The organism is Baekduia sp. Peel2402 (genome assembly GCF_052567285.1).
Map to the genome: position 1 here is coordinate 335,564 of NZ_CP199582.1, position 111,202 is coordinate 446,765.

Genomic DNA, 111,202 nt, shown 5'->3' on the forward strand with positions numbered 1-111,202 from the left:
CGAGGCGGAGGTCCTCGTCGGGGACGTCGCCGGTGGGTTCTTCGAGGTGGTCGGGAAGCGGTGCGGCGGCGTCGAGGTGGGTGGAGGCGTGGTGGCGAGTGCCGGCGCCCTCGAACGTGTCGGGAACCCAGTGGTCGGTGAGGCCTTCGATGCGGATGGCGCGCTCTTCGACGACGAAGCCGAGGCCGAGGAGGGACTCGCCGATGCGGGTAAGCTCGTCGGCAGCCTTGGCGGCCGAGTCGAGCGCGATCTGGAGGTCGTCAACCGGGACGATGATGTCGAGACGATCCGGGGTGCCGGGCGTCTTGCGCACGGAGTGGCGCGAGGAGAACGAGGACAGGCCAAGCACGTCGTCGATGACCTCCGACAGCACCAAAGGCCGCGGCAGGCCCGGGATGAAGGCAATGCTGTAGGAAACGGTCAATCGCGCCATGGCTGATCTGTCATATTCTCTGAGCACTAGCGCATACACAGCGGTGTCTTTCTACCAGACACCGCGGCCCTTTCGCTATTCGATCTTTTGTCATTTTTAGAAGAGCGCTTCCTGCACGGCGGACGGAGGCTCTGGGTGACGGCGCGCCGTCGTAGCCGGTCGCGCCCGCGAGCCCATCTGACGGCGGAAGGCGCGGTCGAACGGGCGCTCGTCGGCCGGGTCGCGGCGAAACGGCCGCGCCGCGGGCGCGCCGGCGCGAACCAGTAGCCGGGCAATCCGGTCGCGCTCCGGCGGCTGGAGGTACGCGCCGCGCGCGTACAGCTCCTCGTAGTGCTCGACCAGGTCCGGCCGATAGGCCCGCAACCACTCCATGAACACGCCGCGGACCTCCCCGCGCAGGTGAAGGCCGATCCCGCCGATGCTCGTGGCGCCCGCGTCGATCGCGGTCTGGATGATCTCCTCGACCTGCTTGGGGTCGTCGTTGATGCCGGGCATCAACGGCGCGACGAGGATGCCCGTCGGGATCCCGTTGCGGTTGAGCTCGGCCACCGCCTCCAGCCGGGCACGCGGGTTCGGCGTGTGCGGTTCGGTCGCCCGCCACGCCTTCTCGTCGATCGTCGGGATGCTCAGGCTCGCGCTGATGTCCGTGACCGCGGCAATCTCCTTCAACAACGGCAGGTCCCGCAGCACCAGCGGCGACTTCGTCAGCACCGAGCACGGGTTGCGGAAGTCGCGCAGCGCTTCCCAGATCCCGGTCATCAGCTTGTACCGCCCCTCCACCCACTGGTAGGGGTCGGTGTTGGTCCCCATCGCGATGTGCTCGCCCTTCCACGACGGCCGCTTCAACTCTGCCCGCAGCACCTCGGGCACATTGACCTTCACCACGATCTCGCGCTCGAAGTCCTTGCCGGCGTCGAAGTCGAGATAGGTGTGCGTGGGACGCGCGAAGCAGTTGTGGCTGATGACGCCGTTGGCGATGAAGTCCCCGGTGCCCGTCGTGATGTCCATCAGGCGCTGTGCACCCTCCAGCGGCTCGATCGAGACGACGTCGAGCTTCGCGTCGGTCTTCAGCGCTTTGCCATTAAGCGACCGCTTGCGCGTGATCGCGGGATCGACGAGCGCGAAGAAGCGCAGATGCTGGACGAGCCCGCCGCGGATGCGGACGTTTCGGCAGCCGTTCGGGCGCGCGGGCTCGACGACGCAGTCGAAGCCAAGACGCCGCAGGCAGCGCTCGATCATCTGCAGGATCTCGGGATCCATGTTGGCGATGCGCAGGATTCCGCCGCTCCACGAGCCCTCGGCGTCGAATATCCCGGCTAGGAAGCCCTTGCACCAGTCGAGGTGAGGATCGTCCGGCCAGCGGATGAGGTCTTTGATGCTCCAGACACCGTCGCGCCGACCGGTCCGGATCTGGCGCATGGGCCGCCCGGGGTTGGCGAACGCGCTGAGGTGCGTGTGGACGTCCTCGCCCGCCAGATATGCCCGAGAGCGCAGGAGCGCCTCGTCGTCGGCGAGAGCGAGCCGGAAGCGGTCGCTGATCGAGTAGACCGGTTCGCGCCGACGCTGCGTGATGGCGACCGAGAACGAGCCGTCCCCGCGGACCATGCCGCACAGGTACCCACGCCGGTAGTCCTCGTCCTTCAGCGGCCCTTCCGGCAGCGCGCCAAAGCCCATCAGCGAGTTCCCGGTCGTGAGGTATGGCCTCTGGCTTGGGCCGCTCATCGCGCCCTGCACGAACTTCCAGCCGCGGTCGCTGAGAAAGCGGTGATCACCGCTGGCGATCAGCTCGGTGCCATCGGCGAGCGTCACCCGGAAGGCCGGTTTGACGGTCGACCAGACGTCGCGAACCTCGGTCGTCACAAACCGCCGGTACGCTCCCGATGTACGCGTGCCCACGATCTCATCTCCGGGGTGCAGATGGCGGATCTCACGCTCAGATCCGTCAGCCATCAGCACTTTGGTGAGTGGTCCCATGCAATAAACGCAGGCATGGCTGCATCCGCGGTACGGATTGATCGTCCAGCGGAACGGCATGCGGGACGCCTCGGGCACGCGGTTGAGCGCGGATTTGGCGTGGATCTCGTAGAAGCGGGTCTGGAGGGCCTCGGGTGCGTCGAAGGTCCGGACGACCGCTGGGTCCTTGTAGCCGGGGAGGCGGGTGCCCTCGGAGGCGTCGATCTTGAGGTTGTCCCAGCGCATGCGAACGCATGTTCGCACATCGTGGCGACGGAAAGCGAACGGGTGTTCGCTACGACGAGAGGGTCGGCCTCGTCTTACACGAGGGCGCGCGCCAGCAAGGACATCTCGCCCGCCAGCGTCTGCGAGGTCGCGCGGACGATCTCGACCGGCACGATCTCCCCCGCCTCGGCCAGCCCGGTGAAGTTCACCGTCTTGCCGTGGCCAGAACGGCCGCGTAGGCGTGAGGGGTCGGTGCGGGATGGGCCCTCGACCAGCACGTCCAGCGTGCGGCCGACGAAGCGCTGCGCCCGCTCGTTCGCGCGGCGCTGAACGACTTCAACCAGGCGGTCCATGCGCGCGACCGCGACCTCGTGGTCGATGAACGCGTCGACGAACTCCGCTGCCTCGGTCTCACGCCGCGGTGAGTAAATGAAGGTGAACGCGCCGTCGAAGCCGACCTCTTCACAGACCTCGAGCGTCTCCTCGAAGTCCGCCTCGGTCTCTCCCGGAAAGCCGACGATGATGTCGGTGGTCAACGCGATGTCCGGGTTGTGCTCGCGGATCAGCGCGACGCGGTCGAGGAAGCGTTCGCGCGAGTAGGTGCGGCGCATGGCCTTCAAGATCCTCGACGACCCCGACTGCAGCGGCAGGTGCATGTGCGGCATGACGCTGTCGAGCGTCGCGTGCGCGAGGACGACGTCCTCCTTCATGTCCTGCGGGTGCGGCGAGGTGTAGCGGATGCGCTTCAAGCCGTCGATCGCGTCGAGCTCGTGCAGCAGCGCCGCGAACGAGGAGCGCGGCGCCGGCGGCGCGATCGCCCGGCCGTACGCGTTGACGTTCTGCCCCAGCAACGTGATCTCAGTTACGCCGCCCGCGACCATCTCGCGGACCTCGGCGACTAGCTCGTCCAGCGGCCGGTCGACCTGGCGCCCGCGCGTGGACGGCACGATGCAGTACGAGCACTTCATGTTGCAGCCGGCCGAGATCTGCACCCAGCCCTGGAAGTCGCGCTCGCGCGCTGCCGGCAGGTGGCCGGTGAAGCCCTCGAACTCGAAGAATCCCTGAGCGGTGAGAGAATCAGACGTCAGGAACTCGGCGAGCTTGTGCACCTGCCCCGGCCCGAACGCGACGTCCACGTACGGAAACTGCCGGAAGACCTCGTCCTTGACCGACTGCGCCCAGCACCCGCCTACGCCGATGATCACGTCACCGTGCCGCGCGCGCTTATAGGACGCCGCCAGCTGTAGGTAGGAGATGAACCGCGAGTCGGCCTTCTCCCGGATCGAGCACGTGTTGAACAGGATCAGGTCGGCGTCGCGCTGCTCGCTGGCCTCTGTGTAGCCCAACGACCCGAGCATGCCCTTCATCCGCTCGGAGTCGTGCTCGTTCATCTGGCACCCGAAGGTGGTGACGTGGAAGGTCTTGCTCACGACGCGCCTGAGGGTACCGGGACCGCCGCGCTACTTCGCGTAGTCGACGGCCCGCGACTCGCGGATGACCGTCACCTTGATCTGCCCCGGGTACTCGAGCTCCTTCTCGATCTCCCGCGCGATCTTGCGTGCCAGCGCGTTGGCGCCGTCGTCGGTCACCGCGCCGGGCTCGACGATGACGCGGATCTCGCGTCCGGCCTGCATGGCGTACACCTTGTCGACGCCGTCGTGGCGGGTGGCGAGCTTCTCCAGGTCGCGCAGGCGCTTGACGTACTGCTCCAGCGACTCGCCGCGCGCGCCTGGACGTGCCCCCGAAAGCGCGTCCGCCGCCTGCACGATCACGGCCTCGACCGTCTGCGGCTCGACCTCGTTGTGATGGGCCTCCATCGCGTGCGCAACGGCCTCAGCCTCACCGTGGCGCCGCGCGAGGTCGCCGCCGACCAGCGCGTGCGGGCCCTCGACCTCGTGCGAGACGGCCTTGCCGATGTCGTGCAGCAGCGCGGCACGACGCGCGGTCTTCTCCGACGCGCCCAGCTCGCTGGCCATCAGCGCCGCCAGGTGCGCGCATTCGACCGAGTGCGCCAGGACGTTCTGCCCGTAGGACGTGCGGAACTTCAGTCGGCCCAACACCTTGACCAGGTCGGCGTCCAGGCCCTGGACGCCAGCCTCGAAGACTGCCTCCTCCCCGGCCTCGATCATGTGGGTCTCGAGCTCGGACTTGGCCTGGTAGTAGGTCTCTTCGATCCGCGCCGGATGGATGCGCCCGTCCTGGAGGAGCTTCTCCAGCGTCAATCGAGCGACCTCGCGCCGGACGCCGTCAAACGCGCTCAACACGACCGCGTTGGGCGTGTCGTCGATGATGAAGTCGACGCCGGTGAGGTTCTCCAGCGCGCGGATGTTGCGGCCCTCGCGGCCGATGATCCGGCCCTTCATGTCGTCGCTCGGAAGCTGGACGACGCTGACCGTGGTCTCGGCCGCGTGCGAGGCCGCCAGCCGCTGCATGGCAACCGAGAGGATCGACCGGACGCGCCGCTCGGCGTCGCGCTTGGTCTCCTCGTCGACCTGACGTAGGACACGCGCGGCGTCGTGGCGCGCGTCGTCCTCCACGTCCTTGAGGAGCGCCTGCTTGGCCTGGCCGGCGCTGAGGCCGGCGACGCGCTCCAGCGCCGACTCGCGCTCGGCGCGCATCCGCTCCAGGGAAGACGCCTCGGCGCGCAGGTGCTGGTCGCGGCGTTCGAGCTCGGCTTCGCGGCGGTCGAGGTCGGCGCTGCGACGGTCCAGCGCGGCCTCGAAGGCCTGTGTTCGGGCGGCGTTGCGCTCCAGGTCAGCAGCCCGGCGGGCGAGCTCGGCCTCCTCGGGCGTCGGCCCGGCGGCGGCCGCGACGGCGACCACGGGCACGTCTGACCCGGTGTGCCCCGCAGGGACGGCCGTGAGCGCGGTGACGGCGGCCGGCTTCTGCCGTCCGTACACGAGCGCCGCGACGACGATGGCGACTCCGATGAGCGCCGCGCCGATCAGGGTTTCCATTGTGGGGTGTCCTCTCCCCAGCGGCCGATGGACGGCGGTCGCTGGTCTCCGGTGCTGCGGTCGGGGAGCGGGCGTCGCGGCCGCGAGGACGCGGAGGGCACTGGGTTCGGGTGCTGCGGTGGCCGCGGCGCGCCTTTTAGAAGGATGCTGCGAGGTGGCGCGGCGCGGCCAAGGTGCGTTTGGGCTGCTATTCGGTGAGTTCGGGCGCCCTGCGGTGGTGACGTTCGCTCGGGGCGGATCGTAGTACCGAGGGCGTTGCGCGTGCAATCAGCCTGACCGCGCGGTCAGGCGACCCGCTTGGCGCCGACGAAGTGACCGCCCCAGTAGGCGTCGAAGATCGCGTGGTTCATCACGCCGTGGGTGGTCGCGGAGACGACCGTCGTCGCGCTCGTGGCGATGCCGACGTCCGACGCGCCCGGGCCCGCGGTGTTGAAGAACACCAAGTCGCCGGCCTGGATGTTGGACTTGGAGACCGCGGTGCCGGTGCCGTACTGGGCGAAGCTCGTGCGCGGGATCGAGACGCCGGCCTGGCGGAAGGCCCACGAGGTCAGGCCGGAGCAGTCGAAGGACGACGGGCCGGAGGCCCCGTAGGAGTACGGCGCGCCGACCTTGGACATGGCGGCGGCGACAGCGCCCTGGGCGCCGCTCGCGCTCGCCGTCCGGGTTGTGCTCGTAGTCTCGCTCTCGGCGGCGGTCGCCGTTGAGCCGCTGACGCCCAGCGCGGCGAGCGTCGCCGGGCCGACCACGCCGTCGACGGTCAACCCGTGCGCGCGCTGGAAGGCGCGCACGGCCTTGCGGGTCTGAGGGCCGAAGACGCCGTCGGCGGCGAGGCCGAGCTTGGCCTGGACGGCGCGCGTGGTGGCCGGGGGGAGCGTGGACTTGAGCGATGCGGTTGTGGCGGTGGAGGCGCCCTCGCCCGCCATCGCCGCGCGCGTGAGCGGCCCGACGATCCCGTCGGCGACCAGGCCGTGCGCGCGCTGGAACTTCTTGATGGCCTTCTTGGTCTGCGGGCCCAGGACGCCGTCGGCGGTGAGCCCGAGCGCCTGCTGCACCGCGCGGACCCCGTCGGTGGTGGTCGTCGTCGCGGTTGCGGCCTGCGCGGCGCCGATCAGCGGTCCGGTCTGGCCGACGATGCCCGCGGCGATGAGCGCCGCCGAGATCCTCGCGGTCGCGGTCTTGGGCAAGGCAATCAACTTGGCTGTGGCCGCCGCGCGGCGCCGGCGCGAGCGCGCGAGCGAGCGGTCCCACAGCTCGGGCAGGGCGAGGTCGCGGACCCCGGGCGGGTCGGCGAAGATCGCGAATCGGTCGTCCGTGAGGATCCGGGCGTCGGCGGCGTCCATCAATTGCTCCCTGTGGTGGCGGCCTACGAGGTGAGCTGACGGGCTCGCGCATGTGCATGCGCTACGCCGCGATGGAACGCTGCGGCGATTCGCCCCGTGGACCGGCCATCGTGGTCGGTCCGAGTGGGTCCCCCGCTCCCGGAGCCGCTGAGGCGCCGGGACTCGGCCTGTGCGTGCAGGTATGTCGGCGATCAGAACTCACGGCCGCGCCGCAAGTTGCGGTCCGGGTTATGACATCCCGCGGTTGAGGCGATAGACCACGTGCGGGAGCCCGGCGTGGACGGTCTCGCCGGTGTGCTCCATGCCGAGCTTCTCCATCACCGCGCGCGACGCCGTGTTGCCCATGGTCGTCTGCGCCACGAGCTCGTCGAGCTCCAGGACCTCGAACCCGACCCGCACCGCCTCGCGCGCCAGCTCGGTCGCGTAGCCGTGCCCCCAGTGGTCGGGGTCGACGAACCACATCAGCTCGATCTCGGGGCGCCCGTCGACCTCGTCGTGGCGCAGGCCCGCGTACCCGATGGGTTCACCGCCGACGAGCATCGTCCACGGCCCGAACCCCCACCGCTCCCAGTGCGCGATCGCATCACGCAGGAACGTCTCGGCCCGGTCAGCCGTCCGCAGGTGCTCCGGCCAGACCGCCTCGTCCACGCGCGCGTCGGTCCAGATCCGCTGGTAGGCGCCGAGGTCGCCGGGCTCGGGGCGGCGGCCGGCGAGGCGCGCGGTGGCGACGCGATCAATGCCGAAGTCGAGGGGCATGGAGTGCGGCCAGGCTATCTCGCCGCGCGGCCGTCGATCTCGAGAAACGGCCCTCCTGGGGCCTCAAGTCGAGATCGCGTCGAGGTCTTCGCGGCCGCGCGTCGGCCGCGCGTCGGTGTCTGCGTCGATCAGTCGCGCCCGTAGGCGCGGATGACGTCGTAGGCGAGTTCGAGCTCGTAGCCCTTGCGGACGAGGAAGCCGAGGGCGCGGTCGCGGTCGCGGTCGGTTTCGGGTGGGACGCGGAAGCGGCGCGAAAGGGTGGCGAGCGCGGCGTCAAACTCGGAGTGGGTCTCGCCGGTGGTGGTGTCCGGCGCGTGGAGGGCGGCGGTGATGTGCGAGGCGTCGATGCCGGAAGCGACCAGCTTGCGCTCGATGCGCTCGTTGCCCCAGTGGTCGAGCGTGCGGCGGTCCTCGACGAAGCGGCGCGCGAAGCGGGCATCGTCGAGGTAGCCCTGCTCGAGCAGCTCGGTGACGGTCTGCTCGATCGTGTCCGGCTCCACGCGCTTGGACTCCAGGTGCCGCCGCACCTCGAGCACCGTGCGATCACGGAACCCGAGGTAGCGGTAGCTGAGGTCCAGCGCGTGCTGGAGACGTGCCTCCGGGTCGAGCGCGCGCTCGGCGGTGGTCACGTGACGGCTCCTGTAGCGCCTAGGCCGTGGCCGGGGTCTTCCGCTCGGCCGTGATCTCGCCCGTTGCCGGGTCGACGCCCTCCGGGACGGCGTCCCGATCGATCTCGGCGACGAGGTCGCGGTTGAAGTCGAGCGCCTCATAGATCTTGGCCTCGATCTCGGCGCGCAGCTCCAGGTGCTCGTCGAGGAACTTCTTGACGTTGTTGCGGCCCTGGCCGAGGCGGTCGTCTCCGTAGGAGAAGAACGACCCGGACTTCGAGACGATGTTGTGCTCGATCCCGAGGTCCAGGATGCACCCTGACGTCGAGATGCCGGTGCCGAACTCGATGTCGAACTCCGCCTGGCGGAACGGCGCCGCGACCTTGTTCTTGACGACCTTGACGCGGACGCGGTTGCCGACGGCCTCGGTGCCGTCCTTCAGCGTCTCGATGCGGCGGATGTCCAGGCGCTGCGACGAGTAGAACTTCAGCGCGCGACCACCCGGCTGGGTCTCCGGCGAGCCGAACATGACGCCGACCTTCTCGCGGATCTGGTTCGTGAACAGGCACAGCGTCTGCGTGCGGTTCAGGTTGCCCGCGAGCTTGCGCATCGCCTGGGACATCATGCGCGCCTGCAGACCGACGGTCTGGTCGCCCATCTGGCCCTCGAGCTCAGCACGCGGCGTCAGCGCCGCGACCGAGTCGACCGCGACCAGGTCGACGGCGCCGGAGCGGACGAGCATGTCCGCGATCTCCAGCGCCTGCTCGCCGTAGTCGGGCTGCGAGACCAGCAGCGAGTCGATGTTCACGCCGATCCGCTGGGCGTACAGGGGGTCCATTGCATGCTCGGCGTCGATGAACGCGCACACGCCGCCCAGGCGCTGGGCCTCGGCGAGCACGTGGTAGACGAGCGTCGTCTTACCGGAGGACTCCGGGCCGAAGACCTCGACGATGCGGCCACGGGGCATGCCGCCGATCCCGAGCGCGAGGTCGAGCGACAGCGCGCCCGTCGGGATGGCATTGACCTTGACCTGGGCGCCCTCGTCGCCCATGCGCATGATGGAGCCCTTGCCGAACTGGCGCTCAATCTGTGTGAGAGCGCCGGCAAGCGCGGTGTCGCGGGCCTTGATGGCCTTCTCGTCGGTGGCGGGCATAGCGGTGTGAGACCTCTCTCGAAGCGGTAGTGAGTGGCAGTTTGCGGGGTGGGTCGGACGGAACCGAACCGTACGCATGTTCGTGTGGCCGTACGGGCCCGAAATGTGCCGAACCAGCGGACTCTCAGGCTTCGAACGTCGCCTGCGTCAGCGCTTCGTAGCGCGCCGGTCCGCCGCCGAGGAACGAGCGCATCAGCGTGATGCCGCGCACGTCGAGGTCGAGCTGCGGCGTTGGCGGGAGCGGCAACGCGGTCGGGGCGGACCAGCCGTGGCGAACGCGCGCGACGGTCAGGTGCGGGCGGAAGCGCCGCTCCTCGCGCTCGTAGCCGAGCTTCTCCAGCCCGTCCCAGACGGTGGTGTGCAGCGAATCCAGCGCGGCCGCGTCGTCGTTGACCGCGACCGTGAGGACGTGCGGCCGCCGCGGCGAGAGCCACAGCGCGGCCCCGGTCGAGAGCGCGGGCGCCGGCCAGCCCGAGAGCGACTCGACCAGTTCGGACAGCGGGCCGATCTCGTCGAGCGAGCGGTGGCCGAGGAACGCGAGCGTCAGGTGGACCTGCTCGGCGGCGACGACGCGCATCCCGCGGTCCCCAGCGACCGCCTCGCGCGCCCATGCGACGAGCGTGCGACGGTCCTCGTCGCCGAGCGACACGGCGATGAAGAGGCGAGCGCTCATCGCGCGGTGACCTCGACGGAGGCGAAGGCGTCGATCGCGGTGTGCGCCGAGCTCATCGCGCCCGGAGGCTAGAGGGTCGGGCGGAGGCTCAGCCGTCGCTCTGGCCGAGCAGGATGCGGCGAACGAGGTGCAGGGCGACGGTCGTGGACCGGTCGCGGACGTCGAAGCGGTTGCCGGGCAGCTGGAGGCGGCGGGTGATGCGGGCGCCGTCGCCGGTCGAGACCGAGAAGCAGACGGTGCCGACGGGCTTGTCCTCGGTGCCGCCGTCCGGGCCGGCGACGCCGGTGATGCCGATGCCGACGTCGGCGCCCAGGGCAGCGCGGGCGCCGTCGGCGAGCGCTTCGGCGACCTCGACGGAGACCGCGCCGAAAGACGCGATCAGCGACGCGTCGACGCCGGCGAGCGCCGTCTTGGCCTCGTTGGAGTACACGATCACGCCGCCGAGGACGTACGCGGACGAGCCCGCAAGGTCGGTCAGCCGGCCGGCGACCAGGCCGCCGGTGCAGGACTCGGCCGTTGCGATCGTGCGGCCGGAGTCCTTCAACAACGTCGCCACCTGCTGGTCGACCGACGTGCCGTCAGTCGAGAACAGATCGCGCGGGTGACGCTCGGCGACCAGCGCGGCGAACGCCTCGTACACGTCCTCCTGCGGCGGCTCGTAGCGCGTGACGACCTCGACCTCGCCACGCCGCAGGCAGGTGGTGATCTCCAGCGCGTCGAGGTCGATTCCGGCCTCGCGCGCCTTCAGCATGGTGTTGGCGATCTCCGACTCCGGGATCCCGAACAGGCGCAGCATGTGCTGGCGGTAGACCGTGGCGCCGGCAGCGGCGGTGCGGAAGGCGTCGGTCTCGACCGCGACCGCCCACATCGGCTGCAGCTCGCGCGGCGGTCCGGGCAGGACGACGATGGTGGGACCCGCGACGCCGTCGCGCGGCGGCACGACGAGCCCCGGCGCCGTGCCGACCGGCTCCAGCACGGTCGCGCCGTCGGGCACCAACGCCTGCTTGCGGTTGGAACGGCGGATGGCCTCTTGATCGAGATCAGGCCACCGCGACATGAGGCGTTCGAGGATCGCCCAGATCCGGCCCTCCAGCGCCTCGTCCAGCGCCAGCGGCCGCCCCTGGAAGTCGCCGACCACCTGCGCGGTCAGGTCGTCCTCCGTCGGCCCCAGCCCGCCGCTGGTGATGATCAAGTCCATCCCCGCGCCGGCGAGCCACCCGAGCGCGTCGCGGACGTCCTGCGGCCGGTCCCCCACGATCACGTTGTGCGCGACGTCGATGCCCAACTCGCGCAGTCGCTCCGCCAGCCACGGCCCGTTGCGATCCACGACGCGGCCCGTCAGGACCTCGGTCCCGGTCACGACGATCCCCACACGGACGCTCATGCGCAGTTCTCCACCGAGTCGGCGCTCACGCTCTTGAACGACCCCTTGCTGATTTGGAACGCCACCGGCGACTTCTGCGGCACCTTGCGCGACTTGCCGTTCACGCGCACCGTCGCGTTGCCGTTGCCGAGCAGCAGCTTGAACGAGCGCGACCGGAACGGCCCCGCGGTCTGCCCGTCGTTGAGCGTCACGCCGTTGATGCGCTTGGCGCCGTCGCGGTCGACCAGGCACGCGAAGACCTGGCCCGTGGCCGCGATCTGCACGCGCACGAGCTTCGACGACGAGGACGACTTCTTCGACGACGAGGACGACGACTTCGTGGTCGACGTCTTGGTCTGCGACGCCGGCACCTTCGTCGTGGTCGTCCGGTCGGTCGCGGTCGTCGACGCTTGGGTCCCACCGCCGCTGTCGTCGTCGCCCCCACCGGTGGACTTCCCCAACGCGTAGAGCGCCGCGATCAGCAGCAGGACGATCACGCCGATCACCAGGCCGGGCGGGATCCGCCGCGGCTCCCGCGAGCGCATCGGTCCGCCGCCACGACCACCTCGTCGGCGCGGCGCGCCGATCGGCATCAGGTCGTGATCCGACGGCCGCTCGTGGCGAAGCTTGTACTCCTCCAACAGCAGCTTGGCGTCGAGCCCAAGCGCCTCGGCGTACGTCCGCAGAAACGAGCGCACGTACGCGGGACCTGGCAACAGGCCCCATTCCTCGTTCTCCAACGCGCGCAGGTACTTCGCGCGGATCTTGGTCTCGGCTTCGATCTCCGAGATGTCGATCCGCGCGCGCATACGCGCTTCGCGAAGGGTGGCCCCGATCTCCGGCATGGTGCTCGGAGGCGCAGTCTATGGAGCCTGGTCCTCCGGCTGGTCCTCGGGCTCTGGCGAGGCCACCGCGGTGGCGTCGGGATCGGGCGTCGCGGGCGCGATGTCGCCCCGCTCGGTCAGCGCCGCGAGCATCCGCGGGAGGTCGGACGCGGTGATCAGCACCTGCCGCGGCTTGGAGCCCTCGTAGCCGGAGATCACGCCGCGTCGCTCGAGCATGTCCATCATTCGGCCGGCTCGCGTATAGCCCAGGCGCATGCGGCGCTGGAGCATCGACGTCGACGCCGTCCCCATCTCCACGACCAGCTCGATCGCCTCGGCCAGCAGCGGATCCTCGTCCGGGTCCTCGCCGTCGCGGTCGCCCTTGCCACCGTCGTCGGCGCTCTCAGCTTCGACCTCCTCCAGGAGGTCCTGGCGCAGCTCGGGCTCGCCCTGGCGCGCCCAGAACTCGGTGATCTGCGCGATCTGCGCCTCGTCGATGTAGGCGCCCTGGATGCGCTGCAGCTTGGAGGAGCCGACCGGCGAGAACAGCATGTCGCCCATGCCCAGCAGCGACTCGGCGCCGTTCTGGTCCAGGATGACGCGCGAGTCGGTCTGCGACGACACCGCGAACGCGATCCGCGACGGCACGTTGGCCTTGATCATGCCGGTGATGACGTCCACGCGCGGGGACTGCGTCGCGAGCACGAGGTGGATGCCGACCGCGCGCGCCTTCTGGGCGATGCGGATGATCGAGTCCTCGACGTCGCCCGGCGCGACCATCATCAGGTCGGCGAGCTCGTCGATGATGCAGAGGATGTACGGGAGGCGCTTCTCGCCCTCCTCCTCGCGCACGCGGTTGAGCTCGTTGAGCGAGCGCGTGCGCTTCATGGCCATGATTCCGTAACGCCACTCCATCTCGCGCACGAGGTTCTGGAGCGCGTTGGCGGCCTGGCGCGGCGAGGTGATCACCGGCGTCAGCAGGTGCGGCACGTCCTCGTAGTGGTTCAGCTCGACCTGCTTGGGGTCGACCAGGACCAGGCGCGCCTCGTCCGGCGTCGCGTTGAGCAAAATGGAGGACAACATGCCGTTGATGCAGGCTGACTTGCCCGCGCCGGTCGTGCCCGCGACCAGGATGTGCGGCATCTTGGCCAGGTCGGCGCCGATCGCCTTGCCGGAGACGTCCTTGCCGAGCCAGACCGTGAGCGGCGAGTAGCCCTCGGGCCGCGCGCGGAAGACGTCGCCGAGGTGGACCGTGCGGCGGTCGCGGTTGGGGACCTCGATGCCGACGGCCTGCTTGCCGGGGATCGGCGCGAGGATGCGGATCTCGGTGGCGGCCAAGGCGTAGGCCAAGTCGTCCTTGAGCTGTGAGACCCGCGACATCTTCACGCCCGGTGCCAGGCGCAGCTCATAGCGCGTGATGTGCGGGCCGGACACGGTCCCGACGACCTTCGCGTCGATCTTGAAGTGCGACAGCGCCTCGACCAGCGACGCCGCGGTCTTCTCGTTCTGCGACGTGTCGGGGCGGACCTGCTCGCTCGTCGAGCGCGTCAGCACGCGCGCGTCCGGGACGATGTACTCGATCTCGTGGTCCTCGTCGTCGCCGCGCGCCGCGGGCAGCTCGAGCTGGCGCGGCTCGTAGTCCTCGTCGTCCTCCAGCGGCTGCTCGATGTCGGGGAGGTCGTCGGTCGCCATGACCGCGTCGTTGACCTCGGCGTCCTTGGCCGCCTCCTCGGGCGTGGGCTCCGGATCGGGCTCGGCGTCGGCGAAGGGATCGATCGGCGGCACGACAGCTTCAACGGCGGCGTCGGCGTCCGGCTCAGCGCCCTTCTTCTTGCGCGACTTGGTGGCCTTGACCTCCGGCTCGCCCTCGGGCTCCTCGCCGAACAGGTCCGGGTAGCGCTCGCTGCCGTCCAGCGACGGCGCCTCGACGTGGGTGGCCTTGACCACCATGTCGTCGGCGAGCGCCTCCTCCCCGGGCACCTTGACGCGCGGCTTGCGCGTGCGCGTCGCCTTGACCTCGGGCTCCGGTGCGACGGCCTCGGGGCGCGCCGCGCGCAGCGCGCGCGTCGACTCGGCGACCGTGCCGGCCACGGTCCCGCCCGTCGCCTTCAGGATTCCGGCCAGCGACGCGCCGGTCAGCAGCAGCGTGCCCGCCAGGAACAGGAACAGCGCGAAGATGTGGGTGCCGATCGAGCCGATCAGCGTGTGCGAGACGTAGAACAAGGACTCGCCGAGGTAGCCGCCGCGGTCGCGGATGAAATCCGGGTCCCAGTAGCCGTCGCGGATCGTGTCCGGGCCGAGGCCGAGCGTCCCGGCCGAGAACATCAGCGCGAGCGCCAGCGTGAAGCAGATCCCGCCGGACTTGAACGGCCGCACCGACGGCAGCACCGGGCGCAGCACGATCACCGCGCCCGCGCAGATCACGCCGATCGGCGCGACGTAGCGCAGCTGCCCGATCATCAGCGCCAAGCCGTCGACCACGCCGTCCCCCGCCTGGCCGCCGTCCCAGCCGGCGTAGAGCGGGAACGCCAGGAAGACGCCGCAGGCGACGAGCGCCAGCCCGAAGAGGTCGAGGTGGCGCTGCTCGATCACCGGGACGCGCGGCGCCCACGTCGCTGAAGAGCGTCGCGCCCGTGCGCGCGAGGACGCACTGCCCTTGCGGGCGGGCGCGCGCTTCTTGGCGGCGCTGGTGGAGGTCTTGGACTTGGGCGCAGCAGGCTTGCGCTTGCGCGGGGCGGGCGTACGGGTGGTGGCCATAACTCGGACCCTCACCTTCGACGCGGCGCGCGCCGTCCCTCCCGCGGCCGGCGATCAGACGGACACGCGCGGGCGCAGCAGATCCCGCAGCGCCTCGGGCGGCATCGGCCGCGCGAAGTGGTAGCCCTGCCCGGTCCCGCAGCCCAGCTCGGTGAGGACCGCGGCTTGAGCGGCGTCCTCGACGCCCTCGGCCACGCACTCCAGCCCGAGCCCATCGGCGAGCTTGACGACCGCGCTGATGATCGCGGTGTCCTCGGCGTCGGCGACGACGCCGTCCACGAACGACTTGTCGATCTTGAGGATGTCGACCGGCAGGAGCTGGCGCAGGTGGCGCAGCGACGCGTGGCCGACGCCGAAGTCGTCGACGGCCAGCATCACGCCCAGCGTCCGCAGGCGCGCGAGCATCGCGCGCGTCCCGGCGACGTCGGCCAACAGCGCGGTCTCGGTGATCTCCAGGCAGAGGCGGTGCGCCTTCAGGCCGGTGCTGGAGAGCGCGTCGCGCACGACGTCGGCGAAGCCGTCGGAGACCAGCTGGCGCGGCGAGACGTTGACGGCGACCTCGACGTCCTCCCTCCCCCAGCGCATCGCCTCCGCGCACGCCTCGCGCAGGACCCACGCGCCGATCTCGTCGACCAGCCCGAGCCGCTCGGCCATCGGCACGAACTCGCCCGGGGAGATCGTCCCCAGCTGCGGGTGGCGCCAGCGGATCAGCGCCTCGACGCCGGAGATCTGCTCGCCCGGCAGCCGGACCTGGGGCTGGTACTCGAGGCGCAGCTCGCCGTTGGACAGCGCCTCGCGCAGGCCGCCCTCCAGCGCCAGGCGCCGGACCGCGACCGCGCGCAGCGAGTCGTCGAAGGCCTCGCAGCGCGCCTTGCCGCGCTCCTTGGCGCGGTACATCGCGACGTCGGCGTCCTGCAGGAGCTGGTCGGCGTCGAGGTGCAGCTCGCCCGCGACCGCCACGCCGACGCTCGCGGTCACGAACCGCGGCTCGCCGTCGAGGACGATCGGCGGCGTGAGCGTCGCGGCGAGGCGCTCGGCGACTGCCATCGCGTCGGCGGCATCGACCACGTCGGCGACCAGGATCACGAACTCGTCGCCGCCGAAGCGCGCGACGACGTCCTCGGGGCGCAGCCCGTCGCTGAGACGGTCGGCGACGGTCTCCAGGAGCCGGTCGCCGGCGCCGTGGCCGAGCGAGTCGTTGACGAGCTTGAAGTCGTCGACGTCGACGAACAGGACCGCGACGTGGCCCGGCGCGCCGGCGCGGCGCTCGGACAGCGCGCTCTCGACGTGCTCGGCGAACGCGCGACGGTTCGGCAGCCCGGTCAGCGGGTCGTGCGTGGCGCGATGCGCGAGCGCAGCGCGGGCGCCTTGGGCGGCGCGCCGCGCCAGCTCGTTGGAGCGCCAGGACACCAGGTTGACTCCGGCCAGCGCCCCGATGAACGCCGCGTGGATGCCGGCCCAGCGCCACGGGTGCGCAATCGCCGCCGAGTGCGTCCCGTACACCGACTGCGGGTCGAGCGCGCCCATGAGCCCGTGGTGGACGAGCACGTAGGCGATCGCCAGCAGCCACGGGATCCAGTCCTCGTACAGCGACAGCAGCGCGACGACGACGAAGAAGTGGAAGTGCGCCTCGGTCACGCCGCCCCAGAGGTGCGTGAAGATCGCCGAGCAGGTGACCAGGCCGAGCGCGCCGATGGACGCACGCGCCCGCGGGCGCAGCGCCCGGTAAGACGCGCCGGCGGCGGCGATCGTGATCGGCAGGACGTCAAGCAGGCAGTGCGGGAGCGCATACCCGCGCGCGACGCCGAAGGCCGGCAGGAGCACGACGTGCAGCCACAGCAGCGCGACCACGGTGCGGTGCCGCGCCTCGAAGGCGGCAGGGGGAAGCGTGCCGCCTGACGGCAGCCAGCGACGGGTCCTGCCCCTATCGCCGTCTGGGAACAGCAGCACGTATCTAGGAATCGGCCGCTGTTTCTGGAACTTTGGCCCAGATGACCGCTAACGCGCCTTGATCTGCCCTTGATCGGTCGCTTTACCATTTCTGTGTGATCGACGGTCATGAGCGGCAGGCACGCGTCCTCATCGTGGAGGACGACGACGACATCGCGCAGGTTCTCCAGCGCTCCTTGCGCCTGGAGGGCTACGAAACGCGCATCGCCCCTGACGGGGAAGCCGCGCTTGGCGCGGCCAACGACTTCGTGCCGGACCTGGTCGTCCTCGACCTCGGTCTGCCGAAGCTCGACGGCATGGAGGTCGCCAGGCGGCTGCGCTCCGCTGACGACGTCCCGATCCTGATGCTGACCGCGCGCGACGCGTTGGAGTCGCGCGTCGAGGGCCTGGACGCTGGCGCCGACGACTACCTCGTCAAGCCGTTCGAGCGCCAGGAGCTATTGGCGCGCTTGCGCGCGCTGCTGCGCCGCCGGCCGCCGCGCGGGTCCGCGTCGCTGGTCGTCGCCGACCTGTCGCTGAACCCCGACACGCACGAGGTCAAGCGCGGCGACCGCACGGTCGAGCTGACCCAGCGCGAGTTCGAGTTGCTCGAGTACCTGATGCGCAACGAGCGCATCGTCGTCCCGCGCCAGCGGCTGCTGGAGGACGTGTGGGGCTACGACCCGTTCGCCACGACCAACACGATCGAGGTGTTCGTGTCGAACCTGCGCCGCAAGCTCGAGGGCGGCGGTGAACCGCGGCTGCTGCACACGATCCGCGGCGCGGGGTACGTTCTCCGCGCATGAGGTCGTTGCTCCACGCGATGACGCTGCGCTGGCGGCTGGCGCTCCTCTCCGGAGGACTGACGTTCCTGGTGCTCTGCGTCTTCGCGATCGTGATCGGTCAGACGACGGCGTCGCGCATCCGCAGCGACTTCCGCAACGAGATGTCGCAGGCGGTCGACAACCTGCTCAGCCGCAAGCAGCTGCCCGTCTACTACAACTCCGACAACAAGGCGACGATCCCGAAGTCGACGCTCGGCACCTACGCGGCATCCAACCAGGCGGTCATCCGCGTGCTGTACCAGAGCGGCGGCGAGCTGGCGACGACCGACGGCGCGCCGAACTTCGACCGGCTCGGGCTGAAGCCGAACAGGAGCGGCCAAGTCGGCGGGTACCGCGTGCTGACCCGCGCGGTGACGCTCGGCATTAACGGTTCCAACGTCGTCGGCCTCCCCGTCTACGTCCAGTACGCGCGCAAGACCGCGCCGACCGAGGCGTCGGTCCACCAGGTCCGGCTGCTGCTCCTGTTCGGCGTCCTGTTCGGGACCGGGCTGGCGCTCGGCGCCGCGCTGATGCTGTCGCGCCGCGCGCTGGCGCCGATCACGCGCCTGACCGCGACGGCGCGCGACATCGCCAAGACGGGCGACCCGAACCGCTCGGTCCCGATCCCCGACACCGAGGACGAGGTCGCCGAGCTGGCGCGGACGCTGGACGAGATGCTCCAGGCGCTGGAGACTTCGCGCGAGGAGCGCGAGGCGGTGCTCGCGCGCCAGCGGCAGTTCGTCGCCGACGCGTCACACGAGCTGCGCACGCCGCTGACGGCCGTGCTGGCGAACCTGGAGCTGCTGGCCGAGGTGCTGGATGGCGAGCGCGGCGAGGCGGCGCGCGCGGCATTGCGCTCGACGCAGCGGATGCGGCGGCTGGTCGCCGACCTGCTGCTGCTGGCGCGGGCCGACGCCAAGCGCGAGGTCCCTCACGCGCCGACCGACCTCGCGCAGGTGCTGGTCGACGTCGCGGCCGAGGTCGGGCCGGTGGCCGGCGCGCACGAGCTGTCGCTGGACGTGCGGCCGGCGCCGGTCGACGGCGCGCGCGACGAGCTGCACCGCATGGCGCTGAACCTGATCCAGAACGCGTTCCAGCACACGCCGGACGGGACGCACGTGCACGCGAGCGTCACGACGGTCGGCGACCGCGTGCGGCTGGTCGTCGAGGACGACGGGCCGGGCGTGCCGGAGGCCTTGCGCGACGAGGTCTTCGATCGCTTCGTGCGCGGCGAGGGCGACCGCGGCGGCTCGGTCGGGCTCGGCCTGTCGATCGTCCGGGCGGTGGCGCGCTCGCACGGTGGCGACGTCGTGCTGGAGGAGCCGTCCAACGGCGGCGCGCGCTTCGTGGTGACGCTGCCGGCGGAGAAGGACGACGCCGCGGTCTCGCCGGCGCCAGACGCGCCGTCCTACGCGATGACCAACGACAGCTGAGGGGTGCCGCGCAGCGCGGCGATGCGCTGCGCTTCGTCGTCGAGCTCCGCGCGACGGAGCTTCGGCGTCTTGGCCAGCGGCTCGACGTCGAGGATGGTGGTGGTCTTGCCTTTGGCCTTCGCGCGCCAGAGCGCGACGAGGCGGCCGTCCTGGAGGACCGCGCCGGGGCTGGCGGTCGGCCGGAAGAGGCGCTTGCGCGTCGCGTCGTCGGGCGCGAGCAGCGCGCGGTTGGGCTTCTGGAGGTAGGGGTCGCCGGGCGGGAGCAGCCGGAGGCCGCGCGCGGTGGGCGGCGACGCGGCCGCCGCTACGTCGTCGGGCAGCAACGCGCCGTCGTCGGAGTCGGAGTCCACCGTCTCGACCGCGTCCCACAGCCGCTGCGCGTGCGACCGCGCGAGGCCGGCCCACTCCGCAAAGGCCGCTGGCGTCGCCGGACCGTAGAACGACAAGAACCGCCGCACCGCCTCGCTGGCGTCCGGCGCCTTCTTTGTGCGCCCCTTCGCCAGCAGATAGCGCCGCTCGGCGTCCAGACGCGCGCCGGCGGCGACCGTCGCGTAGCGCCACAGCATCGGCGCGACGTGGTGGCTCCCGCAGCCCTTGCACCACGGCATCAGCTCGTCGCGCACCCGCTCGCGCAGCGCGGCATGCAGGTCGTTCTTGTCCAACTTGGTGCCGTTGGCCAACACCTTGTCCACCGCCTCGGTCACCTCCGCCAACGCCTCGCCCGGCGGCACGCCGATCTTCTGCACTTGGCGCCCGAGCTGCGCGCCCAGCTCGTCGTCGTTTCTCGCCAGCAGCGCGCGGCCGTAGAGCGCGTGGTCGCCCGGCGCCACCGCGTGGATCGCCCCGCGCATCACGTACGCGACGACCACCGCGCCGTCCTCGACCGCCGCGTCATAGGCCTCGCGCGTCACGCCCTCCGCCCGCGCGGCGAGCGCCAGCAGCGCGGCGTGACTGGAGAAGTCCGACGCCGGGCAGGCCGCGGCTGCCGCGAGCTCCTCGCTCGCGGCAGCACGCTGGACCAGACCCGAGCGGGCCAGCCGGAAGGCCAACACCCGCTCGGAGTCCAAGACCTACACCTAGACCTCGACGACGACCGGCAGCACCATCGGGCGCCGCTTCAGGCGGTCGTAGACGAACGCGCCGAGGTCGTCGTGGAGCTTCTGCTGGAGCAGGTCGATCTCGCGGATCTCCTCGCCGGCGGCACGTGCGAGCGAGCCGTTGACGAACTCGCGGATGTCGCCCAGCAGCCTCTCGGCGTCCTCGGAGTACGGCACGCCGCGGAAGATGATCTCCGGGTCGGCGACCGACGAGCCGTCCTGCTCGGAGATCGTCGCGACGACGACGAAGATGCCGTCGGCGCTCAGCATGCGGCGGTCGCGCAGCGCGACGTCGGTCGGGTCGCCGATCTCGACGCCGTCGACGTAGATCATGCCCGCGCGCTCGCGCGAGCCGAACTTCGCCCCGTCCTTGTCGATCTCCAGCGGCAGGCCGTTCTCGCCCTTGAAGATGTTCTCGGCCGGGATGCCAACTGCCTCGGCCAGCTCGCCGTGCAGGTGGATGCGCTTGTGGTCGCCGTGGAACGGCATCACGTACTTGGGCTTGGTCAGGTTGAGCATCAACTTGAGCTCCTCCTGGTAGCCGTGGCCCGAGGCGTGGATCGGCGCGTCCTTGGGCGTGAAGACGTCGCAACCGATGTGGTAGAGCCGGTCGATCGTCTCGTTGACCGCGCGCTCGTTGCCCGGGATCGGCGTGGCGGCGAAGATGACCGTGTCGCCGTCGTGCAGCTCGACCTGCGGATGGTCGCGATGCGCCATGCGGCGCAGCGCGCTGAGCGGCTCACCCTGGGACCCGGTCGAGACGATCACCAGCTTGTGGTCCGGGAAGTTCTGCGCTTCGCGGGGCTGGACGAACATGCCGTCGGGCACGTCGATGTGCCCGAGCATCTTGCCGATGTTGATGTTCTTGCGCATCGACCGGCCGACCAGGACGACCTTGCGACCGTGTGCGGCAGCCGCGTCGACGACCTGCTGGACGCGGTGGATGTTCGACGCGAAGCAGGTGACGACGATGCGGCCGCTGCAACGGCCGAACAAGGCCTCCAGGTTGGGGCCGGCGATCGACTCGCTGGGCGAGAAGCCGGGGCGGTCCGCGTTGGTCGAGTCGCCGCACAGCAGCAACAGGCCCTCGCGGCCCAGCTCAGCCAGGCGCGACACGTCGGCCGGCTTGCCGTCGACCGGCGTCTGGTCGAACTTGTAGTCGCCGGTGATCAGCATCGTCCCGATGTCGGTCGTCAGCGCGACGGCCATCATGTCCGGGATCGAGTGCGTCAGGTGGATCAGCTCGATGTCGAACGGCCCGAGCTCAAGGGTCTCCCCTGGCCGGACGTCGGTCAGGTCGGTGTCCTTGAGGCGGTGCTCGTCGAGCTTGGAGCGGGCCATCGCCATCGTGAGCGGGCCGCCGAACACGGGGATGTCGGTCCCGAGCTCGCGCAGGATCCACGGCAGCGCGCCGAGGTGGTCCTCGTGGCCGTGGGTGATGACGATGCCCTCGATGTCGTCCGCGCGTTCGCGCAGGTACGTGAAGTCGGGCAGGACGAGGTCGACGCCGACCTGCTCGGCGGTTGGGAAGCGAAGACCGGTGTCGACCACGACGATCGCGCCGTCGTACTCGACGACCGTCATGTTCTTGCCGATCTCGCCGAGCCCGCCCAGGGGCAGGACTCGAAGCTTGCTGTTGGCCATGTTCTCCTTAGGGAGTCCCGGCGGAGGCGAGCAGCCCGTGGCGCTCCAGGACGGCGCGGATCTGTGCGCGCTCGTCCTCGTCGGCCTCTACGAGCGGCAGCCTGAGGCCGCCGACCTTGTGGCCGGCCATCTCAAGGGCGGCCTTCACCGGGATTGGATTGGTGGTGACGCCCATCGCGGCGTAGACGTCCCGCAGTGATTCATCGATCGCGGCGCGCTGATCGGGCTCGTCGACCATCCGACGCATCTCGTCGCCGACGAGGTGGCTGGCGACGCAGATGCCGCCGCAGCCGCCGATCTCCAACGTGCGGAGCAAGGCCTCGTCGTTGCCGGCGTAGATGCCGAGCCCGTCAACCGGCGCCAAGTTATCGTTGTTGGCCTGCTTGACGTACTCGACGTTCTGCAACTGGGCCAGCTCGGCGAGTAGGTCATTGGGCACGTCGATGACCACGCGCGACGGGATGTTGTAGAGGATGATCGGCTTGTCGGTGGCCTTGGAGACCTCCGAGTAGTGCGCGAGGATCCCCCGCCGGTTGGGCTTGTTGTAATAGGGGGTGACGCTGAGGACGGCGTCGACGCCGAGCGCGGTGGCGCGCTCGGTCAAGTGGATCGCGTGGCGCGTGTCGTTGGACCCGGTGCCAGCAATGATCGACGTGCCCTCGGGCCGGTTCTGGACCGCGACCTCGACGACGCGGAGGTGCTCCTCGTCGGTCAGCGTCGACGCCTCGCCGGTCGTGCCGCAGACGACGAAGCCGTCCGAGCCGTGCGCCGCGAGGTGATGAAGAAGGTCGACGAACGCTTGCTCGTCGACGTTCAGGTCGTCGTCAAACGGCGTGACGATCGCAGTGAGGATGGCTCCCAGCCCGGCCACAGCCGACATTGTCCCAGCTTCAGCCCGCGAGCGGGTCGCCGCTGCTGAGCTTCGGCGCCGCCTCGTGCGAGCGGTCGACGTCAGAGGGGCCGTCGGCGGGGGTCGACGCGGTCGGCGCGTCGCTCGCTGCCTGCACCGTTGCGGCGGCCTCGGCAGCGGGCGCGGGCTCGCTCGGGGCGACGGGCGCGGCGGTCTCAGGGGCTTCTGCGGCGGCGGCCACGGTGTCTGCGGCGTCCGCGGTCGCGGCCGGCTCGGGCGTGGCGGGCTCGGGCGTGGCCGGCGCGGACGCGGGCGCCTTGGCCTCGTCCTCGCCCCAGCCCTTCTTGGCCTGGCTCTCGTTGAACTGCGTCTGGACCTCGTCGAGCTTGGCCTGGGCCTGGTCGGCGATCGACTTGGCGCGCTCCTTGAGCGTCCCGTCCTTCGCTTCCTTCTGCGCCTGCTCGGCGAACTTCTTCGCCTTGTCCATGAAGCCCATCGTCTTGCGCTCTCCCTGTGGATCGATCGGCCTCACAGCGTACCCTCGTCGCGTGCCGGATCCCGCGTCGCTAGCCGCCGAGATCGTCGCGGTGCGGTGGCGCGCTGATGACGGTGGCTTCGCCGTGCTCGTGGGCGTCCCGGAAGGAGGCGATGAGGAGTTCGTGCTCACCGGTCCGATCGCGCACCTGCACGAGGGTGACTCGGTCGACCTGACCGGGACGTGGCGCGAGCATCCGAAGTTCGGGCGCCAGCTGCACGTCGAGCAGGTCAAGGTCGGCGCTCCGACGTCGACCGACGCGCTGACCACGCTGCTGGAGTCGGTCAAGCACGTCGGGCCCAAGGGCGCCGAGTGGCTGCTGGAGCGTCACGGGTCCGAGGTCCTGGAGATCGTCGACCGCGACCCGGGCACACGCCTGCGCGAGGTCCCCGGGATCGGGAAGGCGAAGCTCGCCGCGGCGATCGCGTCCTGGCAGCAGCAAGCGGGAGGCCGCGCGCTGCGGATGCTGCTGGCCGAGCACGACGTCCCGGCGGCTGTTGCCGCGCGCGTGCACAAGGCGCTGGGCGGCGGCGCGCTGGCGCTGCTCAACGAGGACCCGTACGCGCTGTCGAAGGTCGACGGGATCGCGTTCGCGACCGCCGACGCCGTGGCGCGCGCGTTGGGCACGGCCGCCGACGCGCCCGAGCGGATCCACGCGGCGCTGACCCACGTGGTGCGAGCGGCCGAGCAGGACGGGCACTGCTTCCTCCCCCGCGCCGAGCTGCTGCCGCGCGCCGCGCGCCTGCTGGAGCTGCCGGTCGAGACCGTCGCGGCGCACGTCGAGGACGCCGAGGACCTGGTGCTCGACGGCGACCGCGTCTTGGAGGCGCGGATGGACCGCACCGAGCACCGGCTGGCCGAGCGCGTCCGCGAGCTATCCGACGCGCCGCCGACTCTGGACGTCGACGTCCCGGACGAGCCTCCTGAGGACGGCGACGCGCCGCCGACCGCGACCCAGTGGCGTGCGGTCCAGTTGGCCACCGAGCATCGCTTGACGATCCTCACCGGTCTACCCGGAACGGGCAAGACCGCGACGATGCGCGCGCTCGTCGACCTGCTGGTCGAGCAGAGCCGGACCGTGAAGCTGTGCGCGCCGACCGGCAAGGCGGCGCGGCGTTTGAGCGAGGTGACGGGCGCCGAGGCGACGACCATCCACCGGCTGTTGGAGTACGTGCCCGGCGAGGGCTTCGCGCGGGACGCTGACGACCCGCTGACCGGCGTCGACCTGCTCGTGGTCGACGAGGCCTCCATGTTGGACGTGCGCCTCGCCACCGCGCTGGTCTCCGCCGTCGGCCCGCGAACCCACGTCCTGCTGGTCGGCGACGTCGACCAGCTCGCGCCGGTCGGACCCGGCCGCGTGCTTGAGGATCTGATCGCGTCCGGGACCGTCCCCTCGACCAAGTTGGTGGAGGTGTTCCGCCAGGCCGCGCGCTCGCTGATCATCAGAGCGGCCCACGCGATCGATCGCGGCGAATTGCCGCCGACCCAAGCCGGCGAGGACGACATCCGCGACTTCTTCCTGATCGAGCGCGACGATCCCCAGCGCGTCTTCGCCGAGGTCGTGTCGCTGGCGATCAAGCGGCTGCCAAAGCACTACGAGCTCGACCCGGTCAGCGACCTGCAGGTGCTCGTGCCGATGCACAAGGGCCCGGCCGGGATCGACGCCTTCAACGAGACCCTGCGCGCCGAGCTGAACCCGTCCGGCCGCGACGTCAAGGGCACGCAGTTCCGCCTAGGCGACCGCATCATGCAGACGCGCAACAACCACGAGCGCCAGTTCTACAACGGCGAGATCGGCGTCATCGCCGCCAACGACCCCGCCCGCGGAACGTTGACGATCGTCGGCGACGACGGCCGCCGCATCACCCTGGACGCCAACGAGGCCGGGACGTTGCGGCTCGCCTACGCCTGCTCCGTCCACAAGATGCAGGGCTCCCAGGCGCCGGCGATCGTGATCGCACTAGCGCGCGGCCACGCGCCGATGCTGACCCGCAACCTCGTCTACACCGCGGTGACACGCTCGCAGCAGGTCTGCGTCGTCGTCGCCGAGCGAGGGGCGCTGCCGACGGCGCTGGGGCGCGTCGACGCGTCGCGGCGAAACACGCGGCTGGTCGAGTTGGTGTCGTAGGGCCGGCGCTGGCGTTCGTGGCGCTCAGCGCGCGGCGTTAGTGGTGGTGCGTCGCGTTGGAGAGGGCACCGAGGAGAAAGAACGCTGATGCGTGGCGACCGTCGTCGGTCGTCCTCGGGCGCCTGGCCGGGCTCGAGAGGGCGGTTCGGGGCCGAAGCGATTGATCCGGGTCGTCTAATGGTTGATATAGGACGCTTACGCGACCCGGATCCCTGGCGGTGCTCCATAAGGGGCTGTTTCGCGATGCGGTCGAGTTGACCGGCATAGTTGCGGTCAACTCGACCAGCATCGGCCTTTCGGCCCCGAACCCTCCTCCCGAGCCCAAGAGACGGCCCGAGGACGACCGAAAACGGTTGCCACGCCGACCCGGCTTCACTCCCTCGCCGCCCTCTCCAACCCGGAGCACCCCCTCAACGCCCCGAGCTGGGCGCCACCAACGCTCGAGCCGCCGCCCAGCCCTACGCCGTAACCCGGTCCCGCGCCGTCGCCGTCCGCGCCTCCACATGACGCACCGGCGCATCGACCGCCCGCCCAATACGGTGCGGCAGATCGATCTGGAGCCACCGCGACGTACCGGTCGGCAGCGTCGAGACGAGGATCTCGTCCCAGCGGCGTGGGTCCCAGAGCTCGATGACGGCGCAGGCGGGGTCGACGTCTCCGAGCATGGCCTCGGCTTCGATGCCGGCGGCGTGGAGGCGGTCGAGCGCGGACTTGACGCGGGTTCCGAGGCCGGACTGCTGGTCCTGCGGGACCAGGAGGGTCACGGAGAGCGCACCTTGCTCAGTGCGTTCTCGGAGGGCGTCGTACAGCTCGTCGGAGTCGACCGTCTGGTTGGCCACGACGAGGAGCTTCAAGCGGTACATCTTCTGCCGCTCCTCTTCGGGTAGGAGTACTAGGACCTGCTTGCGACGGTACTCCCCGGTCTGCGGCCAGGCAATGCCGGACCCTGACCGGATGCCTAGACGATCGGACCCTAGATGTCGTCCTTGCGACGTTCGTCGTCGCGTTTCAAGACATCCGTGTACCGCTTGGGCACACGCGGCGGCGCGATGCCGCCCTCCTGCTCCCACAGGGTGACGACGACCAGCTCGCCGCCCTCGCGGCGGCAGACGAAGACCACCGAGCGGTCGACCAAGTCCTTCACGTACACCGACCCGCGTGTCCCGGTGGCGCCCGGCGGCGGCTCGTCGCTCAGCCGGCCCGCAGCTGCCGCGCGCGCCACGCGCGCCGCGATCTCAGTCTTGGCGTCAAGCGTCCCGGCCACGCGCTGGCGGAAGCGCTCGGCCGCGTGATCGGTCACCGCCACCAACATCTACAACACGCGGCGATAGCGGATCTCGGTGATGCCCGGCAGCGTCTCTTCGGCGACCCCGTCCTGCTCCCAACCGTGCCGCTCGTACAACGTGCGGTTGTGCTGGTTCTCGACGAAGGTCCACAACAACGCGGTGCTGTGCCCGGCGTCGCGCATCACCTGCTCGGCGTGCTCCAGCAGCAGGTCGTCGATCCCGTGGCCGTCGTTCAGCGCCGGCTCGACGTGCAGCACGCCGATCTCGCCGTTGGCGACGCCGACCACGCCGACGATCGCGCCCTCGGGGTCTTCAGCCAGCCACGCCTCCCCCGGCCGCACGCCGTTCCAGAGCCCGATCCGGTCCTCGACGGTCGGCATCTGCTCCTCGGAGACGAAGCCCGCGTGCTCAGCGCGCCAAGCGCGCACCTGCAGGTCGGCGATGGCGTGAACGTCCCGGGCGGCGACGGGGCGGATCGTCATACGGACAGATTCTGCCGGTAGCGGACTTCCGGTGCCTTCGCGACCTCGCGGCGCTCGCCATCTGCCGCCCACCCGCGCCGCTCGTAGAAGCCGCGAGCATGGCCATTACCTTCGAACACCCAGAGCACGCCCTCCGCGTACCCAGCGGCGACGAGCTGCTCGCGTGCGAAGTCATACAGGGCCGTTCCGAGCCCGGCGCCCTGCGCGGCCGGCTCGACGTAGAGAGCCTGTAGCTCGTCGTCTCCCACCCGCACGACGCCTACGACGCGCCCTTCGACCTCGGCGACGGACACCCCGCCGCTGCCGCCGCCGGTCCACGCCGAGACACGCTCGTCAACCGACGGCATGTCCTCCTCGGCGACGAAGTCCACGTAGGCCCAGCGCCACGCGCGGACCTCCAGCTCGGCGATCGCGCGCGCGTCGGCGTCGGTCGCGGGCCGGATCACGCGACGTCGTTGAAGAGCAGCGCCTCGAGGCCCACGACCAGCGGCGCGCCCTGGTCGGCCACGCGGCGGCACGCGAGCAGGACGCCCGGGACGAACGAGGTGCGGTCGGTCGAGTCGTGGCGGATCGTCAGCGTCTGGCCGACGTCGCCGAGGATGACCTCCTGGTGGGCGACCAGCCCGGGCAGCCGCACGCTGTGGATCGGCACGTCGCCCTCCATCAGCTCGGCGGTGCGCTTGGCGGTGCCCGACGGCGCGTCGAGCTTGGCGTCGTGGTGCAGCTCGATGATCTCCGCCTTGGCCATCAACCTGGAGGCCTCGGTCGCAAAGCGCATCATCAACACCGCGCCGATCGCGAAGTTCGGCGCCACGAACGCGTTGCCGGGCCCGCGGCGTTCGCGCAGCTGCTCCACGTCGAAACCCGTCGTCCCGATGACGACGTGAACGCCCGCCTCGACGCAGGCAATGGCATTGCCCAGGGCGACGTCCGGACGCGTGAAGTCCACCACGACATCAACATCGCCGAGGATCGACTCCAGCGGCGTGTCCAGCGCCGGGTCGGCGCGGCCGCCGAGCACCAGGTCGTCGGCCGCCTCCACCCCATCGCAGATCGCGCGGCCGACCTTGCCGGCCGCGCCCGCGACGCCCACGCGCAACGGCGAGGACGTCACGCGCCCTTGCCAACCGCGCGAGCGAGCGTCTGCGCGAGCTCGCGCCCGGCATGCGAGGCGCTCGCGAAACCACTCGCGCAGAGCGCTCGGGTTTCGGCGCGAGTCATGCCGTGGCCTCCGCGAGCCCCGGCGCGACCGGCTCCAGCGCGCCGCGGAAGACGGACTCGTCGCCGCCGATCCCCGCCGCGCTCAGCCGCTCCGGCGCGTAGAACTTGCGCGCCAGCGCGCTCACGTCGTCCAGCGTCACCGCGTCGATGCGCTCGACGATGTCGTCCACGGTCAGCACCGGCATGCCGGCCAGGACCGAGGACCCGAGGCGGTTCATCCGCGCCGTGGTCGACTCCAGCGACAGCACGACGCGCCCCTTGACGTGGTCGCGCGCGCGGTCGAGTTCCTCGGTGGTGATGCCGTCGGCCAGCAACTTGGACAACTCGTCTCCTACAACCTGCAAGGCCGTGCCGACGTTGTCGGGCCGCGTCCCCAGGTAGAGGCCGATCTGCCCGGTGCCCGCGTAGGACCCCGTGAACGAGTAGACCGAGTACGCGAGGCCCCGCTGCTCGCGGACCTCCTGGAACAGCCGCGACGACGACGTGCCGCCGAGGACCGTGTCGAGGATCCGCAGCGCGAAACGCCGCTCGTCGTCGCGCGCGATCCCGGGCGCACCCAAAGCCACGTGGTACTGCTCGGTCTCCTTGGCGAAGAACCGCCGCCGCGCCACCGGCGCGTCGGGGATCGCCAGCGGCGTCGGGGGCGCCCCTGAAGGCGCCGGGTCGCCGATCGTCGACGCCACCAGCTCGACCAGCCGGTCGTGGTCGATCGACCCGGCCGCCGCGACCACCACGTTCTGCGCCGTGTAGCGCGCCGCGTGGAAGGCCTTCATCTCGCTCGCCGGCGTGCCGGAGACGACCTCGCGCGTGCCGATGATCGCCCGGCCCAGCGGGTGGTCGCCGAAGACGGCCTCGCCGAGCACGTCGAAGACGCGGTCCTGCGGGTCGTCCTCGTACATCGCGATCTCCTCGAGGACGATCTCCCGCTCCTGCGAGAGGTCCTCGTCGGCGATCCGCGGACGCCAGACCATGTCGGCCATGACGTCGAACGCGCGCTCCAGATGCACGTCGAGGACGCGCGAGTAGACCGACGTGGTCTCCTTGCCCGTTCCCGCGTTGATCTCGGCGCCCATGCCGTCGAAGATCTGGTCGATCTCCAGCGACTCGTAGCGGGCCGACCCACGGAAGAGCATGTGCTCCAACAAGTGGGAGAGGCCCGCCCGGTCGGCGTCCTCGAAGCCGGAGCCCGTCCCGATCCAGAACCCCAGCGCCGCGGATCGCACGGAGTCCATGGACTCCGTGACGACCCGGACGCCCGAGTCAAGCTCGGTCAGGCGGTGCTCTTCGATCAGGGTGCTAGTCCCGCTCGGGGTCGCGGTCCGAGCGGTGCCGCGGACGGCCGGAGCCGCGCGGGCGGTCACCGCGGTCGCCGCCGCCACCCTCGCGGTCGCGACGCGGGCCACGGTCGCCCCCGCGGTCGCCGCCACGGTCACGGCGCGGGCCGCCGTTGCCGCCCCCACCGCCGCCGCCCGGGCCACCGGCGCCGACGGCCGCCAGCTCCTCGACGGACTTGCCCTCGATCTCCGGGTCCTCGGCGAGGCGCAGGCCGATGCGGCCGCGCTCGCGGTCGACCTCGACCACGCGGACCTCGATCTCGTCGCCCTTGTTGAGGACCTCTTCGACCGTGCCAACGCGCTCGCCGGGCTTGACGTTGCTGATGTGCAGCAGGCCGTCGGTGCCCTTGGCCAGCTCGACGAAGGCGCCGAACGTGGTGGTCTTGACGACCTTGCCGGAGAACGAGTCCCCGATCTCGACTTCCTTGGTCATCGTCCGGATGCGCTCGGCCAGCTTCTCGCCGAGCTCGCCGTTGGCGGAGTACACGAGCACCTGACCGTCGTCGTTGACGTCGATCTGGGACTCGAACTCCTCGGACAGACCGCGGATCGTCTCGCCGCCCTTGCCGATCAGCAGGCCGATCTTGGACGGGTCGATCTGCACCGTGATGATGCGCGGCGCGTAGGCCGACAGCTGCTCGCGCGGCGTGGCGATGACGCGCGCCATCTGCCCGAGGATGTCCAGGCGGGCATCGCGGGCCTGAGCCAGCGCGTCACGCAGGATGTCGAACGTGACGCCCGTGATCTTGATGTCCATCTGCAGGGCGGTGATGCCCTCCGACGTGCCGGCGACCTTGAAGTCCATGTCGCCGAGGTGATCCTCGACGCCGGCGATGTCGGTGAGGACGGTGTAGTCGTCACCCTCCTTGATCAGGCCCATCGCGATGCCCGCGACGGGTGCCTTGATCGGCACGCCCGCGTCCATCAGCGACAGCGAGCTGCCACAGACCGAGGCCATCGACGACGAGCCGTTGGACTCGAAGATGTCGGAGACGACACGCACCGTGTACGGGAAGTCGTCGATGTGCGGGATGACCGGCACCAGGGCGCGCTCGGCCAGGGCGCCGTGACCGATGTCACGCCGCTTGGGGCCGCGCATGAAGCCCGTCTCGCCGACCGAGAAGGCCGGGAAGTTGTAGTGGTGCCAGTAGTACTTCTTGGTCTCCAGGCCGAGCGTGTCGAGACGCATCTCCTCCTTCAGCGTGCCGAGGGCGGCGACGCTGAAGGCCTGGGTCTGGCCGCGGGTGAACAGCGCGGAGCCGTGCGTGCGCGGGGCGACCGAGACCTCGATCGAGATCGGGCGGATCTCGGTCTCGTGGCGGCCGTCAGGACGCTTCTTGTCCTTGGCGATCCGCTCGCGGATGATCTGCTTCTCGAGCTTGGCGAACGCCGTGGTGGCGTTCGACTTGTACTCGGCGTAGGTGTCGGCGTCGGGATCGCCGGCGTACTTCTCGACGACGGCGGCCTCGACGGCCTTGGTCGCGTCCTGGCGCTCGAGCTTGTCGAAGACCTGGGTGGCGGCGTCGAGGTCGGCGCCGTGCGAGGCGCGGATCTCGTCGATCAGCGTGGCGGGCAGCTCCTTGACGTCGAACTGGAGCTTCGGCTTGCCGACCTTCTCGGCCAGTTCGCGCTGAGCGCCGCACAGCTTCTTGATCGCGTCGTGTGCGATGTCGAGCGCGTCGAGGATCTCGGCCTCGGACACGACGTTCGCGCCGGCCTCGACCATCAAGATGGCCTCTTCGGTGCCGGCCACGATCAGGTCGAGGTCGGTGTTCTCGAGGAGGTCCTCCTCGTTGGGGTTGACGACGAAGTTGCCGTCGACCTTGCCGATGCGGACCGCGCCAACCGGGTTGGGCAGCGGGACCGGCGAGATCATCAGCGCCGCGGAGGCGCCGTTCATCGCGAGGATGTCGTACGGGTGCACGTGGTCGATCGACAGCGGGATCGCCACGATCTGCGTCTCGTAGCGCCAGCCCTTGGGGAAGAGCGGGCGGATCGGACGGTCGATCATCCGGGCGGTGAGCGTGCCCTTCTCGCCGGAGCGGCCCTCACGCTTGAAGAACGAGCCGGGGATCTTGCCCGCGGCGTACATGCGCTCCTCGACGTCCACGCTCAGCGGCAAGAAGTCGATGTCCCGCAAGTTGCCGATGGTGGCGGTGTTGAGCACCATCGTGTCGCCCTGGCGAACGACGACGGCGCCGGAGGCCTGCTTGGCCATCTTGCCCGTCTCGAAGGAGATCTCCTTGCCGGCGATCTCGACGGTGACCGTGGTCACGGCGTCATCTGACATATGTGTTCCTTCCTGTGGCCCACGCGTCGGACTCGGCGGGCCGGCTTCTTTGATTCTTGTCGATCCGAAACTTCGGGTCAGTCTACCGTGGGACGCAGGAGCGCAGGCGTCCCGGTGACCCCTGCACGCATCCCTTCACGGAGCTGCCGGGCTACCCGCTCGGCGACCGGATCGCAACGGCGGTCGGCCTCAAAGCGTCCGACGTCGAGCCCGAGCTCCTCGATCCGCGCCCACAGGTGCGGGTCATCCTGATGACCTTGGTCGGCGAACAGGCTGTCGTGGAAAGGCCAGAACGCCCCCTGCAACGCCACCGCCTCGGCGGCGTGCGCCAGCGCGACCGACCGCGGATGCCGCCGGTCCAGCGCGAAGTGGCGATAGGCGACCGGCGCGTTCGCGTCTCTCAGCTCCAGCGCCGTCTTCGCGCAGCGCGGACACGTGAAGTCCGCGTACATAACGACGAGGTCGGGATCGCGCGCGTCGCCCCGGACGTGATCGGCGTCCGTGACCGGCGGGATCGGGGCGCTGGTGAGCCGTTCAGACGACATGGACGCGCACCAGCTCGATCAGCTCACCGGTGGCCTCGAGCGCGTCCGCGAGGATCGCCGCCGGCACGACCTGCGCACGGTAGGACGCGTCGTTGCGCCAGGACTTCGACTCGTCAAGGCGCTCGAACAGCTCGATCAGGTCTCCGCCCAGCGCCGTCCGGGCCGTTGCGAGCCGGAGGTCGTGGCCACCGTCGACGCCGGCGATCCGCTGCCCTTCGAAGGTCAGCACGGCGTCACACGCGGCAACTGCGGCCTGATGCGTGAGCAATGCTCGGCTCTCGTTGCTGTTGTCCTGGCTCGACGCGTCGCTGAAGAACGTCTCGGCCTGCGAGAGGAACTCCCGCGCGGTCGATGGATCGGGGTAGGTCGTGACCACGCGCGCGCGCCCCTCATCGCTCCGCGATCGTAGAGAGATCGCCGACGAGCAGCGTCGTCTCATCCTCGGTCAGATGCCGAGCGAAGCTCGCGCGCTCCCGGGCCATCTTGCGGAACTCCTCGGAGGTGAAAAGCGCGATGTCGATGCGCCTTCCCGCCTGCTTGGCGATCGGGCGCGTGCGACGGCGAAGGGTCTGGAGATCCACCTTCCCGACGACCAGCAAGTCGATGTCGCTGCTTGGGCGCAGCGGCCCGGTCACCCAGGAGCCGTGCAGAAGCGCGAGGTCGATCGGAAGGTCGGCGAGCGCTTCGCGCAGTCGCGGCTCGACTCCGACCGTCAGCGCGAGCATGCGTGTGACCGGTGATGTGAGCGGAGACTCCACAGCCGCCTCGTAAAGGTGAGGCCGACTGGTGTCGTCGCGCTCGACGATGCCCATCGCGATGGCACGGTCGAGCTCGCGGTGAACCGAGGACACCGGCGCTCCCACGGCCTCGGCCAGCTCTTGCAGCGTCCACTCGCGCCCCGGCTGAAGCAGGAGGAGCGCAAGCAGCTGAAGCTGCATCTCGGACCGGAACATCCCGAGCTTCCATGGCGATGCCGTTCGCATTTCTGGGATCTATATTCACAGAATGCGAAAGTCGCCGCGCAATTCATCGTGCGCGCGGCGTGCACCGTACCCGTAGGCGATGAGGGTCTTCACGCTGCGGCGTCAGCAGGTTCTGCCCGGGGCGCCGGAGGAGGTGTTTCCGTTCTTCGCCGATGCGCGGAACCTGGAGGCGATCACGCCGCCGTTGTTGCGGTTTGAGGTGGTGACGCCGGAGCCGATCGAGATGCGGGTCGGGACGTTGATCCAGTACCGGCTGAAGCTGCGTGGGGTGTCGATCAACTGGCTGACGTCGATCCAGGCTTGGGAGCCGGGCGTGCGGTTCGTCGATCAGCAGGTGCGCGGGCCGTATGCGTTGTGGCATCACACGCACGAGTTCGAGGCGACGGCCGGCGGCGAGACGCTGATGACCGACACCGTGCGCTACGCGATCGGGTTCGGGCCGTTCGGCGAGCTCGCCGCGCGGGCGTTCGTCCACCGTGATGTGGCAGCAATCTTCGACTTCCGCCGCGAGGCGGTCGTCGGGGCGCTAGGCCGCGAGGCCGTCGAAGATCAGGTTCACGCCGGGTAGATCCCCGGGTGAGTCTGCGAGGTGTGACCACTTCACGACGCCGTCAGGCCCGACGATGATCAGCGCGCGGTTGGTCATGCCGGCGGGCTCGAAGTAGGTGCCGAGCTGCTTGGCCGTCGCGCCCTTGGGCTCGAAGTCCGAGAGCATCTCGATCGAGACGCCGAGCTTCTCGCGGAAGGCGATCTGCGAAGGCGTCGCGTCGGTGGAGACGCCGTAGAGCACGGCGCCCTCCTGCTTCAGCTCCGGGAGCGCCTCTTCGTAGATCGAGAACTGGTCGGTGCAGACCGACGAGAACGCGAACGGGTAGAAGACGAGGACCGTGGTCTGGCCCTTGAGGTCGTCCTGGGTGAAGTCGCTGCCGTCCTCGCGCTTGAGGACGAACTCCGGGACCGCGGTGCCCGGAGCGATGATCGCCATAGCTAGCGGCGCAGGCCGAGCTCGGCGATGAGGGCGCGGTAGCCCTCGAGGTCGTTCTTCTGCAGGTAGTTCAGAAGACGACGGCGCTGGCCGACCAGCATCAGCAGGCCACGACGCGAGGCATGGTCCTTCTTGTGCTCGCGAAGGTGCTCGGTCAGATCGTTGATCCGTGCGGTAAGCAAGGCGACCTGGACACGGGTGCTCCCGGTGTCCTGGGCGTTCTCCCCGAACTTGGCGACGATCTCTTGCTTGCGGTCAGCGGTCAGCGTGCTCATGTGCGACGCAGGAGGGTAGCAGGGCTCACCCGGCGACGATCTCCCGTGCCTCATCGACGTCGCGACCCATCTGCTCGACGAGCGCATCTACGGATTCGAACCTGCGTTCTCCCCGCAAACGGCGGAGGAACTCGATCCGGATCCGCTGGCCGTACAGGTCGCCGGACCAGTCGATCAGGAACGCCTCGATCAGCTCGCCGCGGCCGGTGACGAACTGCGGGCGGACGCCGACGTTGGTCGCGGCGGGCACGATCGTGCCGTCAGACAGCTGCACGCGGCAGGCGTAGACGCCGTGGCCCGGCACCACGTAGCCCGGCCGCGGGACGAGGTTGGCGGTCGGGAAGCCGAGCGTGCGCCCGCGCTTGTCGCCGTGCTGGACCTCGCCGTCGACCGCGAACGGCGCGCCGAGCAGCTCGTCGGCGTACTGGACGGCGCCGCCGCTCACCAGGCCGCGGATGTGCGACGAGGAGACCACCTCCCCATCGACCTCCAGCAGCGGCACGATGCGCGTCTCGAAGCGCGCGTCGGACTGCAGCAGCGCCGCGTCGCCCTTGGCCTTGTGGCCGAAGCGGAAGTTCTCGCCGACCGAGACCGACGTGGCCTGCACGCGCTCGACGAGCACGTGCTCTACGAAGTCTTCGGCCGACCGGGCGGCGAAGTCTCCGTCGAACGGGATCACCACCAGCTCCTCGACGCCGAGCGTGGCGATGAGCTCCGCCTTGCGCTCCAGCGTCGTCAGCAGCTTCGGCTGGCTCCCCGGGGCGACCACCGACTGCGGATGCGGATCGAACGTCACGACCGTCTCCGCCCCCGCGATCACCTCTCGATGACCCAGGTGCACGCCGTCGAACGTCCCGATCGCCACCCTGCGCGGGCGCGGCTCCACGTCGGGGAGATACGTGAGCTTCACGCCCGGAAGCCTATGACGATCGCCCGGCGAGCGCCGGTCAGGGGCATCCGGCGAGATCCACGACGGTCGCCTTGCTCTGCCCCGCGGGCCGCACCGACATCCTCGTGTAGGCCTTGGTCGCCCCGCCGCGGCAGGCCTTCAGGCGGCTGAGCCGGACCGCGCCCTTGCCCGACGAGCCCATGTTCCCCATGAACGTGCCCGTGCCGGTGGCGGTTGCCGTTCCCCAGCCCTTCCACTTCAACTTGGTGACCGTGACACGCGCGGCGCCGACGTCGTTACCCGTCTTCAGCACGAACGTGCACGCCTTGGGCTTGACGACGCGGGCGGGCGTGCCGGCGGCGTTGAGGCACGTGACGACCTTGCGCGTGGACGCGGCGTCAGCGGCCGTCGCGGCCAGGACAGCAGCGGCGGCCGATAGCGCGAGCCAGGGCAGGTGGCGAAGCCTCACGCGCGGAAGCCTACGCGCGGCTTGGCCTGGCCGTCGGTGACGAGCGCGACGCAGACCGGGTCGCCCGCCGGGTCGAGCAGGAGGTGCTCGCCGTCGGGGAGGTCGAGCGTGAGCAGCTGGCCGTGGCCGGCGCGAACGGCGAGGTCGGCCTCGAGGACCGTCGAGGGCAGCACGGAGCGCAGCGCGTCTCCCAAGGGGATCAGCGGCGGCGTGAAGGGTGTCTCGTCGGCGCGGTCGGGCGGTGGGATGGCGTCATCGACGCGGAAGGGGCCGATGGAGGTGCGCCGGAGCTCGAGGCAGTAGGCGTCGTGCAGGTCGGCGATCAGCGACCGGACGTAGGTGCCGGAGGCGCAGGCGATGGAGTAGGCGGCGCGCTCGTCGCCCTCGCGCCAGAGCTGCTCGAAGCGATCGACGCGCACCTCCCGCTCCGGGACCTCGACGGTCTCCCCGGCGCGTGCCATGGCGTAGGCGCGGCGGCCGTCGATCTTGATGGCGGAGTAGGCCGGAGGGCGCTGGCGGATCAGGCCGGTCGGCAGGACGGCGTCGGCCGGTGGGACGCGTCCGGTGACGACGATCTCGCCTTCGGGGTCACCGGTCGTCGAGGTAGCGCCGAGCGCGGCGACCGTCTCGTACTCCTTCTCCAGCCCCATCATCCACTGCTGGATGCGCGTCGCCCGGCCGATCAAGACCAACAACAAGCCGGTCGCGAAGGGATCGAGCGTTCCGGCGTGCCCGACCTTCGTGCCCCTCGGCAGCGCCCGGCGCACGCGCGCGACGACGTCGTGCGACGAGGGCCCGGCGGGCTTGTCCACCAGGATCACGCCATCCATGGCGAACGCTCGCCCAGGGGGCGAGGTTCGCGGCGGCAGCTCGCCTGGCGGCTCGCTCCCGCGGTCGGCGCGCTCCGTCACCGCCGTGGTCCTACGTCGACGACAGCGCCAGCTGCGCCGCGATCTGCTCGCGCAGAAACGCCACCAGCTCGTCGTCGCCGAGGTCGGTGGTGAAGCCAGCCGCCTGGCGGTGGCCGCCGCCGCCTCCAGCGCGGGCGATGGCGGACACGTCGACCTCGCCGTCGGTCGAGCGCAGCGAGACCTTCTTGCGCACGCGCGGGCCGGTGCTGTCGCCGTTGCCGCCGGCGGCGGTCGCGTCCGCGCCAGCACCTGCCGCGGCCGGGAACTCGACCTCGCGGCTCAACGCCGCCACCTTGGTCTGCTCCACCGACCGCAGGTGGTCGATGATCCCCTCGGTGTAGGAGTCCTCGGCGCCGACCGCCTCGAAGTCCTCGCGGGTCACGCGCGCCACGGTCAGCGCGCCGCCGTCCCAACGGTCCACGCGGCCCAGCGCGCGGCCGAGCAGCTCGAGCTTGGCGTAGGGCATGTCCTCGTACAACCGGCGGTAGATCGCGTGCGTGTCGACGCCGGCCTCGATCAGCTCGGCGGCCATGCGATGCGCGCGCGGCCCGGTGTTCTCATACATGAACCGGCCGGTGTCGGTGACCAGCCCGACGTACAGCGCCTCGGCGATCTCCTGGTCGGCCTCCACGCCGAGCCGGCGCATCAGGTCCCAGACGATCTCGGTCGTGCATGCCGCGCCATCGTCCACCAGATCGACCGTGCCGAAGCGCGTGTTGTCGTGGTGGTGGTCGACGTTGAGGATGTGGACGTCGTCGCCCTTGACGATCCCCAGCGGGTTGCGGTCGATGTTGCCGCAGTCGAGGTAGATGATCGTCCGCGACGGCAGGTCGGTCGGCGGCACCGTCGACAGCCCCGCCAGGTCGAAGAAGCGGTACTCGTAGGGCAGCGGGAACTCGTCGGCGGCCATCAGCATGACCGAGTCCTTGCCCAGCGCGGTGAGGATCCGGTGCATCGCGACCAGCGAGCCCAGGGCGTCGCCGTCGGGGTGCTCGTGCGTCACAAGGCAGAAGCCGGACCCCGCCCGGATCTCCGCCAGCACCTGGTCGCGTGCCGCTGCGGTCGCCCCCTCGCCACCGCCGTTGCCACGGTCCATCAGTTGTCGTCCTCCGTGACGTGCTCGATCAGCGCTTCCAGCTTGGCGGCCTTCTCGGCGGTGTCGTCGAGCGCGAACTCCAGCGTCGGCGTGCGCTTGAGGCGGAGCTCGCGCGCGATCCGCGCCTGGAGGATCCCGTGCGCGGACGCCAGGCCCTCCAGGGTCGCCGTCTTCTCGTCCGGCGTGCCCAGGACGCTGACGAACACCCGCGCTTGACGCAGGTCAGGGCTCGTCCGCACCTCGGTGACTGTCACGAATCCGACCCGTGGGTCCTTGAGATCTTGGGTGACGGCATCGCCGAGCACTTCGCGGACGGCTTCGTCCACGCGACGCATGCGCGCTCCTCCAGGACTCATCCTAGACCCTTACGGAAGCCGGGACTACGACGGCTGGAGCTGGCGCTCGACCTGGCGGGTCTCGTAGACCTCCAGCACGTCGCCTTCCTGGATGTTCTGGAAGTTCGAAAGGACGATGCCGCACTCGTAACCGGCCGCGACCTCGCGGGCATCGTCGTCGAACCGCCGCAGCGTGTTGACCGTCGTGTCCGCGAGCACCCTGCCCTCGCGCACCACGCGGACCTTCGAGCCGCGACGCACGACGCCGTCCGTGACGTAGGAGCCGGCGATGATGCCGATCTTCGACGCGCGGAACGTCTGGCGAACCTCGACCGTGCCGATCGTGTCCTCGACGATCTCGGGCGCAAGGAGGCCTGTCATCGCAGCGCGCAGATCGTCCAGAGCGGCGTAGATCACCGAGTAGTTGCGGATCTCCACGCCCTGGCGGTCGGCCAGCGCGGCGGCGTCGCCCACCGGGCGCACGTTGAAGCCGATGATGACGGCCTCCGACGCGGCGGCGAGCATGACGTCGGACTCGTTGATCCCGCCGACGCCGCTGTGCAGCACGTCGACGCGGACCTCGTCCTGCGGCAGGCGGGCGATCTCGTCCTCGAGCGCCTCGACCGAACCGGCGACGTCGCCCTTGATGACGAGCGGCAGCTCGGCCAGCTCCTGCTCGCGGGCGCGCTTGAACACGTCCTCGAAGGAGACCTTGCGGCCGGAGCGGCGAGCGATCGCCTCAGACTTCTCGCGCGTCTCGCGCTCGGCGGCGAGGCGACGTGCTTCCTTGTCGCTCTCGACCACGCGCACGACCTCGCCGGCGTCGGGGACGCCGTCGAAGCCGAGGATCTCGACCGGGTCGCCCGGGACGGCCTCGGTGACGCGCTCGCCGCGGTAGTCGATCATCGCGCGGACGCGGCCCGGCTCGGCGCCGGCCACGATCGACTCGCCGATCTTCAGCGTGCCGCGCTGGATCAGGACCGTCACGACCGGACCACGGCCCGGGTCGAGCTTGGACTCGATGACGACGCCCGACGCCTCGGCGGTCGGGTTGGCCTCGAGCTCCTCGAGCTCGGCGACCACGAGGACCGTGTCGAGCAGGTCCTGGAGGTTGGTCTTGGCCTTGGCGGAGACGTCGACGTACTCGGTCTCGCCACCCCACTCGGACGGCTGTAGGCCGCGCTGGGTCAGCTCGGTGCGGACGCGGGTCGGATCCGCGCCCTCCTTGTCGATCTTGTTGACCGCGACGATGATCGGGACGTCCGCCGCGTTGGCGTGGTCGATCGCCTCGTCGGTCTGCGGGCGCGCGCCGTCGTCGGCGGCGACCACGATGATCGCGATGTCCGTGACCCGGGCGCCGCGGGCACGCATGGCGGTGAACGCCTGGTGGCCCGGGGTGTCCAGGAAGGTGATGGTCTTGCCGTTGTGGTGGACCTGGTAGGCGCCGATGTGCTGCGTGATGCCACCGGCCTCGCCTGCGGCGACGTCGGTCTCGCGCATCGCGTCAAGCAGCGACGTCTTGCCGTGGTCGACGTGGCCCATAATCGTGACGACCGGCGGGCGCTCGACGAGATCCTCAGCGGCGTCGTCGTACTCGATCTCGGCCTCGGCCTCGTCGGACAGCGCGACGATCACGATGTCCTTCTCGAGCGCGTCGGCGACGAGCTGGATCTCCTCGTCGCCCAGCGACTTGGTCAGCGTCGCCAGGACGCCCATCGACATCAGCTGCTTGATGACGTCCGGCACCGGGACGCCGAGGTACTCGGCGACGTCCTTGACCGTCGAGCCGGAGTTGATCCGGACCGTGTCGGTGCGCGTCAGCTGATCGGCCGCCAAGACCTGCGGCGTGTCCTCCATCGGCGTACGGCGACGGCGACGGCGACGGCGCGGCGGACGGTTGGGACCGGGGCCGGGCGGGCCACCGGGGCCGCCGCCCGGACCGCGGCGTGCGGCCTGGGAGTCGATGACGACACGGCGCTTGCCGGCGCCGGGGCCACCCTCGCTGCGCATGCCGCCGCGCGTGGGACGGCCGCCCGCGCTGGAAGGCACGGACTGCGTCTCGTCGCGCTTGGGGCGCTTCGGGGGCTCGGGGACGGAGATGATGCGCGGGCCGGCACCCTTCGGGGGCGGCTCGACGTGCGGGACGATCTTCGGGCCCGTGTCCTTCTCCTTGGCGCCGCCCTTGCCGGCAGGCGCCTTGGCGGCGGTCTCGGGGGCCGTGGCCTCGGCGGCGGGCGTCTGGGCCTCGGCGGCTTCGACGGCCTCGGCGGGCTGCTCGGCGGTGGCGGGCGCGACGACCGGGGCGCCGCGGCGCGGCACCTTGTTCGACGTGCGCTGCGGAACGGCCGACGGCGCGCCGGACGGGCGCGCGGGCGCCGGGCGGACCGGTGCCTTTGCGGCCGGGGCCTTCGCGGCGGGAGCCTTCTTGCCAGCGGGCTTGGCGGGCGCGGGGGTCTTCGCCTTCGGGGCGGCGGGCGCAGGGGCCTGCGGCGCGGCGGCGGCCGGCGCGGGTGCCTGCTTCGGAGCCTCGGTGGCCGGGGCGGCCTGCTGCGGCGCGGCGGGCGTCGTGGCCTCGGGCGCCTGCGGCGCGGCCTCGACGGCCGGCTGCTCGACGGCGGCGGGCTGCTCAGGCTGCTGCGGCGCGGACGTGCCCGGCGCGGTGCGCGCCTGGCCGGGGCCGCTGCGGCCCATCTGGCGGCGCGGATCGACCGGCAGGTCGTCAAGGACGGGGCGGCGCGGAACCGGGCGCTGCGGCTGGTTCTGGCCGGGGCGACCACCCTGGCCGCCGCCCTGCGCGGGCGAGCCGCCGCGAGCGGGAGCCTGGCCCGGGCGCACGGGCGCTCCACGGCCGGCGGGAGCCTGACCCGGGCGGACGGGCTGTCCGCGGCCGGCGGGCGGGCGCACGGGTGCGCCGCGACCCTCCGGCGGGCGGACAGGCGCGCCACGGCCCTGAGGCTGACGCGCGGGCTGTCCGCGGCCGGCGGGCGGCTTGGTCTCTGAGCTGGATGCGGGCGCCGACGCGGCGGGCGCGCCGTTACCGGCGGCCTTCGCGGTCGAGCCGCCGCCGATCGCACGCAAGGCGTCGCCCTCCTCCACGGTGGAGGCGGCGGCCTTTACGTCGAGGCCGGCGGCCTGGAGCTTTTCGAGGACGTCCTTGGAGGACAGCCCCTGCTCCTTGGCAATCTCATGGATGCGCTTCTTTGCCATGCAGTCGAATCGATTCTACGAAGTCTTCGGAAATCTCGGCCGGGCCCCTCAGGGCACGGCTCACGGCGCGGCGCTTAACCGCCCGCTCGGCACACTCGGGACCGCACACATAGGCGCCGCGCCCGGGCAACGTCGCCGCCGGGTCTGCCACGACCCGGCCGCTTACCGCCACCAGGCGCAGCAACTCGGCTTTGGGACGTACTGTCCCGCAGCCGATGCAGCGCCGGTGCGGTGTAGAGGTTACGACGCCGGCTCCTCGGCTTCCTCGGTGGCGTCCGCGGCGTCCACCTCGCCGTCCGGCTCAGAGGCCTCGGGCGCGGGCTCCAGGCCCTCGTCCTCGGCAGGCGCCTCGCCCTCCTCGACGGGCGCCTCCTCCTCGTCAAACTCGCCCTCTTCGCCCTCTTCGTCGGCGAGCACCTCCGCCTCCTGGTCGCCGTAGAGCTCCTCGGCGCGGGTGACGATGTCGACGACGTCGTCCCAGGTCTTGTCGGGATCCGAGAGGTCCGTAATCTCCTCATCGGAGAGCGGCTCAAGGATCGCGACCGCCGCGGTCGTGAAGCGCGACAGCGCCTGGTGCTTGGGCAGGCCGCAGAACGGCGAGCCCGGCAGCGCCTCGTTCGGGCAGCGACGGCCACGGACGGAGATCGCCTGGCAGCGGCCGCCGACCTCCTCGGCCGCGCCCTCGTAGTCGTCGTCCGACTGCGTCGCGTTCTGCGCGAAGTCGGTCTCGGACTTGATGTCGATCCGCCAGCCGGTCAGGCGAGCGGCCAGACGCGCGTTCTGACCCTCGCGGCCGATGGCCAGCGAGAGCTGGTCGTCGGGCACGATGACCGTCGCCTGCTTGGACTCGTCGTCGACGAGCACCTCGCGGACACGGGCGGGGCTGAGCGCCTTGGCGACGAACCGGGCCGGCTCGTCGTTGTAAGGGATGATGTCGATCTTCTCGCCGCGCAGCTCGGAGACGACCATGCGCACGCGGGAGCCGCGCGGGCCGACGCAGGCGCCGACCGGGTCGACGCCGTCGGCGTGCGAGACCACCGCGATCTTGGAGCGGTAGCCGGGCTCGCGGGCGACGTTGGCGATCTCCACCAGGCCGTCGGCGATCTCGGGGACCTCGAGCTCGAAGAGCTTCTTGATCAGCTCGCCGTCGCGGCGCGAGACGATGATCGAGGGGCCCTTCGTGGAGGGCGAGACCTCCTTGATGACCGCCTTGACGCGCTGGCCGTGGTCGTAGCGCTCACCGTCGACCTGCTCGCCCTTGGGCAGCAGCGCCTCGACGCGATCGCGGAGCTGGACCAGCGTGTAGCGGGAGTCGGACTGCTGGACGATGCCGGTGATCAGCTCGCCCACACGGTCGCGGAACTCCTCGAACATCATGTCGCGCTCGGCCTCGCGGATCCGCTGCAGGATGACCTGCTTGGCGGTCTGCGCGGCGATGCGGCCGAAGTCCTCGGGGGTGTCGTCGATCTCCTCGATGCGGTCCCGGTACTGCTCGAACTTCGCCGGGTCGATCTCGGGATCCTGCGGCTCGACCTTGTCGCCCGTCTCGGGGTCGATGTAGGACTCCTCAGCGATCGTCTCACCGATCAGCTCCGCTTCCAAGTCCTTCGGAATGCGGTAGCGGATGACGACGAAGTCACCGGTCTCGGAGTCGACCTCGACGCGCGCGTAGCGGGCAGCGCCGGGCAGCTTCTTGTAGGCCGAGAGGAGCGCGTCCTCGAGCGCGGCCATGAGCTTCTCTGGGGAGATGCCCTTCTCGCGCGCAAGCGCGGTCATGGCTTCCAGGATGTCGCGGGACATGAGGCTCCTGCTCCTAGGACTCGACGAGGTTGGATCGGGAGATGTCGCTGTACGGGATCGTGACCACGCCGGTGCCGGCGGCGACCGTGATCTCCGTCTCGGAAGCTCCCACGAGCTCGCCGGTGAACGACTTGTGGCCATCGACCTCTTCGCGCGTGCGGACGCGAGCGCGATGGCCGATGAACCGCCGGAAGTGCTCCGGCTTGCTGAGCGGACGCTCGGGACCCGGTGAGGAGACGGTCAACCCGTACTCCTCCAACAACTCCGGCAGCGCGTTGGTTACGCGCTCGCAGAGGTCGAGCGTGACGCCCTCGGGGTGGTCGATGTAGAGCTCGATCTGCTCGCCTTGCAGCTCGGCGGCGAGAACCTCGACGTCCGGCTCGCGTTCAGCGAGCCTCGCCTCGATTTCGTCCTGGATCGTGCTCATGTCAACCCTCCCCTCTCAAATGAAAGAGCGGGCTCACGCCCGCTCCCTGTACATCACCGGGGGGCATGCCCCCGACACGGAAGTTGTCCAGCGAGAATAGCAGCATGGAGCGCTCTTCGAAGGACGCCGTCGCCGCCGTGACGGCGTTCTTGCACCACTCTGACGTGCCGTTTCGCGACGTGGCTGACGGCGAGTGGGGACTGATGGTCGACGGCTGCGAGATCGGCCTGCGGCTGCACTCTGGGTTCCTGCGCGCGCAGTGCTGGGCCGCGCCCGCCGGCGTCCATGATGCTCATGCGTTGTTGCACGCCAACCGCTTGGGCGAGCTCGCACGGTATGCGCACTCGGCGGCGGGTGATGTTCATGTCCATGCAGAGATCCCGGAGGCGGCGGTGGGTGATCGGGCGGCGCTGGATCGGTTGTTGGGTGCGGTCGTGGAAGCGCGGGCGCGGTTGGGGGCGTGAGGGTTTGCGGTGCCGCGGGCGTTAGGGGTTTGGCGGCGAAGGGCGTGAGGCTGTTGGGGCGTGGCGACCGCTGGAGGTGTGGATCGTCGTGGTCGGCGTCGCCACTGCCGGGGATTAACAGCGCACCAAGACATCAATCCGGGCCTCAAGGGGCGTCCGTCGGCCTCGGGGTTTGAGGGTTCGGGCCCGAAGGACGCGCATTTGGGGATCCGGGTCGATTTAGCGTCGTATATCGACGCTAACTCGACCCGGACCTCGGTCTCGCGGTGCGGGTCGCTCCGAGCTGGCATATGCAGCTCTCAGCGACCCGGATCTCCGAAACCCTGATCCCTCGAACCCCGACGGCCGAGGGACCGCCGTAGAGGCCGAGTCTGATGTCTTGATGCGCTTTTCCGCCCCGGCAATGGCGGCACCACAAGCGACGATCCACACCCCACGCGGTCGCCACGCCCCAACAGCCTCACGCCCTTCGGTGCCGACAAACCCCGCCCCGCAGCACGACCAGCGCCCCGCACTGGGCGCCACCCACACAGGCAGCGCCGGCGCGCCTACGCCACCTTGCGCCGCGCCTGATCTCGGTACTTCGCGTAATCGGCCCGCTGCGGTTGCAGCGTCGCCGCCAGCGTCAGCGGCTTCAGCGCTTCCGCGTCCTTCCCCAGCTGCTGCAGCGACCGACCCAAGCAGAACAACGCGTAGTCATTCGTCGGCGCGTGCTCGACGACGGCCTCGAACTCCGCCGCCGCCTCGGAGTACCGCTGGGCAAGGAACAGCGCCCGGCCGTAGGCCTCGCGGACGGAGTCCTTGTCGGGTGCCAGCTCGGCGGCGCGGCTCAGCGGCACGGTCGCCGCGTGGTGGTCGCCGGCTTCGAGGAGTTGGGTGCCCTGCTGGAACAGCTCGTAGGCGCCTGGCTCGTCCATGGCGCTCAATTGTATGACCGGCGGCGGCGCGGTCTCAACGCCTCGCGCAGCTCGGCGAACCTTGGCGGCAGCGCCCAGAGCGCGCGGATCCGGCCGCCGAGGCCGAGGCCTGCGGCGAGCTCGCGACGCAGCGCTCGGCGCTGGGCGGGCGTCGGCGCGGCGGTCGGATCGGACCCGTAGCGGGCGATCCGCAGCGCCTTCACGTACCCGAGCGCGCCCTCGCTTCCGGCGAGCATCCGCTCGACACGAGCCAGCGTCAGGTCGTTGGCGGGCGCCCGGCCGGACCGGCGCAGCGCGAGCTGGAGCTCGGCGACGTCGGGGTCGCCCGTCGCCACCAACCGCCGGCGCCGCCGCCACGCCAGAAGCCACCCGCCGAGCGCCAGGACCAGGACGCCCGCGCCAGCGACGTACCAGCCCGCTCCGCTCTCCCCCTTCGTCTCAGCGGCCTCGGCCGTCCCGCCCGCGGTCGGGTCAGACGTGCGGTCGCTCGGCGTCGCGCTCTTGCCCTGGGCGGTCGGCGTCGCGGCCTTGATCGACAGCGTGTCGGTCTGCTGCCCGCGCGCCGGCGAGTCGCCCGGCGTCGGGTCGAACGTCACCCAGCCGATGTTGGGGAAGTAGACCTCGACCCAGGAGTGCGCGTCCAGATCGCGGACGATGTGCTCGCTGCCGTCGCGGGAGCCCGGCGAAAACCCGGCGACCACGCGCGCCGGGACGCCGCCCATCCGCAGCAGCAGCGCCGTCGCGCCCGCGAAGTGCTGGCAGTAGCCGGCGTGGTCGCGAAACAGGAACGCGTCGAGCGGCGTGAGGTTCCCCGGCGACGGCGGCGTCTCGGTGTAGCGCGCTCCGCGCTGAACGCGCGCGATGACCTGGCGCACGTAGTCATAGGGGTCGGTCGAGGCGCCCTTGATCTGCTGGGCCAGCGTCCACTCGCGCGCGTACGGCGAGCTCGCCATCACGGCGTCGACGTCGTAGTTCTGAAAGCCGAAGCGACCCTGCGCGGTCGAGGCGGCGTCGCTGCCCCACGGCGAGACGTGCACCTCGACCGGTCCGGGCGCCGACCCGAACTGGCTCTGCAGCCGCAGCGACAGCCCGCGCGGCGCGAAATAGGGGTAGTCGGTCCCGGCCGCCTTCATCTCGATCTCGGTCGGCGTCGGGTAGTAGATGAGCGCGTCGTAGCCGTCGCCGCGGCGCAGCGGCTTGGCCGACGCCTCGAAGGTCCCCGGTGTGGCCTCGCGGACCTTCTTGGAGGAGTGGTTGACGAACGCCGCCGTCCCCGCGGTCAGGAACTGGGTGCTCTTCAGCCCCTTGATGTCGACGTGGATCGTCTGCGTCCACCCGCGGTGGCGGAAGGAGTACTCGGTGTCCTCGCTCTCGACCGGCGTGTCCTTGGACTGCACCCACTCGCGGCCGTCGAAGTCCTCCAGGTTGGCGGTCTTGTAGTACAGGTCGCCCCGGCCCTTGATCCGCGCCAGCTCCTGGCCGTCGCGCGCCCAATCAAGCGGCGAGTAGCTGTGGTTCCAGGTGAAGGTGGTGGTCTTGCCGCCCTGGAGTGACTCGGCCAGCGCCTCGTAGTCGACCCACGGCTTGGGCGAGTCGAGGTGCGGCGCCAGAATCGCTGAGGCGAGCACCGCCGCGATCGCCAGCCCGCCCGCGACCGGCGCCTCCTTGCCGGTCAGTCGCTCGCCCCACAGCAGCGCCGCCAGCAGCAGCGCGAAGACCGCGCCGCCGAAGTACGGGTGGTCGGGCCGGTGCTCGACGATCGCCGTCACGTACATGATGGTCAACGTGAACGCGGCGCCGAACGTCCACGGCCGCGGCGCGAGCGCGAAGACCGCCGAGCAGAGCAGCAGCAGCCCGCCGCCGGCGAGCAGGACGATCCGCACCCACTCGTTGGAGCCGCGATAGGGCATCCGCAGCGACGGCAGCGTGCCGATCCCGTTGGCGGCGTCGACGACCAGCGTGTCCCAGTGGTCCGGGCGCAGATACCAACTCGCCATGCCGGCGACCAACAGCATCAAGAACAGCGCGACGAGCAGCACGCCGGTAATTGCCGCCCGTCGCGTCCAGCGCGCGGGCAGCTCGATCGCCCGGGCGACGGCCACCCCGGCGACCATCGCCACCAAGAACATCAAAAAGAGCTTGCCGCCCTCCCCCGGCCGGACGATCCCGGCCCACTGCACCGCGCAGAACAGCGCGAGCGCGCCGACCGACACGAGCCGCAGCGTCCACGGTGTGACCTTCACGCCACCCTCCGGCCGCGCGGCGCTCGGGGCCGGGATCGCGGTCACGCCGCCGCCCCCGTCGTCCCCGCGCCCGCCGCCGGCTCGGCGCGCCGCGCCTCGGACAGCTCGTAGCCAATGCACTCGGCGACGGTGAAGGCCGCGCGGCGGTTGGGGATCGGGCCCGGGACGACGAGCACGCGGCCGCCGCCGGGCGCGTGAGCCAGCGCGCGCGGCGGGCGCGTCAGGCGCCGCGCCGCGACGTAGACGATCGGCCCGCGCCGAGCGGCCAACCCGGTCAGCGGCGGCGGCGCGCTCGCGTCGACCAGCGCCAAGCGCGCGTGTACGTGCGGCCAGGCGATGAGCCCCGGGTCCAGCGCGACCGGGCGCCGGTCGCCGGGGATCAGCAGCGCGCAGCCGCCGGCGTTGGCCAAGTGCACCGCCAGCGAGGCGGCGGCGCGCACCGACGCGTCGAGGTCCTCCTCGCTGATCGGCGCGCGAGGGTCGAGCACCACCAGCGGGCGCGTGTCGCTGTCGGCGCGCAGCCGGCGCTCCAGCAGCTCGCCGCTGCGCTTGGCCACCGACGGCCAGTAGATCCGCGACGCCGGCGTGCCCTCGCGCGCCTGGCGCAGCCCGTCCAGCTCGACCTCCGCGGCCACCGACGTGCGGCGTCCGAGCGTCAGCGCCCCCGACCCGTCCGAACCGCCCCCGGGCGCCATCACCGGCTCGATCCGCGGCAGGATCAGGACCTCGTCGGCCGCAATCGCTGGGCCGCGTGCGATCCGCACCATCAACCCGAAGGGGTCGCGCACCGCGACGCGCGGCGGCGTCAGCACCTTGCGCCCGCGGCGGGCGAAGCGCACGTCGATCCGCACGCGCGTCGACCGCCGCCCGGTCGCCAGCGGCGCCGGCTTGGGCAGTAGCTGGTCGATCACGCCGCCGGTCGGCAGCGGCCGCGGCGACGACACCAAGATCTCGACCGGGACCGCCTGCTCTTCCATCGCGCGCGTCACGCCGACCGTCCGCGTCGCGCGCACGCCGCGCGAGCCGGCGAGAACCCACAGCGCCGCGCCGACGGCCAGCACGATGAACGCCGCACCTGCGACGTACAGCGGCTCGGCGTCGAGCAGGCCCGCGCAGATCAGGAGCACCGCGCCCAGCGCGGCGGTGCGCAGCAGCGGGCGGGCGGTCTCCTCCACGCGCGCCGTCCGCCTCTACATCGCCGGCGTGGCGGCCAGCGCGTCGGCGACGATCTGGTCGGGCGTGGCCTCCAGCGCCTCGGGCGCGAGCACGATCCGGTGTGCGAGCACCGTGCGCGCCAGCGCCTGGACGTCGTCGGGCAGCGCGTGATCGCGGCCTTCCAACAGCGCCCGCGCCTTGGCGGCGCGCAGCAGCATCAGCCCCGCGCGCGGCGAGGCGCCCAGCTCCGTGCGCGAGTCCTCACGCGTGCGCTGGAGCAAGGCCACGATGTAGGACCGGAGCCGATCGCTGACGACGATCCGCTGCGTGATCTCAATGGCATCAAGAACGTCGGCCGCCGACGCGACCGCCTCCATCCGCTCGACGCGATCGCCCGCCTCGTGCGCGCGCAGCATGGAGACCTCGGCCGCGGGCGTCGGATAGCCGAGCGTCAGCCGCGCCATGAAGCGGTCGACCTGCGCCTCGGGCAGCGGGTAGGTGCCCTCGAACTCCACCGGGTTCTGGGTAGCCAACACGAGGAACGGCCGGGCCAGCTCGTGCGAGTGGACATCGACCGTGACGCGCCGCTCCTGCATGCACTCCAACAACCCCGACTGGGTCTTGGGCGACGCGCGGTTGATCTCGTCGACGAGCACGACGTTGGCGAAGATCGGCCCGGGCCGGAACTCGAAGCGGTCCTCGCGCTGGTTGAAGACGTTGGTGCCGACGACGTCGGCGGGCAGAAGGTCGGCCGTGCACTGCACGCGCTGAAACGCGAGGTCGGTGACGCGCGCGATCGCGCGGGCCAGCGTCGTTTTGCCGACGCCCGGCAGGTCCTCGATCAGCACGTGGCCCTCGGCCAGGATGCAGACCAGGAGGTTCTCCAAGGTGTCGTCCTTGACCTCGACCGCGTCCTGGACCGCTGCCGCGATCCGGCGCGCGAGCAGCCCGGCGCGCGCGACCTCGCTGCCGTCGAGGCCCTGGCCTTCGGTGCTCACGACACGTCCTCCGGCACCGGCGACCGCAACCGGTCGACCGTCGCGAGGATCGCCCGTGCGACCTCAGCCTTCGTCCCGCGCGGGACGGCGTCGTCGCCGGCGGCGGTGACGATCGTCACCTCGTTGTCCGTCGCATCGAACCCGATGCCCGGCTGGCTGACGTCGTTGACCACCACCGCATCCAACCCCTTCCGCTGCAACTTGTCGCGGCCGTACTCCAGCGCTTGGGCGCCATGTTCGGCGGCGAAGCCGACCAGCGTCTGCTCCGGACGGCGCGAGGCGGCCAGCCCGGACAGCACGTCCTCGGTCTTCTCCAACACCAATGACAACTCGTCGCGATCGGTCTTCTTCAGCTTGCCCTCGTGCGCCGTGGCTGGCCGGAAGTCGGCGACCGCGGCTGACATCACGAGTACGTCGCAGGACGCGAACGCGCTCACGCAGGCGTCACGGAGCTCGGCCGCTGTCTCGACGTCGACGTAGGTCACGCCCGGATGCCGCGGCAGCGCGACGTTGGCCGCGATCACCGTGACCTCGGCGCCGAGCGCCGCGGCCTCCTCGGCGACCGCGAAGCCCATCCGCCCAGACGAGCGGTTGCCGACGTAGCGGACCGCGTCGATCGGCTCGCGCGTCCCGCCCGCGGTGACGAGCACCCGCAACCCGTCCCACGGGCGCGCGCCGGTCGGGACCGCGGCCTCGAAGGCGGCGAAGAGATCCGCGACGTCCGCCAGCCGACCCGTCCCCCACTCGTTCTTGGTCGCCAGCGCGCCGGTCGTCGGCTCGATCACCGTGACGCCCCGCGAGCGCAACAACGACAGGTTGGCCTGCGTCGCCGGGTGCTCCCACATGTGGTTGTTCATCGCGGGCGCGACGAGCACCGGGCAGGTCGCGGCCAGCGCCGCCGACGTGAGCAGGTTGTCGGCCAGCCCGTGTGCGAGCTTGGCGATCGTGTTGGCCGACGCCGGGGCGATCAGGTAGGCGTCGGCGTTGCGGACGAGCTCCAGGTGTGAGGCCGGATCGTGCGACGGCGGCTCCTGGTCGGGGAACGCACCGCGTGCGGGATCGCGTTCGAACTCGCCGACGAGCACTGGCGCACCGGTCAGCGCCGCGAGGCTCGCGGCGCCGACGAAGCGCTGGGCGGTCGGGGTCTGGATCGCTCGGACGGCGTGCCCGGCCTTGGTGGCCAGGCGCACGACCTCGAGCGCCTTGTAAGCGGCGATGCCCCCGCTGACCCCGAGCAGGAGACGCGCCACGACCGTGTCCTAGCGGTACTGGTACTTGATCTTGCCCGCGGCGACTTCTTCGAGCGCGATCGTCAGGTAGTTCTTGGAGACGGTCTCCACCATCGGGGGCGGAAACTCGTCGAACGTCCCCTCACCCAAGTTGTGGTAGTACGAGTTGATCTGACGCGCGCGCTTGGCGGCGACGAGAACGGACGCGTAGTTGGAGTCGACGTGGTCGAGCAACTTGTCGATGCGAGGGCTGATCACGCGCTAGATGGTACCGCGCACGATGGCCTCCAGCGCATCGGCTGCGTCGTGGAGGCGATCGTTGACCACGACGTGCTCGAACTCGTCGGCGGCGGCGAGCTCGTCCTCGGCCACTTTGAGGCGTCGCTCGATCTGCTCGGGGTCGTCCGTGCCGCGCCCGATCAGGCGCTCGCGGAGAGCGTCGTCAGACGGCGGACGGATGAAGATCTGGGTGGCGTCGGGCAGCGTCTCGCGGACCTGGCGCGCGCCCTGGACCTCGATCTCCAGCACGACGGGATGGCCGCCGGAGGTGTGGCGATCGAGCTCCTCGCGCAGCGTGCCGTAGCGACGCCCGCTGTACTCGGCCCACTCGACGAAGTCGCCGTCAGCGACGCGCCGGGCGAACTCCTCGTCGGAGATGAAGTGGTAGTCCTCGCCCTGGGTCTCCCCTGGACGAGGCCGGCGCGTCGTCGCCGACACGCTCATCGCGAGCTCGGGCAGCCGCTCGCGCAGCAGGCGGATGAGCGTGCCCTTGCCGACCCCCGAGGGGCCGGTGATGACAAACACGCCCGGCATGGCGAAAGAGCTCGCGCGCGGGGCGCGGTTACTTGCTGCGGAGCATGCCGACGAGCTCGGCACGCTGACGGTCCGAGAGGCCGCCGATGGTCTTGGACGGCGAGATCCGGCAGGTCTGAAGGATCTTGTTGGCCTTCACGCGCCCGTACTTGGGCACCGCCAAGAGCATGTCGAAGACCTTCGCGGTCTCGAGGAACTCGGGCGGTTCGAGCAGAAGTTGGTGGATCGACACTCGACCGGCCTTCAAATCGCGCTTCAGCTGCGCGCGACGGGTGCGGATGACGTTCGCCTTTTGGAGGGCGTCCATCCGCTGATTGAGGCTGCGTTCGGGTGCCGCCGTGTGCTTGGTGGGCGAGTTGGCGGCCGGCGACATCGGGGCGCCGATACTACACGGCCGAGACCCTCCGGCAAGGCGCGAACGATCAATTCGGCTGGACCTCGACCTGAGGTCGACCCTTCATGAGGGTGGTCGATGGTGGAAACCCGTTTTGCAGGCACTTTGCGGGGCCTAGAGGGGGTCGAGGGCATGGGTGTCAACGCCCATCACCCGGTGTTTGCGGCATTCCGTCCGAACGGGTGTGCAATGCGGACATAGCCCGGCCTGGCGGTCCGTACGTCCTTGTTCAAACAGGCCCATCGCTCACAGCCAAGTGGCAGGTTCGAGCCTGCGTAGGAGCCTTACACCGAGAGGCGCCGCGCGAGCTCGCGCTGGACCCGCGCCGGCCACCGCGGGCCGCCGTAGACGAACGCGGTGTAGGCCTGGACCAACGTCGCCCCCGCGGCCAGCCGCGCGGCCACGTCGGCGCTGTCGGCGACGCCCCCGACCGAGACCAGCACGAGGTCCTCCCCCACGCGCTCGCGCAGCCGACGCAGGACCGCCAGCGAACGGTCGGCGACCGGCGCGCCCGATATCCCGCCGGCGCCCAGCGCCTCCACCTCGGCCGGCGGCGTGCGCAGGCCCTCGCGCGAGATGGTGGTGTTGGTCGCGATCAGGCCGTCGAGGCCGATGCGAACCGCGAAGTCAGCAACCGCGTCGACGTCCTCGTCGGCCAGGTCGGGCGCGATCTTCACGAGCAGCGGGACCCCCGGCGCGGCCTCGCGCACGGCGGCGACGATCGGCTCCAGCTGCTCGACCGCCTGCAGGTCGCGCAGGCCCGGGGTGTTCGGAGACGACACGTTGATGACGAGGTAGTCGGCGTGGGGCGCGAGCAGCGTGGCGCTCTCGCGGTAGTCGGCCACGGTGTCCTCGGCGACCTTCGTCTTGCCGATGTTCACGCCGACGACCACGCCGGGATCGCGCTGGCGCGCCAGCCGCGCGGCCGCCGCCACCGCGCCGGCGTTGTTGAAGCCCATGCGGTTGAGCAGCGCGCCGTCGGCCGGCAGCCGGAACAGCCGTGGCCGCGGGTTGCCCTCCTGCGGCTTCGCGGTGATCGTCCCGATCTCCACGAAGCCGAACCCGAGCGCGGCCAGCGCGTCGACGTGCGAGGCCTCCTTGTCGAACCCGGCGGCGAGCCCGAGCGGCGACGGGAAGTCGAGTCCCATCGCCCGCACGCGCAGCGCCGGGTCAGACGGGAGCGACGCCGCTCGAACTCGCGACCGCACCCACCGCGGCCGCAGCCCGATCGCCATCGCCCGCGTCCCGAGCCGGTGCGCGGTCTCGGCGTCCATGCGCCGCAGGACGACGGCGAAGAGCAGCCGCCAGATCAGGAGGCGCCCGCCTTGGCGCCGTGGGTGTGCAGCTCCTGGAGCGAGATCACCTCGGCCGGGCCCGACGTCCCCGAGGCGATCGCGCGCGCCGCACTGAGGCCGGCGGAGAGCGTCGTCAGGCACGGGATGCCCGCGGCCACCGCCGCGCGCCGGATCTCCCAGCCGTCGGTGCGCGCGCCCGAGCCGGTCGGCGTGTTGACCACCAGGTTGACGTCGCCGCGCTCGATCCAGTCGACCACGTTGTCGGGACCCTCGGAGACCTTGGGGATGGCCGTGGCCGGCACGCCCCAGCGCTGGATCGCCTCAGCGGTGCCGCGCGTGGCGACGATCCGGAAGCCAAGGTCGTGCAGCAGCTGCGCGACCGCGACCGCGCCCGGCTTGTCGGCGTCGGTGACCGTGATGAACACCGTGCCCTCCGACGGCAACGACGCGCCTGCTGCGGCCTGGGCCTTGGCGAACGCGGACGGGAAGTCGCGCGCGACGCCCATGACCTCGCCGGTCGAGCGCATCTCCGGGCCGAGCACGGCGTCGGAGCCCTCGAAGCGGTCGAACGGCAGCACGGCCTCCTTTACCGAGACGTGCTCCAGCGGCGCGTCCTCCGGCGGCAGCGCGAGCTCGCCGAGCTTCTCGCCGAGCATCAGGCGGCAGGCCATCTTGGCCAGCGGCACGCCGATCGCCTTGGAGACGAACGGCACCGTCCGCGACGCGCGCGGGTTGGCCTCGATCACGTACAGCTCGCCGGCGTGGACCGCGTACTGCACGTTGCACAGCCCGATCACGCCGAGCCCCTTGGCGATCCCGCGCGTGGCGGCGCGGATCTGCTCCAGCATGTCCGGCCCGAGCGAGTGCGGCGGCAGCACGCAGGCCGAGTCGCCGGAGTGGATCCCGGCCTCCTCGACGTGCTGCATGATCCCGCCGACCCAGACGTCGGTGCCGTCGCAGAGCGCGTCGACGTCGACCTCGATCGCGTTCTCCAGGAAGCGGTCGAGGAAGATGTCGCGCCCGTCGCGCGCGTGGCGCGTCAGGTAGTCGGCGAGGCCGTCGCGCGAGTAGACGATCTCCATCGCGCGGCCGCCGAGCACGTAGGACGGGCGGACGAGCAGCGGCCAACCGACCTGGTCGCCGGCGTCCAGCGCGCCCTCGATCGTCTGCGCGGTGGCGTACGGCGGCGCCTTGTAACCCAGGCGCTCCAGCAGCTCGCCGAAGCGGCCGCGGTCCTCGGCGAGGTCGATCGAGTCGACGCTCGTCCCGAGGATCTTCACGCCGGCCTCTTGCAGCCCGTGCGCGAGGCGCAGCGGCGTCTGGCCGCCGAACTGGACGATCACGCCCTCCGGCTTCTCGACCTCCATGACGCCGAGCACGTCCTCGAGCGTCAGCGGCTCGAAGTACAGGCGGTCGGAGGTGTCGTAGTCGGTGGAGACGGTCTCAGGGTTGCAGTTGACCATCACCGCGTCGCGGCCCGAGTCGCGGACGGTCATCGCGGCGTGCACGCAGCAGTAGTCGAACTCGATGCCCTGGCCGATGCGGTTGGGACCGGCGCCGAGGATCACGACCGACGCGTTGTCACCGCGCTTGACCTCGTGCTCGGCGCGTCGCTCCCAGCCGGAGTAGAAGTAGGGCGTCTCGGCGGCGAACTCGGCCGCGCAGGTGTCGACGGCCTTGAACGAGCGCTCGCCTTCGAACGGCCCCTCGGGGTCGAGCGCGACGGCTTGCAGCTCGCGCAGGTACCAGGGGTCGATCGAGGTGGCCTTGTGGATGTCCTCGATCGTCGCGCCCTTGCGGAACGCCTCCATCAGCACGTCGTAGCGGTCAGACGCAGGGCGCTCGAGCATCGTCAGCAGGTCGGGGACCTCCAACGCATCCAACTTGGGCACCGAGTCCAGCTCACGCGAGCGCATGGCCTTCATGAACGCCTGGCCGAACGTGCGGCCGATCGCCATCGCCTCGCCGACCGACTTCATGTGCGTGGACAACTCCGCGTTGGCCCCGCTGAACTTCTCAAACGCGAAGCGCGGCCACTTGACCACCACGTAGTCGATCGTCGGCTCGAAGGAGGCCGGCGTGACCTTGGTGATGTCGTTGGGGATCTCCTCCAACGAGTAGCCAACGGCCAGGCGCGCGGCGATCTTGGCGATCGGGAAGCCGGTGGCTTTCGACGCCAGCGCGGAGGACCGCGACACGCGCGGGTTCATCTCGATGACGAGGATCTCCTCGGTCGTCGGGTTGACCGCGAACTGCACGTTGGAGCCGCCGGTCTCGACGCCGACCGCGCGGATGCAGGCCATGGCCTGGTCGCGCAGCTTGTTGTACAAGCGGTCGGTGAGCGTCTGCTGCGGGGCGACGGTGACCGAGTCGCCCGTGTGCACGCCCATCGGGTCGATGTTCTCGATCGAGCAGACGATGACGACGTTGTCGTTGTGGTCGCGCATGACCTCCAACTCGAACTCGCCCCAGCCGAGCACCGACTGGTCGACGAGGACCTGGCCGATCGGCGACGCCTGCAGGCCGCGCGTCACGATCTTGCGGAACTCGTCCTCGGTGCGGGCGATGCCGCCGCCGCGGCCGCCGAGCGTGAACGCCGGGCGGACGATCGCGGGCAGGCCGACGGCCGCCAGCGCGGCGTCGATCTTGGACGGGTCGTCGACGATCGTGTTGGCCGGCATCGCCAGGCCGGCCTTGGCCATCGCAACCTGGAACAGCTCGCGGTCTTCGGCGGTGTTGATCGCGTCGTAGTTGGCGCCGATCAGCTCGACGCCGTACTTCTCCAGCGTGCCGTCCTCGCTCAGCGCCTTGGCCAGGTTCAGCGCGGTCTGGCCGCCGAGCGTTGGCAGCAGCGCGTCGGGGCGCTCCTTGGCGATGACCTGCGCGACCGGGCCGGGCAGCAGCGGCTCGACGTAGGTCGCGTCGGCGAACTCCGGGTCGGTCATGATCGTCGCCGGGTTGGAGTTGACCAGGACGATCTCGTAGCCCTCCTCGCGCAGGACCTTGCACGCCTGCACGCCGGAGTAGTCGAACTCCGCGGCCTGGCCGATGACGATTGGGCCCGAGCCGAGGATCAGGATCTTGTGGATGTCATTACGGCGTGGCATCAGGCGGGGCTCCCGCTGCGGACGGCGTCGAGGAAGCGATCGAACTGGTAGAGGGCGTCGTTGGGGCCGGGGCCGGCCTCCGGGTGGTACTGGACCGTCGCGGTGTTGTGCTCCAACAACTCAAGGCCTTCGACCGTGCGGTCGTAGAGGTTGACGTGGGTCAGCGCCGCCTCGCCGAAGTCGGTCTGCCAGCGCACGGGCTCGTCGGCCTCGACGCGGCCGCCGCCGTCCGGGGCCTTCACCGCGAACCCGTGGTTCTGCGCGGTGATCTCGATCTTGCCGGTCCGCAGGTCCTTGACCGGGTGGTTGCCGCCGCGGTGGCCGAAGGGCAACTTGTAGGTCTCCAGGCCCACGGCCTGGCAGAGGAGCTGATGGCCGAGGCAGATGCCCCAGACCGGGCGCTTGCCGACGAGGTCGCGGACGGTGTCGACGACGTAGCCCAACGCGGCCGGGTCGCCGGGCCCGTTGGCCAGGAAGAACGCGTCGGCGTCGGTGGCCAGCAGCGTCTCGCTGGTGACCGTGCAGGGATGCAGCGTGACCTCCGCCCCGCGCTCGACCAGGTTGCGCACGATCGAGGACTTGATGCCGGTGTCGATGGCGTGGATCTTGGTCGTCCCGCCCCAACCCACCGTGTGGGCTTCCTTGGGCGTGACGACCTTCGCGAAGTCGGCGCCGATCATCGACGGCTCGTCGGCGATGAGGCGACGGGCCTCGTCCTCGGAGATGTCCCCCACGAACACCCCACCCCGCATCGCGCCGGCGTCGCGGATGTGGCGGACCAGCGCGCGCGTGTCGACGCCGGTGATCGCCGGGATGCCGCAGTCGATCAGCCAGTCCAGCCAGCCGCCCTCGGCCTCGGGCGCGTCCTCGCGGTTGACCGCCTCGCGCATGATCGCGGCGCGCGCCCACACGCGCTCGGACTCCATCGCGTTGGCCGAGACGCCGTAGTTGCCGATGTGCGGGTAGGTGAAGGTGATGAGCTGGCCCGCGAACGACGGGTCGGTCATCGACTCCTGGTAGCCGGACATGCCGGTGGTGAAGACGACCTCACCGACGGCGTGGCCTTCGGCGCCGACCGAGACGCCGTCGAAGCGCTTGCCGTCTTCAAGCAAGACATAGGCATTGGGTTGACTGAAGCTCACAGGATCACCTTCTGGACGGCCTTGAACTCGGGGGTGCCGGCGCGCTCGCAGAGCTCGAGCAGCGCCGCCTCAACGGTGGTCAGAACGGCGCCCGCGCGGTCCAGCCGCTGCAGGCCGACTTCACGGTCGTTCGCGTGGCGGGAGCCGGTCGCGTCGGTGACGACCTGGACGGAGACGCCGCGGTCGAGCAGGTCCAACACGGTCTGCGCGACGCAGACGTGCGCCTCGATGCCGCAGACCAGCACTTGATTGCGTCCGGCGAGGTTGAAGCCGTCGGCGCGGACGGCGGAGAAGACCGACTTCTCGACCACCGTGACGCCGTCGCCCTCCTCTGGCAGCCCGACCTCGGGCGCGGTGTGCTGGAGCCCCTTCGGGTACTGCTCGGTGGCGATCACCGGAACGCCGAGGATCGTCGCGCCCTCGACCATCCGCCCGGCGGCCGCGGCCACCTCGGCGAACGTGTCGTAGGAGCGGAAGCCGTCCTGGACGTCGACGACGACCAGCGCGGTGCTGCGGCGGTCGAAGAACCGCGTCGAATTGCCGTTGCTCATCGGACCACTTCCAGTTGGCGGGCGCGGAACGCGATCGCGCCCGCGGCGACGGTCAGCAGGACCTTGCCGTTCAGCGTGCGGCTGTCGAAGCAGCAGTTCGCGCTGCGCGACTCGTAGCCGCCGTCGCCGACGACCCACTCGCGGTCGAGGTCCAACAGCGTCAGGTTCGCGGGCGCGCCGGGCTCGATCTTCGGCGTCGGCAGGTCGAACAGCGCGGCGCCGTCGGAGAGCCGCTGCACGAGCAGCTCCAGCGTCAGGACCCCGGGCTTGACCAAGTACGTGTAGATGGAGGCAAACGACGTCTCCAGGCCGGTGGTCCCCATCGGCGCCTGCTCGAACGGGACCTCCTTCTCGTCGCGCGCGTGCGGGGCGTGGTCGGTGGCGATGCAGTCGATCACGCCGGACTTCAGGCCCTCGATCAGCGCCTGGCGGTCCTGCTCGGTGCGCAGCGGCGGGTTCATCTTGCAGCGCGTGTCGAGGCTTCGCACCGCCTCGTCGGTGAGGCAGAGGTGATGCGGCGAGGCCTCGCCGGTGATTCGCACGCCCCGCTGCTTGGCGTCGCTCAGCGCCTTGATCGACTCGTGGGCGCTCAAGTGCTGGATGTGGATCGCGCCGCCCTCGTACTCGGCGATGAGCGCGTCGCGCGCGACCATCACGGCCTCGGAGATCGACGGGATCCCGGTGATGCCGAGCTGGGCCGAGACGTCGCCCTCGTGCATCGCGCCCTTGCCGCTGAGCGTTGGGTCCTCCTCGTGGAGCGCGATCACGCCGCCGCAGAGGCGCTGGTACTGCAGGGCCTTGCGGAGCATCCCGGCGCTCACCACCGGCTTGCCGTCGTCGGTGAAGCCGGCGGCGCCCTCCTCGCGCAGGGCAGCCATCTCGGTCAGCTCGGTGCCGGCCATGCCGCGCGTGACGCAGGGGACGAAACCGACCGGGATCCGGGCGTCGCGCGCGGCGGCGTCGCGGACCGAGCGCAGCAGCGGCGCGGAGTCCAGCGTCGGATCGGTGTTCGGCATCGCCAGCACGGCGCAGAACCCGCCGGCCGCGGCGGAGCGCGTGCCGGTCTCGAGGTCCTCCTTGTGCTCCTGGCCGGGCGTGCGCAGGTGGACGTGCGGGTCGACGAACGCCGGGAAGAGGTGGCGGCCTTGGGCCTCCAGGACCTCCGCGCCCTCTGGTGCGCTGAGGGTTCCGGCGGCGCCGATCTCCGCGATCTCGCCTTGGCGGACGAGGACGTCCCGCTGCTCGTCCAGGCCCGTGCGCGGGTCCAGGACGTGCGCCTCGCGGATCAAGATGTCCGCCTTAGGGGCGCTGGTGTTGTGCACCAACAAGGGCGCGGGCATCAGGCGGGTACCCCTTCTCTGGTGGGCGCTTCCGTGGGCACGTGCGCGAGGACCTCGTAGAGGACGGCCATTCGGACGACGACGCCCGCGGCGACCTGGGCGGTGATGACCGCTTGCGGCGAGTCCACCACCTCGGCGCTCAGCTCGACGCCGCGGTTGACCGGGCCCGGGTGCATGAGGATCTGCTTGGGCGACAGGCGGCGGCCGTTGATCTGGTACCAGGCCGCGTACTCGCGGATCGACGGGATCCAGGACTCGTCCATGCGCTCGTTCTGCATCCGCAGCGCGTAGACGACGTCGGCCTGACCGAGGTCGTCGAGCGTGTAGCGGACCTCGCAGCCCATGGTCTCGATGCCGCGCGGGATCAGCGTCGGCGGCCCGGCGAGCGTGACCTTGGCCCCCATCTTCTGGAAGGCCATGATGTCGCTGCGGGCGACGCGGGAGTGCAGGACGTCGCCGACGATCCAGACGTTGAGGCCGTCGAGCGCGCCGAGGCGGGTCCGGAGCGTGTGGACGTCCAGCAGCGCCTGCGTCGGGTGCTCGTGCTTGCCGTCGCCGGCGTTGACGATCGCGGCGGGCGTCCAGCGGGAGACGAGCTCGGCGGCGCCGGCCCAGGGCGTGCGGATGACGATCGCGTCGGGCTTGTGGGCGCCGAGGGTCAAGATGGTGTCCTTGAGGGACTCGCCCTTCTCGACGCTGGAGCCGCTCGCGCTGAAGTTCACCACGTCGGCGGAGAGCCGCTTGGCCGCCAGCTCGAAGGAGCTGCGCGTGCGGGTCGAGGCCTCGTAGAAGAGGTTGAGGACGGTGCGGCCCCGGAGCGCCGGGACCTTCTTGATCTCGCGGTCGGCGACCTCGGCGAACGACGCGGCGCGATCGCAGATGCGCTCGATGTCCTCGCGCGTGAGGTCCTCCACGGAAAGCATGTGCTTCATGTTGTTAGGCCACCACCCCGGTGTTCTCGGCGATCCGGACCTCGTCGACGCGGTCCAGCTCCTCGACGTGCACGTTGACCCGCTCGCTGCGCGACGTCGGCAGGTTCTTGCCGACGTAGTCCGGGCGGATCGGCAGCTCGCGGTGGCCGCGGTCGGCGAGCACGGCGAGCTGGACCTTCGCGGGCCGCCCGTAGGAGAACAGCGCCTCGATCGCGCTGCGGACGGTGCGGCCGGTGTAGAGCACGTCGTCGATCAGGACGATCGTGCGGCCGTCGAGGTCGAAGTCGACGTGCGAGGAGTGCACGGTCGGCTGCTCAGCGCGCCGGCCGACGTCGTCGCGGTAGAACGCGATGTCGATCTCGCCGATCGGGACCTCGCGTTCGAGGAGATCGGTCAGCAGCGCGTGGATGCGGCGGGCGAGGATCGCGCCGCGGCGGTGGATGCCGACGATCGCGAGATCCTCTGGCGCGTCGTTGCGCTCAACGATCTCGTGGGCGATTCGCACCAGCGTGCGACGCATGTCGTCCTCGTCGAGGACGACCTTCTCATGCTCCATCTTGGGTTCCGTCCTTCCTGGCCTCACAGGACCGGGTTAAAGGGGCGGGCGTTATGCACCCAAACCTAGCAGCGGCGTCGGCGTAGAGTCGGCCGCATGAGCGTGGACGACTTCAAGGCCCGGGCCCGTGCGATGTGGGCTTTGGGTGACTTCCCTCGCGTGGCGCGCGAGACGATCGCCGATGTGGGCCCCACACTGGTCGCCTCCGCGGGCGTGCGGACAGGCGCGAAGGTGCTCGACGTGGCCGCCGGCTCGGGCGCGACGTCGATCCCAGCAGCGCTGGCGGGCGGCGACGTGATCGCGTCTGACCTGACGCCGGAGCTACTGGAAGCCGGGCGCCACGCGGCGATCGCGGCGGGCGTCGCGGTGCAGTGGACGGAGGCCGACGCCGAGGCGCTGCCGTTCGACGATGCGTCGTTCGACGTGGTGCTGTCGTCGTTCGGGGCGATGTTCGCGCCGCGCCACCAGGTGGTCGCCGACGAGCTGCTGCGCGTCGCCCGGCCGGGCGGGACGATCGGGATGGCGAACTGGACGCCCGGAGGGTGGGTCGGGCAGTTCTTCCTGGTGATGGTGCCGTTCATGCCGCCGCTACCTGAGGGCGCGCTGCCGCCGGTGCTGTGGGGCTCTGAGGAGCACGTGCGGACGCTGTTCGGTGACGGCGTCTCCGAACTGACGTTCACCCGGCGAGTGCAACCCGTCACCCACTTCCCCTCACCCCAGGCGCTCGTCGACTACTACAAGTCGAACTTCGGCCCGACGATCATCGCCTATAACTCGGTCGCCGACGACCCGGGACGGACCGCCGAGCTGGACCTGAAGTTGTTGGACTTCGCCGAGCGCTCGCGCGGCGACGACGGCTGGGAGTTCGAGTACCTGGAGGTCATTGCCCGGAGGGCGTCGTGAGCGCCGCGGAGCCGCTGTACCGCGCGCTGCTGGCAGCGTGGAACGCCGACGACGCCGAGGCCTTCGCGGCGCCGTTCTCCGAGGACGGGGCCGTGGTCGGCTTCGACGGCTCGGAGATGCGCGGACGTGCGGAGATCGCCGCGGCGCTCGGGCAGGTCTTCGCCGACCACGCGACCGGGTCCTACGTCGGCATCGTCCGCTCCGAGCAGTCGCTGGCCGAGGACGTCGTGCTGCTGCGCGCGGTCTCTGGCGTGGTGCCCGCGGGCGAGCAGGACATCAACCCGTCGCTCAACGCTGTGCAGTCGCTGGTGGCGACCCGGCGCGAGGGACGCTGGGAAGTCGACCTGTACCACAACACCCCGGCGGCCTGGCACGGCCGGCCGGACGACCAGGTGGCGCTCAGCGAGGAGCTGCGGGGCCAGCTGCCGCTGGATCGGGACTGACCGGCGGCGCGTGACGCTTGGGGTCCCAGCGATGCAGCTCCGGGGGACCCTTCTCGGGGAAGGGGATCTCGATCGTGTCGAAGTCGCGCGGGACCTCGGTGTTGGGGAAGGACGCGCGGGCCTCGTCGCGGATCTCGCCGCCGGCGTAGCGGGTGGAGACGTGAGTGAGGGCGAGCAGCTTGACGTTGGCCTCTGCGGCGAGCTCGGCGGCCTGGCGGGCGGTCGAGTGGCCGGTCTCGCGCGCGCGGTCGACCTCTTCTGAGGTGAACGTCGCCTCGTGGACGAGGACGTCGGCGTGGTCGGCGGCGACGCGCACCATGTCGCAGGGTGCGGTGTCGCCGCTGAAGACGAGCTTGCGGCCCAGGCGGGTCTCGCCCATGACCTGCTCGGGCGTGACGCCGTTGACGGTCTCGCCGCGCTGGAGGCGGCCGAAGTCCGGGCCGGGCGTGACGCCGAGCTTGGCGGCGAGGGTCGCGTCGAAGCGGCCGGGTCGGTCGGGCTCGATCAGCGCGTACCCGTAGGCCTCGCCGCGGTGGCGCACGCGCAGCGCGTGGACCTCGTAGCCGGGCAGGTCGACGATCGCGTCGGGCTCCAGGTCGGTGACCGTCAGGCGGTACTTCGTGCGACCGATCATGGTGCGCTTGAGGTCGTCCATGAGGCGTTGCGTGCCAGGCGGGCCGAAGACGGTGAGCGGCGCGGTGCGGTCCCGGAGGTCGAAGGACTTCAACATGGCCGGGAGGCCGAGCCAGTGGTCGAGGTGCAAGTGCGTGAGGAAGACCTCGGTCACGTCGGGCAGGCCGAGCGTGCGCATCAGCTGGCGCTGGGTGCCCTCGCCGCAGTCGATGAGGATCTTGTCGCCGCCGCGGCGAACCAGCGCCGCGGGCAGGCCGCGGCGGGCGGTGGGCACGGAGCCGGCGGTGCCGGCGAAGAAGATCGAGAGGTCCGTCATGCGTGGCGCGATTGGAGGCTATCGGCGCAGGTAGGGTGCCGCGCATGCTCAAGGACTTCCGGCAGTTCCTCCTGCGCGGCAACCTGGTGGACCTGGCGATTGCGGTCGTCATCGGCGCGGCCTTCGGCGCGGTGGTCACGGCGCTGGTGTCGGACCTGGTCACGCCGCTCATCGCCGCGATCGGTGGCAAGCCCGACTTCGGCGACCTCGCCTTCACCATCAACTCGTCGAAGTTCGCCTACGGCCATTTCCTCAACGCGGTGATCTCGTTCGTGATCATCGCCGCGGTCGTCTTCTTCTTCGTGGTCAAGCCGGTCAACGCGTTGATGGAGCGCTTCCAGACCGAGAAGGCCGTCGATGAGCCGACGCGCGAGTGCCCGGCGTGCCTCAGCCAGATCCCGAACGCGGCGCGGCGGTGCGCGTTCTGCACCGAGGAGGTCGGGCCGGCGCCGGCAGGCGCGGTGGCTTAGGCGGCTTCTGTGGGCAAGCGCTCGCGAAATCTTTCGCGAGCGCTTGCTAACCATCGGTCAATAGCGGTGTACGTGTGGTCATGAGACTTCGCACGCTCTTGACCATCGGCCTCTTCGCGACGCTCGGCTTCGCGGTCTGGGCCCGCCGCGGTGACCTCGCCGCGTTCGATTGGACGACCGATCCCGGCACGCTGATCGCCGCTGCCGCGCTGCTCGCGGTGCCCGGGCTGGTGCAGGCCGGGACGTTCGTGGTGGCGTTGCGGCGCGTGGGCGCCGCGGCGCCGTTGCGCGAGGCGCTGCGGATGTGGTCGCGGTCGTGGCTGCTGCGTTACGAGCCCTCGGGCGCGGTCGGGTTCGCCTATCGGGTAGGCGCGCGGGAGAAGGTCGGCGCGACCACGCCGCAGGTCCTGACCGCCACCGCCTACGAGCAGTTGGCTGCCGTCGTGGGCGGTGCGCTGGCCGCGCCGATCGGCTTCGCCGTCGCGGGCCTGACGCCGCCGTGGTACGCCCTTGGCTCCGCGCTGCTCGCGGTGCTCCTCGTCGCTGCCCTGCGCCCTTCTTGGCTCGGCGGCTGGATCCGCCGCCGCCTGCTGGCGCGCGGCGTGGAGGCCAGCGCGCCCCTGCGTGGTCGCGAGGTGATGATGTTGGTCGCCGTCCACGCACTGGGCTGGATCGCGACCGCTGCTGGGTTGTCGCTGCTCGCGCCGAGCGGCGCCGCAACCGGCCTGCTGCTCGGCGCCGCCGCCTTGTCCTGGCTCGCTGGCGTGCTGGTGCCGATCGCGCCCGGCGGACTCGGCGTCCGCGACGCGACGCTGGCGATGACGCTCACGGCGCCCCTCGGCGCCGCGGCGGCGACGGCCTTCGCGCTGACCCTGCGCGTGATCGGCTTCGCGGGCGAGCTGTTGGCGGCGGCGGTCGCGGAAGCGGCGCTCGCGGCACGTCCCGCGCGCGTCACCTCACCGAGGCCCGCTACGTCGGTCGGCCTCGCCACGGCGTCGCTGCCCACGCTGTCGCCGAGCCCCGCCACGCCGCCGCTCGCTGACGCCGCGGCGCCCGACCCTTCGAGCGACGTCGTCATCGTCGTCCCGACCTTCAACGAGGCCGAGGCTCTGCCGCTCTTCGTCGAGCGCTTCGCGGCGACCGGCATGGAGCTGCTGATCGTGGACGACAACTCGCCGGACGGCACCGGCGCCATCGCCGACGCGCTCGCGGCCGAGCGCCCGTGGATGCACGTGCTGCACCGGACCGCCAAGGACGGCCTCGGCGCCGCGTACCGCGCCGGGTTCTCATGGTGTTTGGGTCGCGGCTACCGCGCGGTCGGCCAGATGGACTGCGACCTGTCGCATCCGCCCGAGAAGCTCGCCGAGATGCTGGAGGTCTTGGACGGCCGCGGCGCCGACCTCGTGATCGGCAACCGCTACCTGCCGGGCGGGAGCACCGCGTCGTGGAGCCGCTCACGCCGCATGCTCTCCCGCGTCGGCTGCACGTTGAGCAAGGCCTTGCTCGGCCTCCCCTACGACGACCTCTCCGGCGGCTTCAAGCTCTGGCGCGCCTCCTGCCTGCGCGACCTCGACCTCGACGCGACCCTCGCCGCCGGCTACGCCTTCCAGATCGAGACGACCCAGCTCGCGCATCTGCTTGGCAAGCGCATCGAGGAGATCCCCTTCGAGTTCGAAGAGCGCGTCGCAGGTGAGTCCAAGATGTCGCTGGCGATCTCGTTGGAGGGCATCGGCGTCTGCCTGAAGTTGCGCGGACGACGCCGCGCGCTCGGCCTTTAGGTCACCGCGTCGACCACGACATCGACCACGATCAAGACGCACATCAACCCACGGACCAACACCGGAACCGCCGCTATCTCGCGCGCCGCCTGACGACAAGCCGCTAGGCTGCCTTCACCGCACGCGCCCGTAGCTCAGTGGATAGAGCGCTCGCCTCCGGAGCGAGAGGTCGCTGGTTCGAATCCAGCCGGGCGCGCTGCACGGAACCCCCGCTGGTCGGGGGTTTCGTCGTTCTACGGGACCGCGCGGCCCTCGGCCTAACGCGGCTTGATTACATCGCTGGCGAGCCGGCGGCGCAGGAGGACCAAGGCTCAGCGTGGGCACGCGGTTGAGCGCACGTCGAAATGCGGCGCCTCCGTCTCCAGGTTCTGGAAGCGGCGACCCGCTAAAGCAGCGCGATGTGGTCGCCCGCCAGCAGGTCCGTGTCCGACAGCTGGTGTCGCGTGAGGTGGTCGGCCAGTGCCTCGCGGATGTACTCGTCGCGGTCGGTCGCCTCGACGGCTGCGTAGACGGCGTGCGGCACGCGAACGCGACCGGTGCGTCCCTCGCCGAGGTCCACGCCCCAGTCGATCATGGGACGATCGGGCGAGGCGAGCCGGTGGATCTGCCCGGCGACGTAGACCGTCATGGCTATAGCGTCGCAGGCGCGCCGCCACTTGTCCTGGACGTGGACGCTCCGCCACCCGTCCGCGTTGAGGTCCAACTTCCTTGAGGTCGGGTAGGCGGGGTGCCATGGTGAACGACATGGATGACGCCGCCCGCCTCGATGATCCGCTTGCCCGCCTTGCCGCGGAGCTGGAGCGGTTGTCGGCGGCGCACCTGAAGCTCGGTGAGGCGACCGCCTCGCTCATCCCGCAGGCCGAGCCGGAGCATCGCCGCATCCTCGGCCAGGCTGCCGCCGCCTCCCGCGCCGCCGCGCGGACCGCCGCCGAGGCGAGCGCGAAGGCGCTAGCCCATGGCGACGCGCAGTAGCGCGCTCGCCGTGGCCGTCGGCTAAGTCGGATCCATCAGCCGTCGCCGTGCTCGTGCACGGACTCACCGGCCACGCTGGTGGTGATGCGGCCCGGGGCTTGCCAGCGTTCGGCGCGTTCGATGGGTCCGGTCGGCTCGCCCTCGACGGCGACCTTTGCGCGGGTCGTCGCGGCGAGTGGACGAGGCGGTGGCGAACCGTCGCCGACGATGCCAAGGCCTTCGATGAGTGTGAAGAAGGCGCGCGCGAAGGGGCTCGTGTCGGTGCGAGCGCGGACGTCGTCCCAGTCAACTTGCTCCCGGACGGCGCGCGCGATCGCCAGGATGCGCGCGAAGTCGCAAGCGTGCTCGTCGAAGGCGTGGAGCTTCATCACCAGCACGTCGTCAAGGTGAACGACGGGCAGGTCTAGGGCTGCCACGGGCAGCAGCTCGGCACGGTCCAGCACAGCGCCGACGTCGCTGATGCCGCGCGGGCCGAAGATCAGGTCGACGAGCGTCTCGCTGCCGTCGTCGGCGGCGTCCCAGGCCTTCAGCAGCCAGCCCTCCGGCGGACGGTCAGCGCGCATGCCGGCGCCAACCAGCGCGTCCAGGGCGCGCTCGGCGTCCTCGGGCTTGACCAGGAAGTCGAGGTCGTTGCGCGACTGCGGCGCACCGCGCGCCCAGCAGGCGACGCTGCCCGCCAGCGCGAAGTCCAGGCCCGCATCGCGCAGCGCGGCCGCCGCGGTCTTCAGGCTGCTCTCGATCTCCTCGAACGTGGATCGCACCTCGCCCATGCTCGTTGGACTACCCACACGGGACGTTCCCACCACAGCCGAGCGGGTACTGCCAACGCGATGCCCGACGCACCGCCCCTGCGGATCGCCGCCGCCGGCGACATGCACTGCCAGCCGTCGCGTGCCGAGGAGGCCCGCGAAGCGTTCGCCGCGCTGGCGGGTGACGCCGATCTTCTCCTGCTCGCCGGCGACCTCACCACCCACGGCCAGCCGGAGCAAGCGCGGGTCCTTGCCGACGCCTGCCGCGACCTCGACATCCCCATCTACGCCGTCTGGGGCAACCACGACTGGCATTGCGACCAGGTGGACGCGATTCAGCCGATCCTCGAAGACGCCGGCATCACCGTGTTGGAGCGCGAGACCGCGATCGTCTGCGTCAACGACGTGGAGATCGGGCTGGTCGGCCTGAAGGGCTTTGTGGGTGGCTTCCCCGGCTCGCATCTGCCGGACTTCGGCGAACCGCTGTTGCGCACGGTGTACGCCGAGACCACGAAAGACGTGGAGGCGCTCGACGACGGCCTCAAGGCCATCGCCCACTGTCCCTTCCGGATCGTGTTGATGCACTACGCCCCGTCGACCACCACCTTGGTCGGGGAGCCCGAGACGATCTGGACGATGCTGGGCAACGACCGCGTCGCCGCGCCCATCGCCCAGCACGAGCCGGACATGGTTCTGCACGGGCACGCGCACGCGGGCACATTTGAGGGCGCCATCGGCGACGTGCCCGTGTACAACGTCTCGGTCCCCGTGCTCGGCAAGGACTTCTGGGTCTTCGAGCTGAGCGGGCTCGAGCGTGCAACGGCCCCGCTGCATTAGCTCGGCGCTCCCGCTGTGATCCGCGCCCGCGCCGCCGCGCTCGCCCCGGGCGCGCACACCGCCTGCAGGATCTCCAGCGCGCCCGACGGGTCGGTCCGCATCAGCGCGAACGCGGCACGCGCGTGCTCGACGTCGTCCAGCGTCACGTCTGGTCGCTCTACGCAGTAGCGGCCTAACCACCGCACGGCGGCGCGCTCGTAGCGCTCCGGCTCGCGGTCGCGGAGCAGGACGCACACCTGCAGCGCGTCGTCCAGCCGGATGACCGGCAGCTCCGCGGCGGCCGCGCGGATGATCGTGAGGTTGCCCGTTTTAAGGGCCCGCCTGAAGCGGCTGTACGGCGATCCGGCATCTCCCATGACCGAACACACGTTCGCATGGTGATTCGGGCCTCACCACGTCATATCTGACTTAGAGACCAGGCAGCTCCTGCGCCACGGTCAAGGCATCCGCAAACAGGTCCCCTCGCTCACGAACCCGCGCCAACACGTCCGCCATGTCGAACACCAACCCATCCGCATTGCCTTGATCGATCGCCGCCTGCACCTCGTCCCACGCCAGCGGCGTCGAGACCGTCGGCCGCTCTCGCCCACGCGGCGAGTAGACCGACACGGTGGTCTTGTTGACGTCGTTCTGCATCCAGTCGACCAAGATCTTGCCCTTGCGCAGGGTCTTGGTCTGGCGCGCCACGACCAGGTCGGGCGCCTCGGCCTCCAACAACTCGGCGACCGCCTTGGCAAAGCCCCTGGTCTGCGTGTAGGTGACGCCCGCGACGTTGAGCGGGACGTACATCTGCATGCCCTTGGAGCCCGACGTCTTGACCACGGACTCCAGCCCCAAGTGCTGGAACATGCCGCGCAGGACGGTGGCGATCTGGCAGCACTCCAGCAGGCCCGCTGGCTCGCCGGGGTCGAGGTCGAAGACGATCATCGCGGGCGGCGAGAGCTTCCCGTCAGGCGCCGCCCGGTGCATCGGCGTGTGCAGCTCGAGGTCGGCGAGGTTGCCCAGCCAGGCGAGCGTCGCGACATCCTCGGCCAGCACGTAGTTGATGGTCTTGCCGCCTTCGAGCTTGACCGGCGTCGTGCGGACCCAGTCCGGCCGGTGCGCCGGCGCCTGCTTCTCATAGAAGAACTGGCTCTCGGTACCGGAGGGGTAGCGCTTGAGCGTCAGCGGCCGTCCCTGCAGATGCGGCAGCAGGACCTCGGCCATTTCGACGTAGTAGTTGATGAGGTCGCCCTTGGTGTGCCCAGACGGCCAGAGCGCCTTGTCGCGGTTGGTGAGCCGCAGCTCGTGCCCGCCGACCTCGGCGAGCACCGCCTTCGCGCCACGCCCCGCGCCCTTCGGCGGCGCGACCGGCTCGCGCACCACGAGCGCTGCGGGCTTGTCGTCCCTCAGCCCCTTGTACGACGGCGCGCGCAGGACGCCCTCGCGCGTCCACTCGACGAACTCGACCTCGCAGACCAGCTCCGGCTCGACCCAGCACGCCTCGCGCGGGATCTTCACTGCGGTGGGCACGATGTCGAACGGCGACGAGCCGCGCTCGAGCGGCGCGAGCAGCCCCGCGAGACGGTTGAGCTCGGCTTCGGTGAAGCCGGTGCCGACGCGGCCGGCGAAGCGCAGCGGCGCTTCGGCGCCACCGTCCTCCCCGTCGCGGACGCCGACGAGCAGCGCGCCGATCCGCTCACGCCGGCGCCCCTCCCCCGGCAGCCAGCCGCCGATGATCAACTCCTGCCGGTTGGTGTTCTTGATCTTCCGCCAAGCGCCCGAGCGGCGACCGGGCTCGTAGGGCGAGTCGACCTTCTTGGCGACGATCCCCTCAAGGCCCTGCTCTCGGGTGGCGGCCAGCAACGCTTCGCCGCCGCCTACGACGTGGTCGGGAACCTGCCAGCGCTCGCCGTCGGCCAGCAGCGCGCGCAGCGCGGCGCGCCGCTCCAGGTAGGTCAGCCCCGTCAGCGAGCGGCCGTCCAACCACAACAGGTCAAACGCCAGGAAAGAGACCGGCGCCTCTTTCGCCATGCGCTTGACCTGCGCGTCGCGCGTCAGGTGCATCCGCCCTTGGAGCGCGGCGAACGACGGGCGCCCCTGATCGTCGAACGCGACGATCTCGCCGTCCAGCACGGCGCGGTGCATCGACAGCGCCCGGTTCAACCGCGACAACTCGGGATAGCGCGACGTGACGTCGTTGCCGTTGCGCGTCACGAACCGCATCCGGCCCGGCTCGCTGAACAGCACTGCTCGGATGCCGTCCCACTTGACCTCGTAGGCCCACGTGCCCGCTTTGTCCTCGCGGGCGGGCGGGACTTCCCCGGCTTTGGCGAGCATCGGCACCAGCGCCTCGGGCATCGGCTCGTGGCCGAGCACCCAACCGCCGACGGGTGCGGGGCCGCCCATGCGGTGGATCATCCAGTCCTTGGGCTCTGGCCCGATGGGGAAGAGCGCGAAGCCGCCGGTCACGCGCTCGCCGGCCAGCTCGACCTCGATCTTCTTGGCGTCCCACTTCTGGACCTCGTAGGTCCCGCGATCCCAGATCGTCATCGTCCCTGCGCCGTAGGAGCCCTTCGGGATCTCACCGTGGAACTCCAGGTACTCCATCGGGTGGTCCTCGGTCCGGACCGCGAGGCGGTTGTCGCCCGGAGCCCATGGCAGGCCGTTCGGGATCGCGAACGACGTCAGCGCGCCGTCGTGTTCGAGGCGCAGGTCCCAGTGCAGCCGGGTCGCGCTGTGCTCCTGGATGACGAACCGGAGCGCGCCGTCGGAGGACTCGGGCGACGACGACGGCGTGCCACCGCCCGCCGGCTCGGGCGTGGCGGAGAAGTCACGCTTGGCGGCGTACTCGGCGAGGTTCGGCGTGTCGCTCTCGGCGTCGGCGCGGGCCACTACCGCCCGACGCTACCCGCCCGCGACGCGCAGCACCGTCTCGCGCAGCTCGGCGATCGGTGCGTCCTTCTCCACGTAGGCCGCCGCGCCGCCGCGGCGCCGCTCGCCGTACTCGCGCGGATGGCCGCTCAGGACCACGACGCGCACGCCCGGCGCGACCTGCGCCAGCTCGGTGACGGCGTCGCGATCGGAGTCCAGGAGGTCGAGCAGGACGATGTCCGGTCGGGTCTGCTCCGCGAGCGAGACCGCACCGTCGATGTCGCCCGCCTCGGCGACGATCTCGATGTCGGCGTCGTCCTCCAGCTCGGCGCGAATCAGCGCGCGGAACGAGGGCGAGTCGTCGCAGTGCAGGACGCGAACCATGCGACGCCAACCTTACTGCTCCGCCCAGCGTTCTCCTGCGCGATGAGGAGGATTCTTCAACTCCCCCACGTTGTAGGTTTCCTCCAATGGCCGCGTTCAGCGCCGACCTGCGGGATGTCCTTGCCGCCCACCTCGACGAGCTCGCCGACGCCGTGCTGGAGCGTTTCGCCGCCGGCGGTGGTCCCGAGGGCGCACCGGACGCTGCCACGCTGCGCAACCTGCGCGTGGGCGCGCGGGCCGCGGCGGTCTGCTTCGTCGCGCGGCTCGGCGGCGAGCGTGCTCCGGCCGACCTCGACCTCTTCGTCGCCCACGGTCGCGCCCAGCAGGCCGCCGGCCGCACGCTCACCGAGCTGTTGTCGTTCTATCGGCTGGGTGGTTTGGCGATGTGGGAGCGGTCGACCGCGCTGCTGCCGGACACCGCCGACGCCGCGCCCTCTGCGAGCGACATCTTCACCTACGGCCGCGCGGTGCTGGAGCTGGTCGACGAGCTGTCGGTCGCGGCCGCCGAGGGGTTCGCGGCGCAGGAGGCCGAGGCGCGTCGGCGGGATCGCGCGCTGCGTGAGCGGCTGGTGTCACTGCTGCTCAGCGATCCACCCGCGGAGGACGTCGTGCTGCGCGCTGCCGCCGAGGCCGCCGGATGGGTTCTGCCGGACGCGGTACGGGTCGCGGTCGCGGCGCTGCCGGCCGACCCGCTCGCCGCACCGGCTGGCGCCGCCCCCGAGCGCGTGCTCACGACGACCGCGTCCGACGGCCGCCTCGCGCTGGTCGTCGGCGACGGCGAGGAGGCCGAGCGCTGGCTACGCCGTGCTGCGCGTGCGCTCGGGTTGGAGGCGCCGCTGGCCGTCGGACCCGCGGTCGCGCCCGCCGCCGCGGCGCGCAGCGCTGCCCGGGCGGCCGCGCTGCTAGACCGAGCGCGCAGCGATGCTGCCGGTAGGAACAGCCGCGGGCGTGGCGGCGGCGCGGGCGGTGTGCCGTCGGTCATTCGCGCTGACGACCATGAGATCGCGCTGTTGCTCGGCGCCGCACCAGACCTCGCCCACGACGTCGCTGCCCGCCGCCTTGCGCCACTGCGTGAGATGGATGACGCCGCCGCCCGCGAGCGCCTCACCGAGACCCTCGCGGCCTGGCTCGCCGACCCCGGACGCCCGCAGGCGATGGCCGACCGTCTCGGGCTGCACGTGCAGACCGTCCGCTATCGGCTCAAAGCGCTCCGCGCCCTCTTCGGCGACGCACTGGACGATCCCGACGCGCGCTTCGAGCTGGCGCTGGCGTTGCGGGTCGCGAGCTGAGCGCAGCGGGCTGCGCGCGGCGCTTCGGGCACGAAGCACCATGGCGTCGGGGATCTCGAATCGGGGTCCGGGTCGAGTTAGCCGCAATAGTTGGGGATAACTCGACCCGGATCTTCGATTCGGCCTCGAGCCTTGCCCGGAGGCGAACATCACCTCCCGCGGACACCTTGGTTCGACATCTGTCGAACTTTCGCTATGGTGTTGTTCGACCGTCTTCGAACCACCACCGGCACGTCCCCTCTCCTCCTCCCTCCCCTCCATGCTCATCGCCACCGCCGAATCCCCCACCGTCCCGCGTCGCCTCTCGCGCCCCGTCGCCTTCTGGGCCGTCGCGGGCACGTTGATGTTCTTGCTGTTCGCTTCCAGCGCGCCGTCGCCGCTGTACGTCGTCTACCAGCAGCAGTGGCACTTCTCGCCGCTCACGCTGACCAGCGTCTTCGCGGTCTACGTGGTGGCTCTGCTCGTGTCGCTGGTCGTCGCGGGGTCGCTGAGCGATCGCGTCGGTCGCCGCCCGGTCCTGCTCGGCGCGCTCGCGGTGCAACTCATTGCCATGGTCTTGTTCGGCCTCGCCCACGGCATCGGCGCGCTCTTCGCGGCGCGCATCGTCCAGGGCCTGGCGACCGGCGTCGCCACCGGCGCGCTCTCGGCCACCCTCATCGACCTTCAGCCGGAGAACCGCCCGCAGCTCGGCGCGCTGCTCAGCGCCGCGGCGCCGCCGCTCGGGCTGGCGCTCGGCGCGCTCGGCTCCGGTCTCCTCGTCCAATACGGCCCGGACCCGCTGCGCCTCGTCTACTGGCTACTGACCGGGGTCTTCGCGGTCACGATCGCGCTGGTCGCCGTCATGCCCGAAACCGTTCGCCCCACCCATAGCTGGGCGAGCGCGCTCAAGCCCAGGATCGGGATCCCGCACGAGGCGCGCGCCGCGTTCGTCGCGCTGGCACCGATCTTCGTCGCGACCTGGGCGCTCGGCGGCCTCTACCTCTCGCTCGGCCCATCGCTGGCGATCTCGCTCCTGCACACGACCAGCCACGTGACCGGCGCCCTGGTGATCGTCGCGCTGACCGCGACCGGCGCGGCGACCGCCGTCCTGACCCGCGCGCACCATCCCGAGCGCGTGATGATCGCGGGCGCCGCGGCGCTCGCCGTCGGCGTCGGGATCACGCTTGCCGGCCTGAACGCCGAGACGACCGCGCTCTTCTTCGCGGGCAGCGTCGTCGCGGGGTTCGGCTTCGGCGCAGGCTTCTCAGGCGCGTTCAAGACCTTGATCTCGCTCGCGCCGCCGACCGAGCGCGCCGGCCTCATCGCCGCCGTGTACGTCCTCTCCTACCTCGGCTTCAGCCTCCCGGCGGTCGCCGCGGGCGTCGCGGTCACCCACGCCGGGCTGCTGCCGACGACCAACGTGTACGGGTCGGTCGTAGCCGCGTTGGCGCTGGTCGCGCTCACCCTGACCCTGGCGGAGCGCATCCGCGCGAGGTAGGGGCGGTTAGCACCACCATCGCTTGAGACACGGTGGCGGTAGCTCTTACGATGGGCAGCAATGCCGATCGGAGCGGACGCAGGGATTGAGGTCGAGCGTGAGCTGGAGGTGCATCGGCGAGCGCTGACGGGCTACTGCTACCGGATGCTCGGCTCGGGGTCAGAGGCCGAAGATGCGGTGCAGGAGACGATGGTCCGCGCCTGGAAGGCCTCGGACAAGCTGCAGGAGAAGGCCGCGCTGAAGGCGTGGCTGTACCGGATCGCGTCGAACGTCTGCTTCGACATGCTCCAGGGACCGCAGCGGCGGGCGACGCCAATGGACATGGGGCCGGCGTCGCCGGCGTCGGCATCCCTCGGCGAGCCACTCGGTGAGTTCGCGTGGGTACAGCCGATCGCGGACGCCAAGATCGCGCCAGAGGGCAGCGACCCCGCGGAGGTAGCGGCGTCGCGCGAGACGCTGCGGCTCGCCTTCGTCGCCGCGCTCCAGCACCTCCCGCCCAAGCAGCGCGCCGTGCTGATCCTGCGCGAGGTGCTGCGCTGGCAGGCGACGGAGGTCGCCGAGCTGCTGGAGACGTCGGTCGCGTCGGTCAACAGCGCGCTGCAACGCGCGCGGGCCACGCTGGAGACGCTGGACCTCGATGAGGCGGCCGCGGGCGCGGCGGACGTCGACGATGCCGAGCAGCGCGACCTGCTTGCGCAATACGTCGCGGCCTTCGAGGCCTATGACATGAGCGAGTTGGTCAAGCTGCTGCAACGCGACGCGGCGTTCTCCATGCCGCCGTTCCCGCTGTGGGTCGTCGGCCAGGACGACATCGTGACGTTCATGACTACGACCGGCGCCAAGTGCGAAGGGTCGAAGGTCATCCCGACATGGGCCAACGGCGGCCCGGCGCTAGCGATCTACAACCCGATGGACGACGGGAGCTTCCAGGGCTGGGCCGTCGTCGTCATGGAGACCTCAGGGGGGAAGGTCTCCGCTCTGCACCACTACATCTTCCCCGAGCTGTTCGCCCAGTTCGGGCTGCCGCTGCGGCTCGACCAGGCCGAGGACGCGGTCCAGCCCGCATAGCGCCAGCAGCGCGCCGAGCTGCGGCGGCGGGGTGCCGTCGATCCTGATCCGCCAGCCGCGGCGCTGCGCGGCGAGCGCCAGGCGCGCGAGGGCGTCGACGAGCACGAGGTCGCCCTGGCGCGTGTCGAGACGGCCGACGGGGAGCTCGGTCGTCGCGTCGACGACCACCATCACGGTGGCCGGGCGGTCGGGGGGCGGGCACATCCCTGCTGAGACGGGCTGCGCGCTCGGAACTCATCGGTCGTCAGGAGACCTTGGACCGAAATGTCACGCGGCAGTCCGCGGCGCGACCGTAGAGCGTGTCCTCCAACAGCCGCACCAGCGGGCGGGCGTCGCGGGGCATGGTGTCGTGGTCAAAGCGCGCGTCGATCCGCCCGGCGACGAGCGTGTACCGCGCCGGACCGGGGACGTACATGGAGACGAACTTCCGCCTGGGCGCCGGCCGCGCGCGGTCGAGCGGGAGGTGCGCCAGCCGGGTACGCAGGCCGGCCAGTACGCCAGGGCGCAGCACGCAGCGCCGGATCTTCTCGCCCCCGCCGCCGTAAGCCTGAATGACCACGGCCGAGCCATCGGAGCCGAACTTGACGATGTCGTTGGCCCCCATCTGCGCGCCGCTCCGCTGGAGGCGCAGCAGCTCGCGACCGGTGACCTCGGGGTCGAGGTCGACGGGGCGAGCCCGCGACGCGGTGTCGGTGCGCAGCGCGCCGGCGTCGACCTGGCCGCCCCCGCTTCCGCCGCAGCCGCTCGCCGCGCCCGTCGCCAGCCCCACGGCAAGCATCACCGCTACACGCCGCCTCGCCATTGCATTCGCCATGAATGTATTCTTCCAGATCTGGCCGTCCCCGACCCCCGCCTCGTCAACCGCATCGGCGCCGCCGCGCTGCTGGTCGACGACGCCGTGCGGCGGTCGATCAGCGACGTCGCGGGCGCCGACGCCGAGGCACTGACCGCGCTGGCGAATTTCGGCCACGGCCGGCGGATCGAGGAGCTGCGTGCGGCGCTCTCGCTCTCCCAGCCGGGCGGCGCGCACCTCGTGACGCGCCTGGAGCGCGCGGGACTGGCGATCCGAGCACCCGACCCCGACGACCGGCGCGGCACGCTCGTACGCCTGACGCCCCGCGGCCGGGCGGCGGCGCGGCGCGTCGTCGCGGCGCGCGACGGGGCGATCCGCGACACGCTCGGCAGCCTCACCGGCGCCGAGCAGGACGTCCTGCTCCGGGTCCTGGACGATGTGCTGGCCCGCGCGACCGGCTCCCGCCGCGACGCGCGACGCGTCTGCCGCCAGTGTGACGGCGTCGCCTGCGGCCACCCCGGCGACTGTCCCGTGACGCAATCCGCCGACGCCGTGGACGGCCCGTTCGACCGCTGAGGGCCGCCCATCGTCTGAGTTCTGACGGCCCGTCCCGGTGGTCTAGTTCGATTTGGACCGAACTTCACGTTCACGTTCGCTATGTCTAGAGGCCATGGCCCGGTTCCAGCATCAGCCCGCCGCCGTCTGGGCGGTCCTCCTCGCGTGCGTCGTCGCCTTCATGGGCATCGGCCTCGTCGATCCGATCTTGCCGATCATCGCCGACGGGCTGCACGCCAGCCCGTCGCAGGTCGAGCTGTTGTTCACCTCCTACTTCGCGATCATCGGGATCTCGAACCTGGCGGCCGGCTGGCTGTCATCGCGCATCGGCAACAAGAACACGATGTTGGTGGGCTTGGCGCTGGTGATCGTCTGCAGCGCCGCGGCGGGAGCTTCTTCAAGCGTTGGGACCGTCGTCGCGTTCCGCGCCGGCTGGGGCCTCGGGATCGCGTTGTTCGTCTCGACGTCGATGTCGACGATCGTCGGCTCCGCCCGCGGCGGGATCCCAACCGCGGTGATCCTCTTCGAGTCCGCGCTGGGCATCGGCATCGCGTCGGGCCCGCTGGTCGGCGGCCTGCTCGGCGGGATCGGCTGGCGGATCCCGTTCTTCGGCGTCGCGGTGCTGATGGCGTTGTCGTTCGTGTCGGTCTACGTGGGCGTCGGGAAGACGCCGGCCGCGCCGCGTGAGCAGCGGGTCTCGCTCGCAGCACCCTTGAAGGCGCTGGCCGAGCGCCGCCTGCTGGCGGGCGCCGTGATCGCGCTCCTCTACAACTTCGGCTTCTTCATGCTGTTGGCCTACACCCCGCTGCCGCTGGACCTCGGCGTCCACGAGCTCGGCGCGGTCTTCTTCGGCTGGGGCCTGTTGGTGGCCTTGGGCGCGATCTTCTGCGCACCCGCGCTGACCGCGCGCCTGCCGATCCTCCCGCTGCTGGCCGCGACGTTCGCGATGCTCGCGGTCGACCTGCTGATCATCGGCCTCGGCATCCACGACAAGGGCGTGATGATCGTGGCGATCATCGCCTCCGGCCTGGTGCTCGGCATCGCCAACGCGGTGCTGTCGAACCTGTTGTTGGGGCTGTCGAGCGCGGACACGTCGATCGCCGCGTCCGGCACGAACTTCGTGCGCTTCGCCGGCGGCGCGATCGCCCCGTTCCTGGCCGGCAAGCTGTCGGAGCACGTCAACGCGGAGGCGCCGCTGTACGTGGGCGCGGCCGCGGTCGCGCTCGGCGTGATCCTGATCGGCGTCTTCGCCTCCACCTTGTCCCCCGCCCGCGCCGTCGATCCCGCCGAGGATGTCGAGGCGTGGGAGCTGGAGTTGGCTGGCTAGTCTCCGGGCGATGCCCGAGACCGAGCGCCAACGTGCCAAGCGCGACTTCGAGTTCGCCATCGCCTTCGGCCACAACCGGACGGCGATCACCTTCGCGCTGGCCGAGGCGCAGGGCGAGCCGCTGACGCTCGCGGAGCTTCAGAAGCACACCGACGTCTCGGCGACGACGGTGCGCAACGTGGTGAAGCGCTTGGAGGAGATGGAGCTGGTCGAGGAGACGACCAAGGACCGGCGCATGGCGTTCCGCTTCACCGAGCACGGTCTGCGCGGCGCCGCGGACTGGGAGGCCGAGCGCGCTGAGGAGGACGCGCAGCCGGAGCCCGAACCGCTGACGCGTGCCGCCCTCTTCCGCTGGCGCGTCCGCGGGACCGCGTCAAAGCCGTTCGAGGTCGACCCGGAGGAGGTCGGCGCGGACCTCGCCGTTGCGGGCCTCAATCCGGTCGAGGTCGGCGAGAACGGCAGCCTCCTGGTCACGGTCGACTACGAGATCGACGCGCTACACGAGCAAGAGGCGGTCGGGATCCAGCTTCCCTCCGGCTGGCACGTCGGTGGCTTCGGCGCACGGGCCACCCGGATCGGTCTGGCGGCGGCGACTCGCACCCGGCCGGACCACTGGCTGGTCTTCACGGACGTGGACGGCCCGACCGCGGCCGACGCCGCGCGCGGCGCCATCGCGCGGCGCGTCACGCTGTTGCGCGAGGCAGACGCGCCACGCCGGATGGTCGAAGAGGCGCAGCAGGCCAACGTCCTGGTCGACTACCTCTCCTTGGCCGGCTCCCCGGAGGACGGGCGCCTCCCGGTGCCTGACGACGACGTCCTCGTCCGCGCGCTGCGCTCGTGCTGGGAGGCGCTGGCCGACGTCGGACTCACCGCCGTTGGTGCGGCCTTCGCCGTCTCGGAGCGCGAGCTGCGCGGCGCGTACGCGGAACACAGCCTCGACCGCTTGGAACAGCGCCTCGACACGCTGCGAGCCCAAGGTCGCCTGGTTCCCTGACCGACACGCGTCGATGAGTCCGGGCGGTGCTCGCCGTCCGTGCTCGTCGATGAGTGAATTCGTGTTGGTCCCGGGCGCCGGGGGTGATGGGTGGTACTGGTCGCACGTGGCGGCGCTGCTGCGCGAGCGCGGCCATGGGGCGACGCCGATCGACCTGCCTGCGGGCGACGACACGGCCGGGTTGTACAAGTACGCCGACGTGATCATCGAGGCGATCACCGGCCGCTACGACGTCGTCCTGGTCGCGCACTCAATGGGCGCCTTCAGCGCGCCGATCGCGGCGGCGGACGTTGACGTCGAGGCGTTGCTGCTCGTCGCGCCGATGATCCCGGCAACTGGCGAGTCGGTGAACGACTGGTGGACGACGACCGCCGAGGGCCGTCGCGACACGCCGCCGTTCGACGAGATCGAGAGCTTCTTCCACGACGTGCCGGAGCCGCTCGTCGCAGAGGCCTTAGCCCGCCCCGGCCAGGAGCAGTCCGACCGCCCGTGCGTGGAGCCGTGGCCGCTGGACGCCTGGCCGGACGTGCCGACCCGCGTCCTCGTCGCCCGCGACGACCGCGTCTTCCCCTATGCCTTCGCCCGCGACCTCGCCTACGAGCGCCTCGGCGTCAAGGCCGACACGATCGACACCGGCCACCTGCCGTCGCTGGCCAAGCCGCGCGAGCTGGCGGCCTGGCTGGACGCGGTGTCGTGAGGCGCGAGAGCGCTAGCGGCCGCCGGCGACAGCCGGCAGCACCTGGATCTCGCCGCCGTCCTTGACCGGCGTCGAGAGGCCGTCGCCGAAGCGGACGTCTTCGCCGTCGACGTAGACGTTGACGAAGCGGCGCAGGCCGCCGTCGCCGTCGGAGAGCGAGTCGCGGAGATCGGGGTGTGCTTCGTACAGCGCCTCGAGCGCGGCACCGACAGTCTCAGCGGTGACCTCGACCTTGGACGCGCCGCCGGCGGCGGCGCGCAGCTGGGTCGGGAGCTTGACGACGACGGCCATCAGGCGGTGGCCCCGGCAAGGACGGTGTTCTCGAAGGCCGAGAACTTCGGCTCGATCTCGTGCGCCTCGAAGGTGCCGCGGACGGCGTCGAGGGTCTTGAGGCCGTCACCCGTGATGACGAGCACGACGCGCTCCTCGGGGTCGATGTCGCCGCGGTCGGCGAGCTTGGCCAGCGTCGCGGTGGTGACGCCACCGGCGGTCTCGGTGAAGATGCCCGTCGTCTCGGCAAGCAGGCGGATGCCGGCCTTGATCTCCTCGTCGGTGACCGAGTCGATGCCGCCGCCGGAGTTGTTGGCCAACTCGACTGCGTAGGGGCCGTCGGCCGGGTTGCCGATCGCCAGCGACTTGGCGATGGTGTCCGGCTTGACCGGGCGGCAGACGTCGGTGCCCTCGGCGAACGCGGTGGCGACCGGCGAGCAGCCCAGCGCCTGGGCGCCGTTCATCGTGGGCGCGTCGCCCTCGATCAGGCCCAGCTCGCGCCATTCGTCAAAGCCCTTGGCGATCTTGGTGTACAACGACCCGGAGGCGATCGGCGCGACGACGCGGTCCGGCGTGCGGAAGCCGAGCTGCTCGGCGATCTCGTAGGCCAAGGTCTTGGAGCCCTCGGCGTAGTACGGGCGCATGTTGACGTTCACGAACGCCCACGACTCCTGCTCACCGCTGATCTCGGTGCAGAGGCGGTTGACGTCGTCGTAGTTGCCCTTGATCTTCACCAAGTTGGTGCCGTACACGCCGGTGGCGAGGATCTTCTGCTCCTCGAGGTCCGACGGGATGAAGACGTAGGACGGCATCCCGAGCGCGGCGGCCGCGGCGGCGACGGCGTTGGCGAGGTTGCCGGTGGAGGCGCAGGCCAGCGTGTCGAAGCCGAGCTCACGCGCGCGGGCGGCGGCGACGGAGACGACGCGGTCCTTGAAGGAGTGCGTGGGGTTGTGCGCGTCGTTCTTGACCCAGACCTCCTTGAGGCCCAGGCGCTCGGCCAGCCGGTCCGCGCGGACCAGCGGCGTGCAGCCCGCGGGCAGTCCCACGCGCGAGAGGATCTTGGCGGACGGACCCGGCTGGCCCTCGACCAGCGGCAGGAAGTCCACGTAGCGCCAGATGTTCTGCGGGCCGGAGGTGATCCGGCGACGGAGAGAGGCGACGTCGTCGGCCAGCGCGGTGTGGTCGTACTTGACCTCGAGCGGGCCGAAGCACTTGTGGCAGACGTACTGCGCGGTGAGCTCGTACTCGGTGCCGCACTCGCGACAGGCCAGGTTGGTGACAGCCATTCGGGAAACCCCAGTTCTTCGTCGTTGTGGTGTGTGACGAAGAAGTGGCTTCTACCGCCACACGTCTCCAGGAATTGGCACCTACCCGCGCATGCGCGGGGGTTGCCGGGGTTTCATCGGGCCGGTCCCTCCACCCCTCTGGACGTGTTCAGCTATGTGGTCGGAACGATAGCAGTAGGACTTGAGGTCGCAAGCCGTGGTCCGTGTACAACGATTCGTTGTACGCCCAGTACACTGCTTCTCATCGTGATCCCGTCCGTCGACGAGCCCCTAAGTCGTAATGCCGAGGCTGCCCCGCCCGCCTCTGCGTCGCGCTGCCCGCTCTCGCGCGGACGGCAGCGCCCACGCCGCTGAGCCTGACGTCCCCAACGTCGAGGTCGTCGAAGCCGAGGGCCTGCGCTGGATCAACATCGAGCGCCCCCGTGCGGTCGACCGCGCCTGGCTGGAAGAGCACTTCGACTTCCACCCGCTGGACTACGAGGACGTCTACTCGCGCAACCAGCGGCCGAAGGTCGACGAGTACCCCGACTACCTGTTCGTGGTCCTGCACTTCCCGGTCTACGACAAGCGCGTCAACCGGCTGAACGCCGCCGAGGTCGACATCTTCGTCGGCCCCGACTTCCTGATCACGCTCCCGAACGAGCCGCTGGCGCCGTTGCAGTACGTCTTCGACCGCTGCCGGACCAACGAGGACGTCCGCGAGGACATGTTCTCCAAGGGTGCCGGCTACTTGTTGTACAAGGTGGTCGACGCCTGCGTGGACGCGTCCTTCCCCATGCTGCGCAAGATGAGCCTCAAGCTCGAGCGCCTGGAGGAGGCGATCTTCGACGAGGAGGCCAACCGCGAAGTTGTCCGTGATCTCTCCAACGCCAAGCAGGAGATCATCAACTTCCGCAAGATCGTCCGGCCGCAGCGCACGGCGCTGAAGGACCTAGAGCGCACCAAGCGCTACGTCACCGGCGAGTTGGACATCTACTTCGACGACATCAACGACGCGTCCGAACGCGTCTGGGACATGTTGGAGAACTTCAAGGAGGTGATCGAGGGCCTCGAGACCACCAACGAGTCCGTGCTCTCCCACCGCCTGAACGACTCGATCCGCGTGCTGACAGCGTTCAGCGTGATCATGCTGCCGCTGACGCTGATCGCGTCGGTCCTGGGCATGAACGTCGGCGTCCCGGGCGAAGGCTCGGTGCACGCGTTCTGGATCACGATCGTCGTCATGTTGTCGGTGTTGACCGGCATGGTGCTGTGGTTCCGCAAGCGCGGCTGGCTGTGAAAGCCTCGCCCTGCGGGCTCGTTTTCATGCGAGTACTCGCCTAGCGGCTCGTACGTCGCGGTGGCGGCTACCTTGGTCGCTATGGACGCCGGCGTCGCTTACTTCCCCACCCACGACGGCCTCGGGCCCGCGGAGCTCGCGCGGCTGGTCGAGGAGCGCGGCCATCGCTGGCTGCTGTGGGCCGAGCACACGCACATCCCGGCGTCGCGTGAGTCGCCGTGGGGTGGTCGCGAGGGCGCGCCGCCGCTGCCGCGCAAGTACGCGCGGACGTACGACCCGTTCGTGGCGTCGGCCTACGCGCTGGCGGCGACGCAGAACCTGCGCGTGGGCACGGGCATCGCGTTGGTGCCGCAGCGCGACCCGATCGTCACCGCCAAGGAGGTCGCGTCGCTCGATCACCTCAGCGGCGGGCGCTTCGAGTTCGGGGTCGGCGCGGGCTGGAACCGCGAGGAGATGGACAACCACGGCGTCGATCCGCGCACGCGGATGAAGCGGATGCGCGAGCACGTGCTGGCGATGAAGGCGATCTGGACCCACCACGAGGCGTCGTTCCACGGGGACTTCGTGAACTTCGACCGGATCTGGAGCGATCCCAAGCCGCTGCAGAAGCCGCACCCGCCGATCCTGGTTGGCGGCAACGGGCCAACGGTGTTGGATCGCGTGTTGGAATACGGCGACGCGTGGATGCCGAACCACGCCTCTGGAGTCCTGGAGCGGATCGGGGAGCTGCGCGAGCGCGCCGACCGGCCGATCGAGGTCGTCGTCATGGGCCCAGACCTGGAGCCGTCGCTGCTGGAGCGGTATGAGCAGGCGGGCGCGGACCGCGTGCTGTTCTGGCTGCCGTCGGGCCGGCGGTCGGTCGTGGAGGCCGAGCTGGATCGGGTCGAGCGCGTGATGTACGAGCTGCACGACGTCGGGATCGGCTGACCGGATGACCGACGAGCGCGCGTGGGAGCTGCTGGGCGGCGCCCGCGTCGCGCGCTTCGCCACGACCGCCCCGCGTGTCGTGCCGGTGACGTTCGCGGTCGTCGGGAGGTCGATCGTCCATGCGGTCGACCACAAGCCGAAGGCGACGCGGGCGCTGGCGCGGGTCGAGGACTTGCGGCGGGATCCGCGGGCGTCGGTGTTGGTCGACCACTACGGCGACGCGGACTGGAGCGCACTGTGGTGGGTTCGCGCGGACGGCGCGGCGCGGGTGCTCGAAGCGGCGGAGGCCACGGCAGAGCTTGACGCGCTGGTGGCCAAGTACCCGCAGTACGCGGAACGGCGGCCGGAAGGGCCCGTGATCGCGCTCGACGTGGAGCGGATCGTGTCCTGGTCGGCGGCGGGCTGAGAGCAGCCGCGCGCGCCGATCGCGCTCACCCGCAGCGCCGAAGCGTGCGAGCGAGCGCGACCGGCCCTAGGGCACGGACTGGGTGCTGACGCCGGCCGTGCCGTCGTGAGACGGCGCGTTTGTCGTTGAACCGGCGGCGTCGGCGATCCCTGCGGCCACGAAGATGGAGCTCGTCACAAGGAGGAGAGCGAGGAGCTCTCGGTGGGAGTTCCGCAGGGAGGTCACGGCAACCATTCAATCCCTCAACGGGGGGAGGGTCAGTGGTGGTCCCTTGCGTTTGGCAGGTGCGGAATCCCGAACCTGTTCCGTGTGTGACCCGCAGGCCAAAGCGGTGTATTCCCCCACGTGCCCGCCGCCAGCCTCGAGTCGCTCGAATCCCTCGGCGACCAGTTTGCGTTGAACGCTCCCACCGAGCGCAAGCGCATGCTGGTCATCGTCAACCCCTATGCGACCACGGTCTCCGACCGCCTGCGCAACCTCGTGGTCTACGCCCTTCAGGGGCGCTACGAGGTCACGGCCGTCGACACCGAGGCCCGCGATCACGCCACCGCGCTGACGCGCGAGGCGGCCGGCGAGGGCTACGACGTGGTCGTCGCGTTCGGCGGCGACGGCACGGTCAACGAGGCCGCCAACGGCCTGCGCGGCTCCGAGACGCCGCTGACCTGCCTGCCCGGCGGCTCGACCAACGTGTACGCGCGGATGCTCGGGATCCCGAACGACATCGTCGACGCGACCGAGCACCTGCTGCGGATAGCCGACGACTGGCAGCCGCGCGAGGTCCGGATGGCGATGGTCAACGACCGGCGCTTCCTGTTCTCCTCCGGCTTGGGCCTGGACGCCAGCGTCGTCGCGCGCGTCGACGCCCACCCGCACCTGAAGGCGCGCTTCGGCCCGTACTACTTCGCCTACTGCGGCTTCGGGGAGTTCTTGGGGAAGTACGTGCGACGCGCGCCCAAGCTCGAGGCCGTGACCGACGGCGGCGCCGGCCTGCCGGGCGTGACCGTGTTGGTGCAGAAGGGCGAGCCCTACACCTACTTCCGCAAGATCCCGATCCACGCCGCACACGGCGCGACGCTGACCGATCCGTCGCTCGCCGGCATCGTCCTGCGCTCGACGCGCCCGACGGTCATGCCCGGCGTGATGTACCGGATGTTCAGCGAGCGCGCGCGGCTGGATCGCCACCGCCAGGTCGACGGCTTCGCGGGTGTGCACGACGTGGTCGTGCGGTCGGTTGACGGGCGCCCGGTGCCGCTGCACGTCGACGGCGACTACATCGGGGACGTGACCGAGGCTCGCTATTCGGTTGACGACGCCCCCTTGCTCGTGGTGTCGTAGGTCGGGTGACCGATCCCTTCGCCGACGCGCTGGCCTCGCTGGACGACCTCGTCGAGCGGTACCCGGCGGCGAAGGACCGAGCGTGGACCAAGGACATCGGGTCGCTCGACGAGGCCGCGCGGGCGCTGATCGCGGCGTCCCCGCTGGTGGTCGTGGCGTCGCACGACGAGGACGGCCGCGCAGACGCGACGCCGCGCGGAGGCCCCGCGGGGTTCGTCACCGTGCTGGACGACGGGTTCCTGGCGATCCCGGACGCCACCGGCAACAACCGGCTCGACACGCTGCGCAACGTGGTGGTCACCGGCTACGTCGGGTTGTTGTTCTTGATCCCGGGGCGCGACCAGACGCTGCGCGTCAACGGGCGCGCGCGGGTGACCGAGGCGCCGCACGTGCTCTCGCGCGTGGGTGCGGTGGGTAAGCCACCGCGGACGGCGATCGTGGTCGCCGCCGACGAGGTCTACGCGCACTGCCCGAAGGCGCTCATCCGGTCGAAGCTGTGGGATCCGGAGGCGTGGCCGTCGCTGGACGCCGTGCCGACCGCGGCCGAGGTCATGCAGGCGCACGGGCGCGATCCGTCGGTGTCGGTCGCGGAGGTCCAGGACTACCTGGACGAGGCGATCCGGACGCGGCTGGCGTGACGGCGGAGGCGTCGGCGGCGGGCGCGGTCGTCCCGACGGCGCTGCGCGGCGTCGATCTGGCGGTGGAGCGGTTTGGCGCGCTGGGCCAGCGGTGGCTCGACGCGATGTGGGTGGGCGATCCGCTGGCGGACGCGGTGGCGCAGGACGGCGGCGGCGCCTCGGCACGGCTGGTGCGGAGGGCGATCGCGGAGGGCGTGGAGTCGCTCGGGGGCGACGCGCCCGCGCCGTTGCGCGCGCTCTTCGCGGAGCTCGACGCGCCGCCGTCCTGGATGGACCTCGACCGCTGCGACCGCGCCGCCGGACACCTGGCGCGGCAGGGGCGCGAGTACGGGCTCGTGCTTGGCGCGGCATCGCTTTTGGCGGGCGCGCAGAACACGGTCGCCGGCAAGCCATTGGCCTTCACGGGGCGCTACGCGAAGAACGCGGCGGTGCGGTCGATCGAGGTCGGCGACTGGCTGACCGCGGTCACCACGCCCGGCGGGATGGCGCGCGACGGCGCGGGCTTCGAGCGGACCGTGCGGGTCCGGATGATCCACGCGCACGTGCGGGGGCACCTGCGCTCGCACGCCGAGTGGGACACAGACGCGTGGGGCCTCCCGATCCCGCAGCCGTACATGGCCTTCACCCTGGCCGAGTTCTGCTCGGTCGCGCTGCGAGCGATGGGCCAGCTCGGCGCGCGCTACAGCGACGCCGAGACCGAGGACATCGTGCACCTCTGGCGCTGCGTCGGCTGGTACGTCGGCGTCGAGGAGGCGCTGTTGCCGAAGACGATCGACGACTACGCGCCGATCGAGCAGTTGTACGCCTTGACCTCCCCGGGCGCCGACCCCGACGACCGCGCGTTCGTGGACGCGCTCACGGAGTTCCAGGCCGCCGAGCTCGCCCGCCTCCTCCCCGCGCGCTTGACGCCGTCCATCATCCGCGGCCTCCAACGCGCCTTCGTCGGCGACGCGATCGCCAACGACCTCGGCATCCCGGACACGCGCTGGAAGCACCTCCCGCGCCTGGTCGCACCGCTCACCTACACGTTGAACGGCGCCCACGACCGGCTGATCCCGGGCGGCCGCGACCGCCGCACCGCTCGCGCGTTCCGAACGCGGGCGAGCGAGATGGAGCGCTTGCGCAAGACCTACAACGTGGGCCACGACCTCGTGGACGACGCGGCGTAGCCCGACGAAGGACTACGGCGCCAAGTCGTAGGGGAAGTCGGTCAGGACCTCGTGGCCGTCTTCGGTGACGAGGACGAGGTCTTCGGAGCCGAGGGCGCCGGTGGTGCGGTCCCAGAGGCCGGGTTCGATGGCGATGACGTCGCCCGGGATGAGGGGTGAACGGCCGGATTGGCCCATGCCGGGATCTTCGTGGACCTCGAGGCCAACGCCGTGGCCGAGGGAGAACTGGAAGCCCTCGTTGGGGTCCTCGCCGGGGCCGGTGCGCTGGGTGGCGTGACCGGCGGCCTCGAAGATGTCGCAGGCGATGGCGTGCAGCTCGCGGCCGGTGATGCCGGGGCGGATCGCGTCGCGGGCGGCCATGTGGGCCTGGTGGGTGAGCGCGTTGAGCTCGAGCGTCTTGGCGTCGGGCGTGCCGACGACGAACGTCCGGGCCATGTCGGCCCAGCAGTTGGTCTCCTCGTCGCGCGGCCAGAGGTCGATGTGGATCGGGAGATTCGCCGGCAGCGGGCCGGTGCCCGACTCGTGGCCAAAACCCTGCCAGACGCTGGCCACGATGATGTCCGCCGGCGCGGGCGCGCCGGCGGCGGCGCAGGCCGTGCGGATGGCGTCGCGGACCTGCTCGGCGGTGACCGGCTCGCCGTCGATGACGATCCGGTCGCCCTCGGGGACGGCGGCGCGCAGGAGTGCGGCCGCGGCGGCCATCCCAGCCTCGGCGGCCTTCTGCGCGCGGCGGATCCCCGCCAGCTCGGTGGCGGACTTCGCCCGACGGCGCAGCGCGAAGGTCTCGTGGTCGGGCGTCAGCAGGACGCCGTCGGCGCGCAGGCGGTCGGCGACGGCCAGCGGGAAGTCGGGGTCGACGATCGCGTCCTTGACGCCGATCTTCGCGACCGCGCGGGAGATCATCTCGATGACCATCTGGTCGCGCGGCATCCCGCTCTCCAACAACTCGTGGAAGCCGACGTCGCCCCATTCGATGATCGCGGCGTCCGGCCGCGCGGCGGCGGCACGCTCCTGGTCCAGCGAGCTGATGAAGATGGTGGCCTTGCCACCCACCTCCGCGTAGCCGAACGGGTCGGCGATCGTGATCGGCAGCTCGTGGCGCAGCGCGGCGCTGCGCTCGGTGTCGCTGTAGAGCAGGACGTCGGGCATGAGCCCGACCCTATCGGCTGCGATACGCCGCTAGACCGTCAATGTCATCGCGTTGGTGGTCGTCTTGTAGGTGCCGGTAAAGATCGCCCCGGCGACCGGGCAGCCGCCGGCGACATGGGCGAGCGGCGCGTTGACGAACTGGACGGTCGCCGGCGTGGTCGTCGACGGCGAGTCGCTCCAGGCGCCGGTCACGCTCGCCGGCGGGACGGCGGCGGCGCCGACGTAAGAGCACACCATGCCCCCGCACGCGACCGACAGCAGCCGGTTGGCCGGGAACGAGATCGAGAACGTCTTCGGCGGCCCGTTGCGCAGCCACACCGCGTTGCCCCACGGCAGGGCGTTGACGAACACGGCGCACGCGGCGCCGCCCGGCAGCGTGCAGCCCGCGAACGTCCAATTGTCCAGGTCGGCCCGGGCCGGGACCCCGGCGACGTTGTTGCTGGTCACGGTCGTGGCGATGCCTGAGCTCGTGCACGTCACCGGGTTGGCGAAGGCGCCGGTGATCACGATGCTGTTGCTCGTGAGGTTGAGGTTGAACCCGGCCGCGACCGGAGCACCGCCCTGGTTCAGGGCGTCGGCCGACGCGCCGGAGGCGCCGAGGACCAGCAAGAGCGCGACGGCGCTGCTGAGCAGCGCGGAACAACGGGCGAGCCGCATGTGAGACCTTCCTACTGCTCAGGAGCCATCAGCACGGCCGAAGGTAGCCGTCCGCCTCCGGCGACGCCACAGCCCGGTGGCAGATCGTGACTAGCTGGCGCCCGGGGTGATGCGGTAGGCGTCGAAGACGCCTTCGATGTTGCGCAGGCGCGTGACGGCCTGCTTGAGGCCCTGGGTGTCGGGGACCTCGACGACGAACTTGTTCTGCACCATCGGTGAGTTGACGATGCAGCGGGCCTCGACGATGTTGAAGCCGGCCTCGGCGAAGGTGCGGGACAAGTCCTCCAACAAGCGGTGGCGGTCCCAGGCGTCGACCTGGAGCTCGACGCGGAAGGAGGTCTGGTGGTCGCCCTCCCAGTGGACGCGCACGAAGCGCTCCGGGTCCTTGCGCAGCGCGACGGTGTTGGGGCAGTCGTCGCGGTGGATCGTGATGCCGCGACCCAGCGAGACGTAGCCGACGATCGGATCGCCGGGGACCGGGCGGCAGCACTTGGCCAACCGCACCAAGACGTCCTCCACCCCGTCCACGCGGATGCCGTAGGACCCCGCCTTGCCCGTCGGCTGGCGACGCGCGCGGCGCGTGCTGACCAGCGCCTCGGCGGGATCGGTCTCGTCCTCAGCTGCCTCGCCCGCCTTCAGGCGCTGCATCAGCTTGTTGACGACGACCTTCGGCGAGATCTTCGCGCCGCCGAGCGCGATGTAGAAGTCATCCGCCTTGCGGAAGCCCATCTCGCGGATGACGTCGGCCAGCAGCGGTGAGCTGACGAGCTTCTGCGGCGGCAGGCCCTGCTTCTTGAGGTGCTCCTGGAGCAGCTCGCGGCCGGTGTGCTCGGTGTCCTCGCGAGACTCGGCCTTGAAGAACTGCTTGATCTTGTTGCGGGCGCGCGTGGTCTTGACCAGCGCGAGCCAGTCGCGCGACGGGCCGCGATCGCGCTTGGAGGTCAGGATCTCGATGATGTCGCCGGAGTTCAGCGCGTAGTTCAACGGCACGATCTTGCCGTTGACCTTCGCGCCGACGCAGCGGTGGCCGACCTCGGTGTGGACCTCGTAGGCGAAGTCCAGCGGCGTCGCGCCCTGGGCCAGCGACTTGACCTCGCCCTTCGGGGTGAAGACGAAGACCTCCTCGTCGAACAGGTCGACGCGGAGCGTCTCCATGAACTCCTTGGGGTCGTTCAGCTCCGACTGCCAGTCGAGCATCGACCGCAGCCACTTGAGCTTGTCGTCGCCCTCCAGGCCCCCGCCCTTCTTGTTGGGGTCCTGCTTGTACATCCAGTGCGCGGCGACCCCGAACTCGGCCATGTCGTGCATGTCCTTGGTCCGGATCTGGATCTCCAGCGGCAGGCCCTCGGGCCCGATGACCGTCGTGTGCAGCGACTGGTACATGTTGAACTTCGGCATCGCGACGAAGTCCTTGAAGCGGCCGGGCAGCGGCTTCCAAAGGCTGTGGATGACGCCGACCGCGCCGTAGCAGTCCTTCACCGAGTCCACGACCACGCGCATGGCGGTGAGGTCGTAGATCTCGTTGAACTCGCGGCCCTTCTTGGTCATCTTGGAGTAGATGGAGTAGAAGTGCTTCGCGCGGCCGGAGATGCGCGCGTTGATGCCGAGCGCGTCGAGCTCGCGGTTCAGCTCGTCGCCGGCGGCCTTGACGTAGTCGTCGCGCTCCTCGCGCTGCTGGTTGACCAGGCCCTTGATCTCCTGGTACTTGCGCGGGTGCAGGGCGGCGAAGGCGAGGTCCTCGAGCTCCCACTTGATCGCGTGGATGCCGAGGCGGTGCGCGATCGGCGCGTAGATCTCGAGGGTCTCCTTGGCCTTCTCGATCTGCTTCTGCTTGGGCATCGCGTCGATCGTCCGCATGTTGTGCAGGCGGTCGGCGAGCTTGATGAGGATGACCCGGACGTCCGAGGCCATCGCGACCATCATCTTGCGGTAGTTCTCGGCCTGGGCCTCGTCGCGCGAGGTGAAGGTGATGCCGGTGAGCTTGGTGACGCCGTCGACGAGCGCCATCACCTCCTCGCCGAACAGCTCCTTGACCTCTTCGAGCGACGCGGTGGTGTCCTCGACCGTGTCGTGCAGGAGCGCGGCGACGAGCGTGTCGGTGTCCAGGCGCAGGCCCGCGCAGATCTTTGCGACCGCGGCGGGATGGATGATGAAGTGCTCGCCGGACTTGCGGCGCTGGTCGGCGTGGTGCTCGCACGCGAACACGAACGCATCCTCGACACGGACGCGGTCGATCGGCAGCGCGGCGTCGTCGGCGTGCTCCTCGACGATCGCGAAGAGGTCGGAGAGCAGCCGCTGCTGGTCCGGGGTGAGGTCGTTGCGCGCGACCGGCGGGTGGCCATCGGAATGGATGATCGTGTCCACAGGGGTACGGTCCCCGTGGTCGTCCGAACCGTTACCGCCGGTGGCGGCAGCGGCGGCGTCCGGCGTCAGGCCGCTTGCGGTGTCGCGCTCGCGCTGGTCAGCCATGCCGTCCCCTCCGCGTGGCGCTGTTGGGCGTGCTGGTAGGCCGGGGAGCGCTCGAGATCGGTCGGCGCGACGTCCGGGACGACCGCGACGCGACCGTCATCGGTGCTGACCAGGCCGAGCTCGGCCAGGACGGCGAGCAGCCGCCCCGCCGCGACCGCGGGACGGTGCCCGACGGCGTCGGCCAGCCCGCGGCCGTCGCGCAACGCCCGATAGGCGGCGACGAGGCCCGGTCGCAGGTTGTGATCTCGCTCCAGAACATCCCTGGAATAGCGTAGCTCAGGCTCGCCCCACGCTAGATGGGCCATCTGGGCCGGATGGCCCGCGGTCAGGAGGGCCTCCTGGTCGGGATGCAGCGGTGGATCGATGGCCACGAGGTGGTGGTACCCATCCGCGAGCGCGGGATCCCGCTCCAGCGCGTCCCAGCTGGTCACGGCGAACCCGCCGAGCCGGCCCGTGAGCTGCTGCGCGCGCGCCGGGCCGTCGGCGGCGATGGCCAGGACCGACTCGCCGGTGTAGACGAGCGCGGCGATGGTGCCCGCCAGGCCGGTGGAGCGGCGGTCGCGGAGGGTGCGGCCTTCGCCTCCTCCGTCGAGCCGTTGGGGAAGGGTGGCGAGCCGCTCGACCGTGTGGGCTTCTGGCTGCGAGGACGTCCCTCCGACGAGAGCGAGGGCCGGCACGGATGCGGTGGCCAGGCGAATGACCTCCGCCTCCCACTCCGCCGTCGCCACCGCGGGCTCGCCGACGAGGCGGGGCGACTCGGCGGTCGCGGGCAGGAGCTTGCGCAGGACGAGGCGGGGCTCGATCGTGCCACGCCACTCGTTGAGCTCCAGCGTGAAGGTGGCGTGGAGGTTGCCGCTCGCCGCGCCTTCAGGCAGGTGCGAGAGGTTGAAGGCGACGGCGCGCGCGCGGATGCCGCCGGCCTCGACCGTGAAGCGGACGTGCTTGCCCTCGGACATCTGGACGGGATCGACCAGGCGGGCGGCCGGGACGAGCAGGCTGACCGACGGGTTGCCGATGCCGAAGGGCGCGAGGCGGCCGAGCTCCTCGGCCAGCGCGGTGCCGAGCTCGTCGCCGCTGACGACGGCGTCGACGCGCTCGACCGGGACGAGGTCCTCGGGAGCGAGCACCTCGGCGGCGTGCGCGGCGAAGGCGGCGCGGAAGGCCTCCAACTCGCTGCGGGCGATCGTGCAGCCCGCGGCCGCGCGGTGGCCGCCGTGGCGCAGCAGGTGTCGCGACGAGGCGTCAAGGCCACCAAGAAGGTCGAACGCGGGGATCGAGCGGCCAGAGCCCGTGCCCTCGTCCTCCCCCTCGCGCAGCGCGATCATCACGACCGGCCGGTTGTGGCGCTCGGCGATCCGCGAGGCGACGATGCCGATCACGCCCGGGTGCCAGCCCTCGGCCCACAGCACGTAGGCCGGCTGCTCGCCGAGGTTGGCGACCTGCGCCTCGGCCTCGAAGCGGATCCGCTCCTCGACGAAGCGGCGGTCCGCGTTGGCGCGGTCGAGCTCTTCGGCGATCTGCGCGGCACGCGTCTCGTCGTGGGTGAGCAGCAGCTCCAGCGCGGCGTCGGCGCGATGCAGGCGGCCCGCGGCGTTGATTCGCGGCGCCAGGCCGAAGCCGACCGCCCGCGCGTCGACGCGCGTCGGGTCAACCTTGGCGACCCGCATCAGCGCCCGCAGGCCGACCTTCTCCGTCCGGCCCAGCGCCGTCAGCCCCTGGCGGACGAGGCGTCGGTTCTCGCCGACCAGCGGGACGCAGTCGGCGATCGTGGCCAAGGCCACCAGGTCGAGGTCGGCCAACGCGATCGACGCATCGTGCCCGTCGGCTGCCAGCAGCGCGCCCGCGAGCTTGTGCGCGACGCCGCCGGCGCAGAGGTCCACGCACGGGTAGCCGCAGACGCCCGGGTGCACGATCGGCGCGTCGGGCACGACCCCGTCCGCGCGCGGCTGGTGGTGGTCGGTGACGACCACGTCCAACCCCAATGACTTGGCCAGCGCGACCTCGTCGACGGCCGTGATGCCGCAGTCGGTCGTCACCAGCAGCTTCGTGCCGCGCTGGGCGAGCTTCTCGACGGTCCCGGCGCTGAGCCCGTAGCCGTCCTCGCTGCGCGACGGCAGGTACCAGTCGACGTCCGCGCCCACGCCGCGCAGCGCGCGCACGAGGATCGCCGTCGAGGTCACGCCGTCCACGTCGTAGTCGCCGTGCACGGTGATCCGCGATCCGGCCGCGACGTGCGCCAGCAGCAGCGCGACCGCCTCGTCCAGCGCCGCGCCGAACAGCGCCGCCGGATGCTCCTCGGCGCCCGCCAACCACGCGCGCGCGTCCTCCAACGTGACGATCCCGCGCCGCACTAGGACCTGCGCGACCGGGAACGACATCCCGAGGTCGCGCGCCAACGACAGCGCCGCGGCGCTGTCGCACGGCGGTACGTCGAGTCGCGGCGTGAGCATCGCCGCCCAGGGTGCCATCGGCACCGGACGCCACGTAGGCGCTCACCCCGCAACTACGGGGAAACCGCGCGGCGAACTCCCCGTCTTACAGGTGCAAGGCGGGGGTCTTGCGGCGAACGCCCTCGTAGTACACGAGGCCCATCCCGATCAGCGCGCCCGGCACGGCCTCGAGGGCCTGCAGGATGTGCGTCTCGCTCTCCCCCGGGATCGTGAACCCGGACAGGGCCAGGCCGCCCAGGGCGCCGCCGAAGAGCGCGCCCAGGAACGCGCCGACGATGCCGCCCCAGAAGCGGTCGGGGATGAAGATGGCGAAATGCCAGAGGGCGAGGCCCATCATGATCCAGGCGAACATGGCCATGGCTAACGCGGCCTCCCGTGGCGCTTGTTGCGGGACCGCTTCGGGCGGTCCTTCTTGTCGTCCTTCAACACCAGATCCTCGGGCGTCGCGTCCGCCGACGGATCGGACGGCGGCTGCGGCTCCGGATCGGGCGCCCGCTCCTTGGTCTTCTGCGCGACCCGCGACGGGGTCGTCTCGTGCTCGATGTCGGCGACCATCTGCTGGAACTCGGTCTGCGACACGCCCTGCGACGGGTCCTCCGGCGTCGTGATCCGGCGATCGGGGCGCTTGGACGCCTTCGGCTCGACCGTGACGCCGTGCGCCGCGGTCGCGTAGGCCGGCACCTTGCCGCCGGTCTCCTCGGCGATCCGCAGGCGGCGGCGCCGGTAGATCTCCTCGCGCTCCTTCCAGTGCGCAAGCACCGGCGAGGCGATGAAGACCGACGAGTACGCGCCCGAGATCACGCCGATGAGCAGCGCGAAGGCGAAGTCCTTAAGCGTGTCGCCACCGAAGAACAGCAGCGCCAGGATTGGCAGCAACGTGCAGAACGAGGTCGCCAGGGACCGCGTCAGCACCTCGCTCATCGACCGGTTGACGATCTGCGTGAACGCGGCACGCGGCATGCGCGGCATGTTCTCGCGGATTCGGTCGAACACGATGATCGTGTCGTAGAGCGAGTACCCCAAGATCGTGAGCAGCGCCGCGACCGTCGACGTCGTCACCTCCCGGCCCGTCAGGGAGTACACGCCCGCCGTGATCAAGATGTCGTGCATCACCGCGATCAACACCGGGACGGCGAACTTCCACTCGAACCGCAGCGCGATGTACACGCTGATGACCAGCAGCGACGCGATGATCGCGAAGATCGCCGATTTGGCCACGGTCTTGCCGAACGTCGGCCCGATCGAGTCTTGCTGGAAGGCCTTCGTGGCGCCGAACTTGGAGACCAGCGTCCGCTCGACGCCCGTCACCGCCGTTCCCGTCTCGCCGAGCGAGATCTGGATGCCGTTGCCGCCGAGCTCCTTGTCGCCCGTGACCTTCTGGACCTCGGGGTTGTTGAAGCCCGCGGCGCGCAGCGCGTCGCCGACCGCGTTCTCCGACGGCACACCGTTCTGGAAGGCGACCTTGGCGCGCGTGCCCGACTCGAAGTCGATGCCGAAGTTCAGGCCCTTGCCGCCGATCGCCAGCGCGCCGATCAACAGGATGATGCCCGAGGTGGAGAAGAACCACTTCGCCGAGCCGCTGAAGTCCATCGTCCAGCGCCGCTTGCTCTCGCCGGCGCCGAGCGCGCTCGGATGGGTGATCAGCGGCGAGCGCTGCATCGTGCCGAGGACCGCCTGCGTCGCCAGGACGGCGGTGAACAGCGAGGTCATCGTGCCGATGCCGAGCGTGAAGGCGAACCCGCGGACGCCGGCCGTCGCGACGACGAACAGGATGAAGGCCACCATGATCGTCACGACGTTCGCGTCGATGATCGCGGCGATGCCCTTCTTGTAGCCCTGCGCGATGCCGGCGGCGACCGATCTGCCGCCGCGGATCTCTTCCTTGACGCGTTCGAAGATGACGATGTTCGCGTCTGCCGCGACACCGATCGTGAGGATGAGGCCCGCGATGCCGGGCAACGTCATCGTGATCGGGATCAGCTTGATCAGCGCGAACAGGTAGATCGCGTAGACGAACAGCGCGCCGACGGCGACGATGCCGAGCACCCGGTAGAAGATCAGCAGGAACAGCGCGACGATCGCGAAGCCGACGATGCCGGCGACAAGGCCGTCATTCAGCGCCTGCTGGCCGAGCGTCGCAGAGACCTGCGACTGCGAGATCAGCTCCAGCTTGATCGGCAGCGCGCCCGTCTTGATCAGCGTCGCCAGGCGCTGGGCCGACTTGATCGTGAATGAGCCCGAGATCTGCGACCCGTTCTCGCCGTCGATCCCGTCCGGGTTCTGCTGGGGATCGATGTACGGGACCGAGATCAGCTTGTTGTCGAGGACGATCGCGAAGTGGTTGGCGAAGTTCGTGGCGGGCTGGCCCGGCAGGATCGCCGCCTGGCCGCGCTGCGAGATCTCGCGCGTGACCTTCTGCCACTTCTTCTTGCCTTCGTCGGTGAAGTTGAAGGTGACCGTCGGCTGGCTGGTCTGCTGGTCGGTGTTCTGCTCGGGGTCCTTGATGTCGCGGCCGAGCAGGCCCGGGTCGTCCTTGAGGATGAAGTAGGCGTCGTTGGCGAGCGCCTGAGAAGCCTTGTCGGTGTCGTCGGACTCGGCCTGGACGATGATGTAGCCCTGCGGGACCTCGACGAACTTGTTGGGCTTCTTGCCCACGTTCTGGCAGGACTCCTTGGCGTCCTCCTCCGTGGCCTGCGGCCCGCAGATGACGGTCTTGGCATCCGTGTCGACGCCGTACCAGAGGCCCTGCGTCGTGTCGTCGGGCTCGTCGGTGGCCTTGCAGTTGGCCGCCGCCTTGGTGACCGCGTCGAAGTAGGTCAGCGACCCGGAGCCCGGCTGGCCGGCCTGAGGTCCGCCCGTCACCGACGTGTCCGTGGGCGCCGCCTTGCACTCAGGGCTGCGGACGCTCTTCTCCCAGTCGTAGAACGCCAGGACCGCCGTCGTGCCCACCTGCTGCTGGGCCTGCTCGGCGTTCTTGACGTCCGGCAGCGACACCTCGATCTGGTTGTCGCCGGACTGCTGGATCTCCGGCTCAGCGACGCCGAGGGAGTCGACGCGCTCGCGCATGATGTCCATCGTGCGCTGCAGCGAGTCAGGTGTGACGTCGGCGTACTTCGTCGGCTTCGCCTCGTAGACGAGCGACGTTCCGCCCTTGAGGTCGAGCCCCTGACGGGTCGGCTTGGACAGGGGCGTCCCCGGGATGATCACCAGCAGGCTGAGGATCAGCAGCAGGGCGACGAGCCCGAGGATGAGGAAGTTGCGGCGGCGGTCGGTCATGCGAAGCGGACGGCAGCGTACTGCTCGGGGACAGGGTCCGAGGTGACGAGCCCTAGCCGAACGTCACTTGTCCGGCGTGAGGACGAGCAGCATGCCTCCGTCGTCATCGTACGCCGGGAAGAGATCGGCGGTCGCCTGGGCGGGCAGATCGCCCTCTGCGTGGACGGCAACGGGCTGCTTGAGCTTGCGCACGCCCCACTCGAGAACGGTGCCCACGGGATCGTCCCCGTTCGAGAACTGAAGTCCCAAGACGTCCCTGACGGGACGGCCAATGACCTTCTCGTCGTCGAGGCCGGTGAGCTCGAATGAGCCGCGGCCGCACGCGATGACCTTCCCCTGCGCGTCGCAGGCGAAGAACGCGGCGTCGGGCGCGGGGTAGTAGTCGTCGAGCAGCTCGAACAGGAAGCCGAAGCCGCACTTGGAGCAGCCACGGGCCTGGCGCCGGAAGCCGGCGTTGCGCTCGGTCTCGGTGGTGCGGTTACCGCAGTTGGGGCAGATGAAGAGATGGGCCATCGTTTCGGTGAGCAAGGGTATCCGGCGCGTGCGGATGCTTCATCTGAGCGCAACACGCCGGTGGACGCGTTGCGCGGATTCGCCGGGTCCTCTGCTAGACAGGCGGGCGACATGGAGGGCCTTCCTTCTTCTGAGGTGCCGCTGGCCGACGCCGCGATCGCGACCGAGATCGCGAACGCTGCTGCGCGCGGTCGCGGCGCGGACCGCGCGCCGACGTTGGAACAGCTGCTGGCCGCGTTCGGGGAGACGTCGCCGACGCCGGCGGCGCGCGCCCGGGTGGCCGCGGCGCTGCGGGTGGCGGGCATGGGCGTGCGGCCGGACCTGGCGTCCGCCGAACCGGGCCAGAGGTTGATGCTGCTGCCGCCGGGCGTGAGCGAGGGACGCTCGCGCGGGCGGGCGCTGCTGGGGATCGTCGGCGTCGCGGCGGTGTTGGTGGCCGCGGCGGCGGGCGCGTCGCTGTTGCAGGGCGACGGAGACGACGGCGACGGCAACGTGGCTTCGAACCTGCCGGCGGAGACGACGACGAGCGGGCCGGCGACGACGACCACGGCGGTGGAGACGACGGCGACGGAGACGACCGCCACGGAGACCGCTCCGGTGGAGACGACGGCCACCGAGACGACGCCGGCGGACACCGAGACGACCGCGACCGAGACGACCTCCGCCGACGAGGACGAGGAGGCCGCGGCCAAGCAGGCGGCGGCGGAGCGCAAGCGCAAGGCCGCGGCCAAGCGCAAGCGCGCGGCGGCCGCCAAGCGCAAGGCTGCCGCGTCGGCGCTCGTCACGGTCCGCGTCAACGCGCCGCTGCCCACGTTCCTGTGCGTCGACGACGGCTCCGGCAAGGTCCTGTTCAGCGGCACGCTGGACGGCAAGAAGGTCTTCAAGGACAAGCGCGTCCGCATGAACATCGGGTTGAAGTCCACCCAGATCACGGTCAACGGCAACCCCATTAGGTTGGACGGCTCGCCCGCGGGTCTGGACATCACGCGCAAGGGCGGAGCGAAGTCATTGGCGTCGGGGAACCGTCCCTGCGGCTGAGCGAGGCGCCCGTCGCCGCGAGCGCGGCGATCGCGACCGTCGCCCCGCACTCGGTGGCGATGACGGCGTGGTGAAGCGGAGCGACCGGGCGCTCGTCCGCCTTGCCGGAGGTCGCGTGCAGGACACCGGCGGCCGGGAGCGCGAGCGCGAGCAGCGCCACGGCCAGCGGCAGCGATCGGCGCCACCAGCGGCGGCGGTCGGCGGCGGCCCGCTCGGCGGTCTCGGCAGCGCGCATCGCGTCGGAGACGTCCGCGGTCAGGCGCTGCAGCGCCGGGAAGTCGGGGCGGTCAGCGGGCATCGATCGCCTCCTGGAGTGGCGTGATCGCACGGGTCAGGGTCCGCAGGCCGCGGGAGACGCGGGCGCGGGCGTTGTCGGGGGTGATGCCGAGCTGGGCAGCGAGGTCGTCGTAGGAGAGCTCGTCGACGATCCGCAGGCGGACCGCGTCGCGTTGGGCTTCCGGCAGCGCGGCCATCTCACGGGCGACGGCGGTACGGAGATCCGCAAGACCCGCGAGCTCCTCGACCCGACGGCGCTCGTCGTCGCCCATGGCGGGCGGCTCGACGCCGAGCCGCGCGAGCGCGCGCCGCTCCACCCCGCGACGCCGGAACTGGTGGTCGAGGACCGTGCGCGTGATCGCGTACAGCCACCCCACCGCCTCCTCCCGCGTGTTGCCGCGGAACTTCGAGCGCCGCTCGAACGCGGTTGCGAACGCCTCGCCGACGATGTCGAGCGCCAGCTCGGCATCGAACGTGCGGCGCGTGGCGAACGCCAGCAGCCGCGGCCCTTCGGCCTCGAACAGCCCTGCAAGCGTGTCGGCGTCCAGCCTCATGCGCCTCGTAAGACCCGCGAGCTCTCGATCCTGTGACGCTGAGGTAGCCGGACCGTCAGGGGCGGTTGCGGGCGCGCAGCGGGACGACCTGGCCGGCGGGGCGCGGCGGCGGGCCAGCGAGACGGCCGTCCTCCAGCGCCCAAACCACGTCGAACCCGGCCAGCTCAGAGGGCTCGACGGCGGTCGCGAGCACGGCGACGCCGTCGTCTGTGAGCCCACGCAGGAGGTCGAGAATCGCGCCGCGGTCTTCCTCGGCCATGCCCGTGATCGGGTCGTCGACGACGATCAGGCGCGGGCCGCGGACGATCGCTTGCGCGAGCGTGGCGAGCACGTGCTCGCGGTCGGACATCTCAGCCCAGCGCAGCGCGGCTGCCCCGCCGAGGCCGACGCGCTCGATCGCGGCGCCTGCGCGGCGGCGCGCGGTGCGCCACGAGCCGGCGCCGACGAGCGCCGAGGCGATCCAGGCCGCGGCAGTGAGGTCGTCGCAGCCAGGGTCGTCACGGCTGGCGAAGCCGACCCGCGCAGCATCGCTGAGCGGATGGTCCTCGAACAGCACCGTGCCCGCCTCCGGGGCGAGGCGGCCGGACGCGATCTGCGCGAGCGTCGTCTTGCCGGAACCGCGGCGCCCGTGAACCCCGGCGAGGACGCCGTCGTCCAGCTCCAGCGAGACGTCCTGCAGCACGCGCGCGGCGTCGCGGCTCGCCCAGCTCACGCGCTCGACCCTGAGGAGCGACATCTTCAGACACGTGAGCATATATCTAGTCCCGGTGGTCGCCGCCCGGGTTATGCTCGCCGCTTGTCGATCACCGGCCTGGAGCCGCTCGCCCCGGGCCGGCCACGCGTCGGCAGCGTGGTCATGCTCTACCTCGTTCGGCTGCGCCGGCGCTGGGCCGGCGAGCTGATGGCGGCGCTGGCCGTCGCCGCGGGCGTCGCGCTCGTTTACACAGCGAGCGTCGCCTCGACGTTGCCCTCGGAGTCGGTCCGGGCGCTCAGCGACGGTCTCGTCGGCGACAGCCAGCTGCAGCTGATCGCGCGCGGCGGGACGCGGATGCCCGAGGACTTCTACGCCCGCATCGTGGCGCTGCCGGGCGTGCGGCGCGTCGCGCCGGTCCTGCAGGTGCCGGGCAACGTGATCGGGCGGCGCGGTGAGCAGGGGCTGATGTTCTTCGGCGCCGATCCGCGCAGCGTGCGGTTGAACGGGAGCCTGCTGGACGGCTTCACCGGCAACGAGATGGTGCGGCAGGAGGCGCTGGTGCTGACCTCGCCGGTCGCCCGCGCGATCGGCGTCCGGTTCGGGGACGACGCGCGCGTGCAGCTGTCGGGTCGCACGCTGACGCTGCCGGCGATCGTCGCCGGGCGCGAGCAGATCGGCGCGCTGGTCGACACCGCGATCGTGATGGTCCCGCTGCGCTACCTACAGCGCTTGGCGCGCACCGGGCGCGAGGTGAGCCGGATGCTCGTCGAGGCGCAACCGGGCCGGCTCGCCGAGGCACAGGCGGGGCTGAGGCGGCTCGTGGCGGGGACAAACGTTGAAATCGTCCCGGCCGACCACGAAAGCCGGATGTACGCGACCGCGACGCGGCCGGCAGAGCGGATGACGCGGGCCTTCGGCGTCCTGGCCGCGCTGGCCGGAGGCCTGTTCGCGGCGTGCGCGCTGCTGGTGGCGGCCGGCGACCGGCGCGCGCTGGTCCGCCACCAGCGGATGCAGGGCGTGCGGCCAGCGGCGCGGGTGGCGACGTTGGTCGTCGACGCGCTGGCGGTCGGGGTCGTGGGGACGGCGCTCGGGCTAGCGCTCGGGGAGGCGCTCTCGCGTGCGGGATCGGGGGCAATCTCAGAGGCGGGCGTCCTGATGGACGCGTTCCCGGTGACGGATCGGCGGGTGGTGACGTGGGAGAGCGTCGCGCTGGCGGTGGGCTCGGGGCTCGGGGCGGCGGCGATCGGGGTTCTGGTGGCGCTGCTGCGGGGCGGCGACCGGCGACGGCGGCGCGTCGTGGTCATGTCCTGGCTGGGTGTGGCGTGCCTTGCGAGTGCGATCGTCGTCCTGGTCGCCGCGCCAGGCGGTGCGGTGGTCGCTGGCCTCGTCCTGCTTGCGCTCGCGTTGGTGCTGGTGGTGCCGGTGGGGCTGGCGGGCGCGGTTGGGGCGTTCGAAGCGGCTAACCGCGGTCTGGGTCGGCCGTCCAACGCAGTCGAGTTGGCGGTGCAGTACCTGAAGATCCGGCGCTGGCGGGCGGGCGCGCTGGCGGTCGCGCTGACCGCGGCGGTGACGGTCTTCGCCGCGACCGCGCTGCGCGGTACCGAGCAAGGTCTGGAGGCGGGCCTGGACCGGACGACGGCGCTCACCGCGCCGGCCGGGATCTGGGTGGCGCCCCCGGGCTCCGGGAGCATGCTGGGGACGACGCCGTTCTCGCCCGGCAGTACCGCTGCGGCCATCGCGGCGCAGCCGGGCGTGGCGCGGGTGTCGGCGTATCGGAGCGCGCTCCTGGACGTGGCGAGGCGCCGGGCGTGGGTGGTCGGCGTGGGCGTCGGCGACACCGATTCGGCGGTGCTGGCCGACGAGGTCGTCTCGGGAGATGCGGGTGACGTGACCGCGCGGATCCGCGGCGGCGGCTGGGCGACGCTGTCGGCCGGCCTGGCGCGGGCGCTCGGCGTGGGCGTCGGGGACACGTTCGTGCTGCCAGCGCCGCGGCCGGTGCGCCTGCGGGTCGCCGCGACGACGACGAACCTCGGATGGCCGTCGGGGTCGGTCGTGATCGGCGCGGACGACTTCCGACGCGCGTGGACCAGCGATGCGGTCACGGGCTACCGGACGGTCTTGGCCGCGGGGGTCAGCGATGCGGACGGTCGGCGGCAGGTGACGAGCGCGGTCGAGCGTGGCACGCCGCTACGGGTCGAGACCGCGCAGGCACGCGCCGATCGACAGCGGTCAGCCGCACACGCCGGGCTGACACGGGTGCGGCAGATCGCGCTCCTGACGCTGCTGGCCGGGCTGCTGGCGACGGGCGCGACCGTGGCCGCGCTGCTGCGCCAGCACCGCTCACACGTCGCCGGCCTGAAGTCACATGGGCCAACGACCGGCCTGATGTGGCGCACGCTGCTGATCGAGACCGGCGTCCTGCTCGGCGCAGGCGCGGCGCTGGGGGCGCTGTTCGGGGTGCTCGGGCAGGTGTTGGCGACGAAGGGCCTCGCGGAGGCCACGGACTTCCCGGTGGTGATCACCGCGCGGCCGGGCGTTGCGGTGGCGGTGGCCGCGGTGGTCGTTGGGGTCGCGCTGGCGGTGGCGGTCGTCGCGGGTTATGCGGTGGCACGCGCCCGGCCGGCGTGGCGGCACTGAGGTGGCTAGAACAGCCCTTGGTCGCGCTCGGGCGGCGCGGCGAGGCCGAGGTGGGCGTAGGCGCGGGAGGTCGCGACGCGGCCGCGGGGTGTGCGCTTGATGAAGCCGCACTGGAGCAGGTAGGGCTCGTAGACGTCCTCGATGGTGTCGGACTCTTCGGAGACCGTGATCGCGAGCGTGGAGAGGCCGACGGGGCCGCCGTCGAACTTGGTGCAGATCGCGGAGAGGAGCTCGCGGTCGAGCGGGTCGAGGCCGAGGTCGTCGATGCCGAGCATCTCCAGGGCGGCGTCGGCGGAGGCGGAGTCGACGACGCCGGCGGCGCGGACGTCGGCGTAGTCGCGAACGCGCTTGAGCAGGCGGTTGGCGACGCGCGGCGTGCCGCGGGAGCGGCGGGCGATGGCAGAGGCGCCGCCCTCGTCGATCGCGCAGCCGAGGATGTGCGCGGACCGGTGGATGATCGCGGCCAGCTCGGGGCCGGCGTAAGGCTCCAGGCGGTGCTGTATCCCGAAGCGGTCGCGCAGCGGCGTCGTAAGCAGCCCGGCGCGCGTGGTGGCGCCGACGAGCGTGAACGGCGGCAGCGGGACGTCCATCACGCGCGCGCCCGCGCCCTGGCCGACGGTGATCGGCAGCTTCCGATCTTCCATTGCGGGATAGAAGGTCTCCTCCAACGCGCGGCTGAGACGGTGGATCTCGTCCACGAAGAAGATCGAGCGCGGCTCGAGCGCGCCGAGGAACGCGGCGATGTCGGCCTTGCGCTCCAGCGCGGGGCCGGCGGTCTGGACGAACGGGACCTCCAGCTCGGAGGCCAGGATCTGCGCCAGCGAGGTCTTCCCCAGGCCGGGCGGGCCCGCGAGCAGGACGTGGTCCAGCGCCTCGCCGCGGAGCTTGGCGGCGGCGATGGACACGCTCAGCTGGTCCTTCAGGCCCTCTTGGCCTACGAAGTCGTCGAGCCGCCGCGGGCGCAGCGAGCGGTCGAGCTCGGTGTCGTCCTCGAAGGCCTCGTCGGGCGTCTGAATCCGCAGCCCGCTCATGCCCGCGCCGCCCGGAGAGCTTGTTGTAGGAGATCTTCAGGCGTGTCGCCGACCGCCTCGGCCAGCAGCGCCTCGGCCTCCTCGAGCGAGAACCCCAACTCGACCAGGCCGTCGCGCGCCAGCGTGCGCGGGTCGTCGGCGCGGCGGACCGTGATCTCTCCCCCGTCCCCCACGACCGGCACGGCGTCCAGCGCGCCGACCTTCTCGCGCAGCTCCACGATGATCCGCTCGGCGGTGCGCTTGCCGATGCCCGGGACCGCGGTGAGCCGCTTGACGTCGCCCGCGGCGACCGAGGCCACCAACTCGCGCGGCGCGCCGCCGCTGAGGACCGCGACGGCCATCTTCGGCCCCACGCCCTGCACGCCGATCAACAACAAGAACAGGTCGCGCTCCTCCTCGGTCGCAAAGCCGTAGAGCGACAGCGCGTCCTCGCGGACGACCAAGTGCGTCAGCAACGAGACCGACTCGCCCGCGGCCGGCACGTGGCGCAGCGTCTCCGCCGAGACCGCCAGGCGGTAGCCGACGCCTGACGCCGTCTCGATCACGACGTGGTCCGGGCGGCGCACGTGCACCTTGCCGGCGACCAGCGCGATCATCGAGCCATCACCGCCGCGAGCGGCGCGTGGTTGGCATGGCATACGCCAACGGCCAGCGCGTCCGTCGCGTGGTCGGGAAGCTTCTGGTCGACCGGGAGGCCGAGCATCGTGCAGACCATGTGCGCCACCTGCTCCTTCGCCGCGCGGCCGGTGCCGCACACCGCCTGCTTGACCTGCTGCGGCGTGTAGGACGAGCACGGAATCCCGCGCCGCCCCGCCGCGAGCATCACGACCCCGCGCGCCTGACCGACCGCGAACGCGCTCCGCGCGTTGGCGCCGAAGAACAGGTCCTCCAGCGCCACGGCCTCCGGCTCGTGCTCGACCAGCAGCGCGTCGACCTGCTCGAAGATCTCTGCGAGACGCGTTTCCAGGGCAACACCCGCACGCGTGGTGATAACACCACCATCACGCGCCACGAAGCGCATGCCACGCCGCGCGACCACGCCGTAGCCGGTGTTCGCGAGGCCGGGATCGATGCCGAGGACGGTCACGGAGACTGCATTCAACGGGATGCATCGGACGTCCTGCATACGAACCCGCGTTCGCATGCGGTCGATCACGCGTCCACGTTCGTGACGCTGCGCACGAGCCCCTCCCCGCGCGCGCCGAAACCTGGTCGCAAGATGTTCACGGAAAGCCGCCGCCTCCGCGATGAGCTGCGCACCACGCACGCGCGCATCGCCGCCCTCGAAGCCGAGCGCAACGACTATCTGCGCAAGGACCGCCGCGCCGGCGTCCTGACGCTGGATGCCTTCCGGGAGGCCGCCGCCGCGGCGCTGCGGGGGTCGCAGCGCCGCGGCGAGCCGGCTGCCCTCGTGCTGGTCGACATCGATGGCTTCAAGGCGTTGAACGGCCGGCGCGGGGCCAAGGCCGGCGATGAGGCGCTCGCCGCCGTGGCGAGCCGCCTGCGTGAGCTGGTGCGCGGCGGCGACGTCCTCGGCCGCACCGGCGCCGACGAGCTCGCCGTGGTCATGCCGGGCGCGAACCTCGCGGGCGCGCGCGGAGTCGCCGAGCGGCTCGTCGCGATCCTCGAGCAGACCGGGCCCGTGACCGTCAGCGCCGGGATCGCCGTCGACGGCGGCACCGGCCAGCTCGACGGCCTGATGGCCGACGCGTCCGCGATCCTGGAGCGCGCGCGGATCGCCGGCGGCGGGCGCGTGGGCGCCCCAGGCCGCCAGCCGAGCGTGGAGCCGTCGCGTGGGGCGATCGGCGCGCTGGCGCTGGCGTTGTCAGAGCGCGACCGCGGCACCGGCGAGCACGCCGAGCAGGTCGTGGCGCTGGCCGGCGCCGTCGCCCGTCGCCTGAACCTCGACGGCGAGGACGTCGAGCGCATCGCGGCCGCCGCGCTGCTGCACGACATCGGCAAGGTCGCGATCCCGGACTCGATCCTCAGCAAGCCCGGCGCGCTCAACGACGAGGAGTGGTCCGTCATGCGCGAGCACTCCGTCATCGGCGAGCGCATCCTGCGCGCGGTCCCCGGCCTCGGCCCGGTCGCGCGGATGGTCCGCCACGGCCACGAGAACTTCGACGGCTCCGGCTACCCGGACGGCCTGCGCGGCGACGAGATCCCGCTCGGCTCCCGCATCGTCCTGGCCTGCGACGCCTTCGACGCCATGACCTCCGAGCGGCCCTACCGCGAGGCGATGTCGCAGGCGGACGCGATCGCCGAGCTGGAGGCCAAGTCCGGCACCCAGTTCGACCCACGCGTCGTCGCGGCGCTCGTCGGCTACTTGGTCGACCGCACGCCGGTCGACTACGCGGCGCGGACCGCGGCGTAGATCACTGCCACTGCTGTTTGAAGATGCCAGGGGGGCAGGATGAAGGGTGATCCTGGAGCCGCGTCCTGCCAGTTGGCCAGTGAGCGACACTCAGCGCATAAAGCGTGAGTTGCCCGGGCACCGGTGCCACTCGTGGCCTGGTGCCCCGGTGGAATCTGTCTAGGCGCCGAGTATCAGAGAAACGGCGTTCGGTCGAGCCGACCTGAATGCCGGGTGGCAGGACCTGTCGTTCTGGCTCTGGCTGACGGTAGGGGTCTGCGGTGTGATCGTTCCTAGCTCGCAAGCTGCCGGACCCGTCGGCGGAAGGGCGTGCGAGCGGCGAAGTTGATCGATTGATGATGGTGCTCGATCAATTTGGCCTCGTAGCGAGGGTCCTAGCGCCACGGCGCGCCCGCTGACCTGCGGTGCGGAGTTCGCACCGCGACTCTCATATCAAGATCAGGTGATCAACATGAGCAGGATCTCTCGCCTCGTCGTCCTGGTGACGTCGGTGGCGGCGCTCGTCGGCGCCATGGCCGGGACGGCCAGCGCGGTGACGTGGGACGTCACCGGCCCCGGCGTGTTTCACGCCACGGCAGGTGCCGTGACGTTGTCTTCTACTGGCGGCAATTTCGTGTGTCCGAGCTCGACTGCCACGGGGACGTACCCCACCGGTTCGATCGTCAGCCCGGTTTACAACGTCACGGGCACGCTCACTGTCTCCGGTTGCCTCCTCGCAGGGCAGAGCACGGAGCTCACCTGCGGATACAACCTGACTGCAACGACGCAGCCCATAGTGACTGCGGTGACGACTGGAACCCTGGATCTCACTTGCGGTGTGACTCTTTCTTCTAATGGGCTGAAGCTCTGCCACATCGAAGGCTCTACGCACGCGATCTACAGGAAGAACGTCTCGCCGACCCTGGATACGTTGACTCTCACTACTACGTCGACGCTGCGAACCACTGGTTCCAACTGCCTGCTGCTCGGTTCGAACGACCTCGCACACCTGTCCGAGACGACGTACACGTTCACTAGCCCCGGCGGCCCGCACATCGTGCGCACTGCGTGAGCACCGTTCGCGAACAGTTGCCTTAGATCTGATCCCCACCGGCGGCCCACCCCTTCGGGGGCGGGCCGCCGGACGGGCGGGCGAACCTGCCGCTACCCCTCCAGCCTCGACATCCCCGTCCACACCACGTCCATGACCCGCGCGGTCAGCTCCGCCCGCGCGACGTCTGGGTGGTCGCCCCACCAGTTGGCGAGCGCCTGGCAAGCGCCGGAGATGAGCGAGGCGTACATCTCGACGTCCTGGTCGCTTCCGCCGGGCGGGACCAAAGGCACGATCGCCTGGGTGGCCTGGGACTGCAAGCGGTCGATCAGCGGCCGCAGCTCCGGGTCCGCGGCGTCGCGGAACAGCGCGCGCCAGGCCTCGTGGCGCTCGCCGACCCACTCGAAGAAGACGTCGATCCCCGCGCGCAGGCGCTCCTCCCCCACGACCCCGGACGCGGCGTTGGCGGCAAAGCGGCGCCCCAGCTCGGACGCGTGCTCGCGCAACAGCGCGTCGTGCAGCGTCCGCTTAGAGTCGAAGTGCTCGTAGATGAGCGCCTTGGAGGTCCCCGAAGCCTTGGCGATGTCGTCGAGTGACGACCCGTGGTAGCCGCTCTGCGCGAAGACCTCCTGCGCGGCGGCGAGGATCAGCGTTCGGCGCTCGGCGGCGGGCAGGCGGCGGCGGGTGGACACCCCCAGAGCGTAGGCTGCGGGCGTGGACTTCGCAGCGGAGGGGTTCTTCGAGGGGCTGAGCGACGACGGCGCGCGCACGGAGCGCCGCGCGCTGCTCGACTGGCTGATGGCCGAGGGCTTCTCCGACGACCAGCTGCGCCGCGCCCACCGCCGCGGCCTGCTCGTCTTCCTGGCCGCCGAGCGCGAGGTCGGCGGCGAGCCGCGCTACACCTACGACGAGATCTCACAGCAGTCCAACGTCGACCTCGACCTCTTGCTTCAGCTACGCCGCGCCCAAGGCCTCCCGCTGCCAGATCCAGGCGCCGTCGAGATGACCGACGTCGACCTCGCCGCCGCGCACACGTCGCAGGGGTTCGTGGAGCTCGGCCTGACCGACGAGCAGATGGTCGCCACCTCGCGCGCGCTCGGCCGCGGCCTCTCGACCGCCGCTGAGGCGATGCGCGCGGTCATGCTGGAGCTCGTCCTCGAGCCCGGGACGACCGAGCTGGAGCTGGCCCAGCGCTACGCCGCGGCCGTCCATGAAGTCATGCCGCGCGTCGGTCCGCTGGTCCTGCAGATGCTCAGCCAACACCTGCGCAACATGGTCCAGGGCGAGATGGTCGGCGCCGCCGAGCGCGCCACCGGCCGGCCGCCCGGCGCGCGCGACCAGGCGATCGCCTTCGCCGACCTGGTCGGATTCACGCGCCTGGGCGAGGAGATCGCGCCCGAGGACCTCGGCGGCGTCGCGACGCGCCTGGAGTCGCTCACGCGCGAGGTGATCGCGCCGCCGGTACGGCTGATCAAGACGATCGGCGACGCGGTCCTGCTCACCGCCGACGAGCCCGCGGCGCTGGTCGAGACGGCGCTCGCGCTGGTCGACGCCTCCGACGCCGAGGGCGCGCGCACCGCCTTCCCGCAGCTGCGCGTCGGCCTCGCCTACGGCCCGGCGGTCGCCCGCGGCGGCGACGTCTTCGGCCGCGCGGTGAACCTGGCGTCGCGCGTGACCGCGATAGCCCGCGCCGGCTCGGTGCTCGCCACCCGCGACGTGCGCGACCGGGCGCCCGACGCGTTCCGCTGGTCCGGCGCGGGCGCGCGCCGGATCAAGGGGCTGCCGGATCCGGTGCCGCTGTACCGAGCGCGGTCGCTCGCGGCAGGTTCCTGACCGCCGGGACCGTCAACACCAACAACGCTGCGGCGACGCCGATGACGCTCATCGCCGTGAGGGTTTCGTGGATCCCGACCGCCTCGGCGACCGGTCCGGCGAGGATCGTCCCCACCGGCATCACGCCTGCGCTCGCCACGTAGTCATAGGACGACACGCGCGACAGCGACGCCTCCGGGATGTGCTCCTGCAAGGACGTCTCCCAGAGCGTGAAGAACGCGCTGACGCCGATCGCCGCGCAGAACTCCACCGCCGCGATCGCCGCGATCGGCAGCCCGGAGCCGATGATCACCGCCTGGCAGGAGGCGAAGATCAAGGCAATTATCGACGCGCGCAGCGCAAAGCGCGGGCGCCACTTCAACAACACGATGTCGGCGACGATCGACCCCGCGCCAAACGCCGACACGAGTACCGCCCATGACGTCGCGCCGTTGAGCTCGTCCTCCATTAGCACCGGCCCGAGCACCCAGATCGAAGGCAGGACGATCACGTGGTAGACGACGACCGCGAGCATCACCGACCAGACCCACGAGCGCGACCGGACCTCGCGCCAGCCGCCGCGCAAGTCGGAGGAGAACGGCTCGGGCGCGGCGCGTTCCACGACGCGCGGCCGTAGCGCCAGCAGGCAGAGGACGGAGACGCCGAACGTCCCAGCGTCGACGATCAGCGCGCCGCCCTCGCCGATCGACGCCACCAACAACGCGCCGATCACCGGCCCGATGATCGACCCGGCCGAGTACGACATCCCGCGCAGCGCGTTGGCTTGTTGTAGGTGATGCGCGGCGCCGACGGTCTGCGGCATCAGCCCGACGAACGCCGGCTGGAAGAACGAGTCGGCCGCGCCGAAGACCGCGGCCAGCGCCGCGAGGTGCCAGATCTCGGCGCTGCCGGACACCAGCAGCGCGCCCGCGGCGGCCTGGGTCGCCAGGCGCACCGCGTCGGAGGCGATCAGGATCTTCTTGCGCTCGATCCGGTCGGCGAGCACGCCGCCGATCAGCCCCAGGAGCAAGAACGGCAGGAACCCGGCTGCCGCCACGAGCCCAACGTCCGTCGCACTGCCGCCGATCGACAGGACCGCGAACGGCAGCACGACCTGCGTCATGCGGTCGCCGATGACCGACAGGAGCTGGCCGAAGAACAGCAGCCGGAACTGCCGCTCCTGGCGGAGGACGGCGGGCAACATGGTGGCCTACGTTTGCGGCGCGCGGGGCGCTACGAGGCGGCCATGAGCCGCTCGAGCACCTCGGCGTCGACGTCGAAGTTCGCGTGCACCGCGTCGACGTCGTCGTTGTCCTCGAGGTTGTCGATCAACCGCAACAACTTGGCCGCCGTCTCCTCGTCGACCGCTACGAGCGCCTTCGGCCGCTGGATGACCTCGGCGTTCTGAATCTCGATGTTGGCCTCGTCGAGCGCCTTGCGGACCGCGGTGAGGTCGGACGGCTCGGTAACGATCTCGTAGAAGTCGTCCTCGAGCGCGATGTCCTCGGCGCCGGCGTCGATCGCGACCATCAGGTCGTCCTCGGTGTAGCGCTCGCCGGGGACCGCGACAACGCCCTTCTTATCGAAGTTGTAGGCCACGCTGCCCGGCTCGCCGAGCGACCCGCCACCCTTGGAGAGCAGGTGGCGGACGTCGGCGCCGGTGCGGTTTCGGTTATCGGTGACGGCCTCGATCAGCAGCGCGACGCCGCCGGGGCCGTAGCCCTCGTACATGACGTTCTCGAGGGCGTCGACGTCGGCGCCAGAGCCGGTGCCCTTGGCGATCGCACGCTCGATGTTGTCCTTGGGCATCGAGGCGTCCTTGGCCTTCTGCACGGCCAGGGCCAGCGACGGGTTGCCGTCGACGTCACCCCCGCCCTCCTTGGCGGCGACGGTGATCGCGCGGGCAAGCTTGGTGAAGAGCTTTCCGCGGCGAGCGTCGACGATCGCCTTCTTGTGCTTGATCCCTGCCCACTTGGAATGACCGGCCATCAGGGTGGATTCTAACGACGCAGGGTGAAGTAGCGGTCGATGCGCTTGGTGTTCCCGGCCCAGTCGTGGATCTCCAGGTGGAGCCGGAGGCGCTTGCCGGCGAGCTTGCGGATCGAGCTCTGGCGTTCGCTGGCGATCACGCGCAGCTCGCCACCGCTGCGTTCCGCGGTCGCGAAGCCGAAGCCGCGGTACTTCGTGCCCAGACGCGCCGACATGACGGTCTGGCCGGGCTCGTTGGTGGTGACGATCGCC

At 70.9% G+C, this 111,202-nt stretch carries 109 protein-coding genes, 1 tRNA gene and 2 riboswitches (2 of these 112 cut by a window edge); of the genes, 30 read left to right on the forward strand and 80 right to left on the reverse strand.

The genetic code is table 11. The features are described 5' to 3' along the window. The 13 genes from ACT01A_RS01710 to ACT01A_RS01770 form a co-directional block, all read right to left on the reverse strand. Window positions 1-472 carry the 5' end (the start) of a hypothetical protein gene (locus ACT01A_RS01710; RefSeq protein WP_445150513.1) on the reverse strand. 788 nt of this gene lie to the left of the window's left edge, so the window shows 472 of its 1,260 coding nt (coding positions 1-472); it begins with the start codon at window positions 470-472; the stop codon falls past the left edge of the window. Window positions 473-529: 57 nt separating this feature from the next. Further along, window positions 530-2,632 carry an LAGLIDADG family homing endonuclease gene (locus ACT01A_RS01715; RefSeq protein ID WP_445150514.1) on the reverse strand — a complete coding sequence of 701 codons (2,103 nt, stop codon included), beginning with the start codon at window positions 2,630-2,632 and terminating at the stop codon, window positions 530-532. 74 nt (window positions 2,633-2,706) lie between these two features. Further along, a complete protein-coding gene (miaB, locus tag ACT01A_RS01720) occupies window positions 2,707-4,041 on the reverse strand; it encodes a tRNA (N6-isopentenyl adenosine(37)-C2)-methylthiotransferase MiaB (protein WP_445150515.1) in 1,335 nt (444 codons plus the stop codon). 30 nt (window positions 4,042-4,071) lie between these two features. Then, window positions 4,072-5,568: a ribonuclease Y gene (gene rny, locus ACT01A_RS01725; protein ID WP_445150516.1), complete on the reverse strand. Its 1,497-nt coding sequence runs from the start codon at window positions 5,566-5,568 to the stop codon at window positions 4,072-4,074. A 284-nt stretch (window positions 5,569-5,852) separates the two neighbouring features. Next, window positions 5,853-6,908, reverse strand: coding sequence for a C40 family peptidase (locus ACT01A_RS01730; RefSeq protein WP_445150517.1), 1,056 nt, complete (start codon window positions 6,906-6,908; stop codon window positions 5,853-5,855). A 1-nt stretch (window position 6,909) separates the two neighbouring features. Next, window positions 6,910-7,086: riboswitch (cyclic di-AMP (ydaO/yuaA leader) on the reverse strand. A gap of 50 nt (window positions 7,087-7,136) precedes the next feature. Then, window positions 7,137-7,664 carry a GNAT family N-acetyltransferase gene (locus ACT01A_RS01735; RefSeq protein WP_445150518.1) on the reverse strand — a complete coding sequence of 176 codons (528 nt, stop codon included), beginning with the start codon at window positions 7,662-7,664 and terminating at the stop codon, window positions 7,137-7,139. Between the two features lie 128 nt (window positions 7,665-7,792). Continuing rightward, complete coding sequence (locus ACT01A_RS01740) at window positions 7,793-8,293, reverse strand: regulatory protein RecX (protein WP_445150519.1); 501 nt, start codon at window positions 8,291-8,293, stop codon at window positions 7,793-7,795. 19 nt (window positions 8,294-8,312) lie between these two features. Continuing rightward, window positions 8,313-9,425 (reverse strand): recombinase RecA, encoded by a 1,113-nt coding sequence (recA, locus tag ACT01A_RS01745; protein ID WP_445150520.1) that lies wholly within the window; start codon window positions 9,423-9,425, stop codon window positions 8,313-8,315. 124 nt (window positions 9,426-9,549) lie between these two features. Next, window positions 9,550-10,098, reverse strand: a complete 549-nt coding sequence (gene thpR / locus ACT01A_RS01750) for an RNA 2',3'-cyclic phosphodiesterase (RefSeq protein WP_445150521.1) — start codon at window positions 10,096-10,098, stop codon at window positions 9,550-9,552. An 88-nt stretch (window positions 10,099-10,186) separates the two neighbouring features. Then, window positions 10,187-11,482, reverse strand: a complete 1,296-nt coding sequence (locus tag ACT01A_RS01755) for a competence/damage-inducible protein A (RefSeq protein WP_445150522.1) — start codon at window positions 11,480-11,482, stop codon at window positions 10,187-10,189. Next, the gene (locus ACT01A_RS01760; protein WP_445150523.1) at window positions 11,479-12,306 is read right to left on the reverse strand and encodes a helix-turn-helix domain-containing protein; all 828 of its coding nucleotides are present in this window, start codon (window positions 12,304-12,306) and stop codon (window positions 11,479-11,481) included. Before ACT01A_RS01760 ends, ACT01A_RS01755 begins: the two co-directional genes overlap by 4 nt. 18 nt (window positions 12,307-12,324) lie before the next feature. Beyond that, window positions 12,325-15,042 (reverse strand): DNA translocase FtsK, encoded by a 2,718-nt coding sequence (locus ACT01A_RS01765; RefSeq protein WP_445150524.1) that lies wholly within the window; start codon window positions 15,040-15,042, stop codon window positions 12,325-12,327. A gap of 54 nt (window positions 15,043-15,096) precedes the next feature. Further along, a complete protein-coding gene (locus ACT01A_RS01770; protein WP_445150525.1) occupies window positions 15,097-16,893 on the reverse strand; it encodes a putative bifunctional diguanylate cyclase/phosphodiesterase in 1,797 nt (598 codons plus the stop codon). Between the two features lie 194 nt (window positions 16,894-17,087). On the opposite strand from ACT01A_RS01770, the gene ACT01A_RS01775 reads away from it, so the two are divergent. Both ACT01A_RS01775 and ACT01A_RS01780 read left to right on the forward strand, forming a co-directional pair. Continuing rightward, entirely contained in the window at window positions 17,088-17,777 is a 690-nt protein-coding gene (locus tag ACT01A_RS01775; protein WP_445150526.1) for a response regulator transcription factor, read from the forward strand. After that, window positions 17,774-19,228: an ATP-binding protein gene (locus ACT01A_RS01780; protein WP_445150527.1), complete on the forward strand. Its 1,455-nt coding sequence runs from the start codon at window positions 17,774-17,776 to the stop codon at window positions 19,226-19,228. The genes ACT01A_RS01775 and ACT01A_RS01780 overlap by 4 nt, the downstream gene beginning before the upstream one ends. Here ACT01A_RS01780 and ACT01A_RS01785 read toward each other — a convergent pair. The 4 genes from ACT01A_RS01785 to ACT01A_RS01800 are packed head-to-tail and all read right to left on the reverse strand — an operon-like array spanning window position 19,204 to window position 23,306. Further along, on the reverse strand, window positions 19,204-20,295 hold the full coding sequence (locus ACT01A_RS01785; RefSeq protein ID WP_445150528.1) for a DNA glycosylase AlkZ-like family protein: 1,092 nt from the start codon (window positions 20,293-20,295) through the stop codon (window positions 19,204-19,206). The two genes, ACT01A_RS01780 and ACT01A_RS01785, sit on opposite strands and share 25 nt — an antisense overlap. Before the next feature lie 9 nt (window positions 20,296-20,304). Beyond that, complete coding sequence (locus ACT01A_RS01790) at window positions 20,305-21,969, reverse strand: ribonuclease J (protein ID WP_445150529.1); 1,665 nt, start codon at window positions 21,967-21,969, stop codon at window positions 20,305-20,307. Window positions 21,970-21,976: 7 nt separating this feature from the next. Continuing rightward, window positions 21,977-22,849 (reverse strand): 4-hydroxy-tetrahydrodipicolinate synthase, encoded by an 873-nt coding sequence (dapA, locus tag ACT01A_RS01795; RefSeq protein WP_445150530.1) that lies wholly within the window; start codon window positions 22,847-22,849, stop codon window positions 21,977-21,979. Between the two features lie 10 nt (window positions 22,850-22,859). Then, window positions 22,860-23,306 (reverse strand): hypothetical protein, encoded by a 447-nt coding sequence (locus ACT01A_RS01800; protein WP_445150531.1) that lies wholly within the window; start codon window positions 23,304-23,306, stop codon window positions 22,860-22,862. Window positions 23,307-23,367: 61 nt separating this feature from the next. Between ACT01A_RS01800 and recD2 the strand changes: the two genes are divergently transcribed. Further along, window positions 23,368-25,482, forward strand: coding sequence for an SF1B family DNA helicase RecD2 (gene recD2 / locus ACT01A_RS01805; protein ID WP_445150532.1), 2,115 nt, complete (start codon window positions 23,368-23,370; stop codon window positions 25,480-25,482). Between the two features lie 458 nt (window positions 25,483-25,940). Here recD2 and ACT01A_RS01810 read toward each other — a convergent pair whose 3' ends face one another. The 10 genes from ACT01A_RS01810 to ACT01A_RS01855 all read right to left on the reverse strand — a co-directional run bounded on the left by ACT01A_RS01810 (window position 25,941) and on the right by ACT01A_RS01855 (window position 33,578). Continuing rightward, entirely contained in the window at window positions 25,941-26,336 is a 396-nt protein-coding gene (locus tag ACT01A_RS01810; RefSeq protein ID WP_445150533.1) for a hypothetical protein, read from the reverse strand. 119 nt (window positions 26,337-26,455) lie between these two features. Beyond that, the gene (locus ACT01A_RS01815) at window positions 26,456-26,782 is read right to left on the reverse strand and encodes a hypothetical protein (protein WP_445150534.1); all 327 of its coding nucleotides are present in this window, start codon (window positions 26,780-26,782) and stop codon (window positions 26,456-26,458) included. Between the two features lie 12 nt (window positions 26,783-26,794). Next, on the reverse strand, window positions 26,795-27,250 hold the full coding sequence (locus tag ACT01A_RS01820) for a GNAT family N-acetyltransferase (protein WP_445150535.1): 456 nt from the start codon (window positions 27,248-27,250) through the stop codon (window positions 26,795-26,797). Further along, the gene (locus ACT01A_RS01825) at window positions 27,247-27,696 is read right to left on the reverse strand and encodes a GNAT family N-acetyltransferase (RefSeq protein WP_445150536.1); all 450 of its coding nucleotides are present in this window, start codon (window positions 27,694-27,696) and stop codon (window positions 27,247-27,249) included. Before ACT01A_RS01825 ends, ACT01A_RS01820 begins: the two co-directional genes overlap by 4 nt. Then, complete coding sequence (locus ACT01A_RS01830; RefSeq protein WP_445150537.1) at window positions 27,693-28,364, reverse strand: 4-hydroxy-tetrahydrodipicolinate reductase; 672 nt, start codon at window positions 28,362-28,364, stop codon at window positions 27,693-27,695. Before ACT01A_RS01830 ends, ACT01A_RS01825 begins: the two co-directional genes overlap by 4 nt. Before the next feature lie 103 nt (window positions 28,365-28,467). Further along, a complete protein-coding gene (locus ACT01A_RS01835) occupies window positions 28,468-29,874 on the reverse strand; it encodes a M16 family metallopeptidase (RefSeq protein ID WP_445150538.1) in 1,407 nt (468 codons plus the stop codon). Further along, the gene (locus ACT01A_RS01840; RefSeq protein WP_445150539.1) at window positions 29,768-32,095 is read right to left on the reverse strand and encodes a polyribonucleotide nucleotidyltransferase; all 2,328 of its coding nucleotides are present in this window, start codon (window positions 32,093-32,095) and stop codon (window positions 29,768-29,770) included. Before ACT01A_RS01840 ends, ACT01A_RS01835 begins: the two co-directional genes overlap by 107 nt. A 77-nt stretch (window positions 32,096-32,172) precedes the next feature. After that, entirely contained in the window at window positions 32,173-32,640 is a 468-nt protein-coding gene (locus ACT01A_RS01845; protein WP_445150540.1) for a DsbA family protein, read from the reverse strand. Beyond that, window positions 32,630-33,016 carry a hypothetical protein gene (locus tag ACT01A_RS01850; protein ID WP_445150541.1) on the reverse strand — a complete coding sequence of 129 codons (387 nt, stop codon included), beginning with the start codon at window positions 33,014-33,016 and terminating at the stop codon, window positions 32,630-32,632. The genes ACT01A_RS01845 and ACT01A_RS01850 overlap by 11 nt, the downstream gene beginning before the upstream one ends. A gap of 13 nt (window positions 33,017-33,029) precedes the next feature. After that, window positions 33,030-33,578, reverse strand: coding sequence for a nucleotidyltransferase domain-containing protein (locus ACT01A_RS01855; protein WP_445150542.1), 549 nt, complete (start codon window positions 33,576-33,578; stop codon window positions 33,030-33,032). Between the two features lie 124 nt (window positions 33,579-33,702). Here ACT01A_RS01855 and ACT01A_RS01860 point away from each other — a divergent pair, with 124 nt between their 5' ends. Next, window positions 33,703-34,191, forward strand: coding sequence for an SRPBCC family protein (locus ACT01A_RS01860; protein WP_445150543.1), 489 nt, complete (start codon window positions 33,703-33,705; stop codon window positions 34,189-34,191). On the opposite strand, the gene ACT01A_RS01865 is transcribed toward ACT01A_RS01860, so the two are convergent. The 11 genes from ACT01A_RS01865 to rimP form a co-directional block, all read right to left on the reverse strand. Beyond that, a complete protein-coding gene (locus ACT01A_RS01865) occupies window positions 34,150-34,608 on the reverse strand; it encodes a redoxin domain-containing protein (protein ID WP_445150544.1) in 459 nt (152 codons plus the stop codon). The genes ACT01A_RS01860 and ACT01A_RS01865 overlap by 42 nt on opposite strands. Before the next feature lie 2 nt (window positions 34,609-34,610). After that, a complete protein-coding gene (gene rpsO, locus ACT01A_RS01870) occupies window positions 34,611-34,883 on the reverse strand; it encodes a 30S ribosomal protein S15 (protein WP_445150545.1) in 273 nt (90 codons plus the stop codon). Between the two features lie 25 nt (window positions 34,884-34,908). Next, complete coding sequence (locus tag ACT01A_RS01875; RefSeq protein ID WP_445150546.1) at window positions 34,909-35,793, reverse strand: bifunctional riboflavin kinase/FAD synthetase; 885 nt, start codon at window positions 35,791-35,793, stop codon at window positions 34,909-34,911. Window positions 35,794-35,830: 37 nt separating this feature from the next. Further along, entirely contained in the window at window positions 35,831-36,241 is a 411-nt protein-coding gene (locus ACT01A_RS01880; RefSeq protein WP_445150547.1) for a hypothetical protein, read from the reverse strand. Then, a complete protein-coding gene (gene truB, locus ACT01A_RS01885) occupies window positions 36,238-37,071 on the reverse strand; it encodes a tRNA pseudouridine(55) synthase TruB (protein ID WP_445150548.1) in 834 nt (277 codons plus the stop codon). The genes ACT01A_RS01880 and truB overlap by 4 nt, the downstream gene beginning before the upstream one ends. Before the next feature lie 91 nt (window positions 37,072-37,162). Continuing rightward, a complete protein-coding gene (locus ACT01A_RS01890; protein ID WP_445150549.1) occupies window positions 37,163-38,248 on the reverse strand; it encodes a DHH family phosphoesterase in 1,086 nt (361 codons plus the stop codon). Beyond that, window positions 38,248-38,583 (reverse strand): 30S ribosome-binding factor RbfA, encoded by a 336-nt coding sequence (rbfA, locus tag ACT01A_RS01895; RefSeq protein WP_445150550.1) that lies wholly within the window; start codon window positions 38,581-38,583, stop codon window positions 38,248-38,250. The genes ACT01A_RS01890 and rbfA overlap by 1 nt, the downstream gene beginning before the upstream one ends. 45 nt (window positions 38,584-38,628) lie before the next feature. Beyond that, on the reverse strand, window positions 38,629-41,790 hold the full coding sequence (gene infB / locus ACT01A_RS01900) for a translation initiation factor IF-2 (protein WP_445150551.1): 3,162 nt from the start codon (window positions 41,788-41,790) through the stop codon (window positions 38,629-38,631). Beyond that, on the reverse strand, window positions 41,768-41,962 hold the full coding sequence (locus ACT01A_RS01905) for a YlxR family protein (protein ID WP_445152784.1): 195 nt from the start codon (window positions 41,960-41,962) through the stop codon (window positions 41,768-41,770). The genes infB and ACT01A_RS01905 overlap by 23 nt, the downstream gene beginning before the upstream one ends. 68 nt (window positions 41,963-42,030) lie before the next feature. Then, entirely contained in the window at window positions 42,031-43,590 is a 1,560-nt protein-coding gene (gene nusA / locus ACT01A_RS01910; protein ID WP_445150552.1) for a transcription termination factor NusA, read from the reverse strand. 13 nt (window positions 43,591-43,603) lie between these two features. Continuing rightward, the gene (gene rimP, locus ACT01A_RS01915; RefSeq protein WP_445150553.1) at window positions 43,604-44,017 is read right to left on the reverse strand and encodes a ribosome maturation factor RimP; all 414 of its coding nucleotides are present in this window, start codon (window positions 44,015-44,017) and stop codon (window positions 43,604-43,606) included. 104 nt (window positions 44,018-44,121) lie between these two features. Here rimP and ACT01A_RS01920 point away from each other — a divergent pair, with 104 nt between their 5' ends. Then, window positions 44,122-44,481, forward strand: coding sequence for a hypothetical protein (locus tag ACT01A_RS01920; protein WP_445150554.1), 360 nt, complete (start codon window positions 44,122-44,124; stop codon window positions 44,479-44,481). A gap of 548 nt (window positions 44,482-45,029) precedes the next feature. Here the strand turns inward: ACT01A_RS01920 and ACT01A_RS01925 are convergent. The 15 genes from ACT01A_RS01925 to pyrR form a co-directional block, all read right to left on the reverse strand. After that, the gene (locus ACT01A_RS01925; RefSeq protein ID WP_445150555.1) at window positions 45,030-45,398 is read right to left on the reverse strand and encodes a tetratricopeptide repeat protein; all 369 of its coding nucleotides are present in this window, start codon (window positions 45,396-45,398) and stop codon (window positions 45,030-45,032) included. Between the two features lie 5 nt (window positions 45,399-45,403). Further along, window positions 45,404-47,686, reverse strand: coding sequence for a transglutaminase-like domain-containing protein (locus ACT01A_RS01930; RefSeq protein WP_445150556.1), 2,283 nt, complete (start codon window positions 47,684-47,686; stop codon window positions 45,404-45,406). Further along, on the reverse strand, window positions 47,683-48,816 hold the full coding sequence (locus tag ACT01A_RS01935; protein ID WP_445150557.1) for a hypothetical protein: 1,134 nt from the start codon (window positions 48,814-48,816) through the stop codon (window positions 47,683-47,685). Before ACT01A_RS01935 ends, ACT01A_RS01930 begins: the two co-directional genes overlap by 4 nt. A 15-nt stretch (window positions 48,817-48,831) precedes the next feature. After that, window positions 48,832-49,794: an AAA family ATPase gene (locus ACT01A_RS01940; RefSeq protein ID WP_445150558.1), complete on the reverse strand. Its 963-nt coding sequence runs from the start codon at window positions 49,792-49,794 to the stop codon at window positions 48,832-48,834. Then, window positions 49,791-51,044: a bifunctional phosphopantothenoylcysteine decarboxylase/phosphopantothenate--cysteine ligase CoaBC gene (gene coaBC, locus ACT01A_RS01945; RefSeq protein WP_445150559.1), complete on the reverse strand. Its 1,254-nt coding sequence runs from the start codon at window positions 51,042-51,044 to the stop codon at window positions 49,791-49,793. The genes ACT01A_RS01940 and coaBC overlap by 4 nt, the downstream gene beginning before the upstream one ends. 9 nt (window positions 51,045-51,053) lie before the next feature. Further along, the gene (gene rpoZ / locus ACT01A_RS01950) at window positions 51,054-51,281 is read right to left on the reverse strand and encodes a DNA-directed RNA polymerase subunit omega (RefSeq protein WP_324903965.1); all 228 of its coding nucleotides are present in this window, start codon (window positions 51,279-51,281) and stop codon (window positions 51,054-51,056) included. 3 nt (window positions 51,282-51,284) lie between these two features. Further along, a complete protein-coding gene (gene gmk, locus ACT01A_RS01955) occupies window positions 51,285-51,836 on the reverse strand; it encodes a guanylate kinase (RefSeq protein ID WP_445150560.1) in 552 nt (183 codons plus the stop codon). Window positions 51,837-51,864: 28 nt separating this feature from the next. Further along, window positions 51,865-52,209 (reverse strand): integration host factor, actinobacterial type, encoded by a 345-nt coding sequence (gene mihF, locus ACT01A_RS01960; protein WP_445150561.1) that lies wholly within the window; start codon window positions 52,207-52,209, stop codon window positions 51,865-51,867. Between the two features lie 305 nt (window positions 52,210-52,514). Beyond that, entirely contained in the window at window positions 52,515-53,540 is a 1,026-nt protein-coding gene (locus ACT01A_RS01965; RefSeq protein ID WP_445152785.1) for a quinone-dependent dihydroorotate dehydrogenase, read from the reverse strand. After that, window positions 53,540-56,632, reverse strand: coding sequence for a carbamoyl-phosphate synthase large subunit (carB, locus tag ACT01A_RS01970; RefSeq protein ID WP_445150562.1), 3,093 nt, complete (start codon window positions 56,630-56,632; stop codon window positions 53,540-53,542). Before carB ends, ACT01A_RS01965 begins: the two co-directional genes overlap by 1 nt. Further along, window positions 56,632-57,774, reverse strand: coding sequence for a glutamine-hydrolyzing carbamoyl-phosphate synthase small subunit (gene carA, locus ACT01A_RS01975; protein WP_445150563.1), 1,143 nt, complete (start codon window positions 57,772-57,774; stop codon window positions 56,632-56,634). The genes carB and carA overlap by 1 nt, the downstream gene beginning before the upstream one ends. Continuing rightward, the gene (locus tag ACT01A_RS01980; protein ID WP_445150564.1) at window positions 57,771-58,325 is read right to left on the reverse strand and encodes an isochorismatase family protein; all 555 of its coding nucleotides are present in this window, start codon (window positions 58,323-58,325) and stop codon (window positions 57,771-57,773) included. The genes carA and ACT01A_RS01980 overlap by 4 nt, the downstream gene beginning before the upstream one ends. Beyond that, window positions 58,322-59,665, reverse strand: coding sequence for a dihydroorotase (locus ACT01A_RS01985; RefSeq protein WP_445150565.1), 1,344 nt, complete (start codon window positions 59,663-59,665; stop codon window positions 58,322-58,324). Before ACT01A_RS01985 ends, ACT01A_RS01980 begins: the two co-directional genes overlap by 4 nt. Continuing rightward, on the reverse strand, window positions 59,665-60,597 hold the full coding sequence (locus tag ACT01A_RS01990; RefSeq protein WP_445150566.1) for an aspartate carbamoyltransferase catalytic subunit: 933 nt from the start codon (window positions 60,595-60,597) through the stop codon (window positions 59,665-59,667). Before ACT01A_RS01990 ends, ACT01A_RS01985 begins: the two co-directional genes overlap by 1 nt. A 4-nt stretch (window positions 60,598-60,601) precedes the next feature. Further along, window positions 60,602-61,153 carry a bifunctional pyr operon transcriptional regulator/uracil phosphoribosyltransferase PyrR gene (gene pyrR, locus ACT01A_RS01995; RefSeq protein WP_445150567.1) on the reverse strand — a complete coding sequence of 184 codons (552 nt, stop codon included), beginning with the start codon at window positions 61,151-61,153 and terminating at the stop codon, window positions 60,602-60,604. Window positions 61,154-61,249: 96 nt separating this feature from the next. On the opposite strand from pyrR, the gene ACT01A_RS02000 reads away from it, so the two are divergent. Both ACT01A_RS02000 and ACT01A_RS02005 read left to right on the forward strand, forming a co-directional pair. Further along, entirely contained in the window at window positions 61,250-62,056 is an 807-nt protein-coding gene (locus tag ACT01A_RS02000; RefSeq protein WP_445150568.1) for a class I SAM-dependent methyltransferase, read from the forward strand. After that, on the forward strand, window positions 62,053-62,499 hold the full coding sequence (locus tag ACT01A_RS02005) for an SgcJ/EcaC family oxidoreductase (protein ID WP_445150569.1): 447 nt from the start codon (window positions 62,053-62,055) through the stop codon (window positions 62,497-62,499). The genes ACT01A_RS02000 and ACT01A_RS02005 overlap by 4 nt, the downstream gene beginning before the upstream one ends. On the opposite strand, the gene rnz is transcribed toward ACT01A_RS02005, so the two are convergent. Beyond that, on the reverse strand, window positions 62,456-63,448 hold the full coding sequence (rnz, locus tag ACT01A_RS02010; protein WP_445150570.1) for a ribonuclease Z: 993 nt from the start codon (window positions 63,446-63,448) through the stop codon (window positions 62,456-62,458). The genes ACT01A_RS02005 and rnz overlap by 44 nt on opposite strands. 44 nt (window positions 63,449-63,492) lie before the next feature. On the opposite strand from rnz, the gene mscL reads away from it, so the two are divergent. The 3 genes from mscL (at window position 63,493) to ACT01A_RS02025 (ending at window position 65,892) form a co-directional block, all read left to right on the forward strand. Next, window positions 63,493-63,918, forward strand: coding sequence for a large conductance mechanosensitive channel protein MscL (mscL, locus tag ACT01A_RS02015; protein WP_445150571.1), 426 nt, complete (start codon window positions 63,493-63,495; stop codon window positions 63,916-63,918). Window positions 63,919-63,998: 80 nt separating this feature from the next. Then, window positions 63,999-65,696 carry a polyprenol monophosphomannose synthase gene (locus tag ACT01A_RS02020; protein ID WP_445150572.1) on the forward strand — a complete coding sequence of 566 codons (1,698 nt, stop codon included), beginning with the start codon at window positions 63,999-64,001 and terminating at the stop codon, window positions 65,694-65,696. Window positions 65,697-65,819: 123 nt separating this feature from the next. Then, a tRNA-Arg gene (locus ACT01A_RS02025) sits at window positions 65,820-65,892 on the forward strand. A 189-nt stretch (window positions 65,893-66,081) separates the two neighbouring features. Here the strand turns inward: ACT01A_RS02025 and ACT01A_RS02030 are convergent. Beyond that, window positions 66,082-66,324, reverse strand: a complete 243-nt coding sequence (locus ACT01A_RS02030) for a hypothetical protein (RefSeq protein ID WP_445150573.1) — start codon at window positions 66,322-66,324, stop codon at window positions 66,082-66,084. 116 nt (window positions 66,325-66,440) lie between these two features. Here ACT01A_RS02030 and ACT01A_RS02035 point away from each other — a divergent pair, with 116 nt between their 5' ends. Then, window positions 66,441-66,668 carry a hypothetical protein gene (locus ACT01A_RS02035; RefSeq protein WP_445150574.1) on the forward strand — a complete coding sequence of 76 codons (228 nt, stop codon included), beginning with the start codon at window positions 66,441-66,443 and terminating at the stop codon, window positions 66,666-66,668. A gap of 35 nt (window positions 66,669-66,703) precedes the next feature. Here ACT01A_RS02035 and ACT01A_RS02040 read toward each other — a convergent pair whose 3' ends face one another. After that, window positions 66,704-67,429: a hypothetical protein gene (locus ACT01A_RS02040; protein WP_445150575.1), complete on the reverse strand. Its 726-nt coding sequence runs from the start codon at window positions 67,427-67,429 to the stop codon at window positions 66,704-66,706. A 69-nt stretch (window positions 67,430-67,498) separates the two neighbouring features. Between ACT01A_RS02040 and ACT01A_RS02045 the strand changes: the two genes are divergently transcribed. After that, window positions 67,499-68,254 (forward strand): metallophosphoesterase family protein, encoded by a 756-nt coding sequence (locus ACT01A_RS02045; RefSeq protein WP_445150576.1) that lies wholly within the window; start codon window positions 67,499-67,501, stop codon window positions 68,252-68,254. Here ACT01A_RS02045 and ACT01A_RS02050 read toward each other — a convergent pair. Genes ACT01A_RS02050 through ACT01A_RS02060 form a run of 3 tightly spaced genes read right to left on the reverse strand, consistent with a single transcriptional unit; the run spans window position 68,251 to window position 71,491 of the window. Then, window positions 68,251-68,610: a hypothetical protein gene (locus ACT01A_RS02050; RefSeq protein ID WP_445150577.1), complete on the reverse strand. Its 360-nt coding sequence runs from the start codon at window positions 68,608-68,610 to the stop codon at window positions 68,251-68,253. The genes ACT01A_RS02045 and ACT01A_RS02050 overlap by 4 nt on opposite strands. A 52-nt stretch (window positions 68,611-68,662) precedes the next feature. Beyond that, window positions 68,663-71,128, reverse strand: coding sequence for a DNA ligase D (gene ligD / locus ACT01A_RS02055; protein WP_445150578.1), 2,466 nt, complete (start codon window positions 71,126-71,128; stop codon window positions 68,663-68,665). Between the two features lie 12 nt (window positions 71,129-71,140). Beyond that, window positions 71,141-71,491, reverse strand: coding sequence for a response regulator (locus tag ACT01A_RS02060; protein ID WP_445150579.1), 351 nt, complete (start codon window positions 71,489-71,491; stop codon window positions 71,141-71,143). A gap of 86 nt (window positions 71,492-71,577) precedes the next feature. Here ACT01A_RS02060 and ACT01A_RS02065 point away from each other — a divergent pair, with 86 nt between their 5' ends. The 3 genes from ACT01A_RS02065 to ACT01A_RS02075 all read left to right on the forward strand — a co-directional run bounded on the left by ACT01A_RS02065 (window position 71,578) and on the right by ACT01A_RS02075 (window position 75,325). Continuing rightward, window positions 71,578-72,780 carry a helix-turn-helix domain-containing protein gene (locus tag ACT01A_RS02065; protein WP_445150580.1) on the forward strand — a complete coding sequence of 401 codons (1,203 nt, stop codon included), beginning with the start codon at window positions 71,578-71,580 and terminating at the stop codon, window positions 72,778-72,780. A gap of 259 nt (window positions 72,781-73,039) precedes the next feature. Then, complete coding sequence (locus ACT01A_RS02070; protein WP_445150581.1) at window positions 73,040-74,257, forward strand: MFS transporter; 1,218 nt, start codon at window positions 73,040-73,042, stop codon at window positions 74,255-74,257. A gap of 60 nt (window positions 74,258-74,317) precedes the next feature. Continuing rightward, window positions 74,318-75,325 (forward strand): sigma-70 family RNA polymerase sigma factor, encoded by a 1,008-nt coding sequence (locus ACT01A_RS02075; RefSeq protein ID WP_445150582.1) that lies wholly within the window; start codon window positions 74,318-74,320, stop codon window positions 75,323-75,325. On the opposite strand, the gene ACT01A_RS02080 is transcribed toward ACT01A_RS02075, so the two are convergent. Further along, window positions 75,215-75,529, reverse strand: coding sequence for a hypothetical protein (locus ACT01A_RS02080; RefSeq protein WP_445150583.1), 315 nt, complete (start codon window positions 75,527-75,529; stop codon window positions 75,215-75,217). The genes ACT01A_RS02075 and ACT01A_RS02080 overlap by 111 nt on opposite strands. Before the next feature lie 40 nt (window positions 75,530-75,569). Next, window positions 75,570-76,106, reverse strand: a complete 537-nt coding sequence (locus tag ACT01A_RS02085; RefSeq protein ID WP_445150584.1) for a hypothetical protein — start codon at window positions 76,104-76,106, stop codon at window positions 75,570-75,572. A gap of 117 nt (window positions 76,107-76,223) precedes the next feature. Between ACT01A_RS02085 and ACT01A_RS02090 the strand changes: the two genes are divergently transcribed. The 4 genes from ACT01A_RS02090 (at window position 76,224) to ACT01A_RS02105 (ending at window position 79,691) form a co-directional block, all read left to right on the forward strand. Beyond that, a complete protein-coding gene (locus ACT01A_RS02090) occupies window positions 76,224-76,694 on the forward strand; it encodes a MarR family winged helix-turn-helix transcriptional regulator (protein WP_445150585.1) in 471 nt (156 codons plus the stop codon). Window positions 76,695-76,788: 94 nt separating this feature from the next. After that, window positions 76,789-78,000 (forward strand): MFS transporter, encoded by a 1,212-nt coding sequence (locus ACT01A_RS02095; protein ID WP_445150586.1) that lies wholly within the window; start codon window positions 76,789-76,791, stop codon window positions 77,998-78,000. Window positions 78,001-78,010: 10 nt separating this feature from the next. Next, the gene (locus tag ACT01A_RS02100; protein WP_445150587.1) at window positions 78,011-78,994 is read left to right on the forward strand and encodes a helix-turn-helix domain-containing protein; all 984 of its coding nucleotides are present in this window, start codon (window positions 78,011-78,013) and stop codon (window positions 78,992-78,994) included. Between the two features lie 49 nt (window positions 78,995-79,043). Continuing rightward, entirely contained in the window at window positions 79,044-79,691 is a 648-nt protein-coding gene (locus ACT01A_RS02105) for an alpha/beta fold hydrolase (protein WP_445150588.1), read from the forward strand. Between the two features lie 12 nt (window positions 79,692-79,703). Here ACT01A_RS02105 and ACT01A_RS02110 read toward each other — a convergent pair whose 3' ends face one another. Continuing rightward, entirely contained in the window at window positions 79,704-79,982 is a 279-nt protein-coding gene (locus tag ACT01A_RS02110; protein ID WP_445150589.1) for a ubiquitin-like small modifier protein 1, read from the reverse strand. Further along, a complete protein-coding gene (gene thrC, locus ACT01A_RS02115) occupies window positions 79,982-81,247 on the reverse strand; it encodes a threonine synthase (protein ID WP_445150590.1) in 1,266 nt (421 codons plus the stop codon). The genes ACT01A_RS02110 and thrC overlap by 1 nt, the downstream gene beginning before the upstream one ends. Window positions 81,248-81,305: 58 nt before the next feature. Next, window positions 81,306-81,396: riboswitch (SAM riboswitch) on the reverse strand. Window positions 81,397-81,527: 131 nt separating this feature from the next. On the opposite strand from thrC, the gene ACT01A_RS02120 reads away from it, so the two are divergent. The 6 genes from ACT01A_RS02120 (at window position 81,528) to ACT01A_RS02145 (ending at window position 87,001) form a co-directional block, all read left to right on the forward strand. After that, complete coding sequence (locus ACT01A_RS02120) at window positions 81,528-82,526, forward strand: magnesium transporter CorA family protein (RefSeq protein WP_445150591.1); 999 nt, start codon at window positions 81,528-81,530, stop codon at window positions 82,524-82,526. A gap of 81 nt (window positions 82,527-82,607) precedes the next feature. Further along, complete coding sequence (locus ACT01A_RS02125) at window positions 82,608-83,453, forward strand: LLM class F420-dependent oxidoreductase (protein WP_445150592.1); 846 nt, start codon at window positions 82,608-82,610, stop codon at window positions 83,451-83,453. A gap of 4 nt (window positions 83,454-83,457) precedes the next feature. Further along, window positions 83,458-83,859: a TIGR03668 family PPOX class F420-dependent oxidoreductase gene (locus ACT01A_RS02130; protein WP_445150593.1), complete on the forward strand. Its 402-nt coding sequence runs from the start codon at window positions 83,458-83,460 to the stop codon at window positions 83,857-83,859. A gap of 345 nt (window positions 83,860-84,204) precedes the next feature. Beyond that, entirely contained in the window at window positions 84,205-85,194 is a 990-nt protein-coding gene (locus ACT01A_RS02135; RefSeq protein WP_445150594.1) for a diacylglycerol/lipid kinase family protein, read from the forward strand. A gap of 5 nt (window positions 85,195-85,199) precedes the next feature. Continuing rightward, window positions 85,200-85,832, forward strand: a complete 633-nt coding sequence (locus ACT01A_RS02140) for an MSMEG_1061 family FMN-dependent PPOX-type flavoprotein (protein WP_445150595.1) — start codon at window positions 85,200-85,202, stop codon at window positions 85,830-85,832. Next, on the forward strand, window positions 85,829-87,001 hold the full coding sequence (locus ACT01A_RS02145; protein WP_445150596.1) for an oxygenase MpaB family protein: 1,173 nt from the start codon (window positions 85,829-85,831) through the stop codon (window positions 86,999-87,001). Before ACT01A_RS02140 ends, ACT01A_RS02145 begins: the two co-directional genes overlap by 4 nt. A 12-nt stretch (window positions 87,002-87,013) precedes the next feature. On the opposite strand, the gene ACT01A_RS02150 is transcribed toward ACT01A_RS02145, so the two are convergent. The 7 genes from ACT01A_RS02150 to ACT01A_RS02180 form a co-directional block, all read right to left on the reverse strand. Next, entirely contained in the window at window positions 87,014-88,150 is a 1,137-nt protein-coding gene (locus ACT01A_RS02150; RefSeq protein WP_445150597.1) for a M24 family metallopeptidase, read from the reverse strand. Window positions 88,151-88,180: 30 nt separating this feature from the next. Continuing rightward, the gene (locus tag ACT01A_RS02155) at window positions 88,181-88,807 is read right to left on the reverse strand and encodes a hypothetical protein (protein WP_445150598.1); all 627 of its coding nucleotides are present in this window, start codon (window positions 88,805-88,807) and stop codon (window positions 88,181-88,183) included. A gap of 90 nt (window positions 88,808-88,897) precedes the next feature. Beyond that, window positions 88,898-91,276, reverse strand: a complete 2,379-nt coding sequence (locus ACT01A_RS02160) for a RelA/SpoT family protein (RefSeq protein WP_445150599.1) — start codon at window positions 91,274-91,276, stop codon at window positions 88,898-88,900. Then, a complete protein-coding gene (gene recJ, locus ACT01A_RS02165; protein WP_445152786.1) occupies window positions 91,237-93,744 on the reverse strand; it encodes a single-stranded-DNA-specific exonuclease RecJ in 2,508 nt (835 codons plus the stop codon). The genes ACT01A_RS02160 and recJ overlap by 40 nt, the downstream gene beginning before the upstream one ends. A 67-nt stretch (window positions 93,745-93,811) precedes the next feature. Continuing rightward, a complete protein-coding gene (locus tag ACT01A_RS02170) occupies window positions 93,812-94,084 on the reverse strand; it encodes a hypothetical protein (RefSeq protein ID WP_445150600.1) in 273 nt (90 codons plus the stop codon). A gap of 2 nt (window positions 94,085-94,086) precedes the next feature. Next, window positions 94,087-97,002, reverse strand: coding sequence for a protein translocase subunit SecD (secD, locus tag ACT01A_RS02175; RefSeq protein WP_445150601.1), 2,916 nt, complete (start codon window positions 97,000-97,002; stop codon window positions 94,087-94,089). A gap of 63 nt (window positions 97,003-97,065) precedes the next feature. Continuing rightward, window positions 97,066-97,515, reverse strand: coding sequence for a hypothetical protein (locus ACT01A_RS02180; protein WP_445150602.1), 450 nt, complete (start codon window positions 97,513-97,515; stop codon window positions 97,066-97,068). Window positions 97,516-97,626: 111 nt separating this feature from the next. On the opposite strand from ACT01A_RS02180, the gene ACT01A_RS02185 reads away from it, so the two are divergent. Continuing rightward, entirely contained in the window at window positions 97,627-98,553 is a 927-nt protein-coding gene (locus ACT01A_RS02185) for a hypothetical protein (RefSeq protein WP_445150603.1), read from the forward strand. On the opposite strand, the gene ACT01A_RS02190 is transcribed toward ACT01A_RS02185, so the two are convergent. Genes ACT01A_RS02190 through ACT01A_RS02200 form a run of 3 tightly spaced genes read right to left on the reverse strand, consistent with a single transcriptional unit; the run spans window position 98,498 to window position 100,119 of the window. After that, window positions 98,498-98,851 (reverse strand): hypothetical protein, encoded by a 354-nt coding sequence (locus tag ACT01A_RS02190; RefSeq protein ID WP_445150604.1) that lies wholly within the window; start codon window positions 98,849-98,851, stop codon window positions 98,498-98,500. The two genes, ACT01A_RS02185 and ACT01A_RS02190, sit on opposite strands and share 56 nt — an antisense overlap. Beyond that, window positions 98,841-99,383 carry an RNA polymerase sigma factor gene (locus ACT01A_RS02195; RefSeq protein ID WP_445150605.1) on the reverse strand — a complete coding sequence of 181 codons (543 nt, stop codon included), beginning with the start codon at window positions 99,381-99,383 and terminating at the stop codon, window positions 98,841-98,843. The genes ACT01A_RS02190 and ACT01A_RS02195 overlap by 11 nt, the downstream gene beginning before the upstream one ends. A gap of 55 nt (window positions 99,384-99,438) precedes the next feature. After that, window positions 99,439-100,119: an ATP-binding cassette domain-containing protein gene (locus ACT01A_RS02200; protein ID WP_445150606.1), complete on the reverse strand. Its 681-nt coding sequence runs from the start codon at window positions 100,117-100,119 to the stop codon at window positions 99,439-99,441. Between the two features lie 60 nt (window positions 100,120-100,179). On the opposite strand from ACT01A_RS02200, the gene ACT01A_RS02205 reads away from it, so the two are divergent. Next, the gene (locus ACT01A_RS02205) at window positions 100,180-102,714 is read left to right on the forward strand and encodes an ABC transporter permease (protein WP_445150607.1); all 2,535 of its coding nucleotides are present in this window, start codon (window positions 100,180-100,182) and stop codon (window positions 102,712-102,714) included. Window positions 102,715-102,719: 5 nt separating this feature from the next. On the opposite strand, the gene ruvB is transcribed toward ACT01A_RS02205, so the two are convergent. From ruvB to ruvC, 3 genes are read right to left on the reverse strand one after another with little or no spacing between them, the layout of a single operon-like run. Then, window positions 102,720-103,745, reverse strand: a complete 1,026-nt coding sequence (gene ruvB / locus ACT01A_RS02210) for a Holliday junction branch migration DNA helicase RuvB (protein WP_445150608.1) — start codon at window positions 103,743-103,745, stop codon at window positions 102,720-102,722. Next, window positions 103,742-104,341: a Holliday junction branch migration protein RuvA gene (ruvA, locus tag ACT01A_RS02215; RefSeq protein WP_445150609.1), complete on the reverse strand. Its 600-nt coding sequence runs from the start codon at window positions 104,339-104,341 to the stop codon at window positions 103,742-103,744. The genes ruvB and ruvA overlap by 4 nt, the downstream gene beginning before the upstream one ends. Beyond that, on the reverse strand, window positions 104,338-104,901 hold the full coding sequence (gene ruvC / locus ACT01A_RS02220; RefSeq protein ID WP_445150610.1) for a crossover junction endodeoxyribonuclease RuvC: 564 nt from the start codon (window positions 104,899-104,901) through the stop codon (window positions 104,338-104,340). The genes ruvA and ruvC overlap by 4 nt, the downstream gene beginning before the upstream one ends. Window positions 104,902-104,964: 63 nt before the next feature. Here ruvC and ACT01A_RS02225 point away from each other — a divergent pair, with 63 nt between their 5' ends. Both ACT01A_RS02225 and ACT01A_RS02230 read left to right on the forward strand, forming a co-directional pair. Then, a complete protein-coding gene (locus ACT01A_RS02225) occupies window positions 104,965-106,119 on the forward strand; it encodes a diguanylate cyclase (RefSeq protein ID WP_445150611.1) in 1,155 nt (384 codons plus the stop codon). 451 nt (window positions 106,120-106,570) lie between these two features. After that, window positions 106,571-107,170, forward strand: coding sequence for a hypothetical protein (locus ACT01A_RS02230; protein WP_445150612.1), 600 nt, complete (start codon window positions 106,571-106,573; stop codon window positions 107,168-107,170). 92 nt (window positions 107,171-107,262) lie between these two features. On the opposite strand, the gene ACT01A_RS02235 is transcribed toward ACT01A_RS02230, so the two are convergent. Then, window positions 107,263-107,841 (reverse strand): TetR/AcrR family transcriptional regulator, encoded by a 579-nt coding sequence (locus tag ACT01A_RS02235; protein ID WP_445150613.1) that lies wholly within the window; start codon window positions 107,839-107,841, stop codon window positions 107,263-107,265. A 22-nt stretch (window positions 107,842-107,863) separates the two neighbouring features. Here ACT01A_RS02235 and ACT01A_RS02240 point away from each other — a divergent pair, with 22 nt between their 5' ends. After that, window positions 107,864-108,982, forward strand: a complete 1,119-nt coding sequence (locus ACT01A_RS02240) for an adenylate cyclase regulatory domain-containing protein (protein WP_445150614.1) — start codon at window positions 107,864-107,866, stop codon at window positions 108,980-108,982. Here the strand turns inward: ACT01A_RS02240 and ACT01A_RS02245 are convergent. The 3 genes in view from ACT01A_RS02245 to ACT01A_RS02255 are tightly spaced (at most 29 nt apart) and all read right to left on the reverse strand, a layout consistent with a single transcriptional unit that may run on beyond the window. Beyond that, the gene (locus ACT01A_RS02245; RefSeq protein ID WP_445150615.1) at window positions 108,921-110,165 is read right to left on the reverse strand and encodes an MFS transporter; all 1,245 of its coding nucleotides are present in this window, start codon (window positions 110,163-110,165) and stop codon (window positions 108,921-108,923) included. The two genes, ACT01A_RS02240 and ACT01A_RS02245, sit on opposite strands and share 62 nt — an antisense overlap. Window positions 110,166-110,194: 29 nt before the next feature. Continuing rightward, complete coding sequence (locus ACT01A_RS02250) at window positions 110,195-110,950, reverse strand: YebC/PmpR family DNA-binding transcriptional regulator (protein ID WP_445150616.1); 756 nt, start codon at window positions 110,948-110,950, stop codon at window positions 110,195-110,197. 11 nt (window positions 110,951-110,961) lie between these two features. Then, on the reverse strand, window positions 110,962-111,202 hold the 3' end of the coding sequence (locus tag ACT01A_RS02255) for a DUF4394 domain-containing protein (protein WP_445150617.1). The gene runs 848 nt beyond the window's last position; the window shows 241 of its 1,089 coding nt (coding positions 849-1,089); the start codon falls outside the window, past its right edge; its stop codon occupies window positions 110,962-110,964.

What these genes read in the sequence shown, in the direction of transcription:
- ACT01A_RS01715 (WP_445150514.1), bottom strand. Translation starts at nt 2,632, where the DNA reads ATGCGCTGGGACAACCTCAAGATCGACGCCTCCGAGGGCACCCGCCTC.
- rny (WP_445150516.1), bottom strand. Translation starts at nt 5,568, where the DNA reads ATGGAAACCCTGATCGGCGCGGCGCTCATCGGAGTCGCCATCGTCGTC.
- ACT01A_RS01730 (WP_445150517.1), bottom strand. Translation starts at nt 6,908, where the DNA reads ATGGACGCCGCCGACGCCCGGATCCTCACGGACGACCGATTCGCGATC.
- ACT01A_RS01735 (WP_445150518.1), bottom strand. Translation starts at nt 7,664, where the DNA reads ATGCCCCTCGACTTCGGCATTGATCGCGTCGCCACCGCGCGCCTCGCC.
- recA (WP_445150520.1), bottom strand. Translation starts at nt 9,425, where the DNA reads ATGCCCGCCACCGACGAGAAGGCCATCAAGGCCCGCGACACCGCGCTT.
- thpR (WP_445150521.1), bottom strand. Translation starts at nt 10,098, where the DNA reads ATGAGCGCTCGCCTCTTCATCGCCGTGTCGCTCGGCGACGAGGACCGT.
- ACT01A_RS01755 (WP_445150522.1), bottom strand. Translation starts at nt 11,482, where the DNA reads ATGAGCGTCCGTGTGGGGATCGTCGTGACCGGGACCGAGGTCCTGACG.
- ACT01A_RS01760 (WP_445150523.1), bottom strand. Translation starts at nt 12,306, where the DNA reads ATGCCGGAGATCGGGGCCACCCTTCGCGAAGCGCGTATGCGCGCGCGG.
- ACT01A_RS01765 (WP_445150524.1), bottom strand. Translation starts at nt 15,042, where the DNA reads ATGGCCACCACCCGTACGCCCGCCCCGCGCAAGCGCAAGCCTGCTGCG.
- ACT01A_RS01780 (WP_445150527.1), top strand. Translation starts at nt 17,774, where the DNA reads ATGAGGTCGTTGCTCCACGCGATGACGCTGCGCTGGCGGCTGGCGCTC.
- ACT01A_RS01790 (WP_445150529.1), bottom strand. Translation starts at nt 21,969, where the DNA reads ATGGCCAACAGCAAGCTTCGAGTCCTGCCCCTGGGCGGGCTCGGCGAG.
- dapA (WP_445150530.1), bottom strand. Translation starts at nt 22,849, where the DNA reads ATGTCGGCTGTGGCCGGGCTGGGAGCCATCCTCACTGCGATCGTCACG.
- ACT01A_RS01800 (WP_445150531.1), bottom strand. Translation starts at nt 23,306, where the DNA reads ATGGACAAGGCGAAGAAGTTCGCCGAGCAGGCGCAGAAGGAAGCGAAG.
- ACT01A_RS01820 (WP_445150535.1), bottom strand. Translation starts at nt 27,250, where the DNA reads ATGACGATCCGCCCCGTCGCCGCCCGGGACGTTCACGCCATCGCCGAC.
- ACT01A_RS01840 (WP_445150539.1), bottom strand. Translation starts at nt 32,095, where the DNA reads ATGTCAGATGACGCCGTGACCACGGTCACCGTCGAGATCGCCGGCAAG.
- ACT01A_RS01845 (WP_445150540.1), bottom strand. Translation starts at nt 32,640, where the DNA reads ATGTCGTCTGAACGGCTCACCAGCGCCCCGATCCCGCCGGTCACGGAC.
- ACT01A_RS01855 (WP_445150542.1), bottom strand. Translation starts at nt 33,578, where the DNA reads ATGCAGCTTCAGCTGCTTGCGCTCCTCCTGCTTCAGCCGGGGCGCGAG.
- ACT01A_RS01860 (WP_445150543.1), top strand. Translation starts at nt 33,703, where the DNA reads ATGAGGGTCTTCACGCTGCGGCGTCAGCAGGTTCTGCCCGGGGCGCCG.
- ACT01A_RS01865 (WP_445150544.1), bottom strand. Translation starts at nt 34,608, where the DNA reads ATGGCGATCATCGCTCCGGGCACCGCGGTCCCGGAGTTCGTCCTCAAG.
- rpsO (WP_445150545.1), bottom strand. Translation starts at nt 34,883, where the DNA reads ATGAGCACGCTGACCGCTGACCGCAAGCAAGAGATCGTCGCCAAGTTC.
- truB (WP_445150548.1), bottom strand. Translation starts at nt 37,071, where the DNA reads ATGGATGGCGTGATCCTGGTGGACAAGCCCGCCGGGCCCTCGTCGCAC.
- ACT01A_RS01890 (WP_445150549.1), bottom strand. Translation starts at nt 38,248, where the DNA reads ATGGACCGTGGCAACGGCGGTGGCGAGGGGGCGACCGCAGCGGCACGC.
- rbfA (WP_445150550.1), bottom strand. Translation starts at nt 38,583, where the DNA reads ATGCGTCGCGTGGACGAAGCCGTCCGCGAAGTGCTCGGCGATGCCGTC.
- infB (WP_445150551.1), bottom strand. Translation starts at nt 41,790, where the DNA reads ATGGCAAAGAAGCGCATCCATGAGATTGCCAAGGAGCAGGGGCTGTCC.
- nusA (WP_445150552.1), bottom strand. Translation starts at nt 43,590, where the DNA reads ATGTCCCGCGACATCCTGGAAGCCATGACCGCGCTTGCGCGCGAGAAG.
- rimP (WP_445150553.1), bottom strand. Translation starts at nt 44,017, where the DNA reads ATGAGCACGATCCAGGACGAAATCGAGGCGAGGCTCGCTGAACGCGAG.
- ACT01A_RS01920 (WP_445150554.1), top strand. Translation starts at nt 44,122, where the DNA reads ATGGAGCGCTCTTCGAAGGACGCCGTCGCCGCCGTGACGGCGTTCTTG.
- ACT01A_RS01925 (WP_445150555.1), bottom strand. Translation starts at nt 45,398, where the DNA reads ATGGACGAGCCAGGCGCCTACGAGCTGTTCCAGCAGGGCACCCAACTC.
- gmk (WP_445150560.1), bottom strand. Translation starts at nt 51,836, where the DNA reads ATGCCGGGCGTGTTTGTCATCACCGGCCCCTCGGGGGTCGGCAAGGGC.
- mihF (WP_445150561.1), bottom strand. Translation starts at nt 52,209, where the DNA reads ATGTCGCCGGCCGCCAACTCGCCCACCAAGCACACGGCGGCACCCGAA.
- carB (WP_445150562.1), bottom strand. Translation starts at nt 56,632, where the DNA reads ATGCCACGCCGTAATGACATCCACAAGATCCTGATCCTCGGCTCGGGC.
- ACT01A_RS01980 (WP_445150564.1), bottom strand. Translation starts at nt 58,325, where the DNA reads ATGAGCAACGGCAATTCGACGCGGTTCTTCGACCGCCGCAGCACCGCG.
- ACT01A_RS01985 (WP_445150565.1), bottom strand. Translation starts at nt 59,665, where the DNA reads ATGCCCGCGCCCTTGTTGGTGCACAACACCAGCGCCCCTAAGGCGGAC.
- ACT01A_RS01990 (WP_445150566.1), bottom strand. Translation starts at nt 60,597, where the DNA reads ATGAAGCACATGCTTTCCGTGGAGGACCTCACGCGCGAGGACATCGAG.
- pyrR (WP_445150567.1), bottom strand. Translation starts at nt 61,153, where the DNA reads ATGGAGCATGAGAAGGTCGTCCTCGACGAGGACGACATGCGTCGCACG.
- ACT01A_RS02000 (WP_445150568.1), top strand. Translation starts at nt 61,250, where the DNA reads ATGAGCGTGGACGACTTCAAGGCCCGGGCCCGTGCGATGTGGGCTTTG.
- rnz (WP_445150570.1), bottom strand. Translation starts at nt 63,448, where the DNA reads ATGACGGACCTCTCGATCTTCTTCGCCGGCACCGCCGGCTCCGTGCCC.
- mscL (WP_445150571.1), top strand. Translation starts at nt 63,493, where the DNA reads ATGCTCAAGGACTTCCGGCAGTTCCTCCTGCGCGGCAACCTGGTGGAC.
- ACT01A_RS02020 (WP_445150572.1), top strand. Translation starts at nt 63,999, where the DNA reads ATGAGACTTCGCACGCTCTTGACCATCGGCCTCTTCGCGACGCTCGGC.
- ACT01A_RS02030 (WP_445150573.1), bottom strand. Translation starts at nt 66,324, where the DNA reads ATGACGGTCTACGTCGCCGGGCAGATCCACCGGCTCGCCTCGCCCGAT.
- ACT01A_RS02035 (WP_445150574.1), top strand. Translation starts at nt 66,441, where the DNA reads ATGGATGACGCCGCCCGCCTCGATGATCCGCTTGCCCGCCTTGCCGCG.
- ACT01A_RS02045 (WP_445150576.1), top strand. Translation starts at nt 67,499, where the DNA reads ATGCCCGACGCACCGCCCCTGCGGATCGCCGCCGCCGGCGACATGCAC.
- ACT01A_RS02050 (WP_445150577.1), bottom strand. Translation starts at nt 68,610, where the DNA reads ATGGGAGATGCCGGATCGCCGTACAGCCGCTTCAGGCGGGCCCTTAAA.
- ACT01A_RS02060 (WP_445150579.1), bottom strand. Translation starts at nt 71,491, where the DNA reads ATGGTTCGCGTCCTGCACTGCGACGACTCGCCCTCGTTCCGCGCGCTG.
- ACT01A_RS02065 (WP_445150580.1), top strand. Translation starts at nt 71,578, where the DNA reads ATGGCCGCGTTCAGCGCCGACCTGCGGGATGTCCTTGCCGCCCACCTC.
- ACT01A_RS02070 (WP_445150581.1), top strand. Translation starts at nt 73,040, where the DNA reads ATGCTCATCGCCACCGCCGAATCCCCCACCGTCCCGCGTCGCCTCTCG.
- ACT01A_RS02075 (WP_445150582.1), top strand. Translation starts at nt 74,318, where the DNA reads ATGCCGATCGGAGCGGACGCAGGGATTGAGGTCGAGCGTGAGCTGGAG.
- ACT01A_RS02080 (WP_445150583.1), bottom strand. Translation starts at nt 75,529, where the DNA reads ATGTGCCCGCCCCCCGACCGCCCGGCCACCGTGATGGTGGTCGTCGAC.
- ACT01A_RS02095 (WP_445150586.1), top strand. Translation starts at nt 76,789, where the DNA reads ATGGCCCGGTTCCAGCATCAGCCCGCCGCCGTCTGGGCGGTCCTCCTC.
- ACT01A_RS02100 (WP_445150587.1), top strand. Translation starts at nt 78,011, where the DNA reads ATGCCCGAGACCGAGCGCCAACGTGCCAAGCGCGACTTCGAGTTCGCC.
- ACT01A_RS02105 (WP_445150588.1), top strand. Translation starts at nt 79,044, where the DNA reads ATGAGTGAATTCGTGTTGGTCCCGGGCGCCGGGGGTGATGGGTGGTAC.
- ACT01A_RS02110 (WP_445150589.1), bottom strand. Translation starts at nt 79,982, where the DNA reads ATGGCCGTCGTCGTCAAGCTCCCGACCCAGCTGCGCGCCGCCGCCGGC.
- thrC (WP_445150590.1), bottom strand. Translation starts at nt 81,247, where the DNA reads ATGGCTGTCACCAACCTGGCCTGTCGCGAGTGCGGCACCGAGTACGAG.
- ACT01A_RS02120 (WP_445150591.1), top strand. Translation starts at nt 81,528, where the DNA reads ATGCCGAGGCTGCCCCGCCCGCCTCTGCGTCGCGCTGCCCGCTCTCGC.
- ACT01A_RS02125 (WP_445150592.1), top strand. Translation starts at nt 82,608, where the DNA reads ATGGACGCCGGCGTCGCTTACTTCCCCACCCACGACGGCCTCGGGCCC.
- ACT01A_RS02130 (WP_445150593.1), top strand. Translation starts at nt 83,458, where the DNA reads ATGACCGACGAGCGCGCGTGGGAGCTGCTGGGCGGCGCCCGCGTCGCG.
- ACT01A_RS02150 (WP_445150597.1), bottom strand. Translation starts at nt 88,150, where the DNA reads ATGCCCGACGTCCTGCTCTACAGCGACACCGAGCGCAGCGCCGCGCTG.
- ACT01A_RS02155 (WP_445150598.1), bottom strand. Translation starts at nt 88,807, where the DNA reads ATGCGGCTCGCCCGTTGTTCCGCGCTGCTCAGCAGCGCCGTCGCGCTC.
- ACT01A_RS02160 (WP_445150599.1), bottom strand. Translation starts at nt 91,276, where the DNA reads ATGGCTGACCAGCGCGAGCGCGACACCGCAAGCGGCCTGACGCCGGAC.
- recJ (WP_445152786.1), bottom strand. Translation starts at nt 93,744, where the DNA reads ATGGCACCCTGGGCGGCGATGCTCACGCCGCGACTCGACGTACCGCCG.
- ACT01A_RS02170 (WP_445150600.1), bottom strand. Translation starts at nt 94,084, where the DNA reads ATGGCCATGTTCGCCTGGATCATGATGGGCCTCGCCCTCTGGCATTTC.
- secD (WP_445150601.1), bottom strand. Translation starts at nt 97,002, where the DNA reads ATGACCGACCGCCGCCGCAACTTCCTCATCCTCGGGCTCGTCGCCCTG.
- ACT01A_RS02180 (WP_445150602.1), bottom strand. Translation starts at nt 97,515, where the DNA reads ATGGCCCATCTCTTCATCTGCCCCAACTGCGGTAACCGCACCACCGAG.
- ACT01A_RS02185 (WP_445150603.1), top strand. Translation starts at nt 97,627, where the DNA reads ATGGAGGGCCTTCCTTCTTCTGAGGTGCCGCTGGCCGACGCCGCGATC.
- ACT01A_RS02190 (WP_445150604.1), bottom strand. Translation starts at nt 98,851, where the DNA reads ATGCCCGCTGACCGCCCCGACTTCCCGGCGCTGCAGCGCCTGACCGCG.
- ACT01A_RS02195 (WP_445150605.1), bottom strand. Translation starts at nt 99,383, where the DNA reads ATGAGGCTGGACGCCGACACGCTTGCAGGGCTGTTCGAGGCCGAAGGG.
- ACT01A_RS02200 (WP_445150606.1), bottom strand. Translation starts at nt 100,119, where the DNA reads ATGTCGCTCCTCAGGGTCGAGCGCGTGAGCTGGGCGAGCCGCGACGCC.
- ruvB (WP_445150608.1), bottom strand. Translation starts at nt 103,745, where the DNA reads ATGAGCGGGCTGCGGATTCAGACGCCCGACGAGGCCTTCGAGGACGAC.
- ruvA (WP_445150609.1), bottom strand. Translation starts at nt 104,341, where the DNA reads ATGATCGCGCTGGTCGCCGGCAAGGTGCACGTGCGCCGCCCGGACCAC.
- ACT01A_RS02225 (WP_445150611.1), top strand. Translation starts at nt 104,965, where the DNA reads ATGTTCACGGAAAGCCGCCGCCTCCGCGATGAGCTGCGCACCACGCAC.
- ACT01A_RS02230 (WP_445150612.1), top strand. Translation starts at nt 106,571, where the DNA reads ATGAGCAGGATCTCTCGCCTCGTCGTCCTGGTGACGTCGGTGGCGGCG.
- ACT01A_RS02245 (WP_445150615.1), bottom strand. Translation starts at nt 110,165, where the DNA reads ATGTTGCCCGCCGTCCTCCGCCAGGAGCGGCAGTTCCGGCTGCTGTTC.
- ACT01A_RS02250 (WP_445150616.1), bottom strand. Translation starts at nt 110,950, where the DNA reads ATGGCCGGTCATTCCAAGTGGGCAGGGATCAAGCACAAGAAGGCGATC.